Consider the following 86463-nt stretch of genomic DNA (forward strand, 5'->3'; position numbering starts at 1 on the left):
CGCTTGAACGGGATACGTGGCTCGCGGTGAAGTGGCAACGAAAGCCCTCATCCTGAGCTTGTCGAAGGGCGAGGGCGGAATGGAGGGGCGACCTTTGCAGCGTTGGCGCTCGCCCCTCATCCGCCTACCGGCACCTTCTCCCCGCTGGCGGGGAGAACGAAAGCGCGAAGATGATGGTGGAGCTTTATCAACGTTGCACTTGAAGGCGTGAAATCGAAGCTTCCTCCTTCTCCCCGTTCACGGGAGAAGGTGCCGGTAGGCGGATGAGGGGCCTGCCGGCTCTCTATATCAGCGCAGCGCTGCCGCGATGTTGCCGCCGTCGACGGTGGTGACGTCGGCGGTGGTGCGCTCGGCGAGGGCGTGGTTGAGGAAAGCCTGCGCCACGTCCTCGGCACGCACTTCAAGGCCGAGAAGATTGCCGCCCATATAATCCTTCTCCGAAACGCCGCGCGCGGTGGAGCGGTTGGCGATCATCTCGTTGGTCAGGAGGCCGGAACGGATGCGGTCGGCATTGACCGCGTTGGAGCGCACGCCGATGGAGCCGTAATCCAGCGCATATTGGCGCGAGAGGAACAGCGTTGCCGCTTTGGGCAGGCCGTAAGCGCCGAAATTCGCGCCCGGATTGACCGCCTGCTTGGAGGCGTTGAAGAGGAGCACGCCGCCGGTGCCCTGCTGTTTGAAGAGGCGCACCGCATTCTGCGCAACGCTCTGATGCGCGAAGAAGTTGAGCTCGAAGCTCTGGCGCAGCGTGGCGTCTTCCAGATCGCCGATCTTGCCTTCCCACGCAGCGCCCGCATTGGAAACGACGATGTCGACACCGCCGAACACATCGCGCGCCTTGTCGAAGGCGGCGCGAACGGCTGCCGCGTCGGTCACGTCCGCACCGATGCCGATGGCCGCGTTACCAATGTTCTTCGCGACCTCTTCGGCCTTGTCGGCGTGCATATCAACGACGACCACATGCGCGCCCTGTGCGGCGAAGAGCTTTGCCGTGGCGGCACCGATTGCGCCAGCGCCGCCGGTGACCAGCGCGACCTGACCGGAGAGCGGCTTGGGTTTGTTGGAGGCGAGCTTGGCCTGTTCGAGCGACCAGTATTCGAGTTCGAAGAGGTCGGAGAGCGCCAGCGGGTGGAACGAGCCGATGGCCTCTGCGCCGGTAACGGCTTCCACCAGCATTTCGCCCACATCGGCGGCGATCTTCGCTTCCTTCATGCTGCGGCCATGGCCGATGAGGCCGAGCCCGCGCACAAGCGTCAGGCGCGGCATGGTATCGAGCATGGTGCGCTCGACATCGTCGGCGGCGTTGTTGGTCTCGAAATAATCCTTGTAGCGGTCGGAGAACTCCGCGACTTTCTCGCGGACGATCTTGCCATATTCATCGAGCTTGCCGGCCTCCGGGGCGGGCAGCACCATCGGGCCGGTCTTGATGCGGATCGACAGGTCCGGCGTGGAGACGCCGCGGGTGGCGAGTTCTTCGGCCGTGTCGGCGTTCACATAATCGAGGATTTTCGGCGAGGTGCGGAAATCGCAGACCATGCGGCCATATCTGCCTTCCCCCTCGTCGATGGCGATGGCGCCGCGCAGATAGGGCATGATCTCGGACGGGGTGGCGATGTCCTTCGGCAGAGCCACCGGCTTGAAGGGCGTTTTGCCGTTTTCGGCCACGTAATCCTCGGCCATGGTGACGAACTCGATCATGAGATCGTAGGCCGTCTTTGCGTCTTCGGCGAAGGTGAAGATGCCGTGCTTGTCGAGGATCAGGCCTTCGACCGAGGGGTTCGCGTCATAGATGTCGGCGGCTTCCTTGGCGAGGTCGAAGCCCGGCTTGATGTAGGGGACGAAGCCCAGCCGGTCGCCAAAAACCTTTTTGCAGAGCGCTTCGGAATCCTTCTGGTCGACCAGCGCGAGGATGGCAGTGGAATGCGTGTGGTCGACGAATTTGTGCGGCAGGAAGGCGTGCAGAAGCGTCTCGATGGATGGGTTCGGGGAACCCGGATCGATGAGGTTGGCGCGCTGCATGGCGACCATGTCTTCGTCGGCCAGGGAGGGCAGCGCGCGGGCGGCCAGAAGCGCATCCATCTTCACCGCCGGCAGGCCCTGCGGCTCGATCACGCCCATGTCCCAGCCGCTGCCCTTGACGCAGAGCACATCATATTCGCGGCCCAGAATGTCGGTGGCCTTGCTCTTGAGCGAGGTGTTGCCGCCGCCATGCAGGACAAGGCGCGGCTCGCCGCCCAGAAGGCGGGTCGTGTAGACGCGCAGCGCCAGATCGCGCGCGACGCCTTTTTGCGCATAGTGCTCGACAAGCTTCTCGGCTTCGCTGTCTTTCCAGAGGTTCTGCATGTCTGTCCTGTACGTGTCTTGAAGGGTTGCGCTTGCCGGCGTGGATCAGGCCGGCGTGGGTTCATGGGCGGTGTGATGCTTCAGGAGCTTCGTCGCCATGGAAGAGGTGGTCACCAGATGGGTGAAGAAACGGCCGGCGATGGCGGCTTGCAGGGGCTCGAACTTCTCGTCCTCCTGCACCACCATCAGCCGTTTGGGGATGGTGCGGATGGCGTCGAAATCGGCCGAAATCATGCGCCGGTTGTAATCGCAGTCGAGCAGCGTGCCGTCGGCGGTGATGATCTGCCCGGCAATGACGCCGGTGGCCCCCATCGCTTTCAGCCGCTCAAGCTCGGCCACGCTGAGCGCGCCGCATTTGATGACATGGCTGTCGGTGTCGAGCGCGCCGACCGTGAACAACGCCAGATCGCAGGCGCCGATGCCGTCGAGCTGTTCGCGGATGACGGGCTCATCGCGCAGAGCGCGCGCCAGCTCCTCCGTGCGGAGCACGAGGGGCGCATAGAAGTTCAGGCCCTTGGCGTTCAGCCGGCGGGCGATCTCCATGGTGCATTGGTCGGGACGGTAGGCATAGGGCGAGCCGAGATTGCCGCACATCTCAACGACCGTGACGCCCTCGCGATCGGCGTAGCTCATTGCATCGGCGATGTCGTAGACGGTGCGGCCCCAGGCCACGCAGACCTGATTGCCGTTCTCGACCATTTCGAGAAACACATTGGCGGCCAGTGTCGGGATTTCCGATGCGGGGGAGGGTGAGAGAGAATCCTCGCCCACAAGCCACACGGTCTCCAGCCCGAACGCATCCTCCATCTGGCGCGCAAGGCGCTCGCCGCTGAACAGATGCGTGGAGGTGGAAATGTTGACGATGCCCGCCTCGCGCGCCTTGCGCAGATAAAGCGCCACCGACGCACGCGAAATGTTGAGCCGCTGCGCGACTTCGTCCTGACGCAGGCCATGCGTATAATAAAGCCATGCGGCCTTGTGTATGATCTGCTCTGCTGGACGATAAGCCATTCCACGCCTCCTTTCGACATTATTCACGGTGATTGACAAAAGTCAATTCGCAGTCGGGAAGAAGGGGCAGGCTCGGGGAGCGGGAGACTGGGAAGTGGCGAGACCGGGAAGTGGCGGGATCGGGAAATGGCGGGAGCGTAAGACGTGAGAGGTGGGGTTGGGCGGCGCCGTTGTGGTGCGGCTAGCGTGTCCGGGACGACGTGGCTGGCTGGATCGCACGGGATGCAGGCATGAGAAAGGCCGGGATGCGCGATGCATCCCGGCCTTCGCCATGTTGTGTGTTGCCAGGCAGCGCGGCCGGCGTTGCCGACTGGTCAATAACCGCGCGGGCAGCGTGCCTCGTAGCGACGACCGTATTCGTCGCGGTAGACACAGCGGTTGCTGTTTTCCGATGCGCGGCCGACGAGGGCACCGGCCACGGTGCCGATGGCACCGCCGATGATGGCACCTTCAACCTTGTTGCCCGAGGCGAGCGCGCCGATGGCCGCGCCGCTGGCGCCACCGAAAGCAGCGCCCTGTTCGGTGGGCGTGCAGGCCGCGACACCGAGAAGCAGTGCTGGTACGAGAAGCAGTGACTTTTTCATGGATCCTCTCCAATTGGTTCCTTGTTCATAAGCCGCAGACATTGATTTGGTTCCGTCTGTAGCTGTCCGAATAATGATGTCCCTATAGCGATATAGCATGGACATGAAATCCGGCAAAACTCCGTTAGACAAGCGCAGTTTGTGTCTATTTCTCGTCTTCTTGTGTGAGTTAGGCCACTGAAATAAACGCGAATTCCGTTGCGAAGTGCAGATTTTGGCTTTTCTGGGGCAAAAATTTGGCCTCATGGGGTTCCATCTGCCTTCTATTTGCCCGACCTTGGTCTCAATCCACACGGTCGAGGTCGCATACAGACAATGTGCGATGGCGTTTTTGGGCCACCCTTCAATGTGTGGAGGAGTGTTCCGGGGACGGGTGGCCATTCTGTCGTTCGCTTCCAGCTCTCGGACAGAAATGGAGTGAGACATGTCAAATGAAATCATTGAGGAGGACCACGGGCTTGAACCGGGCCAGGACAATATTCGTCTGCTGGGTCTCGACGTTCACAACCCTGTTTTCTTCGTTTCCGCCGTGTTGATTGTCGCTTTCGTAATCGTCACACTGATTTTTCGCGACGCAGCGGGCGATGTTCTGGGCGGTCTTCGGGTCTGGCTGACCTCGACCTTCGACTGGGTGTTCATGCTGTCGGCCAATCTGTTTGTGCTGTTCTGCATCGTGGTCGCGCTGACACCCCTTGGCAAGGTTCGCCTGGGCGGCAAGGATGCGGTGCCCGAGTATTCCTATTCCGGCTGGTTCGCCATGCTGTTCGCCGCCGGCATGGGCATTGGTCTGATGTTCTTCGGCGTTCTCGAACCGATGTACCATTTCAACAACCCGCCGCTCGGCCTTGAAGCGCCGCTTGCCGATGGCGAGCTCGTCGCGAGCGCCGTGCCAGCAGCCCGTGAAATGGGCATGGCGGCGACCATCTTCCATTGGGGACTGCATCCCTGGGCGATCTATGCCGTGCTGGCGCTTTCGCTGTCGCTTGCCGCCTACAACAAGGGGCTTCCGCTTTCCATCCGTTCGGCGTTCTACCCGATTCTGGGCGAACGGGTGCGCGGCTGGCCCGGTCACTTGATCGACATTATGGCGGTCTTCGCAACGCTCTTTGGTCTTGCAACTTCCCTCGGTTTCGGCGCCTCGCAGGCTCTTGCCGGGCTGAATGAGCTTTATGGTGTTCCGAACACGGACACGGTCAAGGTTCTGCTCATCATGGGCATTACCTGTGTTGCACTGGTTTCAGTGGTGGCGGGGCTGGATGCCGGCGTGAAGCGTCTTTCCGAGATCAACATGGTGCTCGCCATCCTTCTTCTGCTGTTCGTCATTATCTTTGGCCCGACGCTGGCGATCATCACCGGCTTTTTCTCCAACACATGGTCCTACGTGAAGGAACTGCCCGAACTGTCGAACTGGATCGGTCGTGAAGACACGGGCTTCATGCATGGCTGGACCACGTTCTACTGGGCCTGGTGGATCTCCTGGTCGCCTTTCGTGGGCATGTTCATCGCCCGCGTTTCCAAGGGGCGCACCGTGCGCGAGTTCATCACCTGTGTGCTAATCATCCCGACACTCGTGTCGATCCTCTGGATGACCACGTTTGGCGGCACCGCGATGGAGCAGTTCCTGACCGAGGGTTACACGGGCGTTCAGGAGACGGTGGTGGACTATGTGCCCGAGCTTTCGCTGTTTGCCATGCTGGCAGACCTGCCGCTCGCCGGCATCAGCTCGCTGATCGGCATCATACTGGTCATCGTTTTTTTCGTGACGTCGTCGGATTCGGGTTCGCTGGTCATCGATACGATCACCGCCGGTGGCAAGATCGACGCCCCGGTGGCGCAGCGTGTCTTCTGGGCGCTCTTCGAGGGCCTGGTCGCGATTGTGCTTCTACTCGGTGGCGGACTGGCCGCGCTTCAGGCCGGTGCGATTGCAACGGGCTTCCCGTTCGCAATTCTTCTGATGGTCATGCTCTACGCCACCTTCAAGGCGCTGCGGCATGAAAGTGCAAGCGGGAACTAGATCGCCGTGCGTCCATCCGGACGCACAAAGGACGATCTAGACGATTGATGGAGCATCGGAATAAACCGAAAACCGGTTTCCACTTTTCGGTCCGATGCTCTAGATCGCCGTGTGTCCATCTGAATGTACAATGAGCCCCGGCATGGACCTGCCGGGGCTCTTTGATTCAGTCAGGTTCCCCCCTGGGCGGGTGTGCCGGCTTCGGAGACTGCTGCCAGGTAGTCGCGATAGCTCACACATTTCACATCTTCCATGACACAGACGTCTTCTGCGAAACGCTCCAGCGCGTTCCAGTAGGCGCCGTCGTTCATCAGGGTAAAATGAAAGCCGAGCTGGAAGGGTGTGCGGCGTCCGGCATACTCTTTCTCGAAGGTGGCCATGAAGGCATCATAGGTTCGTTGCTCAAAGGCGGCAGCAGCTTCCGGCTTTTCCTTGCCGCCGGAGTGGCGCACATAAAGATTGTAATCCATGGCGATGATCTGTCTGTCGCGCGGCCCTTCCGGTATCAGCGGAAGCGAGAAATGCGCGACGCCGTTGCGTGTTCTGGGCAGGGCAGGGCCGCGTGAGACGGTGCTCGCGTCATAGGCGAAGCAGCTTTCTCGAGTGTCTTGAAAAGCCCCTTGTTCGTGGACAGATACGGTGCCCTGAAACCGCGAATCTCCCTGCGTGCGAAATCCTGCCAGCCACGGGGTTCTCCATCGATCCCGTTCAGTTTCCAGGCATCGGCGACAATCGTTGTGAACTGGTCAAACTCCTGCGCCCAGTCCTTGGCGCTCCAGTTCTTCCCGTCGAAATGCCCACAGCCATGACTTGCCACTTCGTGCCCTTCTGAACGGGCGGTCCAGATCTGGCCGAGACGGCCCTCGACATCTTCGCGTGAATAGCCGCTTCCCACATTCGAGCGACCGCGCGGCAAGCCGGGGGCCTCGTAGGCTTTGCGCGTTTCGGGCGAGAGCAGATAAACGCAGGACAGAAAGTAGGTGAAGCTGGCACCGGTCTTCTGGCCGAGCGCGCGACTGCGCTCCCACTGTTCCAGATGCAGCGCCCCATCGAAGGAGATGATCACATATTGGGGCTTTTGCGCTTTCGCGGCGTCGCCGGCAAAACAGGAACCTGTCAACGCCAGCGCGGTCGCGCCGGCGCAGAGAAATTTAAGCATCATCGGGCAATCCAGTATGCAATTCGAAGCGGGCAGCGTTACCGCCCAAATATGGCCGAGTTTGGAAAGCAGCACCGTTGCGCCGCAGCTAATGTTGACTTCAAATCAACAGAATCAGGACGAAATGGCGGCCCCCCCTTCCATGGCGGCAAAATTCGTCTAAAAAGCCCGGAACCGGAAAAGCGCGGGAAATGCCCGCCAGACATGGGTCGCATATGTCCGACGACAGTTTCATTCGCGAAGTCAACGAAGAGCTCCGCCAGGATCAGTTCAAATCTCTTTGGCGTCGTTTCGGGCCCATTGCCATTGGTGCCGCCGTGCTGCTCGTGGTGGCGACCGCAGGCTATGTCGGCTATGAGCGCTGGACCTCCTCGCGCGCAAACGCTTCGGGCGATGCCTTCTCCCAGGCGCTGGAACTGGCCCGGCAGGGCGAGAACGACGAAGCGCTGGCCGCCTTCAGTGAACTGGAAGAGGGTGGTTACGGCTCCTATCCACTCCTCGCGCGCATGCGCGCTGCCACGGTTCTGGCCGCTGATGGCGATACCGAAGGGGCTGTCGCTGCCTTCGATGCGATTGCCGCTGACAGGTCCGTGACCGATGTGATCGCCGACATCGCCCGTCTGCGCTCCGGGCTTCTGCTGGTGGATCACGGTTCCTATACGGATGTTTCCGCGCGGGTTGAAACGCTGACGGCTGACGGTAACGCGCTGCGCCACACTGCGCGCGAAGCGCTCGGGCTCTCCGCATGGAAAGAGGGAAAGCGTGACGACGCGCTGCAGCTCTTCCAGCAGATTTCTGGCGATGCCGAGGCACCCCGCAACACGCGCCAGCGTGCCGAGATGATGATCGAGCTGATTCTCGGCTCGAGCCCGGCCGAATAGCCGGAACCGGTAAGCCGCCATGGCCTTCAAGCTTGCAATCATCGGCCGGCCGAATGTCGGCAAATCGACCTGTTCAACCGGCTTGCCGGCCGACGCCTGGCCATTGTCGATGACACGCCCGGCGTGACACGCGACCGCCGCTCGCATCCTGCCCGCCTTCAGGACCTCAAATTCGAGGTAATCGACACCGCCGGTCTGGAAAGCGCCGCCGCACCGACGCTGGAAGGGCGCATGCGCGCCCAGACGGAGCAGGCGATCGATGAGGCCGATATAGCGCTTTTCATGATCGACGCCCGTGCCGGGGTGATGCCCGACGATGCGACCTTCGCCAATCTTCTTCGGCGCAGCGGCAAGCCGGTCGTCCTCGTCGCCAACAAGATGGACGTGAATGCGGCTCGCAGCGGCGTTCTTGACGCGTGGGAACTGGGGCTGGGCGATCCGGTCGAGGTTTCGGCGGAACACGGGCTCGGCATGTCCGACCTGCGTGATGCCATTGTCGGCGCGCTCGGCGAGGACCGGGCACTGGCGGAGGAGCCGGAGGACTCCGTCGTCACCACGGACGAGATTACTGTCGGCGAGGACATCGAGCCCGATTCGGAAGAAGAGGCGGTCTACGATTCGTCCAAACCGCTGCGGATCGCGATCGTGGGGCGTCCCAACGTCGGCAAGTCGACTCTGATCAATGCGCTTCTTGGTGAGGAGCGCATGCTGACGGGGCCGGAGGCCGGCATCACCCGCGATTCGATTTCCGTCGACTGGCAGTGGCGTGGCCGCAAGATCAAGCTGTTCGATACGGCCGGCATGCGCCGCAAGGCCCGCGTGCAGGAGAAGCTGGAAAAGCTTTCCGTGTCAGACGGACTGCGCGCCGTGCGTTTTGCCGAAGTGGTGATTGTGGTTTTCGACGCGACCATCCCGTTTGAGAAGCAGGACCTGCAGATCGCCGATCTGATCATCCGCGAGGGCAGGGCGCCGGTCATTGCCTTCAACAAATGGGATCTGATCGAGGATCGGCAGGAGACGCTCGCCGAACTGCATGAGAAGACGGCGCGGCTTCTGCCGCAGGTGCGTGGGCTGCAGGCCGTGCCCATCTCGGCGGAAACCGGGCGTGGCTTCGACAAGCTCATGGAGGCGGTGGAAAAGACCCACCGTACCTGGAACAGCCGTATCTCGACGGGCCGCCTCAACCGGTGGCTGGAAGGCGCGACGGGACAGCATCCGCCGCCGGCCGTGGCCGGACGCCGGCTCAAGGTGAAATACATCACGCAGATCAAGACGCGGCCGCCGGGTTTTGTGGTCTCCTGCTCGCGGCCTGAAGCTATGCCGCAATCCTATGTGCGCTATCTCATGAACGGCCTGCGCGAGACGTTTAATCTCTATGGCGTGCCGATCCGCGTGGCGCTGCGCACCTCGGACAACCCCTATGCGGGGCGGGCGAAGAAACGCCGCTGACGGCAGTATCCACCACGAGTTCAGAAGATGACGGGCTTTGCATCGCAAGGCCCGTTTTCGTTTGCGTTCGCTGTTGCGCCTGCAAGACCGGTCAGCCCGTTAACCAGTAATCAAGGTTAACCAAATATGGTTTTGGAAATTGGGTTGAGTTGCGTAGCGGAGAGTGTGGGTGCTTCGTCGGACTGGAAGGGTGCCGCGCAAGGCGGATGATGATACGCGTTCCTTTCTGGCGCCAGCTTTGGTGGCGCTGGGGTTCTGGATCGGTTTTCCGGGCATTGTCGCGCATCAGGACATGGCCGGGCTCGTCTCAGGAGAAGAAGGCAGCGGGCCGCGCTGGGCGGCTTTCGTGGAGAAATCGGTCGCCGGTTCGATCCACCAGGCCGAAATGCCCTTTGTCGACGGTGACCTGAAGACCGGTAGCATCTCCGGTTCAGGCATGGCTGCACCCGGCATCGGGAAGATCGCCTTCCGTGGCAAGAAAGGGTTCACCGGAACAACGCCGGACGAAGCCCGCATCAACCGTGCAGAGAAGACCGGGCGTCTCGTGCAGGTCGTGCCCGTGCAGCCTCCCAAACTCTTTGAAGCCGGCACGATCTTTGAAAAAACAAGCTTTCTTCTCGAAAAGCCGAAGCCCGACCAGAAGCTGATGGCCTTTGTCGATCCCGACATCAAGGGTGAGGAGGTGCGCATCGCGTCCGCTTTCTACATGAAAAAGGACAGGAAGGCCGATCCGGCCCTGCCGCGCGCGATTGCCGAACTCGTCAACAATGATCAGCCGGACGTTCTTGCAACGGCCTATGCGCCGCAGAAGCCCGACTATGCAAAGGCCTCCCCGTTCGCAAGCATCCTGCGCGAGGAAGACCCGGCGGGTGGCCGTTTCATTCCGCCGGTCGGCGCAAAGGATCACCCCTGGGCACGCGAGCCGCTTCCGGAGGCGGTTTTCTCGAAAAGAGAGCAGCAGTGCCTCGCAGCCGGCATCTATTTCGAAGCGCGCGGCGAATCCGTGAAGGGGCAGGCCGCCGTGGCACAGGTGATTCTGAACCGCGTGCGCAATCCCACTTATCCGAACACCATCTGCGGCGTCGTCTACCAGAATGAGAAGTGGCGCAATCGCTGCCAGTTTTCATTCGCCTGCGACGGAATCCGCGACCGTGTGAAGAGCCCGGGCCACTTCAAGACCGCGCAGGAAGTGGCTATGGCCACGACCGCCGGCAAGATCTGGCTGCCCGAGGTGGGCTCCTCCACGCACTATCATGCGACCTATGTGCATCCGCGCTGGGCCGGCGCCATGCAGCGCATGAAGAAGATCGGTCAGCACATTTTCTACCGCACCTATGGCGGCGGCTGGAACTGACGGGGGCGGCGAAATCGCGCAAATGACGGGTTGAAAAGCGGCAGGACCTGCCGCGATTCCCGTTTTCATCGTGCCATTTGCCGCTGCGCGCATTGTCGCATCTTCTTATATAGTTGTTTTTCAATGTATTTTCGTCTTTGTGAATGGCGTCGACAGCGGCTTGACTGGGGCGTGGGCGCTCACTATGTTGCGCGCGACTTTCAAGCGGATAGCCGCTGACCAGCAAACCCGGTACGGAGATTGCGGTGGCCGACAAGGATCAGCCGGACGACCTGGAGCGCCGGCGCGCCGATCTGGAGAAGGCTCTCGCGCAAAAACGACCGGCGAAGCAGGACGGCGGTGAGGGGAAGACGAAGGGCGATATGGCGGGCGCCGCGCAGGCGCTCAGACTGTCCAGCGAGTTTATTGCCGGCGTGGGTGTCGGCGCGGCTCTTGGATGGTTCATCGACCATTTTGCCGGTACGTCTCCCTGGGGACTGATCATTTTCCTGCTCCTGGGTTTCGGGGCAGGTGTTCTCAATGTCCTGCGTTCGGCGGGACTTATTGCTGAATTTGGGATCCGCTCATCCGATGATGGGCAGGGTCCTGAGAAGAAGTGAACGGCGCGCGGGCGCCAGACCAGAAGTGAGGGGGGCCAGGTGGCCAACGATCCGATCCATCAGTTCCAGATCTCCAAGTGGATTCCGATTGAGGTCGGCGGACTGGATTTCTCCTTTACGAACTCGTCCGCCTTCATGGTTGCGACCGTGGTGGCTGCCGGTGCTTTCCTGTTCCTGACGACGTCGAGCCGCGGCCTGGTTCCCGGCCGGCTGCAGTCGATCTCGGAAATGAGCTACGAGTTCGTGGCCTCCATGCTGAGAGATTCGGCGGGCTCGCACGGAATGCGCTTTTTCCCGTTCGTATTCTCGATCTTCACGTTCGTCCTGATGGCCAACATCCTCGGTCTGTTTCCTTACTTCTTCACCGTGACCAGCCACATCATCGTCACCTTCGCGCTTGCGCTGATGGTGATTGGGACGGTGGTCATCTACGGTTTCTGGAAGCACGGTTTCGGCTTTCTCAAGCTCTTCGTTCCCCAGGGCGTGCCCGGTGTCGTGGTGCCGCTGGTTGTGCTGATCGAGATCGTCTCGTTCCTGTCGCGTCCCGTCAGCCTTTCGGTTCGTCTCTTCGCCAACATGCTGGCCGGACACATCACGCTCAAGGTTTTTGCCGGCTTCGTCACTTCCATGAGCGCGCTTGGCGCGGTCGGCGTGGCCGGTGCCGTTCTGCCGCTGATCATGACCGTGGCGATCACCGGTCTCGAATTCCTCGTCGCCTTCATGCAGGCCTACGTCTTTGCCGTTCTCACCTGCATGTATCTGAACGACGCCGTCCATCCCGGCCACTGATCAAGAGGTTTGAAAAGATCGGCTTCGTTCCGGCCTGAAGGGCCGGTCAGAGGAAAACAGGTTTCACCGGCGGTTTCCGCCAAGTCTGAAGAAAACACGCAAATCCGCGATCACAAGGAGTTTTAAAATGGAAGTAGAAGCAGCAAAGGCCATCGGCGCCGGTATCGCTTGTTTCGGCATGGCCGGTGCAGCACTTGGCCTCGGCAACATCTTCGGCAGCTACCTTTCGGGCGCCTGCGCAACCCGTCGGCAGCAGACGGCCAGTTCGGCCGCCTGATCTTCGGCTTCGCCGTGACGGAAGCTCTCGGCATCTTCTCGCTGCTCATCGCCCTGCTCCTCCTCTTCACCTAAGCGCGCCTTTCGTGTGCGTGGCCGGCCGCTCTCGGGCGTCCGGCCGGTTTTAAAAGAGGTAGACAATGTTTGTGGCATCGGCATTCGCAGCCTCGGCGCAAGACGCCGCGGAAGCGACCCATTCGGAAACCGGCGTTGCGTCTGACGGCGCACACGAGGCCGGCTTCCCGCCTTTCGATTCGTCCACATTTCCGTCGCAGATCCTGTGGCTGGCGATTACCTTCGGGCTGTTCTACCTGTTCCTGAAGCGCGTCGTGCTGCCGCGCATCGGCGGTATCCTGGAAGTGCGGCGTGACCGCATCGCGCAGGATCTCGACCAGGCGGCGCGGATGAAGGAAGAGGCGGACGAAGCGGTTGCTGCTTACGAGCAGGATCTGGCTGACGCCCGCAAGAAGGCCAATGTCATCGGCCAGGAAGCCCGCGACGCCGCCAAGGCGGAAGCGGACGCTGAACGTCGCGAGATCGAGAAGCAGCTCGACGCCAAGCTCGACGAGGCCGAAAAGCGCATTGCTTCGATCAAGGAAACGGCCATGAAGGACGTTGGCACGATCGCCGAGGACACGGCGGCATCCATAGTCCAGGAACTGGTCGGCGGCCGGCTCGACAAGACCGCGGCGAAAGCCGCCGTCAAGTCCGTCAAACAGTAGGAGAGGGCCATGGACGCGACATTCTGGGCGTTTGTTGCCCTGATCATCTTCCTGGGTGTCCTTGCCTACTTCAAGGTGCCGGGCATGATCAACGGCGCGCTTGACGGGCGTGCCGAACGCATCCGCAATGAGCTGGATGAAGCGCGCAAGCTGCGTGAGGACGCGCAGCAGCTGCTCGCCGAGTATCAGCGCAAGCGGCAGGAAGCCGAGCAGGAAGCGCAGGACATCGTCAGCGCCGCCAAGCACGAGGCCGAGCTGCTCGTCAAGGAAGCCAAGCAGAAGACGGAAGAGTATGTCGCCCGTCGCACGGCCCTTGCCGAACAGAAAATTGTGCAGGCAGAGCAGGACGCGGTGAACGAGGTGCGCGCAAGTGCCGTCGATCTCGCCGTGGAGGCCGCCCGCAGCGTTCTGGCTGACAAGGTCGACGCCAAGACCGGCGGAGAGCTTTTCAAGGCCTCGATTCAGGACGTGAAGACAAAGCTGAACTGACGAGCTTTCGAAAGCGAAACATTTTGAAACGCCGCCGGTTTCCGGCGGCGTTTTTTATTGGGCCTCAGACCGGCGGCTCGTAGGGCACATCAAGCAGCGCACATAGCTCGCTCAGGCATTCTTCGAAAGAGGGCTCCATATCCGTATAGGCGAAGGCGACCTGCTGGAAGACCTCCATGCACAGATGCCCATAAAGGCGAATCCAGCATTTTAGGAAAACATGGGCAGCATCGGGCGGCAGAAGGCCGTTGATCCGTTCGCTGAAAGCGATGAGCTGCTCGACCTGCGAGGCCGGCATGTCATCCAGATTCGGGATCGGGAAGCGCTGTTCATGCCAGATCGCCGCCACCTGTTCCAGAAACACCTCTCCGAAGGCACCGCAGGATGCTCCGTCACCATAGGACGGAAGGTCCGTCTCGCACGGCGATGCGACGGGGCTGGCAAACAGCCAGCCGAATTCGGCCGAATGGCCGAGGGCCCAGCGACGCAGCGCCCGGCATATGGCGCCAAGGCGGCGGGCCGGCGTGCTGGCTGCCGGCTCTGCCGCAGCAGCCCGCATGAAGGCGATCAACTCTTCGAAGAACTGACCGCGCAGCGCTTCAATCAGTGCTGACTGGCTCGGATAGTAGCGGTAAAGCGCAGGACCGCTCATGCCCATCCGACGCGCGATGGCGTTTATGGTGACGGCGCCGCTCCCGTCTTCAACAAGCAGATTTCGCGCGATGGAATTAATCTCACGAAACGTGGCGGCACGCTGAACCTCTTTTCGGCTTGGCACCCCGGATTTCTCTGCAGATTTCATTTGCATCGCTACGGTCTCTAATTTTAGTTATAGTATCTAACTAAAATTCGATATGCAACGGAGAACTCCATGTCGGTACTTGTGACCGGGCTTGTCCTCTTCCTGGCGGTCCATTCCTTGCGGATCGTAGCGCCGGGCTTCCGCGCGCAGATGATGGCAAGCAATGGCGAACGCGCGTGGCTTCTCACATACACCGGAGTCTCGCTTGTCGGGTTGGTGCTGATTGTCTGGGGTTATGGCCTGGCGCGTATGGACCCGTCGCCGGTTTACGCACCGCCCCTATCGCTGCGCCATCTGGCGCTTGTTCTCCTTCTGCCCGTCTTTCCGCTGCTCATCGCGGCTTATGTGCCGAGCCGAATTTGTATGACTGTCGGCCATCCCATGCTGCTGGCGACCGTTCTGTGGGGCCTCGCTCATCTCATGGCGAACGGAACGCTGGCAGACGTAGCGCTTTTCGGCGGTTTCGCCGTCTGGGGGCAATCGACTGGATTTCGGCTGCGAACCGGCCCGGCAAGGGCAAGGTCAGGCAGCCTGTTGGGTGGACGGGGGATGCGGTTGCCGTTCTAGGCGGGCTGGCGATCTATGGCGTGTTTGTCGCCGGCCTCCACCAGTGGCTGATCGGCGTCTCGCCTGTCTGAGGCGGGTAGCGACGGTCCAAGATCGCGCAGCGGGGCGAAGCTCATCCTGTGCAGGCGCGATACTGCGCCATGCTCCGTTATGGCTGTGCGGTGGCGCTTGGTGCCGTAGCCCATATGCGCCTCGAAACCGTAGGCCGGTGTCACACCGCCCGCACGCGTCATCATGCGGTCCCGCGTCACCTTGGCGACGATGGACGCAGCGGCGATGGACTGGCTGCGCTGATCGCCCTTCACCACGGCACGCGCCGGGCAGCACAGCCCCGGCGGCACATCGCGGCCATCGGCCAGTGCAAACAGCGGCGTGACACAAAGCCCGGCTGCTGCGCGGCGCATGGCCTCAAGGCTGGCGCGCAGGATGTCGGATCCGTCGATGCTTGCAGCGCTGAGGGACGCGACGGAGACGCTGACGGCCATCTCGATGATGGCTTCGAAGAGCCTGTCGCGCGCCTCTGCGGAAAGCCGCTTGGAATCGTCCAGCCCTTCAGGAAGGCGGTTTGCGTCGAGAATAACGGCGGCGGCGACAACAGGGCCTGCCAGCGGACCGCGTCCCGCCTCGTCGAGCCCTGCAACGGGGGCAAGCCCCTCGCGCAGAAGACCGGCCTCCATCTGGAAGTCGGGACGAACGGGCAGGTCGAAAAGAGTGGGAGAATCGGAACGCGTGCGAGCCATGATGCGGCGATGCTCGCATCGCTTCCGATTCTCCGCAAGGGCCTCCCGGCAACGAGGGGGCGGATGGGCCGGGAAGCTTCCGTCGGCTACGGGGATGCAAGCCGGACGGGAAGGGTGTGCTGTCGGAAACGGCGCCGTTTTACGGAAACAGGGCGCCGCTCTGATGCGTTGATCTGCGATGCCGAAGCAGGAGGCGGGTCGGGCAGGGCGCTGTCAAAGCAGCATGAGCTGTTCGCCTCCCGGCTGCGGCTGCCTGAACAGGTCCGTTCTCAGCCTGCGTTTTTCCTGGTTGAGCCCGAGCCGCTTTGCCGCGATCTCGAAGCGTCGGCCGATCTGCCAGGCATAGGGGCCGGTGCCCTTCATCCGCTTGCCCCATTCGGCGTCGTAATCCTTGCCGCCGCGCATGGAGCGGATCAGGGACAGGACGTGGCGATAACGGTCGGGTGCATGGCGCAGAAGCCACTCCTTGAAAATGGGGCTGACCTCGAGCGGCAGGCGCAGGATGATATAGCCCGCCTCGCGCGCGCCGGCAGTGGCCGCCGATTCCAGGATGCGCTCTATCTCGCAATCGGTGAGGCCGGGAATGACAGGCCCCATCATCACCGATGTGGGGATGCCGGCCTCACTCAGCGCCCGCACGGTCTCCAGACGTCGCGGGGGCGTTGCCGCACGGGGCTCCATGGTGCGGGCAAGCTTGCGGTCGAGCGTGGTGATGGAAAGCGCCACCTTCGCCAGCCCCTGTTCGGCCATGCGGGAGAGGATATCCATGTCGCGCATGACGAGCGCCGACTTGGTGACGATGCCGACCGGGTGTCCGTGTGCCTCAAGCACTTCGAGAATCTCGCGCATGATGCGGTATTTCTTCTCGATGGGCTGGTAGGGATCGGTGTTGGTGCCGATGGCGATGGTGCGCGGCTGATAACCCGGTTTGGAAATCTCGCGTTCCAGAAGCCGGGCGGCATCCGGCTTGGCAAAGAGCTTCGCCTCGAAATCGAGCCCCGCCGACAGGCCCATATAGGCATGGGTGGGACGTGCAAAACAGTAGACGCAGCCATGTTCGCAGCCGCGATAGGGATTGATGGAACGGTCGAAGGAGATGTCGGGCGAGGCGTTGCGCGTAATGATCGTGCGCGGCCTTTCAACCTGAACCTCGGTCTTGAAGGGGGGCAACTCCTCAAGCGAGCCCCAGCCATCGTCAAAGACATGACGGGAGACCGGCTCATAGCGGCCCGATGGATTGATGCCCGCAGCACGGCCCCGCCGGCGCTCGGAATCGATGCGAATGCCCGACCGGTCGATCACCGTGTTGGCCATCGCGGCCCCACCGCCATCGAAGGCGGCTGCATCTGCTCTCACAATCTGTTCCATGGCTTGCTCCATGACTGAGCGATTTCGCTGGCTTTCCAGTACGCGGGGACTAAAGCGGAAAGCAGAATCAGCGTCGCTGCCGATGAATCTATTCCTATTCGATGAATGAGAACAAAGCAAGAACTTTTGGCAGAGTCGAGGCGCGTGAACTTTCCACAGGCGTGCAAAAGGGTTCGCGGGGACGGTGCCGCAGTCTTCTTGATTTCAAGGTCAGGAAGGGATCAGGCGGACTTGCCGCCGCCGCGCTTCAGATGTTCGGCCAGGCGCGGCATGATTTCCACGAAATTGCACGGCATGTGCCGGTAGTCGAACTGGTCTTTGAGGATACCGTCCCAGGCATCGCGGCAGGCGCCGGTGGAGCCCGGCAATACGAAGACGAAGGTCTGGTCGATAAGCCCTGCGGTGGCGCGCGACTGGACGGTGGAGGTGCCGATTTTTTCGTAGGAGATGCGATGGAAGACCTGCGAAAACCCGTCCATGCGCTTGTCGAACAGCGGTTCCAGCGCCTCTGGTGTCACGTCGCGCCCGGTGAAGCCGGTGCCACCCGTGGTGATGACGGCATCGACCCCTGGATCGGCGCACCACAGTTTGACAGCCATGCGGATGGCTTCGATATCGTCTGCGACGATTTTCCGGTCGGCGAGCGTGTGGCCGGCCTCATCGATGCGTTCGGCCAGCGTCTGGCCCGAGCGGTCGTCCTCAAGGCCGCGCGTGTCGGAAACGGTCAGCACCGCGAAGCGGACGGGGATGAACTCACGCGCGGGCGTAGTGGGCATGGTCATGCTCGATCTGGCTGTGCTCGGTCTGGCCGTGCTCTGGGGCAGTGGTTTGGGTGGCAAGGACAAACCAGTCGGGATGACGGGCTTCAAGAACGGATGCGGCCTGACGCGCCTTGTGCGAAGAGCCGAAGACGCCGAAACAGGTGGCCCCGGAGCCGGACATGCGGGCGGCAAGCGCGCCCGCTTCCCCGAGAGCGCCAAGCACATCCCTGATCTGCGGTACGAGCCGGCAGGCCGGTTCTTCCAGATCGTTGCGAGCGGCTTCGAGCCATTTGGCGGCCGATGCGGTGTCGGGGAACGTGTCGAGGGCGGGCAGGGGAGCATTGTCGCGCCGCTCAAGCCCTGAAAAGACATCTGGCGTGGAGAGCGGGATGTTGGGGTTCACGAGAACAAGCGGCAGCGCGGGGAAATGCGGCAGTTCTTCAAGCGCTTCGCCGATGCCGCGCGCAAGAAGCGGTTTCGATGACAGGCACATGGGGACATCCGCACCGAGGCGAAGGCCGAGCTCTGCCAGGGCGACCTCGTCGACGTCGATCTGCCAGTGGCGGACGAGAAGTCTGAGCGCGGCAGCCGCATCGGCCGAACCGCCACCGATGCCGGAGGCGACGGGCAGGTTCTTTTCAAGGTGCAGATGGACGGGTGCGCCGGCTCTCTCCCCGAATGTTTCACGCAGAAGATCGCGGGCGCGGGTGACCAGATTGGTCTCGCCGATGGGGACATGGGCGGCGAAGTGGCCGGATACGAAGAAATCGTCTTCCGCCCCGCCTTCCACCTCGAGCAGGTCGCCATGGCTGGAAAAGGCGACAAGACTGTCCAGCAGATGATAGCCGTCGACGCGCCGTCCGGTGACGTGCAGCGCCAGATTCACCTTGGCGGGGGCGATCATGCTTTGCATGCTTCTACTCAGGTATCAGTCTTTGGCGACGCGGTATTCGCCGGTCTTCGGGTCGTAGACGAGCGTACCCATGCTGCCATTCGCCGCTTCCCTGCGTGCGCGCCGCGCCTTTGCAGTGACGCGCTCTGCCTCGCGGACGAATTTGCGGTAGCCGACATAGGCCACCACGCCCACCGCGGCAAAGAAGATCAGTTGCGGCATTGTCGATCCTCCGGTTTCGCGCGCGAGTTTAACGCCCGGGCGCGCCTCGTCAAAGTCCAAAACGGCGCCAGAGCGCCTGTTCCTCGGCAGCCTCGATCAGACCCGTGGCGGCATTGCCGGCAATTGCAGCACCGAGATCCGGAATGCTGCCGGCGCTGCTGGAAATACCGAGCTTGCGTCCGAACAGGCCGCGCGGCTGGGTGATGAGCGCGAGTTTCGTTTTCCTGCCATAGCGTTCCTTGAGAACGGAGCGCATGTCGCCGAGACCGTCGACCAGACCGAGATCGAGCGCGCGGGTGCCCGTCCAGAAGGCGCCGGTGAAAAGCTCCGGATCGTCGGCGAGTTTGGCACCGCGCCGCTCCTTGACGAGATTGATGAACATCTCGTGCATTTCGAGCTGCAGGGCTTTCAGGCGCTCGACGTCTTCCTTCTTTTCCGGCTGGAAGGGATCGAGGATCGCCTTGTTCTGGCCGGCCGTGTGGACGCGGCGCTCAACGCCGATCTTCTTGATAAGCTCCTGAAAGCCGAAGCCGGCGGACACGACGCCGATGGAGCCGACGATGGAGGAGGGGTCGGCGATGATCTCGTCGCCCGCTGCGGCAATCATGTAACCGCCGGAAGCGGCCACATCCTCGACGAAGATGAAGACTTTCCTGTCTTTCTCCACCGCCAGATCGCGGATGCGGCGGAAGATGAGGCGCGACTGCACGGGCGAGCCACCCGGCGAATTGAGCGCGATGGCGACGGCCGGCGCATCGGGCACGGCAAACGCCTTCTCGACCACGGTCGCGGTGGTGGCAAGCGACAGATTCTGGCGCGTCAGGCTGTTGGACGGCATGATCGCGCCGGAGAGCCGGATCACCGGAATGGTGACGGCATCGCCACGGAGCTTTTTGGGAACGAGGCGGCTGACAAGGCGTCGCAAGGGCGTGCTTACTCCAGAAGAAAGGAACGTGTTGCTCGTGAGCATGTAGGCATTTGCGCGGTTCGTGCAATGGCCGGGCTCGTTCAATCGCCGAAAAGCGCCGCCTGCCCGTTGGTTAGCGCCTCGGCGCGTTCTGTTACCCGGTTGTCCTTGTCGCGCAGGATGAGGGGCGGTTCGAGCGTCAGGCCGGCACGATTGCCCTTTTGCGCACGCAGAAGGATGCGGATCGCCGGGTTGCCGGCGCGGCCATGCACCGGCACGATGCGCGCACCGCCGAAACGGCCCCTCAGCGCGTCGAGAATGGGCGACAGCGAAGCGGGGCGGGCGATCAGCGCCAAGAGCCCGCCGGGCATGGTGATGGCGGCTGCCGTGCGCAGCCATGTTTCGAAAAGCGTGTCGTCCATGACATGGGCCGCCCGTTTTAGCGCATCCGGCGTGGCGCGGTCGCTGGCGCTGTTGAAGGGCGGGTTCATGATGGTGGCGGCATAGGCATTGCGCGAAAGGCCCGCCTCCTCGCGCGCATCGCCTGAAAGCGCGACATCGGCCTCGATCAGACGCATACGGTCGGAAAAGGCGGCGTTTTCCGGAAGCGCAATGCTGCGGCGGGCGCATTCGGCCATTTCCGGGGCATTCTCGACAAGGGTGACACGGGTTTTGGGACAACGGGCGGCGACGGCGAAACCGGCAGCACCCGCGCCCGCACCGAGATCGGCAACTGCGCCTTCAAGACCGCCCGGCAGGGCAGAGGCCACGAGCATGGCATCCACGCCCGAGCGATGCCCGCGACCCGTGGGCTGGACGAGCCGGAACGCATCCCGATGGAAGGAATCGACGCTGTGCCGCGCCTCGGTATTCGTGTCAGGCATTCTTCTTGTCGTCGGAGCGCGCTTCGTGCTCGATGCCGGCGTCTTTCAGCAATTGACGTGCTGCATCCCGGTCATCCTCGTCGATCATGACGCGTCGCGGCAGAATGCCGAGAGAGCCTTCCATGATGCTCATGTTCTGGTCGGCGACGAAAAAGGCAATGCCGGCGTCGCGCAGGAGGCTTTCCACGAAGGAGATGACCACGGGATCATTGGTGCGGATGAGTTCTATCATGGGCGTGACGTTGACAGTTTGCGCCACCCCTGTAAACGACTTCGTGATTGACGGGCGCACGCCCCGTGCGCATTCGCCGCTTGCCCCGCGTGGGGGCAGGGCACTAGATTGCCCGGAATGTTTTGAACGTTTCGGTCCGGCCGTGCCGGTCCGTGTCCGGTCGTGATTGGAGGACCATCTGTGGGTGTAGTGTTGAATCTCGATGGCAAGCGTGGCGCAGCCTCCGTCGCAAGCCTCATGGACCTGACCGCTGACGAAATGGCGCGTGTCAACGAGCTGATCCTGTCGAAGGCGGGCTCGGACGTCGAGCTTATCCCGGAACTGGCAAAACATCTCATCGACTCCGGCGGCAAGCGCCTGCGCCCAATGGTGACGCTCGCCGCCGCCCAGATGTTCGAATATGAGGGTGAGGGGCATGTGAAGCTCGCCACCAGCGTGGAGTTTATGCACACGGCCACGCTGCTGCATGACGACGTGGTGGATGAAAGCGATTTGCGCCGGGGCCGCAAGACAGCGCGCATGATCTGGGGCAATCAGGCAAGCGTTCTGGTGGGCGATTTCCTGCTCGGCCAGGCGTTTCGCATGATGGTCGAGGTCGGCTCGCTCGACGCGCTGGATATCCTGTCAACCGCTGCTTCTGTCATTGCCGAAGGCGAAGTGCTTCAGCTCAGCGTCGCCAAGAACCTCGAGACGACCGAAGACGAGTATCTGGCGGTCATCAAGGCGAAGACGGCCGCACTCTTTTCGGCGGCTGCCGAAGTCGGCCCCGTTGTGGCGGGCGCGACCCGCAACGACCGCGCGGCGCTGCGCTCCTACGGCACCAATCTCGGCCTGGCGTTCCAGCTTGTCGACGATGCACTCGACTATGGCGGCAAGAGCTCGGACCTCGGCAAGAATGTCGGCGACGATTTTCGCGAGGGCAAGGTGACCCTGCCGGTGATCCTGAGCTATCGCCGCGGCAGCCCGGATGAACGGGCATTCTGGAAAAGCGCCATCGAGGACAATCAGTGCGACGACGCGGCGCTTGAGAAGGCGATCGGGCTTTTGCACAAGCATGGCGCAATTGGCGACACGATCGGACGGGCGCGCCACTTTGGCGAAATCGCCCGCGATGCGCTGGCACCGCTCAGGCCGACGCCGCAGAAAGATGCGCTTCTCGATGTGATTGATTTCTGCATCAGCCGGGTGACCTGATATCAGGGGAGACAGTCCCCGTTGAAGCGTTTCCGCAAAAAGGCCATGCTTGTCTGCGAGGGAAAAAGGGATTCCCAACCTCTTCGCTTCGGCGGAGGAAGAAGAGATGAGGACAGCATGCAGCGGGACGGTAAATGAGAAAGCGCTTCAACTCGGGACTGTTGGCAACGGTTGGCCTCGCGGGGTTCCTCGCGCTTGCTCCTCAAACGGGCATGGCGAAGGAGGGAGGTGCCGACGATCGGGACCTGATCGCGATTTCCTCGTTCTCTGGCGCTTTTCTTGCCGCGCGGGCTGCCGAGGCGGACAATGATTTCGAGAGCGCCATCGATTATTACGAGCGCGCGCTTGCCTTTGAGCCGGACAATCAGGGCATCCAGCAAAGCCTGCTCCTGGCGCTGGTCGCCGAGGGCCGGTTCGACGATGCGCTGCCGCATGCTAGGGCTCTGAAATCCGTACCCGAAATGGAACGCTTTTCGCGGCTCGGTCTCGCCGTCGATGCGCTGCGCAACGAGAAGTACGCGCAGGCCGAGAACTGGCTGAAGCTCGTTCTGGAATCGGATCTCGACCGGTTGATCACGTCCATCATGTCCACATGGACGGAGCTGGGACAGGGGCGGGCCGATGAGGCACTCAAAACCCTCGGTGACCTCGAAGGGCCCGACTGGTACCGCCTGTTCCAGTCATATCACCGTGCGCTCATGCTGGCGCAGAGCGGCAGGGATGCCGAAGCCGAGAAGGCTTTCGACGCGCTGCTCGGTGACGTGTCAGCCGCATCGGCCGGCCCGGACACCTATATGCGTGCGGCCGAAGCCTATGCGGCCTGGCTGGCCGGCCGTGGCGAAAAGGACAAGGCGCTTGCCGCGCTCGATAAGGGGGAAACCTACATCACCGGCCGCGCTGCCACGACAATTCTGCGCGAAAAGATCGAGGCAGATGAAACGGTTGCGTTTCCTGTGCCTGATCCGCGCGCCGGTGCTGCCGAAATCCTGCTCAACATCGCCACCGCGCTCAATCGCGGTGGCGGCGAGCCTTTCGTAAAGCTCTACCTGAATTATGCGCTGGCGCTGAGCCCCGACAATGACGACATCCTGATCCAGCTCGCCTCGCTCGCCGAGCAGCAGAGCGAGCCTGAAAAGGCCATTGGGTTTTATGATCGGATCAAGCCGGGCTCGCCGTGGCGCCGTCTGGCCGAACTGCAGACGGGACTGAACCTTGCCGATCTCGACCGGCACGATGAGGCGGAGACCTATCTGAACGCCGCCATCGAAAAGGACCCTGACGATATCCGCGCCTATCTTTCTCTGGGCCGCGTCTATGCGGTGCAGAAGGATTTCCGCTCTGCCGCCGGGGTCTATGACTGCGCGGTTGCGCGCATCAAAGAGCCGGAGCGCGAAGACTGGAGCCTCTTCTACCAGCGCGGCATCGCCTATGAGCGGCTGAAGGAGTGGGAAAAGGCGGAGCCGAATTTCTTCAAGGCGCTGGAGCTTTACCCCGATCAGCCTCAGGTGCTGAACTATCTGGGCTATTCCTGGGTCGACATGAACATCAAGCTGGAGGAGGGGCTGGAACTTATCGGCCGTGCGGTCGAACTGCGCCCCAATGACGGTTACATCGTCGATTCGCTCGGTTGGGCGCATTATCGTCTTGGCCGTTACGAGGAAGCGGCGAAGGAGCTTGAGCGCGCCGTTTCGCTTCGTCCTGAAGACCCGGTTCTGAACGACCATCTGGGCGATGCTTACTGGCGCACGGGCCGCAGGCTGGAAGCCACCTATCAATGGTCGCATGCCCGCGACCTCGATCCCGAGCCCGAACTGCTGGCCGAGGTGGAAAAGAAGCTGAAAGAAGGGCTGCCCGATAAGGAGCCAGAGCGGGTGGCCGAGGTTTCGCCGGCCGAGACGGTGGTCTCTGATGAGACGGGCGTGTCCGAAGCGACACCCGTCGGTGAGACAGGTGAGCCTGCAGACGAGCCGAAGAGCGAAGCCAAGGCACCCGACGCAGCCGAAAAGGCCGCCATGGGCGATGCGATGTACACGATAAAACCCGGCGAGACGCTCTGGTCCATCGCTGTCGAGCAGCTTGGCGACGGCGAACGGTTCCGCGAAATTCTGGCGATCAATCCCGATCTCCGGCGCAATCCCGACCTGCTTCGCGCAGGCCAGGAAATCCGGCTTCCTCCCCAGGATCAGTGAGACTGTGAACGGCTAGAGTTTTCGGGTTTCCTTCACGATAAAAACGGGCGGATTAAACGTGGGGATGTTTCAGAAACTGGGGCGATCGCTCACGAAACGCAGACTCAAACTCTCCTTACCGCCCGTTGCCCGGGAGGTGATGAGAGACGGTCTGACCTATCTGCCGCTCGAGCGCATGGCATCACTCAATTCCGAACTTGAGCGCGTGGTGGCAGAAGACGTTTCCGGAGATATCGCCGAGTTTGGTATGGCGCTGGGAGCTCTGCCATTGTGCTGGCCAAGCGTCGTGGCGGGCGCCGGTTTCTCGGCTTCGACGTGTTTGGCCAGATACCCCCGCCCACCGACTACGATGGGACCGACGCCCACAATCGGTTCAAGGTGATTGCCGATGGAAAGTCGACCGGCATTCAAGATGGCGAATATTACGGATACATGGATGATCTGTATGGCCGGGTCGTGTCCTCATTCGAGAAGTATGGGCTGCGCGTCGACAACCAGTCGATCATCCTCCGAAAAGGCTTGTTTCAAGACACGTTCGCACCCTCAGAGAGCGACCGTTTCTGCCTGGTGCATATTGATTGCGACTGGTACGAGCCCGTCCTCTTCTGCCTCACGTCGGTATCCCGCTGCCTGAACCCGGGCGGGGTGGTGATCGTCGACGATTACAACGACTATGAGGGGTGCCGAAACGCGGTGGACAAAGTGCTGGCCGAGGATGCCTCATTGCGGCTGGAGCGCAGGCTGCCGCACGCCGTTATCAGAAAGCTACGGTCATGAAACGCGCCCCGCGCCTTGACGCTTGCCGGGGCGCGGAATAGGACGTGCCGGCATCATCCGGAGAAGCATTGTGACCGCGCCAAGCACCGATCTGCCCATCACGCACCCCACGCGCTCGTTTCAGGGACTTATCCTGACCCTGCACAATTACTGGGCCGCGCATGGCTGCGTGATCCTGCAGCCCTATGACATGGAAGTGGGGGCGGGCACGTTTCACCCGGCAACGACGCTGCGCTCGCTCGGGCCAAAACCGTGGAACGCGGCTTACGTTCAGCCCTCACGCCGGCCAAGCGATGGCCGCTATGGCGAAAACCCGAACCGGTTGCAGCACTATTACCAGTATCAGGTGATCCTGAAGCCGAACCCGTCGAACCTGCAGGAGCTTTATCTCGGCTCGCTGGAGGCCATCGGCCTCGATATGGCGACGCATGATGTGCGCTTCGTGGAAGACGACTGGGAAAGCCCGACGCTGGGCGCCTGGGGCCTTGGCTGGGAATGCTGGTGCGACGGGATGGAAGTCTCGCAGTTCACCTATTTCCAGCAGGTCTGCGGTATCGAATGCGCGCCGGTGGCGGGCGAGCTGACCTATGGTCTGGAGCGGCTGGCCATGTATGTGCAGGGCGTCGACAATGTCTATGACCTGAACTTCAACGGTCTCGAAGGCGACGCGAAGGTGACCTATGGCGACGTTTTCCTGCAGGCTGAGCAGGAATATTCGCGCTTCAACTTCGAATATGCCGACACGGACATCCTGTTCCAGCATTTCAAGGATGCCGAGGCCGAGTGCCAGGCGATTCTCGCGGCCGGCGCACCGGCGGATGAGGGGCACCTGCACAAATGCGTGTTCCCGGCCTATGACCAGTGCATCAAGGCGAGCCATGTGTTCAACCTGCTCGATGCGCGCGGCGTGATCTCGGTGACGGAACGCCAGAGCTATATCCTGCGGGTGCGCGAACTGGCGAAAGCCTGCGGCGAGGCGTTTTTGAAGACGGATGCGGGCGGCGCGGAAATGGCAGTAGCCTGAGCTAGAGCATCGGACCGAAAAGTGGAATCCGGTTTTCGGATCGTTCCGATGCTCCTTCAATAGTTTAGATCGTCCTTTGTGCGTCCGGATGGACGCACGGCGATCTAAGGTCATTGGTGATTCTGGCGGCGGGGCGTATCATGGATACGCCCCGTTTTGCTTGGTTCTGCGGGGCCAAGGGAGATGATCATGACACAGCACGGCCAATTCCACTGGAACGAACTGAAGACGCGTGACGCGGAGAAAACGAAAGCCTTTTATGGAGAAGCCGTCGGCTGGACCTTCGATGGCATGGACATGGGGGATGGCCAGACCTACTGGGTCGCGATGGTGGGCGAAACGCCAGTTGGCGGCATCTTCACTATGGCGGGGCCGGAATTCGAGGGTGTGCCCGAACACTGGATGTCCTATCTGGCGGTCGACGATGTCGATGCGGCGCTGGAGAAAGCGAAGGGCAAGGGAGGCGAAATTCTGCGTGAACCCTTCGATGTGCCGGGCGTGGGCCGTATCGCCATTCTGCGCGAGCCGGGTGGGGCCGTGATCGGCTGGATGACGCCTGCGCTGCAGGAGTAAGTTCTGGTTTCTCGGTCGGACCTCATCCGCGTCATCCCGGCCGACCAAAGGGAGAGCCGGGACTCATTGAGCAGCAGGGCCGGTTTCCTCAGAAGATACCGGCATCGCCAACGATTGCCCAAACAGAACCGGGCCGCGCCTCTTGATGTTCTTCCAATGGGTCCCGGATAGCCCTTCGGGCTTCCGGGATGACGGTGGCTGGTGTTCGCTCTGCCGAAAGCGTCTGCAGAGCGCGGCGGATGCCGGAGGGGCGTTCGGTGCTGCCCGGCACGGCCTGGATGGTCAGGCAGGCGCAGAGCGCGATGGAATGCAGAAGGGCGGGGGCGGCTGTCATGGTTCTCGTCCGGGTGGTGATCTGATGCCTGTTGGTCGCAGCCGGCGTTGAAAAGGTTCATTCGCACCGCGTGGCGGGTGACATTGGCGGGCGGAGTTGCTATTGCCGGGCGCGATACAGTCCGCTTTTCAGAGACCTCCCAATGCCCGATCTTCTTCTCGAACTCCGCTCCGAGGAAATTCCCGCCCGCATGCAGCGCAAGGCTGCCGGCGATCTGAAGAAGCTGGTGACAGACGGTCTGGTGGATGCGGGGCTGACCTATGAGGCGGCGACCGAATACTGGACGCCGCGCCGGCTGGCGCTCGACATTCGCGGCGTGACCGCCCGCTCGAAGGATGTGCGCGAGGAGCGCAAGGGCCCGCGCACCGACGCGCCGGAAAAGGCCATTCAGGGCTTTTTGCGCGGGGCGGGGCTTTCCTCCATCGATGAGGCGGAAATCCAGAACGACCCGAAGAAGGGCGATTTCTATGTGGCGGTGATCGAAAAGCCCGGCCGGGCGGCCGAAGAGATCGTTGCCGAGATCATGCCGGGCATCATCCGCAATTTCCCGTGGCCGAAATCCATGCGCTGGGGCGCGACCTCGGCAAAGCCGGGCAGCCTGCGCTGGGTGCGCCCGCTGCAATCGATCCTGTGCACCTTCGGGCCCGAAACCGAAGAGCCGGTGGTGGTGGATTTCGAGATCGACGGCATCCGCTCGGGCAATGTCACCTTCGGCCATCGCTTCCATGCGCCTGACGCCATCACCGTGCGGCGCTTCGATGATTACGTGGAAAAGCTGGAAGCGGCGAAGGTCGTGATCGACCCCGACCGCCGCAAGCGCATCATCCTCGACGACGCGCGCAATCTGGCCTTCGCCAACGGGCTGGAGCTTGTGGAGGACGAGGGGCTTCTGGAGGAAGTTTCGGGCCTCGTGGAATGGCCGGTGGTGCTGCTTGGCGAGTTCGAGGAAGACTATCTGACCATTCCGCCGGAGGTGATCCGGTTGACGATCCGCGCCAACCAGAAATGCTTTGTCTGCCGCCCGCAGGGCGAGACGGAAAAGCTGTCCAACCGCTTTGTGATTACCGCCAATATCGAGGCGAAGGATGGCGGCAGGGAAATCGCGCACGGCAATGGCAAGGTGGTGCGGGCGCGGCTTTCCGATGCGCTCTATTTCTGGAAGACGGACCAGGCGGCTCTGCCGGATCTCGGCAAGCTTGAGGGCTCGGCTGAAAAATTCGGGCTCGATCTTTCAAAGCCGCTCGACCAGCGCATGGCGCGGCTCGACCATCTGGGCGTGACCTTTCATGCGAAGCTCGGCACGCAGGGTGAGCGCGTGGCGCGGATTGCGGCACTCGCGAAAGAGCTTGCGCCCGTGGTGGGGGCGGACCCGGCGGAGGCCGAGCGCGCAGCGCATCTGGCCAAGGCCGATCTTCAGACCGAGGTCGTGGGCGAATTCCCCGAGCTGCAGGGTTTCATGGGCCGCAAATATGCCGAACTGCAAGGCGAGAGCGCTGCGGTGGCGGCGGCCATCGAGGATCACTACAAGCCGCAGGGCCCGAACGACGCCGTGCCGACCGACCCGGTGGCCGTGGCCGTCGCGCTGGCCGACAAGCTCGATATGCTTGTGGGGTTCTGGGCGATTGACGAGAAGCCGACGGGGTCGAAAGATCCTTACGCGCTGAGACGCGCGGCGCTGGGTGTGATCCGGATTTTGATTGAGAACCGAGTTCGGTTCCCGTTGCTCAGCCTGCCTGTATATGAAGTGATCGAGTTGGAGCAGAGTCCTCGTTCCTCGATCACAGATCCCATCTCAGTTCGGGATTTTCAGCGCTATGAACTCACCGATGTTCTCCAGAGCCTGAATGACGAGCATGTTGAAGATATTGACCCTGATTCATTGAAGCAAATCGTAAGGTTCGCGCTAAAGCAGTTTGATATTGATGTTTTTGATGGTTCGATGGAGCAAAGAACAAGCGGTTATGTTCGGTACGTGGATTCAGTCTTCGAATTTGCAAATCCGCACCGCAACCTCCTCTCCTTCTTCCATGATCGTCTCAAAGTCTATCTGCGCGATCAGGGTGCGCGGTATGATCTGATCGATGCGGTGATCTCGGATGATGCCGACGATCTCCTCCTGATCGTGCGGCGGGTTGAGGCGCTGTCGGAGTTTCTGGCGACCACGGATGGCGAGAACCTTCTGGCAGGTACCAAGCGGGCGGCCAATATCGTGCCCGATGCGGAGACGAAGGGGACGGGCATCGCCGAGACGGTCGATGCGAAGCTCTTTGAAACCGATGAGGAGCGGGCGCTGTTCGACAGCCTGGAAGAGGCGGAGAATCTTGCCGCTCAGGCCATCGCCGCCAATGATTATGTGAAGGCGCTGTCCTTCCTGGCGCGGCTGCGCCAGCCGGTCGATGCCTTCCTCGATGGCGTGATGGTCAATGCGGATGACGAGGCGGTTCGGGCAAATCGTCTGGCGCTGCTTTCACGCATTCGCAGCGCCACGGCACAGGTCGCGGATTTCTCGAAAATCACCGGGTAGCTACGCGAACACGTAGACCGCCAGCGCCACGGCGATATAGGAGGCAAGGCCCGCCAGCGGGCCGAGCCGCTGCAGATAGGCCGGTGGCGGGGTGCCGGGCTGGCCGCGCCGGACAGCCATGAAGCCGAGCAGGGCGACGGCGAGAATGAAGCTGCCGCCACGAGCTTGAGCAGGAAGGCCGTGCTCAAAAGCGCGCCCTCATAGCGCACCAGCCAAAGCCAAAGCCCTGTCAGCCACAGAAGCGCAACGCCTGTCAGCGTGATGATCGTGAAGCGCGGGCGCAGTGCCAGAAGACCGGGCGGAGGCGCACCGTCGGAGCGCTTGGCCTGAATGGCCACCAGCATACCGCCCATGCCGCCGGCCGCCCCCAGCATGAGGCCGAAGAAATGCAGGATTTTCATGAAGGTGAGCATGGCGTGGTCTCCGAACAGTGATGCGCGGAAGGTGCGCCGCGCTTCACGAGACGTCAAGCTGGGTGTGAGCTGCACTCCTGCCAGCCTGATGACAGGAGCTATTCGGGATGCCCCACTGGCTCGCCGACTGGCGGCGGTGCGGGAGGTTCCACCGCGGCAGTGTTTTCAGGTTCCGGTTCCGGTCGCGCCTGAGGCCTGCGCTCTTTCGGGGCGGCCGCTTTGGGTTGCGACGGCTGAGGGGCGGAAACCTGCCGTGGGGGCACTGTACCGGTCTCGCCGCCGCGGATCACCTGCGGCATCCGGTGTTGGCCGCGCGGGATGGCGCTGGTGATCTCTCCCGCTTCCGGGTGCAGCACGGGTAGAGGGGTTCCAATGCCGATCATGGACGGAGAAAGCCGGAGCAGTTCCGCTGCCGGTGCCTCGCGGAAGGATGGAGCCGGGTAGGAGAGAAGCGGCTGGCTCGGTGCTGTTCGCGGAGGGGACTTTCGCTCGATCTGCCGCAGAACCACGGTCGATTGCGGCTGGGGCGATGCCTCGTTTGCCAGTTCGAGAAGGGATGAAGCACGAACGCCCCCAGCCGCAAAAAGCAGCGTGGTGACGAGCAGCGGCTTTACGGGCCATGACTGCATTCTTCCTCCCCCAATCATTGGCGGTCTTTGCGCGCATCTCATATCGCCCGGACAACAAGACGCGAATTCCCTTAAGATTCAGCAAACCCGGGGATTCGCGACCTTGCCCGACTGCGGCAGGCGCGATACTCAGCAGTGGCATTTTTGAGAGGATGTGTGCTTGGCCGATATACTGCCGGAGCGGGAAGCCCTTCGCAGGGCGGTTGAACTGTTGCGCGCGGGGGCGGCCATCGCCATCCCGACGGAGACGGTTTACGGGCTTGCCGCCGATGCCACCAATGGCGAGGCGGTGGCACGCATCTATGAGACCAAGGGCCGCCCGCAGTTCAATCCGCTGATCGCGCATGTGGCGGACCGGGAGATGGCGGAGCGCATTGCCGTTTTCAACCTGCTCGCGCGCCGTCTGGCGGATGCCTTCTGGCCGGGGCCGCTGACGCTGGTCCTGCCGCATCGCGCCGGTTCCGGCGTTCACCCGCTGGTCACTGCCGGGCTCGACACGATCGCGCTGCGCTGCCCGAAAGGGTTTGGCGCGCGGGTGATCGAAGCGCTGGGGCGACCCGTGGCGGCTCCAAGCGCCAATTCATCGGGCCGCATCAGCGGCACAACGGCGGAGGCGGTCGAGACTGATCTCGGGTCTCGCATTCCGTTGATCGTGGATGGCGGGCCGACGCCGGTGGGACTGGAATCCACCATTGTGAAGGTCGGGGAAGACAGCATCACGCTTCTGCGTCCGGGCGGCGTTGCGGCTGATGAGATTGAGCGCGTCACCGGAATGTCGCTGATGCGTGGTGCCAAGGGCGTGCAGGCCCCCGGCATGCTTGCCTCTCACTACGCGCCCAGCGCCCATATGCGGCTCGGTGTGGCAGAGGTGAAACCGGGAGACGCGCTGCTTGCCTTTGGGCCGCTACGTGCGGCGGGGGCGGAGAGGGCGGTTGCCCTGCGCAATCTTTCCGAGAGCGGAGACCTGCGCGAGGCGGCGGCGAACCTCTTTTCGCATCTGCTTGCGCTCGACCGGTCGGGCGCTGCCACAATCGCTGTCGAGCCGGTGCCCCTTGAAGGGCTTGGCGAAGCCATCAATGATCGCCTCGCGCGCGCTGCCGCACCCCGAGATCACTAACGCTTCAGGAAACCACAACTTCATGACCATCGATGCTGCTCTTCTCGCCCGTTTTGCCGAAATCGTTGGTGAACGCCACGCCCTGTCCGCTGCGGACGAAATAGCGCCCTATGAAGAAGAGCCGCGCGGGCTTTTTCGCGGAAAGACACCGATGGTGCTGCGGCCGGGCTCGGTGGATGAGGTGAGCGCAATTCTGAAGCTTGCCAGCGAAACCGGCACGGCAATCGTACCGCAGGGCGGCAATACGGGTCTTGTGGGCGGACAGATGCCGGACGGCGAGGGCAATGAGATCGTGCTTTCGCTTTCGCGCCTCAACAGGATTCGTGAAATCGATCTGCATTCCAACACGGCAACGGTTGACGCTGGCGTGGTGTTGCAGGTGCTGCAGGATGCGGCGGCCGAAAAGGATCGCCTTTTTCCCCTTTCGCTCGGTTCGCAGGGCTCCTGCCAGGTCGGTGGCAACCTTTCCTCCAATGCAGGCGGCGTGGGCGCGCTGGCCTATGGCACGGCGCGCGACCTTTGCCTCGGTGTCGAGGTGGTGCTGCCCACGGGCGAGGTTTTTGACGATCTGCGCAAGCTCAAGAAGGACAACACCGGCTACGATTTGAAAAACCTGTTCGTTGGCGGCGAGGGCACGCTGGGCGTGATCACGGCGGCGGTGGTGAAGCTCTTTCCCATGCCCAAGGGGCGGGAACTGGCCTGGGCGGCTCTGCCGACACCTGCCGACGCGCTGCGCTTCTTCGAACTGGCCAATGACCGCGCCGGCAATGGGCTGACGGCCTTCGAACTCATCGAGCGCACGCCGCTTGCCTTCACGCTGGCGCATGTGCCGGGTTCTGTCGATCCGCTTGCCGAGGCGCATCCCTGGTATGTGATGATAGAGATTTCCTCCGGGCGTTCGGGCGACGATGCCAAGGAGCTGATGGAGGAAGTGCTGACGGTCGCCTTCGAGGAAGGGCTGGTGGTGGACGCCGCGATTGCCCAGAACGAGGGGCAGGCCAATGCCTTCCGCCATCTGCGCGAATCCATGTCGGAGGCGCAGAAGCCGGAGGGCGGCTCGATCAAGCACGACATTTCCGTGCCGGTGGCGGCGATCCCCGAATTCATCGAGCGTGCGGGCGAAGAGGCGCAGAAGGTCGCGCCGGGCTGCCGCGTGGTCTGCTTCGGCCATATGGGCGACGGCAATCTCCACTACAACATTTCGCAGCCGAAGGATGGAGACCGGGACACCTATCTCGCCCTCTACCGGAAGATGAACGATGCCATCCACGCCATCGTGCGCGATCTGGGCGGGTCTTTTTCGGCCGAACACGGCATCGGGCGCATGAAACGCGACGAATTGATCGCCACGCAGCCTGCCATCGCCACGGAGCTGATGCGCCGGGTGAAGGCAGCGTTTGACCCGGCGGGCATCATGAACCCGCGCAAGGTGATCTGAATTCAAAATCGTTGGGCGGGTCGGCAATGCGTCTTGCGCTCCGGCACTGTCATGCCGGAGCCGCGGCCATTTACCTCCCGGTCATGCCTCTTGCCAGATCGTTACACTTGGTGGGAAATCGCTAACCAACTGTAAGGTCAGCAAAATTTAACCGACTTTCTAAGCCTGACGGTAACGGGCTCGGCGCTAGGGTGCCTTCCATAACGAGGCCGAAAACGGCCCGGTGAGAGAACCGGAAAACCGGCTCTCAGGAGTGACAGGAAGGCAAGAATATGAACAGTGGGCTCAAGCCAGTCTGGGCGGGCCGCGCAATGCGGCTCGACCCCTTTCGCCTGCCACAGGCGGTGAGCTATGCATCGCACGACGATTTCGGCGAAGTGTCCTTTACCGTGGACAATCGCGGCGTGCGCATGAAGCGCGTTCTCAACAAAAGCGGCCTGCCGGTAACCTTCGCCCTGCCGACGCGCGCGTTTCGCGGCGTTGCGGCACGCGCCATCGAGGATGACCTGGGCGACGTGACGGTGACGCTCGAACTGCTTCACACGGATGCGATGCTGTGTGTGCCGCTTCTGGTGGCGGGTGATCTGGACGATGTGGCTGCCGACTGGCGTGCATGGTCGGAGGCGCTGGGGCTGCCCATGCTGATGATCGAGGCCGACGGACTGGCCCGCCCGCTCGAAGAGAGCATTGGAGAGGTAAAGGCAAACCCGCCGAAGCATCGGCGTCAGGGCCATGCCGTTCGGGCGCGCCGTCCACGTTTCCTCGCACGTCGCCGATGCGGCAGCCTGGGCGTGCGCATGGTTGTTGGCGGAGCGGAGATCATCGCCCGCGACTGATCGCGCCGGTCAGAACTGTGGACTGATCACGGCCCACAGGCCACCGCCGATCAGACCGAGGAAGATCAGCCAGCCGACCACATTGTTGGAGCGGAAGAGCGCCAGACACTGATCCGGGTTGTCGATGTCGATGACCCGGATTTGCCGTGCCATATGGGCACCTGCGGCCACAAGGCCCGCAAGTGCTGGCATCGGCACTTCGGCGAGCGCGAAGGCGACCGCAAAGAACAGAAGCGCGCCGCCATAAAGCGCGATCAGCCAGTGACGGGTTTTCTCGCCGAACAGGCGTGCGGTGGAGCGAACGCCGACTATGGCATCATCTTCCTTGTCCTGATGCGCGTAGATCGTGTCATAGCCGATCACCCACAGGATCGAGCCGAAATAGAGAAGCACGGGCGCGAGCGACAGGCTCTCGAAATCGGCCGCCCAGCCCATCAGCGCACCCCAGGAAAAGGCAAGTCCCAGAAAGAGTTGCGGCCAGTCCGTGAATCTCTTCGCGAAGGGGTAGATCGCCACCACGATGAGCGAGGCGAAGCCAAGCGCGATGGCAGATGCATTGAACTGCACGAGCACCAGAAGCCCGAGCAGCGCCTGCGCCAGAAGGAAGGCCCACGCCTGACCGCGCGAAACCTGACCGGAGGGCAGGGGGCGTGAGCGCGTGCGCTCGACCGCATTGTCGATACGCTCATCCACCAGATCATTATAGGTGCAGCCGGCCCCGCGCATGGCAATTGCGCCGACGAGGAACAGCAGGATGTGCCAGAGCGAGGGAAGCACCTCGGCAAGCGGCGCGCCGGGCTGCGCATAGGCGGAGGCGGCAAGAGCAGTGGACCAGAGGCAGGGCCACAGAAGCAATTGCCAGCCGATGGGACGATCCCAGCGGGCAAGCTGCGCATAGGGCCACATGCCGCGCGGCAGGATGCGATAGACCCAGTGGCCGGAAGGAGCATCGGCAACGCGGCCCTGACCTTGGCGTGACTGGATCTTTTCCATGGTAAGCATGTCCATTTTTGTGGTCTTCCATGCAGGGAGTGGCAAGCCCGCCTCTCTGCGTCAAGCGTTTCTGTCGGGGAACGGCGGACAAGCGCCTTGATTTTCGGCGCGAAGGGCCATAGCCCGAGGCAGTGATTGAACAAGCGGGGATGCGCACGATGAATGTTCTCCTGATCGGGTCCGGTGGCCGCGAGCATGCGCTGGCCTGGAAACTGGCAGCGTCTCCCGTGTTGACGAAGCTTTATGCAGCGCCGGGCAATCCTGGCATGGAAGGGGACGCCGAGTGCGTGGCGCTTGACGTTTCCGACCATGCGGCTGTTGTCGCCTACTGCCGGGAAAAGGCGATAGACCTTGTCGTGGTGGGGCCGGAAGCGCCGCTCGTTGCCGGCCTTGCCGATGCGCTGAACGATGCAGGTATCCGTGTCTTTGGCCCGAGTGCGGCTGCTGCCCGGCTTGAAGGGTCGAAGAGCTTCACCAAGGAATTGTGCGACCGCCAGGCGATCCCCACGGCAGCCTATGGGCGTTTCGAGAATGCGCTGGCAGCGCGCGACTATGTGCGCGAGCACGGTGCGCCCATCGTCATCAAGGCGGACGGGCTTGCCGCCGGCAAGGGAGTGACCGTGGCCATGACGGAGGATGAGGCCATCGCCGCCATCGACGACTGCTTTGACGGCAGCTTCGGCGAGGCGGGTGCTTCTGTTGTCGTGGAGGAATTCCTGGAGGGCGAGGAGGCGAGCTTCTTCTGCCTGTGTGACGGCAGGACGGCGCTGCCCTTCGGCACCGCGCAGGACCACAAGCGCGTGGGCGATGGCGATACAGGGCCGAATACCGGCGGCATGGGCGCCTATTCGCCGGCTCCGGTGTTGGATGATGCAACGCTCGCCCGCACCATGGCCGAGATCATCGAGCCGACGCTGAAGGGCATGGCGGAGATGGGCGCGCCGTTCACCGGCGTTCTCTATGCCGGGCTGATGCTGACGAAGGATGGCCCCAAGCTCATCGAGTACAATGTCCGCTTCGGCGACCCGGAATGCCAGGTGCTGATGATGCGGCTCAAGGAAGATCTTCTGCTTCTCATCAATGCGGCGGTGGACGGGCAACTGGGGCATGTCTCCGCGCGCTGGCGCGACGAGGCGGCGCTGACCGTGGTGCTGGCCGCAAAAGGCTATCCGGCAAGCCCCGAAAAAGGCACCGTGATCGGCGGCGTGGACGCGGCGGGTGCTGATGAAGGTGTCGAGATATTTCACGCCGGCACCGCGATGAAGGATGGCGCGCTGGTGGCCAATGGCGGGCGGGTGCTGAATGTCACCGCACTGGGCGGCTCGGTGAAAGAGGCGCAGGAGAAGGCCTATCGCGCGGTCGATCTGATCGACTGGCCGGAGGGTTTTTGCCGGCGCGACATTGGCTGGCGCGCGGTGGAACGCGAAGGCTGAGGCGAACGCCTCAGCCTCTGTTTTGCGAACGGCCGAAGTGCTCTTCGATCCGCGACTGCATGAATTCGAGGCAGATGGACAGCATCCAGTAGATGAAAGCTGCAGTAATCAGCATTTCGATATGACGGAATTCGGTCTGCCCGAGGGTGCGAGCGAGATACATGATCTCCCAGACACCGACCACCGAAACCAGCGATGAATCCTTCAGCATCGAGATGAACTGGTTGCCCGTCGGGGGAATGATGACACGCATCGCCTGCGGGAGGATGACGAGAAACATCGTCTGATTGGGGCCGAGGCCCAATGCGGCCGCGCCTTCCCACTGTCCCTTGGAAATGCTCTGGATGCCGGCGCGGAAGATCTCAGTCATATAGGCGCCATAGCACAGCGAAAGCGCATGATGCCTGCCGGAACGGCATCGATGACAAAACCGAGCTGCGGCAGGCCGAGATAGATGATGTAGATCTGCATGAGCAGCGGCAGACCGCGAAACAGCGACGTGTAGAACGAGGCAAAGCCGAAGATGAGCCCGTTCTTCGATAGTTTTGCGATCGCGCCGAACAGGGCGATCGTGGTGGCGATCACGATGGAAAGCACCGAGATGTAAAGTGTTGTGACGACACCCTGTGTGACCAGAAAGCCAATCTTCTTGGCGATGAATTCAAAGCTCAGGTCAAAGGAGTAGAAGAAGGCGAGAAGCAGGGCGAAGAGCGTGACCCAGCTGACGATGATCTGCTGACGCCTGGGCAGAAGCGAGGCCGCGCGCCAGAAGGCGGTGATGATGAGGCGAGAACCAGTGCTCCGGACATGCTGTTCAGGAAGGAAGCGGAAGCGCCAGGTTCGCCAGCACCGTTCAATGCGCTCATCACGCCTTCGCCAGCGCCCAGGAAGTACAACACCATGGACATGGCAACCATGAGCAGGGCCTGGCCGCTCCAGTACATCGCGCGCGGGTAATCCAGCACCAGCCGGCCGATCAGCTCCATTTCCTCATCCTCCCTGTTGAGACCGCCATTCCTGCCATTTGTCCTGCATCTGCAGCTTCCAGAACGTTGCCTGTGCGACGGCGAGGCCGGCCGCCCCGCCGGCCCATGAAAGGCCGAATGGTTCGAAAAGGCGCAGTTGTTCCGGTTCGCCCAGGATGGCTTCCGCGACCACTTTTCCTCCGATGGCGGTCGTGTTCATGCCATGGCCGCCAAACGCGGTGCAGTACCAGACATTGGCGCCGAGGCTTCCGATCTGTGGCATGCGGTGGCGTGCATAAGACATCATCCCGGACCAGGCGAGTTCCACCTTCAGGTCGGTCAGTTGCGGAAAGGTCGAGGTCATCTCGGCACGCAGCTCGCGCGTCAGGGCTTTGGTGTCCGCTGCCCGCGTGGTGATGCGACCGCCCCACAGGATGCGCTGCCCGTCATCGACTAGCCGATAATAATCGCCCGCCCGCCGGTTGTCGCCGACCGCATGGCGGGTGCGGATCGCCTGCTCGATGAGCTCCGGGTTGCGTTCGCTGAGCATCACATAGGTGGCGATTGGCAGATAGGCGCGCTGCATCCGGCTGGACAGTGAACCGGTATAGCCGCCGGTGGCGATGACGAGATCGCGCGCACGGACTTCGCCATGATCCGTTTTTATCAGCGTCGACGCGCCTTTGCGCTCGTAGCTGACAGCGCGAGACTGTTCGAATATCTCTCCACCAGCCTTCTCCACCGCGCCTGCCAGCCCGTGCACATAGTTGAGCGGATGGAAATGGAAGGCCTGATCGTCGCGCAGAGCCTGGAAGTAGCGCTGACTGCGCAGCACTTCACGCACCTGCGAGGTGTCCATGAAGGCGAGGGGATAGTCGAAGCGCTCGCTCATGATGTCGGCATCGCGGCGCAGGCTTTCGCCCGTGTCATAACGAACCACGCTCATGATGCCGTGCTGTGGGTCGGCGTGACTTATGCCGAGAAGAGCGATGTGCCGGCGCACGAGTTGCATGCCTTCGATGGAAAGACGGTGTAGGTCATCGGCATGCGCCTGACCAACCATACCGGCAATGGCGGAACGACCGTGGGCGTAGCCGGGACTCACGAAGCCACCATTGCGCCCGGAAGCACCCCAGCCCAATCGGTTTTCTTCGAGGAGAATGACGCTTTTTCCGGCTTCTGCCAGATGAAATGCGGTGCTGAGACCCGCCAGCCCACCGCCGATGATGCAGCAATCGGCTTCGTGCAATCCTTCAAGGCGTGGTTTTTCGCCCGATGCGGTGAGCGTGCGGGCGTAGAATGTGTCGATATAATCCATGCGAACCCATCGATTGCCCCGCGGCAAGCCGCGGGGCTGGCAATGATGACTACTTGTCGCTGAAGTCTTTACCGTACCATTTTTCGGTCAAGGCACTCAGCGTGCCATCGGATTTCATCTCTTCGAGCACGCCAGACACTTTGGCGACCCATTCATCATCCCCCTTGTCGGCAATCACGACCAGAGGTTCGCGGAACGCATATTCGTTTTCGATAATGCGGACCTTGTAGCCGTTCTTAATGGCGTTTTCCGCGGTCTGGACCGGTGCGATCACCGCATCAAGGCGCACGCCCGCGCCGAGGCGCAGATCATCGAAAGGCAGCATGGAGGAAGCGTAGGTGCGGATTTCACCGGGCTCCACCTTGTATTCGATTGGAGGCATGCCCGGGGCATCGATCTCAAGACGACGGTTGATAAAGTCTTCCGATGTGGTTGCCGTTTCGACCCCGATCTTGCGGCCATTCAGCTGTTCGACGGTCTGAATGTCGGAGTCGGCATGCACCACATAAACATAAGGGCTGTAGTAGTAGATGCTGACGAAGTCGATCACCTTGGAGCGCGCCTTCGTCGGGGTCACCGATGCAACACCAATGTCATAGCGGCCTTTCCAGTGGCCGCCCGTCATGATTGCCCAGTCGGGCGTCTCGTAGGAAATTTCCACCCCAAGGCGCTTGGCGATCTCGCCGGACACATCGATGTCGAAGCCTGTGAGATTGCCGGAATCGTCAAGAAAGCTCTGCGGAGGCCAGCTCGCATTGGTGGCGACCACCATGCTTTTCTTTTCCATGACCCGATCGAGTGTTTCGCCGGCCATTGCGGTGCCTGTCAGGCCGAACAGCGCGATTGCCGTCCAGGTGCCAATGTTCAGTTTCTGTAAGGTCTTCATCACTTCCCCTCCCGGTTGTTGTTTATTCCTGTGGGCCCTCGCTGATCACGAGCAGAACCCGGCTCGCTGAATTCAGCCCAAGATCCTCGCGGATCACAGGGCTGGCGAGCGCCCGCGTCAGCCCGGCCAGTCCGGCGCCGCCTGACGGTGTGGTGGCAATCTCGCTTGTCTGTGCCAGCAGATCCGGCGCAGCCATCAATTGTTCTTCTGAAACGGTGAGTGTTTGGGCTTTGCTTGCCTGAAGTATCTTGAGAGCGGGCGCACTTGCGCGGCCACAGGAAAGCATGGATGCACAGGTGCGCAACTCGCCCGGAATTGTTTCGGGATACCCAAGCTCCATCGCAACCTGAACGCAGGCCGCATTCGCCGGTTCGACGACCACAACGGCGCCGGGCGCCTCCATGAAGGAATACAGACCACGTGCCATCGCGGCAGCCAGCCCACCGACGCCTGCCTGAATGAACAGATGCGTCGGTTTCTGCAAATCCTGTTGGGCATATTGCTCGCGGGCTTCGCCTGCGATCACGCCGTAGCCGGCCATGACATGGCCTGTCATCACATCGTTTTCGTTGTCGCTCGTATCGGCGACGAGAACCGCTCCTTCGGATTGCGCTGCGTGCGCGGCCGCATTGACGGCGTCATCGAAGGTTCCAGGCACGATGACGACCTGCGCACCGGTTTGCTCAATTCGGTCCACACGGGCCCGGGCGACTTCCGGATGCAGAAAGACCTTTGCCGGTATGCCGGTGTGACGGGCTGCAGAAGCCACGGCCAGCCCATGATTGCCATCGCTGGCGCAGACCAGAAGCCGCACTGTTTCACCGCCGGTCGCAATCGCCTCAAGACCGGCAAAAGTGCCGCCCAGCGACTTGAAACTGCCAAGAGGACGCCTGCTTTCATCCTTCAGGTGGATTTCCGCAACACCGAGATGCGCGGCCAGTTTCGGTGCCGAAGACAGGGGCGACGCCTGATAGGCGCTGTCCAGACGCTTAAGGCGAGCCATGATGAGATAATGATCCGGCGCGATGTTCATGAAGTCCTCCAACTCCCATGAGCTTACAGGCGTGATGCTATGCAATTCGCCTTATTTCGCTGTAAGGTGGTGCTTTCAGGCGCAGTTGAGGCAAAGAATGACTGAATCCGTCACCATCGATCACTTCGATCAAAAGCTTCTGGCCCTCGTCCAAAAGAACAATCTGCAACCCGCGCGCGAGCTCGCCGAGCTGTCGGTCTCTCCGAAAGCGCTGTTCTTCGGCGCCTGCGGCGTATGCGCAGCGAAGGGGTGATCGTGGCCGATGTCGCAGTGGTAAACCCCGCGATCGCGGGGGAAGCGGTCACCATTCACACGCTTGTCTCGCTCGAACGCGAGCGGTCTTTCGATCTTGATGCTTTCGTCCGCAAGATCAGGCAGCGGCCGGAGGTGAAGAAAATCTGGTATGTGACCGGAGAGGTGGATTTCGTGCTGCTTCTGCGTCTTCCGGGAATGGACCAGTATGCGGACTTCGTGCAGGAGGTCTTTCACGCAGATGAGAATGTGAAGTCGTTCAAGACCATTGTCGCCATCCGCGAGATCGAGACCGGCGGAGGCGTTTAGACACGGGTCCGGGCAAATTTCAGAATGCTGTCATTCGCATCGGGTAGACACATGTTGGAAACCGGAAGCGACATGTCACACATCATCTTTCTGCACGGTGCTTCGAGCAGCGGTAAGTCGACGCTTGCGCGGGCGCTTCAGGCCGAGATCGAACTGCCATTCTGGCATATATCGATTGACCATCTGCGCGACGCCGGGGTTCTCCCTACCAAGCGTTTCCGTTGCGGGGAGTTCGACTGGCACGCCTCAAGACCAGCCTTCTTCGAGGGGTTTCACAAGTCTCTGGCAGCTTATGCCGAGGCGGGAAACAATCTGATCCTCGAGCACATCCTTGACGATGAGCGATGGCTGCCCGGGTTGCAGTCGTTGTTCTCGCCGTTCGATGTGTACTTCGTAGGTGTTCACTGCCCTTTGCCTGTGCTGATCGAACGGGAGGCAGCGCGGGGAGATCGGCCCCAAGGCAGCGCGCGGCGTGATTTTGAAACCATCCATCTCGGGAAGACTTACGATCTGGAAGTTCAATCGCTGGACGGTGTTTCCCTTAATGCCGAGCGCATCCTGAACGGCTGGAGAACGGGACGGCGGAACTCGGACTTTTCAAGAAGTGCTGGCGCTGCCTGAGAGCGCTCAGTCCTCGAACAGGTGCTCCATCTCGAAGGGATCGGGAGCGGGTTTTTCAGGGACGGTGCCTTCCGCCATCCGCTTTTTGTGGTGGGTGAGCGAACACTCGATGGAACAGAGAATGCCGCGATCCGCCCAGTAGGCGGGGCCGTTTTCGATCAGGCCCTCATAATAGGTAAAGCCCGGCGTTCCGAACATTTTTCCGCATTCGATGCAGCGGTTCTTTTCCGGTCTTGCAAGCATTGAGGCCCCTTCCTTTGGAGGGTTTCTATCCTTCGGCCGGGAAGGCTGCAAGGTTTTCAACATTGACGTTTACGTAAAAAGAAACTAGCAATCTTGCGCCAAGGTATGATGGCGGGGGTGTGGTCGAGCGGCTAGATTTTGGTCCCGGGCGCACGCTGGACAGTTTGGAGCGCGCCGCACTTACAGGCGCTGTCGGGACATCAGGAGGATTGCAGCATGTATCGAGCCCCGGTCGACGAAATCGCCTTCACCCTGAAACATGTCACCGGGTTTGCCGCTGATCTTGATGCTGGCCGGTTTGGCGATCTCTCCGAAGATCTGGTCGATGCGATCGTTGGTGAGGCCGGGCGCTTTGCGGCTGAGGAAATCGCGCCGCTTGCGAAAGTGGGCGACGAAAAGGGGGCGGTCTTAAAGGACGGCACCGTCACCACACCGCCGGGCTGGGCCGATCTCTACCGCCGCTGGTGCGAGGGCGGATGGAACGGCCTTGCAGCGCCGGAGGAATTTGGCGGGCAGGGCCTGCCAACGCTGCTTTCGGTTGCGGCCATCGAGATGTGGAACTCCGGCTCCATGGCCTTTGCAATCGGTCCGACATTGACGGTTGGCGCCATCGAGGCGCTTGAAAAGCACGCGACGCCGGAACTGCAGAAGACCTATCTCGAAAAACTCGTCTCGGGCGAATGGATGGGCACGATGAATCTGACGGAGCCGCAGGCCGGGTCCGATCTCAATGCGCTCAAGGCGCGCGCGGAACCGGTGGGCGACGGCACCTATCGCATCTTCGGACAAAAAATCTTCATCACCTATGGTGAGCACGATTTCACCGACAACATTGTGCATCTGGTGCTGGCAAGGCTGCCGGATGCACCGGCGGGAACGAAGGGCATTTCGCTGTTTCTCGTGCCAAAGTTTTTTGTCAATGACGACGGATCTTTGGGTGCGCGCAACGATGTCTTCTGCGCTTCCATGGAGCACAAGCTGGGCATTCATGCCTCGCCCACCTGCACTATGATCTATGGCGACGGCAAATTCGGCGAGACGCCGGGCGCTGTCGGCTGGCTGATCGGCGAGGAAAACCGGGGGCTCGCCTGCATGTTCACCATGATGAACAACGCCCGTCTGGCCGTCGGTATGCAGGGTGTGGGGATTGCCGAAGCGGCAACGCAGAAGGCGATTGCTTATGCGCAGGAGCGCCGGCAGGGCCGTGCCGCCGGTGCGCCCAAGGATGGCGGGATGAGCCCGATCGTCGAGCATCCCGACATCAAGCGCACGCTTTTGACCATGAAGGCAGAGACTCAGATGGCGCGTGCGATCACCTATGCGTGTGCCTATGCGATCGACCGGGCACGGCTTGGCGAGGGCGACGAAGCGACAGCCTGGCAGGCGCGCGCGGATATTCTGACCCCCATGGCGAAGGCCTTTTCCACCGATGTGGGCGTGGAGGTCGCTTCGCTTGGCCTGCAGGTTCACGGCGGCATGGGCTATGTGGAGGAGACGGGGGCTGCTGCACTCTACCGGGATGCGCGGATCGCGCCGATCTATGAGGGCACCAACGGCATCCAGGCAATCGATCTGGTGATGCGCAAGCTGCCGCTTCAGGGCGGTGAGGCGGTGGTGCGTCTTATCGGCGAGTTGCGCGCTGACCAGAAATCGGTTGCCGAAGCATCCGGTCTGGGGGCGACTGGCGCAAAGCTTGCAAACGCGCTCGATGATCTGGGGGCGACGACCGATTTCATGGCCGGTGCTTTGGCCGAGGGGCGTGTGAACGAGGCGCTTGCGGGTGCGACGCCCTATCTCCGCCTTTTCTCGCTCGTCATCGGCGTGGCCTTCAATGCACGGGCTGTTGCCAGCAACGAAAACCCCGGTCATGCCACGCTGGTGCGTTTCATGGCGGAGAACCTGCTTGGTGAGACAGGCGCGCTCAGGCAGCGTGTGATGGAGGGGGCGGAAAGCCTCGATGCGGCGGCCGACGCCCTGCTTTCGGCCTGAGGAGACGATCATGAGCGAGCATGTTCTCATTGAGCGGCGCGGTGCGGTGCAGGTCATCCGCCTCAATCGCCCGGAGAAGAAGAATGCCATCACGCGCGCCATGTATGCGGCAATGGCTGAAGCGCTGAAGGCGGGTGACGCGGATGAGGCGGTGCGCTGCCACGTGCTTCTGGGCCAGCCCGGCGCGTTTTCGGCAGGCAATGACCTTGCCGATTTCATGGCGGTGGCCGCCGGTGGCGAAGGCGGCGAGGAAGTCTATGATTTTCTTCTGGCGCTGGCCGGGGCGGGAAAGCCGCTGGTCTCGGGTGTGGATGGCATTGCGGTGGGGATCGGCACGACGATCCACATGCATTGCGACCTGACCTTCGCCACACCTGAAACCGTGTTTTCCACGCCGTTTGTGGATCTTGGCCTTGTGCCGGAAGCGGGGTCGAGCCTGCTTGGCCCTTCGATCATGGGGCATCAGCGCGCCTTTGCGCTGCTGGTCGCTGCCGAAGGGCTGCCTGCGGAAGACGCACGCGCGGCAGGGCTGATCCACCGCGTGGTGGATGAGGGCGAACTGGAGAGTGCGGTCTTCAAGGCGGCGGAGGCACTTGCCGCAAAACCGCCCGAGGCTTTGCGCATCGCCCGGAATCTTCTGCGCGGTCCGCGCGACCATATTGTCGCGCGCATCGGGGAAGAGGGCGAGCAATTTCGCGCGCGTCTGAAATCGGACGAAGCGCGCGCGGCCTTCATGGCTTCATGAGCCGCAAGTAGCAGTGGGCCCCGAAACGTCATCGCCGAAATGAGCTGATGACGTTGGGGGCAACCGCGCTCAGGGGTAAAGCCGCTCGGTTTGCCAGTCTCCCTTTTCGTCGCGGCTGAAGACGACGCGGTCGTGCAGGCGGAAGGGGCGGTCGTGCCAGAATTCGATGGTCTGCGGAACGATCCGGAAACCCGACCAGTGCGAAGGGCGCGGGATCGTGCCGATGGCGAATTTTGCAGTGTATTCGGCAACCGCTTTTTCCAGCGCGAAGCGGCTTTCAAGCGGTCGTGACTGTTTTGAGGCCCAGGCCCCGATACGGCTGCCGCGTGGACGCGAGGCATAATATTCGTCGGCCTCTTCGTCGCTCACCACTTCGACCGGCCCGCGAATGCGCACCTGCCGGCGCAGGCTCTTCCAGTGAAAGCACATGGCTGCTTTCTTTGCGCTCAGGACTTCCTGCCCCTTGGTGCTCTCGAAATTTGTGTAAAACACGAAGCCGCGTTCATCGAAGCCTTTCAGAAGCACCATGCGCACATTGGGCATTCCATCGGGGTCGACGGTCGCCAGAGCCAGCGCATTGGGATCGTTGGGCTCGGATTTGGTGGCGTCTTCAAGCCATTCGGCAAAGAGCCGAAAAGGCTCGTCGCGCTCCGTGAAGTCACCGGATTTTAACGTCTCGTCAATCATACTGGCTGCCTGTTCGCTTATTCTACGGGGAGAATGCCGATTGTCGGGGGCAACGCAAGCGCCAGTTCGGGGTATGGCCTTGGCTCTACGGCTTTCCCGGCGTCTTTTTTTTCCCGTGGCGGTCGCCCTTCTTGCCGGTTGCAGCTTGTCGGCCCTGGATCTGGAGGAGCCGGGCATCGACCCTTCGGTTGTGACCGGTTCGATTGCCCCCGCCCCGGAAACGACCCCGCCCGCACATCTGCCCGTGGGAACGGATGCGATGCTGCATGCGATGGTTGCCGAGATGGGGGAAATGCTCGACGGTGCGCCGCCGCTCTCCTGGGCCGATGAGGAAAACGGTGTGCGTGGTGTGATCTCTCACATATTTGATGACGGGACGTGCCGGCGCTTCGTGACCACGCGCGAAAGTTTCGACGGTATAAGCCTTTATCGCGGCACCGCGTGCCCAAGCCCGGAATTCGGGTGGCAGATTCAGGCTTTTGAAGCGGTTTGACGAACGAAACCGGTGGAAGGTCTGGAATTTCTTCCTAACCGAACGCATATAGTGAACAACATCCCGAATTCACGAGCGTTTTGCCCTATAATGGGGAACGACCAGGAACAGAGTTGCACATGCGCAATCCATATGACGTTTTGGGCGTGGCCAAAAACGCCTCGTCCAAGGAGATAAAATCGGCTTACCGAAAGCTGGCGAAGCAATATCATCCGGATCAGAAGCCGGACGATCCGAAGGCCAAGGAACGCTTTGCCGAGATCGGGCAGGCCTATGAGATACTGGGCGACGAGAAGCAGCGCGGCGCTTTCGACCGCGGCGAGATCGATGCCGAGGGCAAACCGCGTTTTGCTGGCTTTGAAGGCGCCGGTGCAGGTGGCGACCCGTTTGCGGGCTTCCGCCGTTCCGGCCGTGGCGGGCCCGGAGCCCAGCATTTCGAGTTCAGAAGCGGCGGTCCCGATGGCGCCGGCTTCAGCGGTGCGGACATTTTCAGCCAGATTTTCGGCGACGCATTCTCTCAGGGCGGCTCTGCAGGGCATGCCGGCAGGGGCGCCGTACGGCTGGTGGCACCAGACGTCCCACTGGCATGGGCGACCTGAACGCGACACTGGATGTCGACATTGAGGACGTGGCAAAGGCTGCCAAGGTGACGGCGATTTTCCCGGGTGGGCGGCGCATCGCGGTCAAGCTGCCACGTTATGTGGAGGATGGGCAGACCATCCGCCTCAAGGGGCAGGGCGAGGAGACGCCGTTCGGCGAGCGCGGCGATGCGCTGGTCAAGCTGCGTTTCAGGACGCATCCGCGCTACCGGGTCGAGGGGCGCGATCTGCATGTGGACCTGCCGGTGAGCCTGCGTGATGCGGTTCTGGGCGCGAAAGTGCCTGTCGAAACGCCGACCGGAAGGCTGGCGCTGACGGTTCCGGCGTGGACCAGCTCGGGCAAGGCGATGCGCCTCAAGGGGCAGGGGCTGCCGCGCAAGACCGAGGGCAATGGCGATCTCTACGCCCATGTCCAGATCATGCTGCCGGAGGGCGGAGACCCTGCTCTGGAGGCATTGTTCCGCCAATCTGCTTGATGCCTTGGCCGGGCTGTGCGATAGGGCTGCCGGTTTATCGCATTGCGCGACCGGAGAATCGCCGGCACGTGCGGGTGCAGAACACAGGATGATGAAGCGGCGCGCCTTCAGGTGAAAGCATGACGCTTCGGCAATTGAATTCGGAGAACCATTCCATGACCAATGGCAATGGCCTGATGGCCGGAAAGCGCGGACTCATTCTGGGGGTCGCCAACAACCGCTCGATCGCCTGGGGGATCGCCAAGGCATGCGCCAATGCGGGCGCGGAACTGGCGCTTACCTATCAGGGTGATGCTCTGAAGAAGCGGGTTGAGCCGCTGGCTGAAGAACTCGGTGCGATTGTCGCCGGTCATTGCGATGTGACCGACATGGACAGCGTGGATGCGGTGTTCAAGAAGCTTGAGAAGGAGTGGGGAAAGCTGGACTTTCTTGTCCATGCGGTGGCCTTCTCCGACAAGGATGAGCTGACCGGCCGTTATGTCGACACGAGCCGCGACAATTTCCTGCGCAGCATGGATATTTCGGTCTACTCGCTGACGGCGCTTGCAAAGCGCGCCGAGCCGCTGATGAGCGATGGCGGGTCGATCCTGACGCTGACCTATTACGGCGCCGAGAAGGTGATGCCGCATTACAACGTCATGGGTGTTGCCAAGGCAGCGCTTGAGGCGAGCGTGCGTTATCTGGCGGTGGACATGGGTGGAAACAATATCCGCGTCAACGCGATTTCGGCGGGCCCGATCAAGACGCTTGCCGCTTCCGGCATTGGCGATTTCCGCTATATCCTGCGCTGGAATGAATACAACTCGCCCCTGAAGCGCGTTGTCACCACCGACGAAGTGGGCGATTCAGCACTTTACATGCTCTCGCACCTTTCGCGCGGCGTGACCGGAGAAGTGCTGCATGTGGATTCAGGCTACCATGTCGTCGGCATGAAGGCGGTTGATGCTCCCGACATCTCCGTCGTGACGGAGTAGGCACGAAGGCGCATTGTGCTTCCATTGCTATACATCATTCGCCACGGCCAGACCGCTTGGAACGTGGAAGAGCGTCTGCAGGGACAGGCCGATACGGACATCAATGCGGTTGGTCAGGTTCAGGCCGACCGCAATGGCATCCGTCTTGCCGATCTTCTGAACCACGATGCTGACGGCTTCGATTTCGTTGCAAGCCCGCTGCGGCGCACACGCGAAACCATGGAGCGCGTGCGTGCAGGGCTTGGCCTTCCGCGCGAAGGCTATCGGACCGACCCGCGGCTGATGGAATTGAATTTCGGCGACTGGCAGGGCTTTACCTATGCCGAACTGGAAGCTGCCGAACCCGGCTGCACGGCGGGGCGCTCCAGCGACAAATGGGGTTTTGTGCCGCCCGGTGAAGCCGCCGAGAGCTATGAGACGCTCGCCGAGCGCGTAAAACCCTGGCTGGAAGAGGTGGAAGGCCCCACGGTGTGCGTGACCCATGGCGGGGTCATCCGGTCGCTCCTTTATCTTACGGGGCATGCTTCAAGCGACGAGGCCGCAGCACTCGTCATCCCGCAGGACAGGATTCTCCGGTTTGACAACGGCGCGGTGGACTGGCTCTGAAGCTTATTCAGGCAACAGCATGTCGGTGATCTGCTTCACGCCGTCATCGACTTCGCGGTAGGCCAGAATGACACTCATGCCCGGTTCGATGGCGGAGACGTCCATTTCGCCCGGCAGTTTGTAGGTCTGTCCATTGTCCAGGGTGATGGTCAGCTTCTCCGGGTCGACATTGGAGACCGTGCCCTCCGCATCAAGGGCGAAGGCGGAGGAAGCGAGCATGAATAAGCCCATTGCTGCAGCGAAAATGCGCATTCCATACCTCTCGGATTTCGACTTGGGCACCAGTTCTCGTGGCGCGGATTCGAACGATTTCTTAAACCACCTAAATGTGTCAAAACTTGCGCATTAAGCAATCCGGTTTGACCACATTCGCAAAGGTCAATAGAAGCGGGGCGACCGGCCGGCGACAACAGCGCAATGGTCGCTCTGTCTGATCTGTGGAAGCCTGCATTCATGTCTCACAACACATTCGGCCATCTGTTTCGTGTCACCACCTGGGGCGAGAGCCATGGCCCGGCCATCGGCTGTGTGGTCGACGGGTGCCCGCCGGGCATTCGTTTCACGCAGGCCGACATCCAGGCCGAGCTCGACAGGCGGCGGCCGGGGCAGTCGCGCTTCGTCACGCAGCGGCGTGAGCCGGACGCGGTGAAGATCCTGTCAGGTGTGCTGCCGGACGAGGATGGTGAAACGCTGATCACCACTGGCACGCCGGTTTCCATGCTGATCGAGAATGTCGACCAGCGCTCCAAGGATTACGGCGAGATCGCAAAACGCTACCGGCCGGGGCATGCCGACTACACCTATGAGACCAAATACGGTCTGCGCGACTATCGCGGTGGCGGGCGCTCTTCGGCGCGCGAGACCGCAACGCGGGTTGCTGCCGGCGCGCTTGCCCGCAAGGTGGTGCCGGGCATGACTGTGCGCGCCGCTCTGGTTGCCATGGGCGAAAAGGAAATCGACCGGGCGAACTGGACCTGGGATTTCATCGGTGATGCGGAAAACCCGTTTTTTACGCCGGACCCGAAGTCCGTTCCGGTCTTTACCGAATATCTCGATGGCATTCGCAAGGCCGGCTCCTCGGTGGGGGCAGTCATTGAGGTGGTGGCGGAAGGGGTGCCGGCGGGGCTCGGTGCGCCAGTCTATGCCAAGCTTGATCAGGATATCTGCGCCAATCTCATGTCGATCAACGCCGTCAAGGGCGTTGAGATCGGCAACGGTTTCGAGGCGGCGCGCATCACCGGCGAGGAAAACGCCGACGAGATGAGGATGGGCAATGACGGCACGCCGCGTTTCCTGAGCAACAATGCCGGCGGCATTCTGGGCGGCATCTCCACCGGTGAGCCCATCGTCGCGCGCTTTGCCGTCAAGCCGACCTCGTCGATCCTGACGCCGCGCCAGAGCATCGACAGGGATGGCAATGAGGTCGACGTTCTGACCAAGGGCAGGCACGACCCGTGTGTGGGCATCCGCGCCGTGCCGATCGCCGAGGCGATGGTTGCCTGCGCGATTGCCGATCATTACCTGCGCCACCGCGGCCAGACAGGCCGCATCTGACGGAGTTTTCTTGCATGCCCTATGACCAGAAGAAGGTCGTTGAAGCCCTGCGCGCCTTTGAGAAGGGCGAGATGGTCGTCGTCATGGACGATGACGGACGCGAGAACGAGGGCGACATCATCGTTGCGGCGGTGCACTGCACACCGGAGAAGATGGCGTTCATCGTGCGTCACACATCGGGCATCGTCTGCGCGCCCATGCCGCATGGCGAGGCGCGGCGGCTGAACCTTGCGCCCATGGTGGCCGAGAACGATGCACCGCATGCGACGGCCTTCACCGTCAGCGTCGATTTCAAACATGGCACCACGACCGGCATTTCGGCCGAGGACCGCACACTGACGGTGCGCAATCTGGCGAACCCGAATGTGGGACCGGGCGATTTCGTGCGTCCGGGCCATATCTTCCCGCTGGTCGCGCGTGAGGGCGGGGTGCTGATGCGCTCGGGCCACACGGAAGCTGCTGTCGATCTGTGCAAGCTCGCCGGGCTGCCCCCCATCGGCGTCATCTGCGAGTTGGTGAATGACGACGGCACCGTGATGCGCGGACCGCAGGTTTCGGCCTTTGCGGAGAAGAACGGGCTGATGCAGGTGTCGGTTGCCGATCTCATCGCCTATCGCCAGCGGCAGGAAACGCTGGTCGAGCGGGTGGCGAGTTTTGACATCGACACGCCAAGCGGGCCGGCAAAAGCGCATGCCTACACGCTTCCCTGGGAAGTGATGCAGCATGTGGCAATCGTCTTCGGCGACATTCGTGACGGGGTGGATATCCCCGTCAGGCTCCACACCGAGGATGTCATGGCGGATGTGTTTGGCACGGAGGAGCGCCTGCACGAAGCAATGAACGCATGGTCGGCCTTGGCCGTGGCGTTCTGGTCTATCTGCGCGAAGGCTCGGTGGGCGTTGCCCATGAGAACCGGCGGCGCCCTGCAGGCAGCGATCGCGAGGACCATGACGAGGCGCTGCGGCGGGAAAGCGAGTGGCGCGAGATCGGCCTTGGGGCACAGATACTCAAGGATCTCGGCATTTCCTCCATCAAACTGATGGCCTCGCGCGAGCGCCACTATGTCGGGCTTGAAGGCTTCGGCATCGAGATCGCCTCGACCGATATCGTCTGAACCCGGTGAAACAGGTCCGGCTCATCCGGACCTGTCTCCCGTCTGCGCCAGGCGGTTTTACTCGGCTGGCTGGAACGCCGTGTCAGCCCTGGCGCGGCGCTCGCCGGCGAGGCTCCTCTGGCCGAGCAGAACCGTCAACAGGGCCGAAAAACCAGCCGCCACCGAGACCCAGAAACCGTTCTGCGGCCCGAATGCATCGATCACCCAGCCGGCAACAAACGAGCCGAGCGCCATGCCGATGCCGATACCGGTCATGACCCAGGTAATCCCCTCCGTCAGCATGGCCGGCGACACGCGGCGCTCGATCACGCCGAATGCGGTAATGAAGGTGGGCGAGACGGCAAGGCCGCTAACGAACACCGCCACGGCGAGCAGAGGCACTGTATCGGCGAAGAGAAGCGGCAGCGTGGTGAAGGCGATGACGGCCACGGCGATCGCGAGCTGGCGCTGCAGGGGCATTTTGAGGTTGAGCGCGCCGATGACGATGCCGATCAGGAACGAGCCAACGGCGTAGACGCCGATGACGAGGCTGGCGGCACCTGGCTGGCCGAGGGCCTTGGTGATGGCCACGGAGCTGACTTCAGCCGTGGCGAAGATGGCACCGACGAAGATCAGGGCAAGTGTGACGATCTGGACCGAGCGCAGGCGGATCGCGGAATGCGCTGGCCCGTCTCCGGCAGGGCGTATGCCCGGTTCGGTGGAGCGCTGCAGCACGAAGGCCGCCGTGCCGAAGGCGAGGAAGAGCGTGCTGGCGAGCATCCCGGCTTCCGGGAAGAATGAGACGCTCAGGCCCACCGAAAGAGAAGCACCGGCGATATAGACCAGCTCGTCGGCGACCGATTCGAATGCGAATGCGGTGTTGAGCTCGGGGCGGCCATGGAAGATCTCCGTCCAGCGGGAGCGCACCATGGCCGGGATGCTGGGCATGGTTGCTGCGGCGAGAGCTGCGGCAAACAGTGTCCATAATGGCCAGTCGCGGTTTGCCGCGACAATGAGCACCAGAAACGCGATGACGGAAATCGTGGCGAACGGCGTCAGCACGGCGCTCTGGCCGCGCCGGTCGACGAGGCGGGATATCTGCGGTGCGACGAAGGCATTGGTCAGGGCGAAGGTGGCGGAGACGGCACCGGCGAGCCAGTATTCGCCATGGGTCTGCGATAGCATGGCGACGATGCCGATCGGCGCCATGGCAATGGGCAGGCGGGCGAAGAAACCGGCAGCTGCGAAGCCCTTGGCACCCGGTGCCTTGAAGATCTGGCGATAGGGGTTAGGCATTGGAGTGATCCTTGATGCGGAGTCGGGAGTGGTTTACATACGCGGCGTATGTGGGTTAGATAATTACATACGTAACGTATGTCAATTGATATACGTCGCGTATGTGAATGGAGACTGGAATGGCGCACAAACCGCGCAGTGAAATGATCGCTGAAACCAGAGCCAAGCTCGTCGCCGCCGCGCGGGAGGCCTTTGGGCGGGTCGGCTATGCGAATGCCTCAATGGACGATTTCACCGCGGGAGCCGGCCTGACACGCGGAGCGCTCTACCACCATTTCGGCGGAAAGCAGGGCCTCCTGGAAGCGGTCATCACGCAGATCGATGCGGAAATGTCGGCGCGGCTGAACGGTGTGTCGGCACGCTTTTCAGACCCCTGGCAGGGGTTCGTGGAGGAATGCGTTGGCTATATCGAGATGGCGCTGGAGCCTGAAATCCAGCGCATCATGCTGCTTGATGGGCCGGCGGTTCTGGGCAATCCGTTCAACTGGCCCAACCAGCCGGGCTGCATCCGTTCCCTGACGAACAGTCTCAAAAGGCTTGTCGCGGACGGACAGGCTGATGTGGCGGATCCGGAAGCGACGGCGCGCCTTGTCAGCGGCGCAAGCCTCCATGCATCGCTCTGGATCGCAAACTCAGATGATCCCGAGGCGACATCGAAGCGCGCCGTCGCCGCCTTCAAGCGCCTGCTCGAAGGTCTGCGCACAGGCGCCCCTTCCTCCGGTTGACAATCCGGCCGCATCGTTCATCCTCCCAGGGAAACGGCAGGAGAGCTGTTCGCAGGGGGGCTGTTCCATGTGGGATTTCGATATTGGCAGGACGCTGGCGATCATGGGCCGGACATGGCCTTTCATCGTGCTGCGCATGCTGGTCTATTTCGGTATCACGACGGCCTATATCTTCGCCACCGGAACGGGGGCGGGCGTCGGCTACGGTGTGGGTCATATCTCGAGCGATCCCGGCGGTCCGGGTACATTTGCGCTCTGGGGCGGCATTGTCGGCTTTGGGCTGGTTTCCGCAATCGTCTACTGGATTCGCGAATACATCCTCTACATCGTCAAGGCCGGCCATATCGCGGTGATGGTGCATCTGATCGACGGGCGGGATGTGCCCGATGGCAAGAACCAGATCACCTATGCGCGTCAGGAAGTGACGGCGCGTTTTGCCGAGGCGAATGTGCTTTTTGTTCTCGATCAGCTCGTAAAGGGCGTGATTCGCGTCTTGACCGGACTGCTGGGCGGGATTGCCGGTTTTCTGCCTATTCCCGGCCTCGACACACTCATGCGTTTCGTCAACACGGTGATCCGCATTGCGCTTACCTATGTCGATGAGATCATCCTTGGTTACAACATCCGCATCGGTTCCAGCACACCGTTCGAGACCGCACGGCAGGGCGTGGTGCTCTATGCCCAGAATGGCAGGACCATGCTGAAGAACGCTGTCTGGCTGGCGCTCTTCATGTGGCTTCTGACTTTTGTCGTCTTCCTCGTCATGCTGGCACCGGCCGGAGCGATCCTCTACGCCATGCCGGGGCAACTGGCGGGCTGGGCCTTTGTGCTGGCCATTGTCTTTGCATGGGCGGTGAAGGCCGCGCTCATCGAGCCCTTTGCCATTGCCGCGCTGATGTCCGTCTATTTCAAGGTTATCGAGGGACAGACACCCAATCGCGAATGGGATGAGCGGCTGAGCAGCGCATCAAGCAGTTCCGCGAATTGAAGGAACGGGCGCTGGAAACCGTGGGTGTCCGTTCACGTGCAACGCCGGCAAAACCAGCAGGGTGAAACCTTGTTGACATGCGGGCAAAGCGCGACAACCCGTCATGGCCAAGCCATGGTTTGGCCACTACACTTATGGGATGAGAACCCGCTTCTATACACACCCGATCTGTCGTGAGCACCTCACGCCGCCCGGCCACCCCGAGCGGCCCGATCGCCTGCGGGTGATCGTCGACCGGCTGGACGACGAGCCCTTCGCCTATCTCGAACGGCTTGAGGCACCGCTGGCTGATGAAGAGACGGTGCTTCTCGCGCACCCGGCCGAGCATCTCGACAAGGTGAAGGCCAGCATTCCGGACGAGGGGCTGGCCGTGATTGATGATGACACGACCGTGAGTCCGAAGAGCCTGGAGGCCGCGCTGACGGCCATCGGCGGGGCACTGGCCGGCGTGGACGACGTGTTTTCGGGCGAGGCCGGGAACGTTTTTGTCGCCGGACGTCCGCCCGGCCACCATGCCGAGAAGAACCGGGCCATGGGCTTCTGCCTCTTCAACAATGCCGCCATTGCAGCCCGTCACGCGCAGAAGAAACACGGTGCAGAGCGCATCGCCATCGTCGACTGGGATGTGCATCACGGCAATGGAACCCAGGATATCTTCTGGGACGATCCGAGTGTGCTCTACTGCTCCACGCACCAGATGCCGCTTTACCCGGGCACGGGTGCAGCCCATGAAACGGGCGCCGGCAATATCGTCAACGCGCCGCTGCCTGCAGGCTCCGGTTCGGAGGCTTTCCGCGAGGCGTTCGACGAAAAGGTGCTGCCGGCGATCGACCGGTTTGCGCCGGACCTGATCATCATCTCCGCCGGTTTCGATGCTCACCGGCGCGACCCGCTGGCGGAACTCAATCTGGAGGCCGACGATTTCGACTGGGCGACCGGCGTTCTGATGGAGCGGGCCGACCGTTTGTCACAGGGGCGGGTTGTCAGCCTGCTTGAAGGTGGGTACGACCTGCAGGGGCTTTCCGTGTCGGTCGCTGCGCATGTCGGCCGTTTGTTGAAGGGATAAGAGATGGCCGAAGAAGCCAACAGCGACATCAAGGGCATGAGCTTCGAGCAGGCGCTCGAGGCGCTGGAGAAGATCGTTGAGGATCTCGAGCGTGGCGATGTGCCGCTCGACCAGTCGATCAGGATTTATGAGCGCGGCGAGGCGCTGAAGAAGCATTGCGATCAGCTTCTGAAGTCTGCCGAGGACAAGGTGGAGAAGATCCGCCTGTCGCGTGAAGGCCAGGCCGCCGGCAGCGAGCCGCTCGACGAGGGCTGAGCCCGAAATAATTTCGAGACGGGCAGCCTCTGTACATTTGTTTGTGCGGAGGTTGTTTTGTATTCGGGGTTCGAAAATCAGGTTCCGGTGAAACTGTACTGTTTCATCGCATTGCGTTTACTTTGCTTGGCCGAAGCCCTATGTCGAAGTGATGCAAACAGCCGAGGTGACGCGCGTGAAATCGCCGCCCGACACACCCATTCTTGATACGGTCGGCACACCCGCCGACCTGAAGCGCCTTTCACAGGACGACCTTCCCCAGCTTGCCGACGAGCTGCGCGCGGAACTGATCGATGCGGTTTCGAAGACCGGTGGCCATCTTGGGGCCGGGCTTGGCGTGGTCGAACTGACCGTGGCGTTGCACTATGTGTTCGACACGCCGGACGACCGGCTGATCTGGGACGTGGGCCACCAGGCCTATCCGCACAAGATCCTCACCGGGCGGCGCGACCGCATCCGCACGCTGCGCCAGGAGGGGGGGCTCTACGGCTTCACCAAGCGGTCGGAGAGCGAATACGATCCCTTCGGCACGGCGCATTCCTCCACCTCCATCTCGGCCGGCTCGGCATGGCCGTTGCCCATGGGCTCGCAGGGGAAAAGCACAATGTCATTGCGGTGATCGGCGACGGCGCCATGTCTGCAGGCATGGCCTATGAGGCGATGAACAATGCCGGTGCTCTCGATGCGCGGCTCATCGTCATTTTGAACGACAACGACATGTCGATTGCTCCGCCGCAGGGCGCGATGAGCGCCTATCTGGCGCGTCTTGCCTCCGGACGCACATATCAGGGTGTGCGCGATTTCGGCAAGAAGCTGACTTCCTATCTCGGCGAGGGTGTCGACCGCGCCATCACGCGCGCCGTGGAGCACGCGCGCGGCTATGTGACCGGCGGTACGCTGTTTGAGGAAATGGGGTTCTTCCATATCGGCCCCATTGACGGGCACAATTTAAAGCACCTCGTTCCGGTCCTGAAGAATGTGCGCGACAACGGAAACGGGCCGGTGCTCATCCATGTGGTGACGAAGAAGGGCAAGGGCTATCCACCAGCCGAGGCCGCTGCCGACAAGTATCATGGCGTCAACAGGTTCGACGTCATCACCGGCGCGCAGGCCAAGGCGCCTGCCAATGCGCCGAGTTACACCAAGGTGTTTGCTCAGTCGCTGGTTCAGGAAGCGCGCGAGGACGAGCGGATTGTCGCTGTGACGGCCGCCATGCCGTCGGGCACGGGGCTCGATCTTTTCGAGAAGGAGTTCCCCGAGCGCACCTTCGATGTCGGCATTGCCGAGCAGCACGCGGTGACGTTCGCCGCCGGTCTGGCAACCGAGGGGCTGCGCCCGTTTGCGGCGATCTATTCGACCTTTCTGCAGCGCGGCTATGACCAGGTGGTGCATGACGTGGCGCTGCAGAACCTGCCGGTGCGTTTTGCCATCGACCGGGCGGGGTTTGTCGGCGCGGACGGCCCCACCCATTGTGGCGCTTTCGACATTACGTATCTGGCCAGCCTGCCGAATTTCGTCGTCATGGCAGCAAGCGACGAGGCGGAACTGCGGCACATGGTGCGCACGGCCGTCGAACACGATCAGGGACCGATTGCCTTCCGCTATCCGCGTGGCAATGGCGTTGGTGTCGAGATGCCGGAACGCGGCGAAGTGCTGGAACTCGGCAGGGGACGCGTGTTGCGCGAGGGCACGAAGGTGGCGCTGCTGTCGCTCGGAAGCAGGCTTGAGGACTGTTTGAAGGCGGCGGACGAACTGGATGCAGCAGGCCTTTCGACGACCGTGGCCGATGCGCGGTTCGCCAAGCCGCTGGACACGGCGCTCATCCGGCGACTGGCGCTTGAGCATGAGGTGCTGATACCTATTGAGGAGGGCGCGATTGGCGGCTTCGGCTCGCATGTCCTGCACTTCCTGGCCCATGAAGGTCTGCTTGAGAGCGGCGTGAAGGTGCGGCCCATGGCCATGCCGGATCGCTTCATCAACCATGCCAAGCCCGAGCGTATGGTGGAGGATGCGGGGCTCGATGCGGGAGCGATTGTGCGCACTGTGTTCGCCGCCCTGGGGCAGAGTGCCGAGAGTGCAGCGCGTGCATGAGAATAGGGCGAGGGCGAAGAGGGGCGCAGTTTACCCCCCTCTGGCCTACCGGCCATCTCCCCCTCAAGGGGGAGATCGGGCTGCAGGAAAGCAGCATTCTCCCTTGATCGTCTGGTAGGACCAGTGACACCTCCAATCTCCCCCCCTTGAGAGGGAGATGCCTGGCAAGGCAGAGGGGGGTGAACTGCGCCGTCCAAAAATGCCGTGCGGAATGCCGGCATGAGGCTCGACCAGTTTCTCGTGGAGCGTGGATTTTTTGGCAGTCGCGCCCGCGCCCGCGACGCAATTCTGCGCGGCACGGTGAAGGTGGACGGCATCCCGGCGAAAAAGCCGGGGCAGACGGTCGCGCCCACTGCCGGGGTCGCCGTCGATGACCCGGCCAGCGCCTATGTTTCGCGCGCGGCACTGAAACTCCTTCATGGCCTCGACGTCTTCGGTTTCGACCCGGCCGGTTGCCATGCACTCGACATCGGTGCCTCGACCGGCGGTTTCACGCAGGTGCTTCTGGAGCGCGGTGCGGACCATGTCACGGCCATCGATGTGGGCACCGGCCAGATGGATGCGCGCATTGCCGGCGATCCGCGCGTGACCGCGCTGGAAGGGGTGAATGCACGGCACCTGGGCATGGAGCACCTGAGCGCGCGGACACCGGATTTTCTCGTTTCGGATGTGAGCTTCATTTCGCTCAAGCTCGCCCTGCCGCCGGCGCTCGCCCTTGCCGCGCCGGGAGCGCGCGCCATCTTTCTGGTGAAGCCGCAATTCGAGGCGGGCCGGGAGGCGATCGGCAAGGGCGGATTGCTGCGCGATCCGGCGCGCGCGGAGGAGATTGCCGACGATCTGAAGAATTGGCTGGGGACGAATGCCGGCTGGCGGGCGACAGGGCTTGCGCCATCACCCATCGAAGGCGGAGACGGAAACCGCGAATTTCTACTGGCCGGGCGCAGGGACCGATGAGCGAAACGCTGACGATTGATCATCTGGGTGCACAGGGCGACGGCGTGGTGGCCACGCCGGCGGGTCCCGTCTATGTGCCATTTGCTCTTCCGGGCGAGGTGGTGGAAGCGGAACTGCGCAAGGGGCGCGCTGCAAAGACGACATTACGTGAGGCATCGCCCGAGCGCATCGAACCCGCCTGCCGGCATTTTGGCGATTGTGGCGGCTGCGTGGTGCAGCATCTTGAAACGGGCGCCTATCTCGCATGGAAACGCGACAAGGTGGTGCATGCGCTGGAGGCGCGCGGTGTCGAGGCTGAGGTCGAAGACGCGCTTGCCTGTTCGCCTGAGACGCGCCGGCGCGTAACGTTTACCGCAAGGCGGCTGGGATCGGAGGTTCTTCTGGGCTTCAATGCCGCGCAGAGCCATCGCATCGTCGTGATCGAGGAGTGCCCGGTGGCAACCCCCGGTATCGTGGCGGCGCTCGGCGATTTGCGGGACCTCGCCAGGGCCATCGCGGCGACGCCAAAGCCGTTTCACCTGACGGTGACGGAAACCCGCACCGGGCTCGACATTGCAGCCGCCGGCGCTGGGCGGCTTGGCGAAAAACAGCGCCGTGCGGTGATCGATCTGGCGCTGGCAAAGGGATTTGCTCGGCTTTCGGCTGATGGCGAGATCATCGTGGAGGGCCAGAAGCCGAGCGTTATGTTCGGCGACGTGCCGGTGGCCATTCCGCCGGCGGGTTTTCTGCAGGCCACGCTTGCTGCGGAAGAGGCAATGGCCGGGCTGGTGAGCAAACATCTGGAGGGGTGCAGGCACGTTGCCGACCTATTTGCCGGCAGCGGCACATTCGCGCTACGACTGGCGCAGAAGGCGCGGGTCTATGCGGCTGAAGGCGATGCGATTGCGCTTGCCACGCTCGATATCGCCGCACGGCAATGGCCCTCTTTGAAGCCGGTGACGGCGGAAAAACGCGATCTCTTCCATCGCCCCCTTCTGACGAAGGAACTGGCGCAGTTCGACGGTCTCGTGTTCGATCCGCCGCGCGCGGGGGCGGAGTTTCAATGCCGGCAGATCGCACGTTCCGATGTGAAGCGGGTTGCGGCGGTTTCGTGCAATCCGGGCACGCTGGCGCGGGATCTGGCGATCCTTGTTGCCGGGGGCTACCGGGTCACGCGGATTGTTCCGATCGATCAGTTTCTCTGGTCGCCGCATGTGGAAGCGGTGGCGCTTCTGGAGAAGAAGCCAAAGCGGCGCTGATCAGCTCTTCAAAAGCATGTCGACATAGGACGGCACGACCCGGCTGGCCGGTCCGTGGACGGCCTCGTCGAAATCATCGAACGTATCCGACGGTTCGAGATTGAGCTCGATCGTATGAGCGCCGGCCCGGCCCGCTTCCTGAACAAACTGCGCAGCCGGATAAACATTGCCGGACGTGCCGATGGAGATGAAGAGACCCGCAGCGCGGAGCGCGTCGTAGATGCGCTCCATCTGGTAGGGCATTTCACCGAACCAGACGACGTCAGGGCGCAGGTGCCCGACCGTGGCGCAGGCGGGGCAGGGCGTTTCGAGCGACATGTCGCCTTCCCACGGGCTACGATCACCGCAATGGGTGCAGAGCGCGCTGCGGTGTTCGCCATGCATGTGGATGAGGTTTTTCGAGCCGGCGCGTTCATGGAGGTCGTCGATATTCTGGGTGACGAGCAGAACCTCACCGGAGAATTCCCGCTCCAGCCGGGCGAGTGCGCGGTGGGCATCGTTGGGCTCCAGTTCAGCGATCCTGCGTCGGCGCATGTTGTAGAAATCATGCACCAGCGCGGGATTGGCGGCAAAGCCTCTGGCGTTGCTACATCGCGGTAGTCGATCTTCGACCACAACCCGTTCTTGTCGCGGAAGGTGTCCACGCCCGATTCTGCGGAGACTCCCGCGCCGGTGAGTATGACGATCCGCCGATAATCCATCAGGTCTGCGTGCCGCCCACGGTCATCTGGTCCATGCGCAGATGCGGCTGGCCGACGCCGACGGGCACGCCCTGTCCGGCCTTGCCGCACATGCCGATGCCATTGTCGAGGGTCATGTCATTGCCGACCATGGAAACGCGGTGCATGGCGTCCGGGCCATTGCCGATCAGCATGGCGCCTTAACGGGCTGGGTGACCTTGCCGTCCTCGATCATGTAGGCCTCGGTGCAGCCGAACACGAACTTGCCGGAGGTGATGTCCACCTGACCGCCGCCGAAGGACACGGCGTAAATGCCCTTCTTTACAGAGGCGATGATTTCTTCGGGCGTCCTGTCGCCGCCCGTCATGTAGGTGTTGGTCATGCGGGGCATGGGCTCATGCGCATAGGATTCGCGCCGACCGTTGCCGGTGGGGGCCATGCCCATCAGGCGGGCGTTCTGGCGATCCTGCATGTAGCCGACCAGCTTTCCGTCCTCGATCAGCACATTGCGGCCCGACGGGGTGCCTTCATCATCAATGGTAAGCGAACCGCGTCGCTCCGAGATGGTGCCGTCATCGACAACGGTCACACCCTTTGCTGCGACCTGCTCCCCCATCAGCCGGCGAAGGCGGAGGTCTTCTTGCGGTTGAAATCGCCTTCGAGCCCGTGCCCGACAGCTTCATGCAGCATGACGCCCGGCCAGCCATTGGCGAGCACGATATCGAAGGTGCCGGCAGGCGCGGGTACGGCTTCAAGGTTGACAAGAGCCTGGCGCAGCGCCTCGCTCGCGGCGAACTGCCAGGAATCCTCGGCCAGAAACTCGCCAAAACTCTTGCGTCCGCCCATGCCATAGGAGCCGGTTTCCTGCCGGTCGCCATCGCCGACCATGACCGAGACATTGACGCGCACAAGCGGGCGGATGTCGCGGGCGATCTGGCCGTCGGCACGCACGATTTCCACATGCTGCCATGAGGCGGCTAGCGAGGCTGTGACCTGCCGTACGCGCGGGTCTTTCGCACGAAGCCAGCCATCGATTTCCTGCAGGAGCTTCGCTTTTTCCTCAAAGCCCGGCGAGGTGATCGGGTTCTCGTCTCCATAAAGACGCTGATTCGTGCCGGCGGGAGCGTGGCGAGATTTCCCGAATATCCGTCCTTGACGGTGGAAACGGCGTCGGCGGCACGGCGCAGCGAGGCTTCGGACAACTCGCTGGAGTGGGCATAGCCCGACGCTTCACCGGCAACGGCGCGCAGGCCAAAACCCTGATCGGTGTTGAAGCTCGCGGTCTTCAGGCGCCCATCGTCGAAAACAAGCGCTTCCCCTTCCCTGTATTCAAGGAAGAGTTCTCCGTCATCCGCGCCGCTGATCGTGTCGGCAACGAGGGATTTCAGACGATCAGGGGAGCAATCGAATGCGTCGAGAAGCGATTTGGCGGTCATGTACAATATCCTGTCGAAACTCCCTTTCATTTAAGGGAGCAGGTGCACGCAATCCAGTGCGGCTTGGACAGGAACTTCCGCGATTAGCGGGGCAGGGCGTCGAAACCTTCCGCGAAACCGTTGAGGTCAACGGGGATGCCAATGCCTTCTTCCGGGGTCTGGAAGACGATGAAGGTGGCGGACTGGCCGGTCTTGAAAGTTTCCACAAGCTGATCCTCAAGGATCACCTCGGCATAACAGCCATCCTGGAAACAGCGCACGAAATAGGCGCGGCCGATATCCTTGCCGTCCACATTGAGGCCGAGCCCGTTGGGCAGGAGCACGCCGAGCGGCGCCAGAACGCGCAGGATCTCGGCCTTTCCGTCGGCAGTGCGCAGCACAACGACGGAAAGACCCATCTCCGGTCGGTCTTCTGCGACAACATTCTGCATCATCGCGCACTGCTCGCTGGAGGCGCCGGCCGGCGTGTCGCAAAGGATCGACCAGGCACCATGAGTTGAGCGAACCGTCCCGCTCTGCTGCGCATGCGCGCCCAGAACGGGGAAAACGGTCATCGCGAGCGCGGCGGCGGCGCATTTGAGGAAGGACGTGCTCATGGTTCCTGGCTCCCGTACGAATCAGGGCAATTTATCCTGCGATCGCGGTTGGCGAAAAGGGATGGCGTCGGCAAAAGATTGGGAAAACCCGTTTATGCGAAATCAATAATGACATTTGCGGGCAATTCCGACCGAAATGGGACGCCCCGGCGTTTTGTGCTATTGCACTTTCAATATGGACGGCAGTATGAGCCTGCCGAAGGGGCGCAAAAATGCCGCACGTCGCATCCAACGCCTTCCTTGCGGTTCAAATGAGAGTATGGTTTGAACGCGCCTATAAAAAGCCAGAATTCCCTTTGCGGCAAAACCGGATCATCCGGCTTGCCGTGTCGCCACGGGAGATGACGAGGGTTATGAAGAATATCGCTGTTGGCCTTGCCACTCTGCCGTTTCTCGCCACGGGCGCCGTTGCTGCGCAACCAGAGCCTGGCAGATGCGCTTTCAACCGGCTGCAACCGGCATCATGCAGGAGATCACCTGGTTCGAGGAATACACTTTGTGGTTCATCGTGCCGATCACCATTCTCGTGATGGCCTTGCTGGCGTGGTGCATTTTGCGTTTCCGCGCAAAGGCAAACCCCACGCCATCGCGCACCAGCCACAACACGCTGATCGAAGTCATCTGGACCGTTGGTCCGGTGATCGTGCTTCTGTTCCTTGCGGTGCCGTCCTTCCAGCTTCTGACGGCGCAGTACACGCCCGAAGAGGAGCCGGCATTCACCATCAAGGCGACCGGCGTCCAGTGGTACTGGGATTACGAATACCAGCTTGAAGAGCCTGTTTCCTTCAGCTCTCTCATGCTCAAGGAAGACGAGCGCGCCGACGCGGGCAAGGAAGACAAGTCCGTCTATCCGCGCCTTCTGGCAGTGGACAATGAAATCGTTGTCCCCGTGGATGCCACCGTGCGCGTTCTCGTGACGGCCAGCGACGTGATCCACGCTTTTGCCATGCCGGCTTTTGGCATCAAGGTGGACGCCGTTCCCGGTCGCATCAACGAGACCTGGTTCAAGGCCGAGAAGGAAGGCCTTTATTATGGCCAGTGCTCGGAACTGTGCGGCAAGGACCATGCCTATATGCCGATTGCCATCCGCGTTGTGGCTCAAGACCAATATGACACCTGGATCGCAGCCGCGGGCGAGGACCTCGCCGGCGCCAACAAGGCTTTGATGGCCGCGATCGAGGGCAAGACGAAAGTTGCGTCTGCTGGCGAATGAGCCGGCAGACGTCTAGAGAGGAAATGGAGCGGTAGGAAATGGCAGGCGCTACAACCCAAGACGCCCATGGCGAACACAAGCCAACCGGATGGACCCGGTGGGTTTATTCCACCAACCACAAGGACATCGGCACGCTCTACCTGATCTTCGCCATCTGCGCGGGTATCATCGGCGGCTTCCTGTCCGTCATGATGCGCTGGGAGCTTGCTGAGCCCGGCATCCAGATTTTCCATGGCCTTGCCGCCATGGTCTACGGTTTCGAGGGCGATGCCGCCATCGACGCCGGCAAGCACATGTTCAACGTGTTCACCACGGCGCACGGTCTCATCATGATCTTCTTCATGGTCATGCCCGCGCTGATTGGCGCTTCGCCAACTGGATGGTGCCGATTATGATCGGTGCGCCGGATATGGCGTTCCCGCGGATGAACAACATCTCGTTCTGGCTTCTTCCGCCGGCGTTCATTCTTCTGCTCATGTCCCTCTTCGTTCAGGGGCCGGCCGGTGCTTACGGCACGGGTGGCGGCTGGACGATCTATCCGCCGCTTTCGACGTCCGGTCAGCCCGGCCCCGCAATGGATCTCGCAATTCTGTCGATCCACATTGCCGGTGCTTCGTCGATCCTCGGCGCGATCAACTTCATCACCACCATCTTCAACATGCGCGCTCCGGGCATGACGCTGCACAAGATGCCGCTGTTTGCCTGGTCGGTGCTGATCACGGCCTTCCTGCTTCTCTTGTCGCTCCCGGTTCTGGCCGGCGGCATCACCATGCTTCTGACGGACCGCAACTTCGGCACCACGTTCTTTGCACCTGAAGGCGGCGGCGACCCGATCCTGTTCCAGCATCTGTTCTGGTTCTTCGGTCATCCGGAAGTGTACATTCTGATCCTGCCGGGCTTCGGCATTGTCAGCCACATTGTCTCGACCTTCTCGAGGAAGCCGATCTTCGGTTATCTCGGCATGGCCTACGCCATGGTCGCCATTGGCGCCGTCGGCTTCATCGTGTGGGCGCACCATATGTACACGACCGGCCTGTCGCTCGACACGCAGCGTTACTTCGTGTTCGCAACGATGGTGATCGCGGTTCCGACGGGCGTGAAGATCTTCTCGTGGATCGCCACCATGTGGGGCGGTTCCATCGAGTTCCGCACGCCGATGATCTGGCCATCGCCTTCATCTTCCTGTTCACCGTGGGCGGTGTGACGGGCGTGCAGCTCGCCAATGCCGGTCTCGACCGGGCCATGCACGACACCTATTATGTGGTCGCACACTTCCATTACGTGTTGTCCATGGGCGCCGTGTTCGCGATCTTCGCTGCCTGGTACTACTGGTTCCCGAAGATGACGGGCTACATGTACAACTCGTTCATCGCCCGCGTTCATTTCTGGATCACCTTCATCGGCGTGAACGTCATCTTCTTCCCGCAGCACTTCCTGGGTCTGGCCGGCATGCCGCGCCGCTATATCGACTATCCGGATGCGTTTGCCGGCTGGAACATGGTGTCGTCCTACGGCTCCTATCTGGCGGCAATCGGTGTGCTGGTGTTCCTGTTCGGTGTGTTCGAGGCTTTCGCCAAGAAGCGCCCGGCCGGTGCCAACCCGTGGGGCGAGGGCGCGACGACGCTCGAGTGGCAGCTTTCTTCGCCGCCGCCTTTCCACCAGTGGGAACAGCTGCCGAAGATCCGCTGATCGCAGGCAAATACAAAGCATGAAGGTTGCGCGGCCCGTCTTCGAATGTGCCGCGCAACCGATTAACAGAACGAAGGCACAACATGGCACTGGTTGATCAGGAGCATATGGACGATACGGGGCTGAGCCTTTCAGAGGCAGCGCCCGGCGATTTCATTGCGCTGTTGAAGCCGCGCGTGATGTCGCTTGTCGTCTTTACGGCCTTTGTGGGCATGGTGATGGCGCCGGGGGTGCCAAACCCGCTGCTTGCGATCATCTCCATCGCGGCCATCGCCGTTGGTGCGGGCGCCTCCGGCGCGCTTAACATGTGGTATGACGCCGACATTGATGCGGTGATGGGGCGCACGGCCCGTCGACCCGTTCCGGCCGGTCGCGTCACGCCGGGCGAGGCGCTTGGCTTCGGTTTGGTGCTCTCGGCGTTTTCCGTGGCCACACTCGGCCTGATGGCCAACTGGACGGCCGCAGCGCTGCTGGCCTTTACGATTTTCTTCTACGCCGTGATCTACACGATGTGGCTCAAGCGCTCGACGCCGCAGAACATCGTCATTGGCGGTGCCGCGGGCGCGCTGCCGCCGGTCGTTGGCTGGGCCGCAGTCACCGGCACGGTGAGCATGGAAAGCCTCGTGCTCTTCCTCATCATCTTCCTGTGGACGCCGCCGCACTTCTGGGCGCTGGCCCTTTTCAAATCGGGCGACTACGAGCGCGCGGGCATTCCGATGCTGCCCAATGTCGCCGGACATGCCGCGACCAAGAAGCAGATTTTCATCTATGCGCTGCTTCTCGCCGCAAGCGGTATCCTGCCGGTGGTGGCAGGTTTTGCGAGCTTTGCATATGGCGCGGTTGCCGCCATTCTGGGCGGCGGCTTTGTCTGGTATTCTTGGCAGGTGCTGCGCATGCCCGAGAGCGACGTCTCCATGAAGCCCGCCAAGGCATTGTTCGGCTATTCGCTGCTTTATCTTTTCGTGCTGTTCACGGCGCTTCTCGCCGACCGGCTGCTTGCCAGCCTTGGCCTGGTTTCGTGAGGTGACATGATGGACAAGGAATATGTGAAGCCGACAGAAGCCCAGCTCAAGGCGCGCCGCAAGCGCTCCATTGCGCTTGCCATCGCGCTCGCCGTTTTTGTCGTGATTGTCTATATCGGCAGTCTGGCCAAGCTCGGTCCCGGCCTGTTCGAGCGTGCGATGTGAGGTGTGACATGAGCGGCGAGCAAGGAAACCAGAACTCGACAGCCGGAAACCGGAACCGCAATGCGGCGATCCTGTGTGTTGCCGTGGTCAGCGGCATGGTTGGCATGGCTTATGCTGCAGTCCCGCTCTACCAGCTTTTCTGCCAGGTGACGGGGTATGGCGGCACCACGCAGCGTGTCGAGCAGTATTCCGATACGATTCTGGACCAGACCATCACCGTCCGGTTCGACGCCAACACGAACGGTGTTCCGTGGGAGTTCCAGCCGAAACAGCGCGAAGTGACGCTGCGTCTCGGCGAGACGACGCAGATTTCCTACGTTTCGCGCAATCTGTCGAACGAGCCCACGTCGGGCACGGCAACGTTCAATGTTTCGCCGGCGCGGGCCGGTGCCTATTTCAACAAGGTTGAGTGCTTCTGCTTTACGGAACAGGAGTTGCAACCGGGGCAATCCTATGACATGCCGGTCGTGTTCTTTGTCGACCCGGAGATCGTCAAGGTGCCTGAATTGAAGAACCTGAAAACGATTACGCTTTCCTACACATTCTTTCCGCTTGAGAAGAAGGCGCCGGTGGCTGCCGCGCCCAAGACCAACACCAATCAGAACGAGAATCTCGGGGGCTGACATGGCCGACGCGCACGCAAAACATCACGACTATCACATCATCGACCCGAGCCCATGGCCGTTCCTTGGCTCGCTTGGCGCTCTGGTCATGTCCATTGGCGGCATCGCTGGATGAAGGCGCTCAACGGCTCGGAGTTCACCATCTTCGGTGTCGACCTCGCCGCGACAAATTTCTGGCTATTCCTGATCGGTCTCTTCCTGGTGCTTTTCACCATGTATTGCTGGTGGGCCGATACCATCCGAGAAGGGCATGAGGGCCATCACACCCGCGTCGTTTCGCTCCATCTGCGCTACGGCATGATCATGTTCATCGCTTCGGAGCTGATGTTCTTCGTGGCGTGGTTCTGGCTTTCTTCGATGCGAGCCTGTTCCCTGGCGAGGCGGTGCAGGCAACGCGCGCCGAGTTTACCGGAGGCGTGTGGCCGCCGGCGGGCGTCGAGGTTCTCGACCCCTTCCATCTGCCGCTCTACAACACGATCATCCTGCTGCTCTCCGGCACCACGGTGACATGGGCGCACCATGCGCTGCTCGAAGACGACCGCAAGGGCCTCGTGTGGGGACTGGCCCTGACCGTGGTGCTTGGCGTGCTGTTCTCCTTCGTTCAGGCCTATGAGTACATGCACGCACCGTTTGCCTTCTCCGACTCGATCTATGGGGCAACGTTCTACATGGCGACCGGTTTCCACGGCTTCCACGTGTTTGTCGGAACCATTTTCCTGCTGGTCTGCCTGTTGCGCGCCATGGCTGGTGATTTTACGCCGAAGCAGCATTTCGGCTTCGAGGCGGCTGCCTGGTACTGGCACTTCGTTGACGTGGTGTGGCTCTTCCTCTTCACCTTCGTTTATGTGTGGGCCTCGGCCGGTGCGACCATCGCGCACGGCTGATAACGGCAGCCTGAGAATGCAAAAGCGGCTGGGGAAACCCGGCCGCTTTCTTTTTTAACCCGGTCGCATTCTTTTTTGGGCGCATTCTCGTCCTATCCGTGGGATGCGTCATGAGGCGGCGTCGACCGGGCTGGACCTACCGTGCTAGAGCGCAGGGACATGCAACCGGATGGACCTAACTCTCCGTGGCCTGACGCGGGATTGAAACGACATGACCGAGCGACAGAACAATACAAACGGTGACGAGCCGGTCGTCGATCAGGCGATCTGGCCGCCGATCGATCCGGTCAGCGCAGGACTTGGCGGACGTTGCCCGCGCTGTGGCGAGGGGCGCCTCTTCTCCGGCTTTCTCACGGTCGGGCGCGGCTGTCGCAATTGCGGGCTCGATTACGGTTTTGCCGATGCCGGCGACGGACCGGCAGTGTTCGTTATCCTGATCATCGGTTTTCTGGTCGTGGGGCTGGCGCTGTGGATGGAAGTGTCACTCGGACCTTCGCTCTGGGTTCATTTTCTTCTGTGGATCCCGCTTGCGCTCGTCCTTTGCCTCACGGCTCTTCGTCTCATGAAAGGGCTGCTGATCGCGCTCCAGTATCGAAACCAGGCAGAGCAGGGGGAACTCGAACGATAATGGCCGTGACTGAAGACAAATCCTCCCGGTCGAGCCTCAACTGGCTTCTCCTGCTCCTGAGCCTTGTTGTGCTTGCCTGTCTTCTGGCGCTGGGAACGTGGCAGGTGCAGCGGCTTCAATGGAAAGAGGCGCTGCTTGCGCAGATCGAAGCGCGGATCAACGCAGAACCGGCGGATCTCGCCAGCATCGAGCGCATCTACGCTGAAACTGGTGATGTTGAGTACCGGCCGATGCGCGTTGAGGGCGCTTTCCGGCACACGGGCGAGCGCCACTATTTCGCCACCTGGAAAGGGCAGTCGGGCTATTTTGTTCACACACCGCTCAGACTTGACGACGGGCGGTTCATCTTCGTCAATCGCGGGTTTGTGCCCTTCGACCGCAAGGAGGCGGACACGCGCGCTGAAGGACAGATCGTCGGCGGCGTACGCATCAGCGGTCTTGCACGCAATGGGATTGGCGAAAAGCCGTCCTTCATCGTCCCCGACAACGACATCGGCCAGAACATCTTCTACTGGAAGGACCTCGGCACGATGGCGCGTACGGCGGGACTGCCGGAAACCGCCCGCGTTCTGCCATTTTATGTCGACGCCGATGATTCGCCCAATGCGGGCGGCTTGCCCGTTGGCGGGGTGACACGCATCGACATGCCGAACAGCCATCTGCAGTATGCGATCACCTGGTATGGGCTTGCCGCGGCGCTATGTGGCGTTCTGTTCGTCTGGTGGCGGCGCAACCGACGGCGCTCCTGATCGCGGCTCTTTGGCCTGGGCTCTTGACATTGAGTGCCCCACGGCCCCAATTCCGGCTCCAGCAAGGGGAATTCAGATGACGGCTGCCGACATGACAAGACAGAAGCTGACGGTGCGGCTTTGCGGGCCGCGTGGTTTCTGCGCCGGCGTTGACCGCGCCATTCAGATCGTCGTGCTGGCGCTGAAGAAATATGGTGCGCCGGTCTATGTGCGCCATGAGATCGTCCACAACCGATATGTGGTTGAGGGGCTGCAGGAGCGCGGCGCCGTCTTCATCGAGGAACTGAGCGAGATTCCGGAAGATCATCGCGATTGCCCGGTTGTCTTTTCCGCCCATGGTGTGCCGAAATCGGTGCCGGCGGATGCGCAGAACCGCAACCTCTTCTATCTTGATGCGACCTGCCCGCTGGTTTCCAAGGTCCACAAACAGGCCATGCGTCACCACAGGCTCGGCCGTCACGTGCTGCTGATCGGCCATGCGGGACATCCAGAAGTGATCGGCACGATGGGGCAACTGCCCGAGGGCACGGTGACCCTGGTGGAGACGGTGGAAGGCGCCAACACGCTCGAACGGCCAGACGGCGCGGAACTTGGCTTTGTCAGCCAGACCACGCTCTCGGTGGAGGACACGGCAGACATTCTCAAAGCGCTGGAAGACCGTTTTCCGGACCTGCATGCACCGGCAGCCGAATCCATCTGCTACGCCACCACCAACCGGCAGGAGGCCGTGAAGAAGGCGGCACCCGGCTCGGATCTTTTCCTCGTGGTCGGCGCACCCAACTCGTCGAACTCGCGCCGTCTGGTGGAGGTTGCGGAGCGGGCAGGGGCGAAGCGATCCCTGCTTGTTCAGCGGGCTTCTGAAATCCCCTGGGACGAGGTGGACGGCATTCGCGTCCTCGGACTTTCGGCCGGCGCCTCGGCGCCCGAAATCATCGTCAACGAGATCATCGATGCGTTCCGCGAGCGATTCGATGTAACGGTGGAACTTGCGATCACCGCCGAGGAAACCGAAAACTTCCCCGTCATGCGCGCGATCCGTGACGTGGAACTGACCAGCGCCGACATGGCCTTCGTGAACGGCAACGCGTAAGCATGGCGGTCTATACTGATATTTCCGAGGTCGAGCTCGGTGCGCTCCTGAAGGAATACGATGTGGGCGAGCTGTTGTCCTACAAGGGCATCGCCGAGGGGACGGAGAACTCCAACTACCTGCTCCACACATCAAGAGCCGCCTTCATCCTGACACTTTACGAACAGCGCGTTGAGCGTTCCGATCTGCCGTTTTTTCTCGGCCTGATGGAGCATCTGGCGCAGCATGGCGTGAACTGTCCGCTTCCGGTGCGCAGGAACGATGGTGCGGTGGTGAGCGAAATTGCCGGTCGGCCGGCGGCACTCATCACCTTTCTGGAAGGCATGTGGCTCAGGAAACCCGCCCCGCAGCACTGTCGCGAAGTGGGCAGGGCCATGGCGGGCATGCACCTGGCTGCACGCGGTTTTGAACCGACACGGGCAAATGCGCTGACCGTGGGCGACTGGCGACCGCTCTGGGAAAAGGCGAAGCCTCGGGCAAACGAGGTGGAAGAGGAACTGGAGGCGGAGGTCGAGGCGGATCTTGCCGACCTTGCTCAAGGCTGGCCGGCCGACCTTCCGACCGGCGTCATTCATGCGGACCTTTTTCCTGACAATGTCTTTTTTCTCGGTGACCGGGTTTCGGGGATCATCGATTTCTATTTCGCCTGCAATGATCTGCTGGCCTACGACATTGCCACCTGTCTCAATGCCTGGTGCTTTGAGAAAGATGGGTCCTACAACCTGACCAAGGGGACGGCACTGCTCGAGGGCTATCAGTCGGTGCGCCCGCTGGACGCGGCCGAGATAAAGGCGCTGCCGCTGCTGGCACGTGGGTCTGCGCTGCGTTTCATGCTGACGCGGCTCTATGACTGGCTGACCGTTTCCGACGGCGCGCTGGTAAACAAGCGCAACCCGATGGAATATGTGCGCCGGCTGCGCTTTCACCGGCAGATTAGCTCTCCATCTGAATACGGGATCGGCCTGAAGTGACAAGCGTGGAAATTTTTACCGACGGCGCCTGTTCGGGCAATCCGGGTCCCGGCGGCTGGGGCGCGCTTCTGCGGCACAATGGCGTCGAGAAGGAACTGTCTGGCGGCGAGGCCGAGACCACCAACAACCGGATGGAACTCAAGGCGGCCATCGAGGCGCTGAATGCCCTGAAGCGGTCCTGCGACGTGGACCTCTACACCGACAGCGTCTATGTGCGCGACGGCATTTCCGGCTGGATCGAGGGCTGGAAGCGCAATGGCTGGAAAACGGCAGCCAGGAAGCCGGTCAAGAACGCCGAGCTATGGCAGGCGCTGGACGAGGCGCAGAAGCGCCACAAAATCAAATGGCACTGGGTTAAGGGCCATGCGGGCCACCCCGAGAATGAACGCGCCGACTCGCTTGCACGCGCCGGCATGGAGCCTTTCAAGAAAAAGCGGCGCTGAGCCAGGGCGATACCGGCGATCCAGACCATCCGAGAAGCGTCGGACCGAAAAGCGGATTCGATTTTCGGTCCGGCACAGTTGAACGGTTCACCGTTTCACGGAAACACCGCTCCGCTCAATCTGCCTGCTTTTCCGCATTTATGCGGGGGCCAGGTGATTCTGCGCCTGAAGCTGATCGAGGATGCGGGCGGCGCCGCTTGTTTCAGCCTGTCCGGGATTCTCCTCGATGTTGATCGCGCTCACGACGCCGTCATCGACGATCATTGAATACCGCTTGGAACGGTTGCCGAGACCTGCAACCGAAAGATCGATATCGAGGCCGAGCGCCCTGGTGAAATCGCCATTGCCATCGGCAATGAAGGTGATCTTGTCTTCTGCGCCGGTGAAACCGGCCCAGGCCTTCATCACGAAGGCGTCGTTCACGGAGATGACGGCGATGTCGTCGGCACCGCGAGCGCGGATCGCATCGCCATTTTCGACAAAGCCCGGCAGATGGCTGTTGCTGCAGGTCGGGGTGAAGGCCCCGGGTACGCCGAAGAGGACGACTTTGCGACCGGCAAAGAAATCGGGCGCGGCGACATCGTTCGCGCCTTCGGCGCTCACTTTCTTGAAGTTTGTATCGGGAATACGATCACCAACGGATACTTTCATCAGGGGCTCCTGAAAACTATTTAAAATCAATGTTTTTCAGGGAATCTCAATATCCCCTGAGACAGCCTCTCCATCGGCTGTCAGCGTATATATAAGATCGCTGTTTTCAAGTTTCCCGACATCGCCGTTCAATATTTCAACAACGAACCTGGCCGTTCCCTCATCAAGGGCTTCAAGCCTCGGTGTCCCGAGTAGATGAGCGTGCGCATGATCGAGGAAGAGGACTGGTTCCAGCGTCGAGGCGGGTACCTTCCCTTCCAGGACAAGCGCGCCGCCCGTTTTCTCGACAGAAGCGATTCCAAACGTCCCATCGGCAGGGGCGGGAAGGGAGGCGAATGCACGCCGGACCGCGAGCGCGTCGCTGACATTGTCGGCGTCAGCGCCGGGGTCGAAGGTGAAAGAGGCCTGGAAGGGAATGCAGATCGTTTCGCAGATGCCGAGAAAGACGTCCGCATCGATCAGTGTCGCAGCGTTCGCCTGGTCGAGAGTGAAGATGACCGGCAGGGAAACGGACTGCCTGTAGCCAGCCCATTGGGTTTCGCCGTCATGAATGCGTTCCGGGGCCGGGTACTGCACTTCGACGGCGCGGATCTGGGAACTGCGGGAGACATCGATCTGCGGGGGAATGCCGGCAGCGCCCGGGTTGCGCCAATAGGTCTTCCATCCGGATTTGAGACTGATTTCGAGAGCCCCGCGGAGACGACCGTCCTCATCGGGAAGCCCGACGGTAATGAGACGAACCGATCCGCCCTCGCTTTCCTGCCATTGGCTGGACGCGCCATGTGCCTGCGGGGCCATCAGGAGCATTGCAAGGGTCAGGGATGCGGCTCGAATCATGGTGGGAGAGTGCAGCGGAGACGCCGGGCCGGCAAGGAACACTTCTGTCTGGCAGCATCATAAATGCGTGACCGGTGGCCTGCGGCAAGGCGATATCCGCCTTTCACGCCATGGGAAAACGGGTTAGGCTGAAAGCATGGAAACCCAGAATGCAGCAGGGACCAAGGGTACAAGAAGGAAATGACGGAACTTCCATATCTGGAAAACCATTTCCTGATCGCCATGCCCGGCATGCGCGATGAACGGTTTGCGCGCGCGGTGATCTATCTGTGCGCCCATAGCGAAGGAGGGGGCGATGGGCTGATCATCAACCAGCCGCAGCAGCTCGCCTTTCCCGATATCCTCGTGCAGCTCGGCATTCTTGAACAGTCGGAAGCCATCCGGCTGCCGCAGGAAGCGCGCAACATGCCCGTGCGCAATGGCGGTCCCGTGGACCGAAGCCGGGGCTTCGTGCTGCATACGGACGACTATGTTGTGGAATCGTCCATGCCGGTTTCCGACAGTATCTGTCTGACGGCTACGGTCGACATGCTCAGAGCCATATCGCTCGGCCAGGGGCCGCGCCATGCCCTGATGGCGCTTGGTTATGCCGGTTGGGGTGCCGGGCAGCTTGAAATGGAGATCGGCGAAAACGGCTGGCTGACCTGTCCGGCAACGCCGCAGCTACTGTTCGAGGGCAATATCGAACAGAAGTATGATGGCGTCCTCGCATCGATTGGCATTGATGCGGCAAATCTCAGCCAGATTGCCGGCCACGCCTGAGAGGCGACGCCTCTTCCCGGCGAACGCCTGTCCCTTTAAGACTTGGCTGCGGTTGTGTGCTCGAAGAGCAGCTTGCCGGTGGTTTCAGCATCTTCCGGTTCGCCGAAAACAAAGCTCTGGGCGTAGTCGCAGCCCATCTCGGCAAGTTGCTGCGCATCCTGGTGATCGACCACGCCTTCCGCCACAACGGACAGTTCGAGCTCCTTGGCCATCTTGACCATGGAACGCACCATGACGATGCCACGTGCGCTGTGATCTTCCAGAAAACGCCGGTCGATCTTGATGGTGTCGAAAGGGAAGCTCGACAGATAGGACAGCGAAGAATACCCCGTACCGAAATCGTCCAGCGACAGGCCGATGCCGATCATCCTCAGCTTCTCGAGTACATGGGCGGACTGCTCGGGATTGTCCATAACCACGGATTCGGTCAGCTCGAGCCGGAAGCTCTCCGGTGAAACGCCCGAACGAGCGATGACAGACCGTACGTCGCCCACGAGATCGCGGCGGATAAGCTGCCGGCTGGAAAGATTGACCGACATGACGAGCGGCAAATCCGGAAACTGCTTCTGCCAGCGATAAAGATCTTCGGCCGCCTGCTGCATGGCAAAAAGGCCAAGCTGAACGATCAGGCCGGAGCTCTCGGCAATCGGTATGAAGTCCGATGGCGGGATGGCACCGCGGCGCGGATGATCCCAGCGCAGAAGAGCCTCGAAACCGGCAATGGTCTGGTCTTCCAGGCGAATGATCGGCTGATAGACAAGCTTAAGCTCGGAACGCTCGATCGCGCGGCGCAGATCCGCCTCCATGCGCAGGCGGTTGTTGTCGTTCGAGCGGAAGGCAGGGCGGAAGGGCTCGATCCGGTCGCCACCGAAACGCTTGGCCTGATACATGGCGAGTTCGGCGTCCTTGAGCATCTCCTCCGCCGATTCCTGTGTCGTCGTCCAGGAAATGAGGCCGATAGAGGAGGTGAGGACAATCTCGCGGCGGGCGAAGGTGACCGGGGTGCGGATCGCCTGCTTGACCGCATCTGCCACGGCCGCGATGCGCGCGGGCTCCTGTTCGGACAGAAGGATCATGGCGAACTGATCGCCGGACAGGCGGCAGAGCGAATCGCGCGGCTTCAGGAGCCTGTGCAGCCGGCGGGCAATGGTGAGCAGGATCGTGTCGCCCACCGAGATGCCGAGCTCCTCATTGACCTGCTTGAAACGGTCGATGTCGATCACGAAGACGGTCGGTCGTACCTGCTGCTCCATGCGGGCTATGGAAATGATCGCATCTAGCCGGTTGAGGAACAGTTCCCGGCTTGGAAGCCCGGTAAGATTGTCATGAACCGCGTCGTGCAGGAGGCGCTCTTCAGCCTTTTTCTGCTCGGTGACGTCAACCATGGTACCGACACAGCGGATGACCTGGCCATCGGAACCGATGACGGGGCGCGCGCGCAGATCGAACCAGTGATAGTGACCGTCCGCACCGCGCAGGCGGAAGCACTGGGAGATGCGCCCGCGACGCTGTTCGAGCACCACATCCAGCGTCGTGCGGAATGTGTCGCGGTCCTCGGTGTGGAGGGTGGAAAGCCAGTCGCGGGCCGGACCATGCAGACTGCCCGAGGGTAGGCCGAGCTGGCGACTGACATCGGGCCGCGTGATGATGCGGTCGCGCGAAACGTCCCAGTCCCAGACCACGTCTCCCGAGCCTGAGATCGCCAGAGCCTGACGCTCCATATCGCTGAACAGGCCCTGGAAGAGAGCGCCGCCGGCAAAGGCGTGCTGCATGACCGTGAAGCCGATCAGGAGAATGATCAGGATAAGGCCACCGCCAATCGCCGGCTGGACGATGTCGTTGTCGAGAACCCCGGTGATCGCCATCCACGAGCCGACCATCCAGGCGATGATCATGACCCAGCTGGGAACCAGCATAATGGCACGGTCATAGCCCTGGAGACTGAGATAGATGATGATGCCAAGGCCGACCACGGCTGTGGCGGCGAAGGAGATGCGGGCGATGCCGGCCGCCACGGCGGGGTCGATGATGGCGAAACCGGCAATGATGCCGAGACCCAGGATCCAGGCGAGCACGCCATAGCTGAAATGGTCGTGCCAGCGGTTGAGATTGAGATAGGCAAAAAGGAAGACCACAAGCGTGGCGGCCAGACCGACCTCGGTACCGGCGCGCCATATCTGCTCATTGCCAGGCGTGATCTCGATCACTTTGCTCAGGAACCCGAAATCAATGGAGATATAGGCAAGAACCGCCCAGGCCAGCGCCGCCGTGGCCGGAAACATTGAAGTTCCCTTGACCACGAACAGGATGGTCAAAAACAGGGCCAGCAGGCCGGCAATGCCGATGACGATGCCGCGGAAGAGCGTGTAGGCGTTCACCGTGTCCTTGTAGGCGCCGGGATCCCACAGATAGACCTGCGGCAGGTTTGGCGAGGAAAGCTCTGCGACGAAGGTAACGACAGAGCCGGGATTGAGCGTGACGTGGAACTCATCCGCATCCGGGCTTTCCTGCCTGTCGAGCGTGAAACCGGAACTCGGTGTAATGGCGGCAATGCGCTGCGAGCCAAGGTCGGGCCAGACAAGGCCTGAACCGACCAGACGGAAATGCGGCGCGACGATGAGCCGGTCAAGCTGCTGATCCGTCGTGTTGGCGAGAGCGAACACCGCCCAGTCTCCCGTGGAGCGTTCATCCTGCGCTTCTACCTCGATGCGCCGGACGATGCCGTCGACGTCGGGTGCTGTCGACACCTGAAACGCGTCTCCCTGCGCGCGGTAGATTTCCACCGCTCCTGACAGGTCGAGCGCCACATCATCACGGGCGATCTTGATCGGTTCGATCGCTTCTGCCGTGCCGACGGCTGAAACAAGGCTGATGAATGCCGCGGCCAGGGCCACCAGAAAAGCGGGGAAGAAGGAACGCGACAAGGAAATCAGCCTCGTGTTTCTAGTGCAGGCACGTGACGCTCCTCAGCGACCAGCGCATAGAGATAGTGATCACGCCAAGTGCCGTTGATCCTGAGATAGGACCTGAGCAGGCCTTCGCGCTGAAATCCGGCTTTTTCAAGTAAACCGACAGAACGTTTGTTGTCTGGAATACAGGCGGCTTCCAGACGGTGCAACCGCAAGCCGTCGAAAGCATAGGGAATGAGCAGCCGCAGAGCCGAAAGCATCATGCCGCGACCGGCATATCGTTCGCCCATCCAGTAGCCTATGCTGGCGGTCTGCGCGACGCCGCGCCTGATGTTGGAGAGTGTGATTCCACCCGCCAGCGCTTCCGTCGGCGCATCGAAGACGAAGAAACTGATGCCGGTGCCGTTTTCATATTCGGTGCGATAGCGCTTGAGCCGGTGCCGGAAAGCGCTTCTGGACAATTCGTCGGGTGCCCAGCTTGGCTCCCAGGGCACGAGAAAGCCGCGGCTTTCGTCGCGCAGGGCTGCCCATTCCGCATGATCGCCCATGACCGGTGTTCTGAGGAACACGGTTTCGCCCTTGAGCGCCGGAGGCGGGCGGCGGAAGAAGGGCACGTCCAGCATATGTCTGCGACGGTCCTACACGGCGAGCTTGCGAGGCATGGACCCCTGATCGGCGAGCGCATCCTGAATGGATTCGAAGGGTGCAAGGCTGCCGACGGGGCCGATCGCCGCAACGGTCGGCTTGGAGGTGAAGAGACGCTGCGAGAGATCGGTCAGGCGATCAACGGTCAGGTTGGACAGGCGATCCATCAATTCGTCCACGTCGATCGGCCGGCCGTAGAGCAGAAGCTGGCGCGCGATCTGCGAGGCGCGGCTTGCCGGGTTTTCACGCGCCATCATGAGGCCGGCGCGATATTGCGCACGTGCCCGGTCGAGCTCGTCCTGACCGATGGCCTGTCCCGCTTTCTGCAACTCGCCGAGGAGCAGGGGCACAAGCTCTTCGATGTCGCTTTTGCCGGTCGCAGCGTGGATGCCGAAAATGCCGGTGTCCGAGAACCCCCAGTGGAAGGCGTAAACCGAGTAGCAGAGGCCGTGCTTCTCACGTATTTCCTGGAAAAGCCTCGAGGACATGCCGCCGCCGAGAATGGTGGAGAGCACCTGCGAGGCATAGAAGTCGCGCACATGGTAGGCACGGCCCTCAAAGCCCAGAATGATCTGCGCATCCATGAGATCGCGGTGCTCGCGGAAGTCACCACCACATAGTGTGCATAGGGCGGTGTGGTGCCTTCGGCCTTGCTGCGGAAACTGCCGAGGCGGCTTTCCACCTCGCGCACGAAATCTTCGTGCTTCAGCCCGCCGGCGGCGACAATGACCATGCGGTCTGCCGAGTACTGGCGTTCGAGAAAGCCCCGAAGCTGATCCGGGGTAAAGGACTGGACCGTCTCGGGGGTTCCGAGCACCGAACGGCCAAGCGCCTGGTGGCGGAACGCCGTCTCGGTGAAACGGTCGAAGACGATGTCGTCTGGAATGTCGTGCGCGGCGCCGATTTCCTGGAGAATCACATGCTGCTCGCGTTCCAGCTCGTGCGGGTCGAACTTGGAATCGGTCAGAATGTCGGAAAGGAGTTCTACCGCCAGCGGCATGTCTGCGCTGAGAACGCGTGCATAGAATGCGGTTGTCTCGACGCTGGTCGCAGCGTTGATCTCACCGCCGACATCCTCGATATCGGTCGCAATCTGACGGGCACTGCGTTTGGTCGTTCCCTTGAACGCCATGTGCTCCAGAAGATGCGCAATACCGTGCTCATTCTCATACTCATTGCGCGATCCGGATTTAACCCAGATGCCCAGCGCAACGGTTTCCAGATGAGGCAGGGTTTCGGTTGCGACCGTCAGGCCGTTCGACAGACGGCTTACCTCAACACCCATATGCTTCTTACTCCTTGAACAAACTCAACGCGCCGCTCTGGCGTGGCGGCTTATGTGATCCTGCAGCATTCTTAAATCTGAGGGAAGGACTGTAAAGGACTCTTTGCGTTTCATCAGGTCGCCGAGCCATTCGGGCAGGGCCGGCTCGATGCCACTGGCATCCCTGACGGCAGCCGGGAACTTGGCCGGATGGGCGGTCGACAGAACCACCATGGGCGACGCCGATGCCGGCATTGCACGCGCAACTTTCACGCCCGTGGCTGTGTGCGGGTCGAGCAGATAGCCGCTCTCGCGCCGGACCGCGCCGATCGTTTGCGCCGTTTCCGCCATCTCCGAGCGACCGGCAGAAAAGCCTTTCTGGATGACTTCCAGCGTCTCTGGCTCGACCGTGAAGCTGCCCGACTGCTTCAGCATCTGCATGTAGCGGCGGATTTCATCCGCATTCCTGCCGGAAGCAAAATAGAGCAGGCGTTCGAAATTGGAGGAAACCTGAATGTCCATCGAGGGCGATGTGGTCGCCACCACTTCACGCGTGGCGTATTCACCGCTGGCGAGCGTTCGGGCGAGAATGTCGTTGTCGTTGGTGGCGATCACGAGACGATCGATGGGCAGGCCCATTTCCTTTGCCGCATAGCCCGCGAAAATATCGCCGAAATTGCCGGTGGGTACGGTGAACGAGATCGTGCGGTCGGGACCGCCGAGTGAGACGGCGGCGGTGAAGTAGTAGACGATCTGGGCCATAACGCGGGCCCAGTTGATCGAATTCACACCGGAAAGAGCAACGTTGTCACGAAAGCCGTGATCGTTGAACATGTCCTTGAGCAGGCCCTGGCAGTCGTCGAAATTGCCCTTGACGGCAAGAGCATGCACGTTGGCGGCGCCGGATGTGGTCATCTGGCGCTGCTGTACCGGAGAGACACGCCCCTCGGGGAAGAGGATGAAGACATCCGCCCGCTCGGTCCCGGCAAAGGCCTCTATGGCAGCCCCTCCGGTGTCGCCCGATGTCGCGCCGACGATGGTGACACGCTCGCCGCGCTCGGCAAGAACGTGATCCATCAGCCGCGCCAGAAGCTGCATGGCGACGTCCTTGAAGGCGAGGGTGGGGCCGTGAAAAAGCTCCAGGATGAACTCGTTCGGGCCGGTTTGAACAAGAGGGCACACAGCCGGGTGACGGAACGTGGCATAGCTCTCGTCAATGATGCGGCGCAGGGTCGTCGCGTCTATTTCATCGCCCACGAAGGGAGCGAGCACGCGAAAGGCGATCTCGCCATAGCTCTGGCCGCGCATGGCGCGGAGGTCGTCAGCGGAAAACTGCGGCCACGCGCGGGGAACGTAAAGACCGCCATCGCGGGCAAGCCCTGCCAGCATCGCATCGGAAAACCCAAGCGCCGGCGCATCGCCACGCGTGCTGATATAATCTGTCGCCATTCGTCGTATTGCCTCATGAACTGCGAGGGAGGACAGCCGGCGCCCGCAAGAGCCCGTCGCATTCCGGCCGCGCGTCTGGTATAGAGCATGATCTGGACGGGTGGGAACCTGTTTTCCACTCAAACCGCACGGAAATTGAATGTCGATGACGGGTTTTCTGGAATTTGCCGGAAAAATCTGTCATCTCTCCGTTGCTTTTTGCCCGGTCGTTGCCGGTGCCTGAAGAATGCGCATATCCACGGGGCATGTCACTTGGTCAATTATCGTCTTTTCATCAGTTCTCTCCTGCTTTCCGCCACTGCCATCGTTTCGGGCTGCCAGTCCGACGATGCGACGGGTGGACTGGACATGCAGGGCGGCAATCTTCAACAGCAGGGTACCCAGACAGCCGGACAGGCTGAGGATGTGGTGCGCGAAAGCGAATTGCGCGCTTTCTGCCCGCCGGTCTCCCTGCGAGAAGGCACGGCCTATTTCACCACCTATGAAAAGGGCGGGCAGGATCAGCCCGGCAGCGTGATCTATCAGGCCTCGATCACCGATGTGACGCGCAAGTGTACCTACGGCACGGGCTCGTTCGGCATGACGGTGGCCGTGGCCGGTCGCGTCGTCCCGGGTCCGAAAGGCAATACCGGCACGATCACAATGCCGATCCGCATCGTCGCCGTTCGTGGCGGCGAGGTTGTTTATTCAAAGCTGTTCCAGCATCAGGTCGCGATCAGCGACACCGCCGGCGCAACCCAGTTCATCTTCAACGATCCGAATGTGATGATCACGGGGACGCCCGATCGCAGCATTCAGTTGATGGTCGGGTTTGACGAGGGGCCGAACGGCGGTCGCTAACCTTGCGGCCGGTTTTTGGGGGCAGGATGAAGGCGGGGGCGAGTCCCCCGTTTTTTGTGGAATATCAGGGGGGTTGGAGTGCGGGCTGAATCAATCTGTCAGGGTTTCCCTCAGGCATTCTCGCTCCATTCCGACAGGGCTTCGATGACACCGGCAAGGTCCTGGAAACGGTGAATGACCGTCTCCGCGCCCGCTTCCATCAGAAGGTCGGCATGGCCGGGCTGGATGTGCGCTCCACCGGTGAAGCCGATGACGCGCATGCCGGCGGCTCTCGCGCCGGCGATCCCGTGCACTGAATCTTCAATGACGAAGCAGCGCCCGGGTGCGGCTCCCATCTTTTCGGCGGCATAAAGGAAAACGTCCGGCGCAGGCTTGGGCTGGCGCGAGGGCGTTTCCAGAGAGGAATAGATGTGGTCCTTGAAGAAGGGCAGGAGCCGCGTACGGGACAGCATCGCCTCCACCCGCTCGTAGCTGGAATTCGAACAGACGCATTTCGGCATGGTGACGGCAGCGACTGCTTCGTGAACGCCCTCCAGAGGCTTCACCTCCTTGCGTACTTTCTTGTCGACTTCGCTTTCAGCCTGATCGATCAGCGTGGCCTGCAGCGGCGCGTCGGCATTTTCCTCGATGGACAAAAGAATGTCCTTGAAGGTGAGGCCGGCATAGCGGCTGGCCAGTTCTTCAGGCGTGATCTCGAAGCCTGCTTGCGTCAGCACCCGTGCTTCGACACGCGACGCGATGATTTCCGAATCGACGAGAACGCCATCGCAATCGAAGATGACGAGTTCGGGAGCTGGCATGGCAAGACCTGTTCTGAATTGAAGCCTGATGGTGGCGCGTTGGGGGCATAGACGTTATGCCGCCCCGAGACAACTCCATGTAGCCGTGGCTGAACGCGCTATTCGACGACGACCTCTGTGCGCTCGCCAGCGGTCACGCTGGCTTTCCGGCGCTGTTCCGCCCTGTCGCCTTCGTAGCGCACAAGCACTTCATAGTCTCCCGGCGGCAAAGTCTCCTGCGCCTTGACGTCATAGGTGCCGCCCAGATTCTTCTGGTTGCCCTGGATGTCTTTCTTGCCCTCAAGAAACTCGATCCTGTAGGCGCCGGGAGCGGAGACGGCGAGGACGCCGGCATTGATATTGACCGTCGCCTCAGTGCGTTCGCCCGCCCTGACGCTGATCGGCGTCATGGCCTCGGCCTTTCCGAGGCGCGCATAAAGCATGTAATCGCCGGGTGGAACATCCATTCCCTGCTTGCCTGGACCGTACTGGCCGCCAAGCGTCTTGCGGTTGCCGCTAATGTCGGCCCTGGCGTCCTGGACCTCGAAGCGGATGGCGTTGCCTTCAACCTCCGGCCCGCCCTCTGCATAGACGGCAGACGGGACGACCAGTCCGGAGCCGATGACCAGGTCGAGTTTGAGGGTCTCGCCGGCGGCGAGTTCGTGGCTTTCTTCGACGGTGGCCTTGCCGATCCGTCCGGTGACCCTGATGGAACCGGCCTTCGCCCAGACGCGTGTCTGGCCATATCCGCCATCCTTCGTGCCGTCGAAATGCACGTCGACGCGCGCGCCCGTGTCGGCCTCGGTGTCTTCGGGGGTGCGTTTCGGCGTGATTTCGACGAGCCCGGCATTAAGCACGGCAATGACGTCCGTTGTCGCGTCCTCGGTCAGATCCACATCGGTCTCGAATGTGATGCGGCCAAGCCGCGCTTTCGCACGATAGGAACCGGCGGGTACGCTGGCAGCGAACACGCCGCGATAGCCGCCATCGGCGCTGCGGCTCTCAGGTTCGCCATTTGCGCCCAAAGGGATGAAGTCCCAGCGCACTTCCGAACTGTCGGCCATGTCCGGGCCATCCTGCGAAAGGCGTGCGATGCCACGCACATTGAACTCGACACTGGCCGCTTGCGGCTTTGGCTCCGGTTCGGGCGCCTTTGCGACCGTGGTTTCGAGCGCTTCCGCAAGCTGGCCTGCGTCGTCAGCCTTGAGATAGAGCCCACCAGTGTTTTCCGCGAGACAGGCAACTTCCTGTCCTTCTTCCTCGGACAGGCCGAAACCGACCACATGCGCGGTAAAATCGACGCCCGAGGCCTCAAGCTCGCGGCCGAGCGTGCAGGGGTCCGCATTGCAGGTCTCCAGCCCATCGGTGACAAGGATGACGGTCGCAGCATTTTCTTCAATGCGCAGTTCCTCGGCGGCCTTCCGAACCGCATCGGTGAGCGGCGTCTTGCCCTTCGGATTGAGGCGGTCGGCGAAATCGGCGACCGCCGCTGCCGTGCCTGTTGCCGGCGGAATGGCGATCTCGATGTCGGAACAGGAACCCTTCTCCCGGTGCCCGTAGGCCACGAGGCCAAGCTCGGTGTCGTCGGGCAGCGTTTCCATAACTTTGCGCAGCGTGTCGCGGGCGATCTCGATCTTCGTCGTGCCGTCGATCTGCCCCCACATGGAGCCGGAGCCATCCAGGACGATGATCGTTTTGCCTGCGGCCATCGCGGGGAAGGCAAACAACAGGGCTGCCAGGACGCTCAACAGGCGGGTGCGGATCATGCCGGGTCTCCGTGGGTGAAACTTGACGCAAGGGAAGATTGCACAGCTTCGCATGGGCCGCAAATCGGCATGGGCCCTTACGGAATATTTACCATCTTCCGTAACCATAACGGCAGGTAAACAGTCCGAGTTAGAGGTCAGTCCATGTCCGCTGTGCGTCGTATCGATGAGCTTGCACCCGAACCGAAAAAGGCCGAATGGCTCGATACGATCATCAAGGGGGACTGTGTCGCCGCACTTGACCGTCTGCCGGAAAAATCGGTCGATGTGATCTTTGCCGATCCACCCTACAATCTGCAGCTTGGTGGAGACCTGCACCGCCCCGATCAATCGCGCGTCGATGCGGTTGACGATGCCTGGGACCAGTTCGACAGTTTTGCTGCCTATGATGCCTTCACCCGCGCATGGATGCTGGCAGCGCGCCGTGTTCTGAAGCCGAACGGCACGATCTGGGTGATCGGCTCCTATCACAACATTTTCCGGGTCGGCACAGTGATGCAGGACCTGGGCTACTGGCTGCTCAACGACATCGTCTGGCGCAAGACGAATCCGATGCCGAATTTCCGCGGCCGCAGGTTCCAGAACGCGCATGAGACGATGATCTGGGCCTCGCGCGACAAGTCGTCCAAGGGCTATACCTTCAACTATGAAGCGCTCAAGGCCTCCAATGACGATGTGCAGATGCGCTCCGACTGGCTCTTCCCCATCTGCACGGGCAAGGAGCGCCTGAAGAACGAGGATGGCGGCAAGCTGCATCCCACGCAGAAGCCGGAAGCGCTGCTTGCACGGGTGATGATGGCATCGACCAAGCCCGGCGATGTGGTGCTCGATCCATTCTTCGGCTCAGGCACGACCGGGGCGGTTGCCAAGCGGCTTGGCCGCCACTTTGTCGGCATCGATCGGCAGGATGAGTATATCGAAGCGGCGAGCGCCCGTATCGCCGGCATCGAACCGCTGGACGAGATGGATCTTGCCCAGATGCAGGCCAAGCGTTCCGCGCCACGCGTGGCCTTCGGCAGCCTGCTGGAGGCAGGCCTCATGCAGCCGGGCACGCAATTGCACGATTCCAAGCGTCGCTGGACCGCCAATGTGCGTGCCGACGGCACGATTGCCATCGGCGACGAGGCAGGCTCGATCCACCGAATCGGCGCACGCGTTCAGGGGCTCGAAGCCTGCAATGGCTGGACCTTCTGGCATTTCGAGGAAAAGGGCAGCCTGAAGCCGATCGACGATCTGCGCCAGATCATGCGCGACAACATGCAGGGCGTTGCCGCCTGAGCATCAGACGCGTAGGCTCAGGTGGAGAAGCCCGGAGCCGCAAAAGCCAAAGACGATCAGCAAGATAGAGCGCTTCGATGAATCTCTGTATGATTCTGCGGAGCGCTTTTTTCAGACTGCGAAGCCATAGCCGGCCAGATCGCTTCGCAGCTTCTCTGCGCCGCTGAAATGCACGGCCTGCCAGCCGGCATCTCTTGCACCTTCCACATTCTTCTCGCTGTCGTCGATGAATAGCGTGGCGGCCGGCTCGAGGCCGAAGCTTTCGACATGGATGTCGTAGATTGCACGGTCAGGCTTGAGGAGCCTCACTTCGCCCGAGACGGTCACGCCGCGTGGCCGGTTGAGAAAGGTATAGCGCTCGCGGGCCTCGGCGAATGTGTCTGCCGCAAAATTGGTAAGCATGGTCACGTCATGGCCGGCGTCGATGAGCGTTTCGAGCATGGCGACCGAATCGTCGTAGGCGTGAGGCACCATTTCGTGCCAGTGCCGGCGGAAGCACGAATGTTCTCTTCCTCCTGCGGATGCTCGGCGATAAGAAGCGCCTCGGCGTCCTCCCACCTGCGCCCGCGATCCTGTTCGATGTTCCAGTCGCCGGTGCAGACATTTTCCAGAAACCAGCGGCGCTGGGCATCATCGGGGATGAGGCGGCGATAGGGAATTTCAGGATCGTAGTGGATCAGGACCCTGCCGATATCAAAAACGATGTGTCGAATGTCGCTCATGCGGTTCTATCCTTTGCGGGGCTTCCTGGTGGCTCCGGGTATCGCAGCCTCGATAGCCTTTTTCATGACAGTGGGCAGGGCTTCGCCGGGCAGTGTGTCGGGGGACGACCACCAGCCACCGCCGGGCGGTTGATCGCCGGGTGGTTGATCGCCGGGTAGTTGATCATTGTGAAGATCGGCCCGAAAAACGGAAAGCTCCAGCGCGAAATGCGTGAAGACGTGGCGGATCGACCCGGTTTCACGCCAGTCGGCGGGGAAGGGGGCGGCAGAGATATCAGTGGCGCCATCCTGCCGCGCCGTCCAGTGGCTGCCCGGGACCTCTGTCATGCCACCCAGAAGGCCGGTGGGCGGGCGCTGCCTTAAAAGCACCGCGCCATCGGCACGCACGGCGACGAAG

The 86463-nt window shown here is 61.7% G+C and carries 73 protein-coding genes and 17 pseudogenes; 52 read left to right on the forward strand and 38 right to left on the reverse strand.

All coding sequences use genetic code 11. The features are described from left to right. Positions 1–288: 288 nt before the first annotated feature. The 3 genes from JCM21793_RS03355 to JCM21793_RS03365 all read right to left on the reverse strand — a co-directional run bounded on the left by JCM21793_RS03355 (position 289) and on the right by JCM21793_RS03365 (position 3938). A complete protein-coding gene (locus tag JCM21793_RS03355) occupies positions 289–2343 on the reverse strand; it encodes a bifunctional aldolase/short-chain dehydrogenase (RefSeq protein ID WP_025029455.1) in 2055 nt (684 codons plus the stop codon). A 45-nt stretch (positions 2344–2388) separates the two neighbouring features. Continuing rightward, entirely contained in the window at positions 2389–3354 is a 966-nt protein-coding gene (locus JCM21793_RS03360) for a sugar-binding transcriptional regulator (RefSeq protein ID WP_025029456.1), read from the reverse strand. A gap of 314 nt (positions 3355–3668) precedes the next feature. Continuing rightward, a complete protein-coding gene (locus JCM21793_RS03365) occupies positions 3669–3938 on the reverse strand; it encodes a YMGG-like glycine zipper-containing protein (protein WP_007007869.1) in 270 nt (89 codons plus the stop codon). Positions 3939–4362: 424 nt separating this feature from the next. Here JCM21793_RS03365 and JCM21793_RS03370 point away from each other — a divergent pair, with 424 nt between their 5' ends. Then, entirely contained in the window at positions 4363–5952 is a 1590-nt protein-coding gene (locus JCM21793_RS03370) for a BCCT family transporter (RefSeq protein ID WP_025029457.1), read from the forward strand. A gap of 170 nt (positions 5953–6122) precedes the next feature. Here JCM21793_RS03370 and JCM21793_RS23895 read toward each other — a convergent pair. Continuing rightward, positions 6123–7018: pseudogene (locus JCM21793_RS23895) on the reverse strand (polysaccharide deacetylase family protein). A gap of 308 nt (positions 7019–7326) precedes the next feature. On the opposite strand from JCM21793_RS23895, the gene JCM21793_RS03385 reads away from it, so the two are divergent. The 8 genes and pseudogenes from JCM21793_RS03385 (at position 7327) to JCM21793_RS03420 (ending at position 13670) form a co-directional block, all read left to right on the forward strand. Next, complete coding sequence (locus JCM21793_RS03385; protein WP_025029458.1) at positions 7327–7992, forward strand: tetratricopeptide repeat protein; 666 nt, start codon at positions 7327–7329, stop codon at positions 7990–7992. A gap of 19 nt (positions 7993–8011) precedes the next feature. Beyond that, positions 8012–9441: pseudogene (gene der, locus JCM21793_RS23900) on the forward strand (ribosome biogenesis GTPase Der). Positions 9442–9610: 169 nt separating this feature from the next. After that, a complete protein-coding gene (locus JCM21793_RS03395; protein ID WP_025029459.1) occupies positions 9611–10795 on the forward strand; it encodes a cell wall hydrolase in 1185 nt (394 codons plus the stop codon). Positions 10796–11040: 245 nt separating this feature from the next. Beyond that, the gene (locus tag JCM21793_RS03400) at positions 11041–11394 is read left to right on the forward strand and encodes an AtpZ/AtpI family protein (RefSeq protein ID WP_025029460.1); all 354 of its coding nucleotides are present in this window, start codon (positions 11041–11043) and stop codon (positions 11392–11394) included. A 39-nt stretch (positions 11395–11433) separates the two neighbouring features. After that, a complete protein-coding gene (locus JCM21793_RS03405; protein WP_025029461.1) occupies positions 11434–12183 on the forward strand; it encodes a F0F1 ATP synthase subunit A in 750 nt (249 codons plus the stop codon). Positions 12184–12310: 127 nt separating this feature from the next. After that, a pseudogene (locus JCM21793_RS23905) lies at positions 12311–12534 on the forward strand (F0F1 ATP synthase subunit C). A 65-nt stretch (positions 12535–12599) separates the two neighbouring features. Next, positions 12600–13181: a F0F1 ATP synthase subunit B gene (locus tag JCM21793_RS03415; protein WP_007006825.1), complete on the forward strand. Its 582-nt coding sequence runs from the start codon at positions 12600–12602 to the stop codon at positions 13179–13181. A gap of 9 nt (positions 13182–13190) precedes the next feature. Beyond that, positions 13191–13670: a F0F1 ATP synthase subunit B gene (locus JCM21793_RS03420; RefSeq protein ID WP_007006826.1), complete on the forward strand. Its 480-nt coding sequence runs from the start codon at positions 13191–13193 to the stop codon at positions 13668–13670. 64 nt (positions 13671–13734) lie between these two features. On the opposite strand, the gene JCM21793_RS03425 is transcribed toward JCM21793_RS03420, so the two are convergent. Continuing rightward, complete coding sequence (locus JCM21793_RS03425) at positions 13735–14478, reverse strand: TetR/AcrR family transcriptional regulator (protein WP_025029462.1); 744 nt, start codon at positions 14476–14478, stop codon at positions 13735–13737. Positions 14479–14541: 63 nt separating this feature from the next. Here JCM21793_RS03425 and JCM21793_RS23910 point away from each other — a divergent pair, with 63 nt between their 5' ends. After that, positions 14542–15039 (forward strand): NnrU family protein, encoded by a 498-nt coding sequence (locus JCM21793_RS23910; protein WP_244439647.1) that lies wholly within the window; start codon positions 14542–14544, stop codon positions 15037–15039. On the opposite strand, the gene rnhB is transcribed toward JCM21793_RS23910, so the two are convergent. From rnhB to JCM21793_RS03470, 8 genes are all read right to left on the reverse strand, one after another. Next, positions 15036–15779, reverse strand: a complete 744-nt coding sequence (rnhB, locus tag JCM21793_RS03435; RefSeq protein WP_025029463.1) for a ribonuclease HII — start codon at positions 15777–15779, stop codon at positions 15036–15038. The genes JCM21793_RS23910 and rnhB overlap by 4 nt on opposite strands. A 213-nt stretch (positions 15780–15992) precedes the next feature. Further along, entirely contained in the window at positions 15993–17147 is a 1155-nt protein-coding gene (locus JCM21793_RS03440; protein WP_025029464.1) for a PA0069 family radical SAM protein, read from the reverse strand. 221 nt (positions 17148–17368) lie between these two features. Next, positions 17369–17923 carry a molybdenum cofactor biosynthesis protein B gene (gene moaB, locus JCM21793_RS03445; protein WP_007006831.1) on the reverse strand — a complete coding sequence of 185 codons (555 nt, stop codon included), beginning with the start codon at positions 17921–17923 and terminating at the stop codon, positions 17369–17371. Beyond that, on the reverse strand, positions 17901–18812 hold the full coding sequence (locus JCM21793_RS03450; protein ID WP_007006832.1) for a 4-(cytidine 5'-diphospho)-2-C-methyl-D-erythritol kinase: 912 nt from the start codon (positions 18810–18812) through the stop codon (positions 17901–17903). The genes moaB and JCM21793_RS03450 overlap by 23 nt, the downstream gene beginning before the upstream one ends. 24 nt (positions 18813–18836) lie before the next feature. Next, on the reverse strand, positions 18837–19022 hold the full coding sequence (locus JCM21793_RS03455; RefSeq protein WP_007006833.1) for a hypothetical protein: 186 nt from the start codon (positions 19020–19022) through the stop codon (positions 18837–18839). A 49-nt stretch (positions 19023–19071) separates the two neighbouring features. Then, complete coding sequence (locus JCM21793_RS03460) at positions 19072–19947, reverse strand: S49 family peptidase (protein ID WP_025029466.1); 876 nt, start codon at positions 19945–19947, stop codon at positions 19072–19074. 83 nt (positions 19948–20030) lie between these two features. After that, positions 20031–20813: a tRNA1(Val) (adenine(37)-N6)-methyltransferase gene (locus JCM21793_RS03465; RefSeq protein ID WP_025029467.1), complete on the reverse strand. Its 783-nt coding sequence runs from the start codon at positions 20811–20813 to the stop codon at positions 20031–20033. Then, on the reverse strand, positions 20806–21045 hold the full coding sequence (locus JCM21793_RS03470; RefSeq protein WP_007006836.1) for a putative signal transducing protein: 240 nt from the start codon (positions 21043–21045) through the stop codon (positions 20806–20808). Before JCM21793_RS03470 ends, JCM21793_RS03465 begins: the two co-directional genes overlap by 8 nt. Positions 21046–21225: 180 nt before the next feature. On the opposite strand from JCM21793_RS03470, the gene JCM21793_RS03475 reads away from it, so the two are divergent. From JCM21793_RS03475 to JCM21793_RS03495, 5 genes and pseudogenes are all read left to right on the forward strand, one after another. Beyond that, positions 21226–22239 carry a polyprenyl synthetase family protein gene (locus JCM21793_RS03475; protein ID WP_025029468.1) on the forward strand — a complete coding sequence of 338 codons (1014 nt, stop codon included), beginning with the start codon at positions 21226–21228 and terminating at the stop codon, positions 22237–22239. Between the two features lie 134 nt (positions 22240–22373). Beyond that, positions 22374–24428 (forward strand): tetratricopeptide repeat protein, encoded by a 2055-nt coding sequence (locus JCM21793_RS03480; RefSeq protein ID WP_025029469.1) that lies wholly within the window; start codon positions 22374–22376, stop codon positions 24426–24428. A gap of 255 nt (positions 24429–24683) precedes the next feature. Next, a pseudogene (locus JCM21793_RS23915) lies at positions 24684–25205 on the forward strand (TylF/MycF/NovP-related O-methyltransferase); the annotation flags it as partial. A 97-nt stretch (positions 25206–25302) separates the two neighbouring features. Next, positions 25303–26229: a glycine--tRNA ligase subunit alpha gene (locus JCM21793_RS03490; protein WP_081784625.1), complete on the forward strand. Its 927-nt coding sequence runs from the start codon at positions 25303–25305 to the stop codon at positions 26227–26229. Between the two features lie 189 nt (positions 26230–26418). Continuing rightward, entirely contained in the window at positions 26419–26802 is a 384-nt protein-coding gene (locus tag JCM21793_RS03495) for a VOC family protein (RefSeq protein ID WP_007006841.1), read from the forward strand. Between the two features lie 88 nt (positions 26803–26890). On the opposite strand, the gene JCM21793_RS03500 is transcribed toward JCM21793_RS03495, so the two are convergent. Continuing rightward, entirely contained in the window at positions 26891–27136 is a 246-nt protein-coding gene (locus JCM21793_RS03500; RefSeq protein ID WP_025029471.1) for a hypothetical protein, read from the reverse strand. Positions 27137–27278: 142 nt separating this feature from the next. Between JCM21793_RS03500 and glyS the strand changes: the two genes are divergently transcribed. Continuing rightward, complete coding sequence (glyS, locus tag JCM21793_RS03505) at positions 27279–29660, forward strand: glycine--tRNA ligase subunit beta (protein ID WP_025029472.1); 2382 nt, start codon at positions 27279–27281, stop codon at positions 29658–29660. A 511-nt stretch (positions 29661–30171) separates the two neighbouring features. Here the strand turns inward: glyS and JCM21793_RS03515 are convergent. Continuing rightward, positions 30172–30702: a hypothetical protein gene (locus JCM21793_RS03515; protein ID WP_025029473.1), complete on the reverse strand. Its 531-nt coding sequence runs from the start codon at positions 30700–30702 to the stop codon at positions 30172–30174. A gap of 160 nt (positions 30703–30862) precedes the next feature. Between JCM21793_RS03515 and JCM21793_RS03520 the strand changes: the two genes are divergently transcribed. The 3 genes from JCM21793_RS03520 (at position 30863) to JCM21793_RS03530 (ending at position 34093) form a co-directional block, all read left to right on the forward strand. Beyond that, positions 30863–31819 (forward strand): L-threonylcarbamoyladenylate synthase, encoded by a 957-nt coding sequence (locus tag JCM21793_RS03520; protein WP_025029474.1) that lies wholly within the window; start codon positions 30863–30865, stop codon positions 31817–31819. A gap of 22 nt (positions 31820–31841) precedes the next feature. Beyond that, positions 31842–33257 carry an FAD-binding oxidoreductase gene (locus JCM21793_RS03525; RefSeq protein ID WP_025029475.1) on the forward strand — a complete coding sequence of 472 codons (1416 nt, stop codon included), beginning with the start codon at positions 31842–31844 and terminating at the stop codon, positions 33255–33257. 272 nt (positions 33258–33529) lie between these two features. Further along, positions 33530–34093 carry a DUF6101 family protein gene (locus tag JCM21793_RS03530; protein WP_025029476.1) on the forward strand — a complete coding sequence of 188 codons (564 nt, stop codon included), beginning with the start codon at positions 33530–33532 and terminating at the stop codon, positions 34091–34093. A gap of 9 nt (positions 34094–34102) precedes the next feature. On the opposite strand, the gene ubiA is transcribed toward JCM21793_RS03530, so the two are convergent. After that, positions 34103–35086: a 4-hydroxybenzoate octaprenyltransferase gene (gene ubiA, locus JCM21793_RS03535; protein ID WP_025029477.1), complete on the reverse strand. Its 984-nt coding sequence runs from the start codon at positions 35084–35086 to the stop codon at positions 34103–34105. Positions 35087–35244: 158 nt separating this feature from the next. On the opposite strand from ubiA, the gene purD reads away from it, so the two are divergent. Further along, entirely contained in the window at positions 35245–36519 is a 1275-nt protein-coding gene (gene purD / locus JCM21793_RS03540) for a phosphoribosylamine--glycine ligase (protein ID WP_025029478.1), read from the forward strand. A 10-nt stretch (positions 36520–36529) separates the two neighbouring features. On the opposite strand, the pseudogene JCM21793_RS23925 reads toward purD, so the two are convergent. The 5 genes and pseudogenes from JCM21793_RS23925 to JCM21793_RS03560 all read right to left on the reverse strand — a co-directional run. After that, positions 36530–37281, reverse strand: a pseudogene (locus JCM21793_RS23925) (amino acid ABC transporter permease); the annotation flags it as partial. Further along, complete coding sequence (locus JCM21793_RS31615) at positions 37188–37505, reverse strand: hypothetical protein (RefSeq protein ID WP_244439648.1); 318 nt, start codon at positions 37503–37505, stop codon at positions 37188–37190. The pseudogene JCM21793_RS23925 and the gene JCM21793_RS31615, both read right to left, overlap by 94 nt. Positions 37506–37509: 4 nt before the next feature. Beyond that, complete coding sequence (locus tag JCM21793_RS03550; protein ID WP_025029479.1) at positions 37510–38802, reverse strand: NAD(P)/FAD-dependent oxidoreductase; 1293 nt, start codon at positions 38800–38802, stop codon at positions 37510–37512. A gap of 49 nt (positions 38803–38851) precedes the next feature. Then, positions 38852–39688, reverse strand: coding sequence for a transporter substrate-binding domain-containing protein (locus JCM21793_RS03555; protein ID WP_007009852.1), 837 nt, complete (start codon positions 39686–39688; stop codon positions 38852–38854). A 22-nt stretch (positions 39689–39710) separates the two neighbouring features. Further along, positions 39711–40721 (reverse strand): pyridoxal-phosphate dependent enzyme, encoded by a 1011-nt coding sequence (locus JCM21793_RS03560; protein WP_036539523.1) that lies wholly within the window; start codon positions 40719–40721, stop codon positions 39711–39713. A gap of 105 nt (positions 40722–40826) precedes the next feature. Here JCM21793_RS03560 and JCM21793_RS30025 point away from each other — a divergent pair. The 3 genes and pseudogenes from JCM21793_RS30025 to JCM21793_RS03570 all read left to right on the forward strand — a co-directional run. After that, a pseudogene (locus JCM21793_RS30025) lies at positions 40827–40946 on the forward strand (hypothetical protein); the annotation flags it as partial. A gap of 30 nt (positions 40947–40976) precedes the next feature. Continuing rightward, positions 40977–41282 (forward strand): Lrp/AsnC family transcriptional regulator, encoded by a 306-nt coding sequence (locus JCM21793_RS23930; RefSeq protein ID WP_244439649.1) that lies wholly within the window; start codon positions 40977–40979, stop codon positions 41280–41282. Between the two features lie 72 nt (positions 41283–41354). After that, complete coding sequence (locus JCM21793_RS03570; protein ID WP_025029481.1) at positions 41355–41903, forward strand: chloramphenicol phosphotransferase CPT family protein; 549 nt, start codon at positions 41355–41357, stop codon at positions 41901–41903. A 6-nt stretch (positions 41904–41909) separates the two neighbouring features. On the opposite strand, the gene JCM21793_RS03575 is transcribed toward JCM21793_RS03570, so the two are convergent. After that, positions 41910–42146 carry a hypothetical protein gene (locus JCM21793_RS03575; protein ID WP_025029482.1) on the reverse strand — a complete coding sequence of 79 codons (237 nt, stop codon included), beginning with the start codon at positions 42144–42146 and terminating at the stop codon, positions 41910–41912. Between the two features lie 216 nt (positions 42147–42362). On the opposite strand from JCM21793_RS03575, the gene JCM21793_RS03580 reads away from it, so the two are divergent. Beyond that, positions 42363–44135 (forward strand): acyl-CoA dehydrogenase family protein, encoded by a 1773-nt coding sequence (locus JCM21793_RS03580; RefSeq protein ID WP_025029483.1) that lies wholly within the window; start codon positions 42363–42365, stop codon positions 44133–44135. Positions 44136–44145: 10 nt separating this feature from the next. After that, the gene (locus JCM21793_RS03585; RefSeq protein WP_025029484.1) at positions 44146–44880 is read left to right on the forward strand and encodes a crotonase/enoyl-CoA hydratase family protein; all 735 of its coding nucleotides are present in this window, start codon (positions 44146–44148) and stop codon (positions 44878–44880) included. Between the two features lie 69 nt (positions 44881–44949). On the opposite strand, the gene pdxH is transcribed toward JCM21793_RS03585, so the two are convergent. Next, on the reverse strand, positions 44950–45567 hold the full coding sequence (gene pdxH / locus JCM21793_RS03590; RefSeq protein WP_025029485.1) for a pyridoxamine 5'-phosphate oxidase: 618 nt from the start codon (positions 45565–45567) through the stop codon (positions 44950–44952). 145 nt (positions 45568–45712) lie between these two features. On the opposite strand from pdxH, the gene JCM21793_RS03595 reads away from it, so the two are divergent. The 4 genes and pseudogenes from JCM21793_RS03595 (at position 45713) to JCM21793_RS03610 (ending at position 48715) form a co-directional block, all read left to right on the forward strand. After that, the gene (locus JCM21793_RS03595; RefSeq protein ID WP_162175209.1) at positions 45713–46060 is read left to right on the forward strand and encodes an RT0821/Lpp0805 family surface protein; all 348 of its coding nucleotides are present in this window, start codon (positions 45713–45715) and stop codon (positions 46058–46060) included. Positions 46061–46179: 119 nt separating this feature from the next. Beyond that, positions 46180–47135 (forward strand): annotated as a pseudogene (locus tag JCM21793_RS23935) (DnaJ C-terminal domain-containing protein). Positions 47136–47290: 155 nt separating this feature from the next. Further along, the gene (gene fabI / locus JCM21793_RS03605) at positions 47291–48109 is read left to right on the forward strand and encodes an enoyl-ACP reductase FabI (protein ID WP_025029487.1); all 819 of its coding nucleotides are present in this window, start codon (positions 47291–47293) and stop codon (positions 48107–48109) included. 15 nt (positions 48110–48124) lie between these two features. Beyond that, positions 48125–48715, forward strand: coding sequence for a histidine phosphatase family protein (locus tag JCM21793_RS03610; protein WP_025029488.1), 591 nt, complete (start codon positions 48125–48127; stop codon positions 48713–48715). 3 nt (positions 48716–48718) lie between these two features. Here the strand turns inward: JCM21793_RS03610 and JCM21793_RS03615 are convergent, their stop codons facing one another. After that, a complete protein-coding gene (locus JCM21793_RS03615) occupies positions 48719–48967 on the reverse strand; it encodes a DUF1344 domain-containing protein (protein ID WP_007009840.1) in 249 nt (82 codons plus the stop codon). Positions 48968–49168: 201 nt separating this feature from the next. On the opposite strand from JCM21793_RS03615, the gene aroC reads away from it, so the two are divergent. After that, positions 49169–50269: a chorismate synthase gene (gene aroC, locus JCM21793_RS03620; protein WP_025029489.1), complete on the forward strand. Its 1101-nt coding sequence runs from the start codon at positions 49169–49171 to the stop codon at positions 50267–50269. Positions 50270–50283: 14 nt separating this feature from the next. Continuing rightward, positions 50284–51383 (forward strand): annotated as a pseudogene (ribB, locus tag JCM21793_RS23940) (3,4-dihydroxy-2-butanone-4-phosphate synthase). A 57-nt stretch (positions 51384–51440) separates the two neighbouring features. Here ribB and JCM21793_RS03630 read toward each other — a convergent pair. Then, positions 51441–52658: an MFS transporter gene (locus JCM21793_RS03630; protein WP_025029490.1), complete on the reverse strand. Its 1218-nt coding sequence runs from the start codon at positions 52656–52658 to the stop codon at positions 51441–51443. A 119-nt stretch (positions 52659–52777) separates the two neighbouring features. Between JCM21793_RS03630 and JCM21793_RS03635 the strand changes: the two genes are divergently transcribed. The 7 genes and pseudogenes from JCM21793_RS03635 to JCM21793_RS03665 all read left to right on the forward strand — a co-directional run bounded on the left by JCM21793_RS03635 (position 52778) and on the right by JCM21793_RS03665 (position 59975). After that, complete coding sequence (locus tag JCM21793_RS03635) at positions 52778–53383, forward strand: TetR/AcrR family transcriptional regulator (RefSeq protein ID WP_007009836.1); 606 nt, start codon at positions 52778–52780, stop codon at positions 53381–53383. Between the two features lie 67 nt (positions 53384–53450). Next, positions 53451–54436, forward strand: a pseudogene (locus JCM21793_RS23945) (hypothetical protein). A gap of 74 nt (positions 54437–54510) precedes the next feature. Further along, positions 54511–55437 (forward strand): histone deacetylase family protein, encoded by a 927-nt coding sequence (locus JCM21793_RS03645; RefSeq protein ID WP_007009834.1) that lies wholly within the window; start codon positions 54511–54513, stop codon positions 55435–55437. A gap of 3 nt (positions 55438–55440) precedes the next feature. After that, positions 55441–55692 (forward strand): exodeoxyribonuclease VII small subunit, encoded by a 252-nt coding sequence (locus JCM21793_RS03650; RefSeq protein ID WP_025029491.1) that lies wholly within the window; start codon positions 55441–55443, stop codon positions 55690–55692. A gap of 151 nt (positions 55693–55843) precedes the next feature. Continuing rightward, positions 55844–57783 (forward strand): annotated as a pseudogene (dxs, locus tag JCM21793_RS23950) (1-deoxy-D-xylulose-5-phosphate synthase). A 219-nt stretch (positions 57784–58002) separates the two neighbouring features. Further along, positions 58003–58737 (forward strand): TlyA family RNA methyltransferase, encoded by a 735-nt coding sequence (locus tag JCM21793_RS03660; RefSeq protein WP_025029492.1) that lies wholly within the window; start codon positions 58003–58005, stop codon positions 58735–58737. Beyond that, complete coding sequence (locus tag JCM21793_RS03665; protein WP_025029493.1) at positions 58734–59975, forward strand: class I SAM-dependent RNA methyltransferase; 1242 nt, start codon at positions 58734–58736, stop codon at positions 59973–59975. The genes JCM21793_RS03660 and JCM21793_RS03665 overlap by 4 nt, the downstream gene beginning before the upstream one ends. Here the strand turns inward: JCM21793_RS03665 and JCM21793_RS23955 are convergent. The 3 genes and pseudogenes from JCM21793_RS23955 to JCM21793_RS03695 all read right to left on the reverse strand — a co-directional run bounded on the left by JCM21793_RS23955 (position 59976) and on the right by JCM21793_RS03695 (position 62645). Continuing rightward, positions 59976–60676 (reverse strand): annotated as a pseudogene (locus JCM21793_RS23955) (NAD-dependent deacylase). Further along, a pseudogene (gene tldD, locus JCM21793_RS23960) lies at positions 60676–62091 on the reverse strand (metalloprotease TldD). Before tldD ends, JCM21793_RS23955 begins: the two co-directional pseudogenes overlap by 1 nt. An 83-nt stretch (positions 62092–62174) precedes the next feature. Beyond that, positions 62175–62645 carry an invasion associated locus B family protein gene (locus tag JCM21793_RS03695; protein WP_244423510.1) on the reverse strand — a complete coding sequence of 157 codons (471 nt, stop codon included), beginning with the start codon at positions 62643–62645 and terminating at the stop codon, positions 62175–62177. 395 nt (positions 62646–63040) lie between these two features. On the opposite strand from JCM21793_RS03695, the pseudogene coxB reads away from it, so the two are divergent. From coxB to rnhA, 11 genes and pseudogenes are all read left to right on the forward strand, one after another. Continuing rightward, positions 63041–63900: pseudogene (gene coxB, locus JCM21793_RS23965) on the forward strand (cytochrome c oxidase subunit II). A 38-nt stretch (positions 63901–63938) separates the two neighbouring features. After that, positions 63939–65589, forward strand: a pseudogene (gene ctaD / locus JCM21793_RS23970) (cytochrome c oxidase subunit I). Positions 65590–65672: 83 nt separating this feature from the next. Continuing rightward, the gene (locus JCM21793_RS03710; RefSeq protein WP_025029498.1) at positions 65673–66611 is read left to right on the forward strand and encodes a heme o synthase; all 939 of its coding nucleotides are present in this window, start codon (positions 65673–65675) and stop codon (positions 66609–66611) included. A gap of 9 nt (positions 66612–66620) precedes the next feature. Beyond that, positions 66621–66776 (forward strand): cytochrome c oxidase system small membrane protein, encoded by a 156-nt coding sequence (locus tag JCM21793_RS29110; protein WP_007009824.1) that lies wholly within the window; start codon positions 66621–66623, stop codon positions 66774–66776. A gap of 8 nt (positions 66777–66784) precedes the next feature. Further along, complete coding sequence (locus JCM21793_RS03720; protein WP_007009823.1) at positions 66785–67399, forward strand: cytochrome c oxidase assembly protein; 615 nt, start codon at positions 66785–66787, stop codon at positions 67397–67399. A gap of 1 nt (position 67400) precedes the next feature. Beyond that, positions 67401–68283, forward strand: a pseudogene (locus JCM21793_RS23975) (cytochrome c oxidase subunit 3). 211 nt (positions 68284–68494) lie between these two features. Then, complete coding sequence (locus JCM21793_RS03730) at positions 68495–68911, forward strand: DUF983 domain-containing protein (RefSeq protein ID WP_007009821.1); 417 nt, start codon at positions 68495–68497, stop codon at positions 68909–68911. Then, a complete protein-coding gene (locus JCM21793_RS03735; RefSeq protein WP_025029499.1) occupies positions 68911–69660 on the forward strand; it encodes an SURF1 family protein in 750 nt (249 codons plus the stop codon). The genes JCM21793_RS03730 and JCM21793_RS03735 overlap by 1 nt, the downstream gene beginning before the upstream one ends. A 76-nt stretch (positions 69661–69736) precedes the next feature. Continuing rightward, on the forward strand, positions 69737–70750 hold the full coding sequence (gene ispH / locus JCM21793_RS03740; protein ID WP_007009819.1) for a 4-hydroxy-3-methylbut-2-enyl diphosphate reductase: 1014 nt from the start codon (positions 69737–69739) through the stop codon (positions 70748–70750). Between the two features lie 2 nt (positions 70751–70752). Continuing rightward, positions 70753–71721, forward strand: coding sequence for a homoserine kinase (locus JCM21793_RS03745; RefSeq protein ID WP_025029500.1), 969 nt, complete (start codon positions 70753–70755; stop codon positions 71719–71721). Further along, complete coding sequence (rnhA, locus tag JCM21793_RS03750) at positions 71718–72164, forward strand: ribonuclease HI (RefSeq protein ID WP_007009817.1); 447 nt, start codon at positions 71718–71720, stop codon at positions 72162–72164. Before JCM21793_RS03745 ends, rnhA begins: the two co-directional genes overlap by 4 nt. A gap of 138 nt (positions 72165–72302) precedes the next feature. Here the strand turns inward: rnhA and JCM21793_RS03755 are convergent, their stop codons facing one another. Beyond that, the gene (locus JCM21793_RS03755) at positions 72303–72815 is read right to left on the reverse strand and encodes a peroxiredoxin (RefSeq protein WP_025029501.1); all 513 of its coding nucleotides are present in this window, start codon (positions 72813–72815) and stop codon (positions 72303–72305) included. 36 nt (positions 72816–72851) lie between these two features. Further along, the gene (locus JCM21793_RS03760) at positions 72852–73613 is read right to left on the reverse strand and encodes a protein-disulfide reductase DsbD domain-containing protein (protein WP_244439650.1); all 762 of its coding nucleotides are present in this window, start codon (positions 73611–73613) and stop codon (positions 72852–72854) included. 219 nt (positions 73614–73832) lie between these two features. Between JCM21793_RS03760 and JCM21793_RS03765 the strand changes: the two genes are divergently transcribed. Beyond that, the gene (locus JCM21793_RS03765; protein ID WP_025029503.1) at positions 73833–74414 is read left to right on the forward strand and encodes a YqgE/AlgH family protein; all 582 of its coding nucleotides are present in this window, start codon (positions 73833–73835) and stop codon (positions 74412–74414) included. Positions 74415–74449: 35 nt separating this feature from the next. Here JCM21793_RS03765 and JCM21793_RS03770 read toward each other — a convergent pair whose 3' ends face one another. The 4 genes and pseudogenes from JCM21793_RS03770 to thrC form a co-directional block, all read right to left on the reverse strand. Further along, positions 74450–77338, reverse strand: a complete 2889-nt coding sequence (locus JCM21793_RS03770; RefSeq protein ID WP_025029504.1) for an EAL domain-containing protein — start codon at positions 77336–77338, stop codon at positions 74450–74452. Positions 77339–77343: 5 nt separating this feature from the next. Continuing rightward, positions 77344–77946, reverse strand: coding sequence for a GNAT family N-acetyltransferase (locus JCM21793_RS03775; RefSeq protein ID WP_007008009.1), 603 nt, complete (start codon positions 77944–77946; stop codon positions 77344–77346). 15 nt (positions 77947–77961) lie between these two features. Next, a pseudogene (locus JCM21793_RS23980) lies at positions 77962–79253 on the reverse strand (M16 family metallopeptidase). 24 nt (positions 79254–79277) lie between these two features. Continuing rightward, entirely contained in the window at positions 79278–80681 is a 1404-nt protein-coding gene (gene thrC, locus JCM21793_RS03785) for a threonine synthase (protein ID WP_025029505.1), read from the reverse strand. Between the two features lie 252 nt (positions 80682–80933). On the opposite strand from thrC, the gene JCM21793_RS03795 reads away from it, so the two are divergent. Continuing rightward, complete coding sequence (locus tag JCM21793_RS03795) at positions 80934–81521, forward strand: hypothetical protein (RefSeq protein WP_025029506.1); 588 nt, start codon at positions 80934–80936, stop codon at positions 81519–81521. Between the two features lie 110 nt (positions 81522–81631). On the opposite strand, the gene JCM21793_RS03800 is transcribed toward JCM21793_RS03795, so the two are convergent. Both JCM21793_RS03800 and JCM21793_RS03805 read right to left on the reverse strand, forming a co-directional pair. After that, positions 81632–82321 carry an HAD family hydrolase gene (locus tag JCM21793_RS03800; protein ID WP_007008005.1) on the reverse strand — a complete coding sequence of 230 codons (690 nt, stop codon included), beginning with the start codon at positions 82319–82321 and terminating at the stop codon, positions 81632–81634. A 98-nt stretch (positions 82322–82419) separates the two neighbouring features. Continuing rightward, positions 82420–84066, reverse strand: a complete 1647-nt coding sequence (locus JCM21793_RS03805; RefSeq protein WP_025029507.1) for a vWA domain-containing protein — start codon at positions 84064–84066, stop codon at positions 82420–82422. A gap of 144 nt (positions 84067–84210) precedes the next feature. Between JCM21793_RS03805 and JCM21793_RS03810 the strand changes: the two genes are divergently transcribed. Further along, positions 84211–85344 (forward strand): site-specific DNA-methyltransferase, encoded by a 1134-nt coding sequence (locus JCM21793_RS03810; protein WP_007008003.1) that lies wholly within the window; start codon positions 84211–84213, stop codon positions 85342–85344. Between the two features lie 111 nt (positions 85345–85455). Here JCM21793_RS03810 and JCM21793_RS23985 read toward each other — a convergent pair. Next, positions 85456–86066 (reverse strand): annotated as a pseudogene (locus tag JCM21793_RS23985) (HAD family hydrolase). Between the two features lie 6 nt (positions 86067–86072). Beyond that, positions 86073–86463: NUDIX domain-containing protein (locus tag JCM21793_RS23990; RefSeq protein WP_036539512.1), on the reverse strand; the 391-nt coding region annotated here is incomplete at its 5' end.

The sequence above is a fragment of the Nitratireductor aquibiodomus NL21 = JCM 21793 genome (genome assembly GCF_000615975.1).
GTDB classification, from domain to species: Bacteria; Pseudomonadota; Alphaproteobacteria; order Rhizobiales; family Rhizobiaceae; genus Nitratireductor; species Nitratireductor aquibiodomus.

Excerpts from the sequence above, each read along its gene's own strand:
- JCM21793_RS03455 (WP_007006833.1), bottom strand. The coding sequence starts at position 19,022 with ATGCCGCAACTGATCTTCTTTGCCGCGGTGGGCGTGGTGGCCTATGTC.
- glyS (WP_025029472.1), top strand. The coding sequence starts at position 27,279 with ATGCCCGATCTTCTTCTCGAACTCCGCTCCGAGGAAATTCCCGCCCGC.
- JCM21793_RS03630 (WP_025029490.1), bottom strand. The coding sequence starts at position 52,658 with ATGCCTAACCCCTATCGCCAGATCTTCAAGGCACCGGGTGCCAAGGGC.
- JCM21793_RS03710 (WP_025029498.1), top strand. The coding sequence starts at position 65,673 with ATGGCACTGGTTGATCAGGAGCATATGGACGATACGGGGCTGAGCCTT.
- JCM21793_RS03415 (WP_007006825.1), top strand. The coding sequence starts at position 12,600 with ATGTTTGTGGCATCGGCATTCGCAGCCTCGGCGCAAGACGCCGCGGAA.
- JCM21793_RS03805 (WP_025029507.1), bottom strand. The coding sequence starts at position 84,066 with ATGATCCGCACCCGCCTGTTGAGCGTCCTGGCAGCCCTGTTGTTTGCC.
- JCM21793_RS03665 (WP_025029493.1), top strand. The coding sequence starts at position 58,734 with ATGAGCGAAACGCTGACGATTGATCATCTGGGTGCACAGGGCGACGGC.
- JCM21793_RS03440 (WP_025029464.1), bottom strand. The coding sequence starts at position 17,147 with ATGGAACAGATTGTGAGAGCAGATGCAGCCGCCTTCGATGGCGGTGGG.
- JCM21793_RS03420 (WP_007006826.1), top strand. The coding sequence starts at position 13,191 with ATGGACGCGACATTCTGGGCGTTTGTTGCCCTGATCATCTTCCTGGGT.
- JCM21793_RS03720 (WP_007009823.1), top strand. The coding sequence starts at position 66,785 with ATGAGCGGCGAGCAAGGAAACCAGAACTCGACAGCCGGAAACCGGAAC.
- JCM21793_RS03775 (WP_007008009.1), bottom strand. The coding sequence starts at position 77,946 with ATGCTGGACGTGCCCTTCTTCCGCCGCCCGCCTCCGGCGCTCAAGGGC.
- JCM21793_RS03570 (WP_025029481.1), top strand. The coding sequence starts at position 41,355 with ATGTCACACATCATCTTTCTGCACGGTGCTTCGAGCAGCGGTAAGTCG.
- JCM21793_RS03450 (WP_007006832.1), bottom strand. The coding sequence starts at position 18,812 with ATGATCGCCCCCGCCAAGGTGAATCTGGCGCTGCACGTCACCGGACGG.
- JCM21793_RS03650 (WP_025029491.1), top strand. The coding sequence starts at position 55,441 with ATGGCCGAAGAAGCCAACAGCGACATCAAGGGCATGAGCTTCGAGCAG.
- JCM21793_RS03760 (WP_244439650.1), bottom strand. The coding sequence starts at position 73,613 with ATGGCCCCGCAGGCACATGGCGCGTCCAGCCAATGGCAGGAAAGCGAG.
- JCM21793_RS03745 (WP_025029500.1), top strand. The coding sequence starts at position 70,753 with ATGGCGGTCTATACTGATATTTCCGAGGTCGAGCTCGGTGCGCTCCTG.
- JCM21793_RS03585 (WP_025029484.1), top strand. The coding sequence starts at position 44,146 with ATGAGCGAGCATGTTCTCATTGAGCGGCGCGGTGCGGTGCAGGTCATC.
- moaB (WP_007006831.1), bottom strand. The coding sequence starts at position 17,923 with ATGCCCACTACGCCCGCGCGTGAGTTCATCCCCGTCCGCTTCGCGGTG.
- JCM21793_RS03530 (WP_025029476.1), top strand. The coding sequence starts at position 33,530 with ATGAACAGTGGGCTCAAGCCAGTCTGGGCGGGCCGCGCAATGCGGCTC.
- fabI (WP_025029487.1), top strand. The coding sequence starts at position 47,291 with ATGACCAATGGCAATGGCCTGATGGCCGGAAAGCGCGGACTCATTCTG.
- JCM21793_RS03800 (WP_007008005.1), bottom strand. The coding sequence starts at position 82,321 with ATGCCAGCTCCCGAACTCGTCATCTTCGATTGCGATGGCGTTCTCGTC.
- JCM21793_RS03480 (WP_025029469.1), top strand. The coding sequence starts at position 22,374 with ATGAGAAAGCGCTTCAACTCGGGACTGTTGGCAACGGTTGGCCTCGCG.
- ispH (WP_007009819.1), top strand. The coding sequence starts at position 69,737 with ATGACGGCTGCCGACATGACAAGACAGAAGCTGACGGTGCGGCTTTGC.
- JCM21793_RS03495 (WP_007006841.1), top strand. The coding sequence starts at position 26,419 with ATGACACAGCACGGCCAATTCCACTGGAACGAACTGAAGACGCGTGAC.
- JCM21793_RS31615 (WP_244439648.1), bottom strand. The coding sequence starts at position 37,505 with ATGGAGCTGATCGGCCGGCTGGTGCTGGATTACCCGCGCGCGATGTAC.
- thrC (WP_025029505.1), bottom strand. The coding sequence starts at position 80,681 with ATGGCGACAGATTATATCAGCACGCGTGGCGATGCGCCGGCGCTTGGG.
- JCM21793_RS03560 (WP_036539523.1), bottom strand. The coding sequence starts at position 40,721 with ATGAACATCGCGCCGGATCATTATCTCATCATGGCTCGCCTTAAGCGT.
- JCM21793_RS03810 (WP_007008003.1), top strand. The coding sequence starts at position 84,211 with ATGTCCGCTGTGCGTCGTATCGATGAGCTTGCACCCGAACCGAAAAAG.
- JCM21793_RS03735 (WP_025029499.1), top strand. The coding sequence starts at position 68,911 with ATGGCCGTGACTGAAGACAAATCCTCCCGGTCGAGCCTCAACTGGCTT.
- JCM21793_RS03355 (WP_025029455.1), bottom strand. The coding sequence starts at position 2,343 with ATGCAGAACCTCTGGAAAGACAGCGAAGCCGAGAAGCTTGTCGAGCAC.
- JCM21793_RS03555 (WP_007009852.1), bottom strand. The coding sequence starts at position 39,688 with ATGAAGACCTTACAGAAACTGAACATTGGCACCTGGACGGCAATCGCG.
- JCM21793_RS03615 (WP_007009840.1), bottom strand. The coding sequence starts at position 48,967 with ATGCGCATTTTCGCTGCAGCAATGGGCTTATTCATGCTCGCTTCCTCC.
- JCM21793_RS03695 (WP_244423510.1), bottom strand. The coding sequence starts at position 62,645 with ATGACCGTTTTCCCCGTTCTGGGCGCGCATGCGCAGCAGAGCGGGACG.
- JCM21793_RS03470 (WP_007006836.1), bottom strand. The coding sequence starts at position 21,045 with ATGATAGAACTCATCCGCACCAATGATCCCGTGGTCATCTCCTTCGTG.
- JCM21793_RS03525 (WP_025029475.1), top strand. The coding sequence starts at position 31,842 with ATGACCATCGATGCTGCTCTTCTCGCCCGTTTTGCCGAAATCGTTGGT.
- JCM21793_RS03580 (WP_025029483.1), top strand. The coding sequence starts at position 42,363 with ATGTATCGAGCCCCGGTCGACGAAATCGCCTTCACCCTGAAACATGTC.
- JCM21793_RS23910 (WP_244439647.1), top strand. The coding sequence starts at position 14,542 with ATGTCGGTACTTGTGACCGGGCTTGTCCTCTTCCTGGCGGTCCATTCC.
- JCM21793_RS03515 (WP_025029473.1), bottom strand. The coding sequence starts at position 30,702 with ATGCAGTCATGGCCCGTAAAGCCGCTGCTCGTCACCACGCTGCTTTTT.
- JCM21793_RS03370 (WP_025029457.1), top strand. The coding sequence starts at position 4,363 with ATGTCAAATGAAATCATTGAGGAGGACCACGGGCTTGAACCGGGCCAG.
- JCM21793_RS03635 (WP_007009836.1), top strand. The coding sequence starts at position 52,778 with ATGGCGCACAAACCGCGCAGTGAAATGATCGCTGAAACCAGAGCCAAG.
- JCM21793_RS03385 (WP_025029458.1), top strand. The coding sequence starts at position 7,327 with ATGTCCGACGACAGTTTCATTCGCGAAGTCAACGAAGAGCTCCGCCAG.
- JCM21793_RS03660 (WP_025029492.1), top strand. The coding sequence starts at position 58,003 with ATGAGGCTCGACCAGTTTCTCGTGGAGCGTGGATTTTTTGGCAGTCGC.
- rnhB (WP_025029463.1), bottom strand. The coding sequence starts at position 15,779 with ATGGCTCGCACGCGTTCCGATTCTCCCACTCTTTTCGACCTGCCCGTT.
- JCM21793_RS03575 (WP_025029482.1), bottom strand. The coding sequence starts at position 42,146 with ATGCTTGCAAGACCGGAAAAGAACCGCTGCATCGAATGCGGAAAAATG.
- JCM21793_RS03365 (WP_007007869.1), bottom strand. The coding sequence starts at position 3,938 with ATGAAAAAGTCACTGCTTCTCGTACCAGCACTGCTTCTCGGTGTCGCG.
- pdxH (WP_025029485.1), bottom strand. The coding sequence starts at position 45,567 with ATGATTGACGAGACGTTAAAATCCGGTGACTTCACGGAGCGCGACGAG.
- purD (WP_025029478.1), top strand. The coding sequence starts at position 35,245 with ATGAATGTTCTCCTGATCGGGTCCGGTGGCCGCGAGCATGCGCTGGCC.
- JCM21793_RS03500 (WP_025029471.1), bottom strand. The coding sequence starts at position 27,136 with ATGACAGCCGCCCCCGCCCTTCTGCATTCCATCGCGCTCTGCGCCTGC.
- JCM21793_RS03730 (WP_007009821.1), top strand. The coding sequence starts at position 68,495 with ATGACCGAGCGACAGAACAATACAAACGGTGACGAGCCGGTCGTCGAT.
- JCM21793_RS03360 (WP_025029456.1), bottom strand. The coding sequence starts at position 3,354 with ATGGCTTATCGTCCAGCAGAGCAGATCATACACAAGGCCGCATGGCTT.
- JCM21793_RS03645 (WP_007009834.1), top strand. The coding sequence starts at position 54,511 with ATGAGAACCCGCTTCTATACACACCCGATCTGTCGTGAGCACCTCACG.
- ubiA (WP_025029477.1), bottom strand. The coding sequence starts at position 35,086 with ATGGAAAAGATCCAGTCACGCCAAGGTCAGGGCCGCGTTGCCGATGCT.
- JCM21793_RS29110 (WP_007009824.1), top strand. The coding sequence starts at position 66,621 with ATGGACAAGGAATATGTGAAGCCGACAGAAGCCCAGCTCAAGGCGCGC.
- JCM21793_RS03425 (WP_025029462.1), bottom strand. The coding sequence starts at position 14,478 with ATGCAAATGAAATCTGCAGAGAAATCCGGGGTGCCAAGCCGAAAAGAG.
- JCM21793_RS03765 (WP_025029503.1), top strand. The coding sequence starts at position 73,833 with ATGACGGAACTTCCATATCTGGAAAACCATTTCCTGATCGCCATGCCC.
- JCM21793_RS03755 (WP_025029501.1), bottom strand. The coding sequence starts at position 72,815 with ATGAAAGTATCCGTTGGTGATCGTATTCCCGATACAAACTTCAAGAAA.
- JCM21793_RS03465 (WP_025029467.1), bottom strand. The coding sequence starts at position 20,813 with ATGCCTGACACGAATACCGAGGCGCGGCACAGCGTCGATTCCTTCCAT.
- aroC (WP_025029489.1), top strand. The coding sequence starts at position 49,169 with ATGTCTCACAACACATTCGGCCATCTGTTTCGTGTCACCACCTGGGGC.
- JCM21793_RS03550 (WP_025029479.1), bottom strand. The coding sequence starts at position 38,802 with ATGGATTATATCGACACATTCTACGCCCGCACGCTCACCGCATCGGGC.